The 114,404-nt window shown below is 68.2% G+C and carries 107 protein-coding genes and 1 pseudogene (2 of these 108 cut by a window edge); 47 read left to right on the top strand and 61 right to left on the bottom strand.

All coding sequences use genetic code 11. From position 1 onward, the window contains the following. Positions 1-365 carry the beginning of a pyrroline-5-carboxylate reductase gene (gene proC / locus EV646_RS10475; RefSeq protein ID WP_132146791.1) on the bottom strand. It extends 439 nt beyond the left edge of the window, so only the first 365 of its 804 coding nucleotides appear in the window; its start codon is at positions 363-365; its stop codon lies beyond the left edge, outside the window. 9 nt (positions 366-374) lie between these two features. Continuing rightward, positions 375-1,304 carry a proline dehydrogenase family protein gene (locus EV646_RS10470; RefSeq protein WP_132146788.1) on the bottom strand — a complete coding sequence of 310 codons (930 nt, stop codon included), beginning with the start codon at positions 1,302-1,304 and terminating at the stop codon, positions 375-377. A 157-nt stretch (positions 1,305-1,461) separates the two neighbouring features. On the opposite strand from EV646_RS10470, the gene EV646_RS10465 reads away from it, so the two are divergent. After that, complete coding sequence (locus EV646_RS10465; protein ID WP_132146785.1) at positions 1,462-2,496, top strand: DUF695 domain-containing protein; 1,035 nt, start codon at positions 1,462-1,464, stop codon at positions 2,494-2,496. Here the strand turns inward: EV646_RS10465 and EV646_RS10460 are convergent, their stop codons facing one another. The 5 genes from EV646_RS10460 to EV646_RS10440 are packed head-to-tail and all read right to left on the bottom strand — an operon-like array spanning position 2,497 to position 6,392. Continuing rightward, complete coding sequence (locus EV646_RS10460) at positions 2,497-3,234, bottom strand: ABC transporter permease (RefSeq protein ID WP_132146782.1); 738 nt, start codon at positions 3,232-3,234, stop codon at positions 2,497-2,499. Further along, the gene (locus EV646_RS10455) at positions 3,231-3,956 is read right to left on the bottom strand and encodes an ABC transporter ATP-binding protein (protein WP_132146779.1); all 726 of its coding nucleotides are present in this window, start codon (positions 3,954-3,956) and stop codon (positions 3,231-3,233) included. Before EV646_RS10455 ends, EV646_RS10460 begins: the two co-directional genes overlap by 4 nt. A 54-nt stretch (positions 3,957-4,010) precedes the next feature. Then, positions 4,011-4,604 carry a TetR/AcrR family transcriptional regulator gene (locus EV646_RS10450; protein ID WP_132146776.1) on the bottom strand — a complete coding sequence of 198 codons (594 nt, stop codon included), beginning with the start codon at positions 4,602-4,604 and terminating at the stop codon, positions 4,011-4,013. Further along, positions 4,601-5,452: a sugar phosphate isomerase/epimerase family protein gene (locus tag EV646_RS10445; RefSeq protein WP_132146773.1), complete on the bottom strand. Its 852-nt coding sequence runs from the start codon at positions 5,450-5,452 to the stop codon at positions 4,601-4,603. The genes EV646_RS10450 and EV646_RS10445 overlap by 4 nt, the downstream gene beginning before the upstream one ends. A 7-nt stretch (positions 5,453-5,459) precedes the next feature. Beyond that, positions 5,460-6,392 carry a Ppx/GppA family phosphatase gene (locus EV646_RS10440; RefSeq protein WP_132146770.1) on the bottom strand — a complete coding sequence of 311 codons (933 nt, stop codon included), beginning with the start codon at positions 6,390-6,392 and terminating at the stop codon, positions 5,460-5,462. An 87-nt stretch (positions 6,393-6,479) separates the two neighbouring features. On the opposite strand from EV646_RS10440, the gene EV646_RS10435 reads away from it, so the two are divergent. Beyond that, a complete protein-coding gene (locus EV646_RS10435; protein ID WP_132146767.1) occupies positions 6,480-7,217 on the top strand; it encodes a DUF3109 family protein in 738 nt (245 codons plus the stop codon). Here EV646_RS10435 and EV646_RS10430 read toward each other — a convergent pair. Next, entirely contained in the window at positions 7,210-8,163 is a 954-nt protein-coding gene (locus tag EV646_RS10430; protein WP_132146764.1) for an NAD-dependent epimerase/dehydratase family protein, read from the bottom strand. The two genes, EV646_RS10435 and EV646_RS10430, sit on opposite strands and share 8 nt — an antisense overlap. 65 nt (positions 8,164-8,228) lie before the next feature. Here EV646_RS10430 and EV646_RS10425 point away from each other — a divergent pair, with 65 nt between their 5' ends. Beyond that, entirely contained in the window at positions 8,229-8,861 is a 633-nt protein-coding gene (locus tag EV646_RS10425) for a VOC family protein (RefSeq protein WP_132146761.1), read from the top strand. A gap of 449 nt (positions 8,862-9,310) precedes the next feature. On the opposite strand, the gene EV646_RS10420 is transcribed toward EV646_RS10425, so the two are convergent. From EV646_RS10420 to EV646_RS10405, 4 genes are all read right to left on the bottom strand, one after another. Further along, positions 9,311-10,717, bottom strand: a complete 1,407-nt coding sequence (locus EV646_RS10420) for a WS/DGAT/MGAT family O-acyltransferase (protein WP_132146758.1) — start codon at positions 10,715-10,717, stop codon at positions 9,311-9,313. 291 nt (positions 10,718-11,008) lie between these two features. Then, positions 11,009-11,680 carry a hypothetical protein gene (locus tag EV646_RS10415; RefSeq protein ID WP_132146755.1) on the bottom strand — a complete coding sequence of 224 codons (672 nt, stop codon included), beginning with the start codon at positions 11,678-11,680 and terminating at the stop codon, positions 11,009-11,011. 76 nt (positions 11,681-11,756) lie between these two features. Continuing rightward, entirely contained in the window at positions 11,757-12,434 is a 678-nt protein-coding gene (locus tag EV646_RS10410) for a hypothetical protein (RefSeq protein ID WP_132146752.1), read from the bottom strand. 152 nt (positions 12,435-12,586) lie between these two features. Beyond that, on the bottom strand, positions 12,587-14,011 hold the full coding sequence (locus tag EV646_RS10405; RefSeq protein WP_132146749.1) for a beta-N-acetylhexosaminidase: 1,425 nt from the start codon (positions 14,009-14,011) through the stop codon (positions 12,587-12,589). 157 nt (positions 14,012-14,168) lie between these two features. Between EV646_RS10405 and EV646_RS10400 the strand changes: the two genes are divergently transcribed. The 11 genes from EV646_RS10400 to EV646_RS10350 all read left to right on the top strand — a co-directional run bounded on the left by EV646_RS10400 (position 14,169) and on the right by EV646_RS10350 (position 27,085). After that, positions 14,169-15,401 carry an MFS transporter gene (locus EV646_RS10400; protein WP_132146746.1) on the top strand — a complete coding sequence of 411 codons (1,233 nt, stop codon included), beginning with the start codon at positions 14,169-14,171 and terminating at the stop codon, positions 15,399-15,401. A gap of 4 nt (positions 15,402-15,405) precedes the next feature. Next, positions 15,406-16,101 (top strand): class I SAM-dependent methyltransferase, encoded by a 696-nt coding sequence (locus EV646_RS10395; RefSeq protein WP_132146743.1) that lies wholly within the window; start codon positions 15,406-15,408, stop codon positions 16,099-16,101. Positions 16,102-16,198: 97 nt separating this feature from the next. Next, the gene (locus tag EV646_RS10390) at positions 16,199-16,750 is read left to right on the top strand and encodes an ATP-binding cassette domain-containing protein (RefSeq protein WP_132146740.1); all 552 of its coding nucleotides are present in this window, start codon (positions 16,199-16,201) and stop codon (positions 16,748-16,750) included. Positions 16,751-16,844: 94 nt separating this feature from the next. Next, the gene (locus EV646_RS10385; protein ID WP_241995735.1) at positions 16,845-17,990 is read left to right on the top strand and encodes an ABC transporter substrate-binding protein; all 1,146 of its coding nucleotides are present in this window, start codon (positions 16,845-16,847) and stop codon (positions 17,988-17,990) included. Beyond that, positions 17,990-19,762, top strand: a complete 1,773-nt coding sequence (locus EV646_RS10380; RefSeq protein WP_132146734.1) for an ABC transporter permease subunit — start codon at positions 17,990-17,992, stop codon at positions 19,760-19,762. The genes EV646_RS10385 and EV646_RS10380 overlap by 1 nt, the downstream gene beginning before the upstream one ends. Beyond that, positions 19,759-21,078 (top strand): hypothetical protein, encoded by a 1,320-nt coding sequence (locus EV646_RS10375; RefSeq protein WP_132146731.1) that lies wholly within the window; start codon positions 19,759-19,761, stop codon positions 21,076-21,078. The genes EV646_RS10380 and EV646_RS10375 overlap by 4 nt, the downstream gene beginning before the upstream one ends. Before the next feature lie 52 nt (positions 21,079-21,130). Then, entirely contained in the window at positions 21,131-22,531 is a 1,401-nt protein-coding gene (gene radA / locus EV646_RS10370) for a DNA repair protein RadA (protein ID WP_132146728.1), read from the top strand. 165 nt (positions 22,532-22,696) lie between these two features. Further along, a complete protein-coding gene (locus EV646_RS10365) occupies positions 22,697-23,635 on the top strand; it encodes a beta-ketoacyl-ACP synthase III (protein ID WP_132146726.1) in 939 nt (312 codons plus the stop codon). 207 nt (positions 23,636-23,842) lie between these two features. After that, positions 23,843-24,898 carry a DNA integrity scanning diadenylate cyclase DisA gene (disA, locus tag EV646_RS10360; RefSeq protein ID WP_132147785.1) on the top strand — a complete coding sequence of 352 codons (1,056 nt, stop codon included), beginning with the start codon at positions 23,843-23,845 and terminating at the stop codon, positions 24,896-24,898. Positions 24,899-25,019: 121 nt separating this feature from the next. Beyond that, on the top strand, positions 25,020-25,592 hold the full coding sequence (locus EV646_RS10355) for a PadR family transcriptional regulator (protein ID WP_132146723.1): 573 nt from the start codon (positions 25,020-25,022) through the stop codon (positions 25,590-25,592). Further along, a complete protein-coding gene (locus EV646_RS10350) occupies positions 25,571-27,085 on the top strand; it encodes a DHA2 family efflux MFS transporter permease subunit (RefSeq protein WP_132146720.1) in 1,515 nt (504 codons plus the stop codon). Before EV646_RS10355 ends, EV646_RS10350 begins: the two co-directional genes overlap by 22 nt. Here the strand turns inward: EV646_RS10350 and EV646_RS10345 are convergent. After that, complete coding sequence (locus tag EV646_RS10345) at positions 27,056-27,709, bottom strand: hypothetical protein (protein WP_132146717.1); 654 nt, start codon at positions 27,707-27,709, stop codon at positions 27,056-27,058. The two genes, EV646_RS10350 and EV646_RS10345, sit on opposite strands and share 30 nt — an antisense overlap. A gap of 26 nt (positions 27,710-27,735) precedes the next feature. On the opposite strand from EV646_RS10345, the gene EV646_RS10340 reads away from it, so the two are divergent. Further along, the gene (locus tag EV646_RS10340) at positions 27,736-28,629 is read left to right on the top strand and encodes an HhH-GPD family protein (RefSeq protein WP_241995823.1); all 894 of its coding nucleotides are present in this window, start codon (positions 27,736-27,738) and stop codon (positions 28,627-28,629) included. Positions 28,630-28,666: 37 nt separating this feature from the next. On the opposite strand, the gene EV646_RS10335 is transcribed toward EV646_RS10340, so the two are convergent. Both EV646_RS10335 and EV646_RS10330 read right to left on the bottom strand, forming a co-directional pair. Beyond that, positions 28,667-29,617 (bottom strand): DivIVA domain-containing protein, encoded by a 951-nt coding sequence (locus EV646_RS10335; protein WP_132146711.1) that lies wholly within the window; start codon positions 29,615-29,617, stop codon positions 28,667-28,669. Positions 29,618-29,689: 72 nt separating this feature from the next. Then, a complete protein-coding gene (locus EV646_RS10330) occupies positions 29,690-31,672 on the bottom strand; it encodes a kinetoplast-associated-like protein (RefSeq protein WP_132146708.1) in 1,983 nt (660 codons plus the stop codon). Between the two features lie 349 nt (positions 31,673-32,021). On the opposite strand from EV646_RS10330, the gene EV646_RS10325 reads away from it, so the two are divergent. Continuing rightward, on the top strand, positions 32,022-34,598 hold the full coding sequence (locus tag EV646_RS10325; protein WP_132146705.1) for an RHS repeat protein: 2,577 nt from the start codon (positions 32,022-32,024) through the stop codon (positions 34,596-34,598). Next, the gene (locus EV646_RS10320; RefSeq protein ID WP_132146702.1) at positions 34,595-35,113 is read left to right on the top strand and encodes a hypothetical protein; all 519 of its coding nucleotides are present in this window, start codon (positions 34,595-34,597) and stop codon (positions 35,111-35,113) included. Before EV646_RS10325 ends, EV646_RS10320 begins: the two co-directional genes overlap by 4 nt. 168 nt (positions 35,114-35,281) lie before the next feature. On the opposite strand, the gene EV646_RS10315 is transcribed toward EV646_RS10320, so the two are convergent. From EV646_RS10315 to EV646_RS10300, 4 genes are all read right to left on the bottom strand, one after another. After that, positions 35,282-37,822 (bottom strand): ATP-dependent Clp protease ATP-binding subunit, encoded by a 2,541-nt coding sequence (locus tag EV646_RS10315; RefSeq protein ID WP_132146699.1) that lies wholly within the window; start codon positions 37,820-37,822, stop codon positions 35,282-35,284. A gap of 427 nt (positions 37,823-38,249) precedes the next feature. After that, positions 38,250-38,579: a histone-like nucleoid-structuring protein Lsr2 gene (locus EV646_RS10310; protein ID WP_132146696.1), complete on the bottom strand. Its 330-nt coding sequence runs from the start codon at positions 38,577-38,579 to the stop codon at positions 38,250-38,252. Between the two features lie 311 nt (positions 38,580-38,890). After that, positions 38,891-40,411 carry a lysine--tRNA ligase gene (gene lysS, locus EV646_RS10305; protein WP_132146693.1) on the bottom strand — a complete coding sequence of 507 codons (1,521 nt, stop codon included), beginning with the start codon at positions 40,409-40,411 and terminating at the stop codon, positions 38,891-38,893. 9 nt (positions 40,412-40,420) lie between these two features. Continuing rightward, positions 40,421-41,632 (bottom strand): MFS transporter, encoded by a 1,212-nt coding sequence (locus EV646_RS10300; RefSeq protein WP_132146690.1) that lies wholly within the window; start codon positions 41,630-41,632, stop codon positions 40,421-40,423. A 58-nt stretch (positions 41,633-41,690) separates the two neighbouring features. On the opposite strand from EV646_RS10300, the gene EV646_RS10295 reads away from it, so the two are divergent. From EV646_RS10295 to EV646_RS10280, 4 genes are all read left to right on the top strand, one after another. Further along, complete coding sequence (locus EV646_RS10295; RefSeq protein WP_158290939.1) at positions 41,691-42,260, top strand: winged helix-turn-helix domain-containing protein; 570 nt, start codon at positions 41,691-41,693, stop codon at positions 42,258-42,260. Between the two features lie 74 nt (positions 42,261-42,334). Beyond that, positions 42,335-42,781, top strand: coding sequence for an NfeD family protein (locus EV646_RS10290; protein ID WP_132146683.1), 447 nt, complete (start codon positions 42,335-42,337; stop codon positions 42,779-42,781). Further along, positions 42,769-43,668: an SPFH domain-containing protein gene (locus EV646_RS10285; protein ID WP_132146680.1), complete on the top strand. Its 900-nt coding sequence runs from the start codon at positions 42,769-42,771 to the stop codon at positions 43,666-43,668. Before EV646_RS10290 ends, EV646_RS10285 begins: the two co-directional genes overlap by 13 nt. A gap of 46 nt (positions 43,669-43,714) precedes the next feature. Beyond that, positions 43,715-44,356, top strand: a complete 642-nt coding sequence (locus EV646_RS10280; RefSeq protein WP_132146677.1) for a DedA family protein — start codon at positions 43,715-43,717, stop codon at positions 44,354-44,356. Here the strand turns inward: EV646_RS10280 and EV646_RS10275 are convergent. After that, positions 44,342-45,637, bottom strand: a complete 1,296-nt coding sequence (locus EV646_RS10275) for a hypothetical protein (protein ID WP_241995729.1) — start codon at positions 45,635-45,637, stop codon at positions 44,342-44,344. The two genes, EV646_RS10280 and EV646_RS10275, sit on opposite strands and share 15 nt — an antisense overlap. A 129-nt stretch (positions 45,638-45,766) precedes the next feature. On the opposite strand from EV646_RS10275, the gene EV646_RS10270 reads away from it, so the two are divergent. After that, positions 45,767-46,333 carry a carboxymuconolactone decarboxylase family protein gene (locus EV646_RS10270; RefSeq protein ID WP_132146671.1) on the top strand — a complete coding sequence of 189 codons (567 nt, stop codon included), beginning with the start codon at positions 45,767-45,769 and terminating at the stop codon, positions 46,331-46,333. Here EV646_RS10270 and EV646_RS10265 read toward each other — a convergent pair. The 7 genes from EV646_RS10265 to EV646_RS10235 all read right to left on the bottom strand — a co-directional run bounded on the left by EV646_RS10265 (position 46,321) and on the right by EV646_RS10235 (position 53,280). Further along, positions 46,321-47,760 carry a multicopper oxidase family protein gene (locus tag EV646_RS10265; RefSeq protein WP_132146668.1) on the bottom strand — a complete coding sequence of 480 codons (1,440 nt, stop codon included), beginning with the start codon at positions 47,758-47,760 and terminating at the stop codon, positions 46,321-46,323. The genes EV646_RS10270 and EV646_RS10265 overlap by 13 nt on opposite strands. A gap of 35 nt (positions 47,761-47,795) precedes the next feature. Next, entirely contained in the window at positions 47,796-48,245 is a 450-nt protein-coding gene (locus EV646_RS10260) for a hypothetical protein (protein ID WP_132146665.1), read from the bottom strand. 85 nt (positions 48,246-48,330) lie between these two features. Beyond that, a complete protein-coding gene (locus EV646_RS10255) occupies positions 48,331-49,086 on the bottom strand; it encodes a type III pantothenate kinase (RefSeq protein WP_132146662.1) in 756 nt (251 codons plus the stop codon). Continuing rightward, positions 49,086-49,940 (bottom strand): carboxylating nicotinate-nucleotide diphosphorylase, encoded by an 855-nt coding sequence (nadC, locus tag EV646_RS10250; RefSeq protein WP_132146659.1) that lies wholly within the window; start codon positions 49,938-49,940, stop codon positions 49,086-49,088. Before nadC ends, EV646_RS10255 begins: the two co-directional genes overlap by 1 nt. After that, entirely contained in the window at positions 49,933-51,585 is a 1,653-nt protein-coding gene (locus tag EV646_RS10245) for an L-aspartate oxidase (RefSeq protein ID WP_132146656.1), read from the bottom strand. Before EV646_RS10245 ends, nadC begins: the two co-directional genes overlap by 8 nt. 22 nt (positions 51,586-51,607) lie before the next feature. After that, entirely contained in the window at positions 51,608-52,435 is an 828-nt protein-coding gene (panC, locus tag EV646_RS10240) for a pantoate--beta-alanine ligase (protein ID WP_132146653.1), read from the bottom strand. Then, positions 52,432-53,280, bottom strand: coding sequence for a Rossmann-like and DUF2520 domain-containing protein (locus EV646_RS10235; protein WP_422386703.1), 849 nt, complete (start codon positions 53,278-53,280; stop codon positions 52,432-52,434). Before EV646_RS10235 ends, panC begins: the two co-directional genes overlap by 4 nt. Positions 53,281-53,393: 113 nt before the next feature. On the opposite strand from EV646_RS10235, the gene EV646_RS10230 reads away from it, so the two are divergent. After that, positions 53,394-53,948 carry a 2'-5' RNA ligase family protein gene (locus EV646_RS10230; RefSeq protein ID WP_132146647.1) on the top strand — a complete coding sequence of 185 codons (555 nt, stop codon included), beginning with the start codon at positions 53,394-53,396 and terminating at the stop codon, positions 53,946-53,948. Next, a pseudogene (locus EV646_RS40820) lies at positions 53,891-54,580 on the top strand (SAM-dependent methyltransferase); the annotation flags it as partial. The gene EV646_RS10230 and the pseudogene EV646_RS40820, both read left to right, overlap by 58 nt. 107 nt (positions 54,581-54,687) lie before the next feature. On the opposite strand, the gene EV646_RS10220 reads toward EV646_RS40820, so the two are convergent. After that, positions 54,688-56,178 (bottom strand): PH domain-containing protein, encoded by a 1,491-nt coding sequence (locus EV646_RS10220; RefSeq protein WP_132146641.1) that lies wholly within the window; start codon positions 56,176-56,178, stop codon positions 54,688-54,690. Then, positions 56,175-56,663 (bottom strand): PH domain-containing protein, encoded by a 489-nt coding sequence (locus EV646_RS10215; protein ID WP_132146638.1) that lies wholly within the window; start codon positions 56,661-56,663, stop codon positions 56,175-56,177. The genes EV646_RS10220 and EV646_RS10215 overlap by 4 nt, the downstream gene beginning before the upstream one ends. A 191-nt stretch (positions 56,664-56,854) precedes the next feature. Between EV646_RS10215 and EV646_RS10210 the strand changes: the two genes are divergently transcribed. Beyond that, a complete protein-coding gene (locus EV646_RS10210; RefSeq protein ID WP_132146635.1) occupies positions 56,855-58,060 on the top strand; it encodes an NADH-quinone oxidoreductase subunit D in 1,206 nt (401 codons plus the stop codon). 52 nt (positions 58,061-58,112) lie between these two features. On the opposite strand, the gene EV646_RS10205 is transcribed toward EV646_RS10210, so the two are convergent. The 15 genes from EV646_RS10205 to dacB form a co-directional block, all read right to left on the bottom strand. After that, complete coding sequence (locus EV646_RS10205; protein WP_132146632.1) at positions 58,113-58,898, bottom strand: inositol monophosphatase family protein; 786 nt, start codon at positions 58,896-58,898, stop codon at positions 58,113-58,115. 23 nt (positions 58,899-58,921) lie between these two features. Further along, on the bottom strand, positions 58,922-59,320 hold the full coding sequence (locus tag EV646_RS10200; protein WP_132146629.1) for a hypothetical protein: 399 nt from the start codon (positions 59,318-59,320) through the stop codon (positions 58,922-58,924). Between the two features lie 22 nt (positions 59,321-59,342). Then, on the bottom strand, positions 59,343-59,783 hold the full coding sequence (locus EV646_RS10195; protein ID WP_132146626.1) for a hypothetical protein: 441 nt from the start codon (positions 59,781-59,783) through the stop codon (positions 59,343-59,345). Between the two features lie 11 nt (positions 59,784-59,794). Then, positions 59,795-60,307: a DUF3180 domain-containing protein gene (locus tag EV646_RS10190; RefSeq protein WP_241995727.1), complete on the bottom strand. Its 513-nt coding sequence runs from the start codon at positions 60,305-60,307 to the stop codon at positions 59,795-59,797. A gap of 2 nt (positions 60,308-60,309) precedes the next feature. Continuing rightward, entirely contained in the window at positions 60,310-60,867 is a 558-nt protein-coding gene (folK, locus tag EV646_RS10185; RefSeq protein ID WP_132146620.1) for a 2-amino-4-hydroxy-6-hydroxymethyldihydropteridine diphosphokinase, read from the bottom strand. Beyond that, the gene (gene folB, locus EV646_RS10180; RefSeq protein WP_132146617.1) at positions 60,864-61,253 is read right to left on the bottom strand and encodes a dihydroneopterin aldolase; all 390 of its coding nucleotides are present in this window, start codon (positions 61,251-61,253) and stop codon (positions 60,864-60,866) included. Before folB ends, folK begins: the two co-directional genes overlap by 4 nt. Continuing rightward, positions 61,250-61,735, bottom strand: coding sequence for a nuclear transport factor 2 family protein (locus tag EV646_RS10175; RefSeq protein ID WP_199236917.1), 486 nt, complete (start codon positions 61,733-61,735; stop codon positions 61,250-61,252). The genes folB and EV646_RS10175 overlap by 4 nt, the downstream gene beginning before the upstream one ends. Next, positions 61,732-62,529 carry a dihydropteroate synthase gene (gene folP, locus EV646_RS10170; RefSeq protein ID WP_132147781.1) on the bottom strand — a complete coding sequence of 266 codons (798 nt, stop codon included), beginning with the start codon at positions 62,527-62,529 and terminating at the stop codon, positions 61,732-61,734. Before folP ends, EV646_RS10175 begins: the two co-directional genes overlap by 4 nt. 211 nt (positions 62,530-62,740) lie before the next feature. Further along, on the bottom strand, positions 62,741-63,904 hold the full coding sequence (locus EV646_RS10165; protein ID WP_132146614.1) for a S1 family peptidase: 1,164 nt from the start codon (positions 63,902-63,904) through the stop codon (positions 62,741-62,743). 164 nt (positions 63,905-64,068) lie between these two features. Continuing rightward, positions 64,069-64,641, bottom strand: a complete 573-nt coding sequence (folE, locus tag EV646_RS10160) for a GTP cyclohydrolase I FolE (protein WP_132146611.1) — start codon at positions 64,639-64,641, stop codon at positions 64,069-64,071. 94 nt (positions 64,642-64,735) lie between these two features. Further along, complete coding sequence (ftsH, locus tag EV646_RS10155; RefSeq protein WP_132146608.1) at positions 64,736-66,772, bottom strand: ATP-dependent zinc metalloprotease FtsH; 2,037 nt, start codon at positions 66,770-66,772, stop codon at positions 64,736-64,738. Positions 66,773-67,000: 228 nt separating this feature from the next. Beyond that, complete coding sequence (hpt, locus tag EV646_RS10150) at positions 67,001-67,552, bottom strand: hypoxanthine phosphoribosyltransferase (RefSeq protein WP_132146605.1); 552 nt, start codon at positions 67,550-67,552, stop codon at positions 67,001-67,003. 5 nt (positions 67,553-67,557) lie between these two features. Further along, positions 67,558-68,562: a tRNA lysidine(34) synthetase TilS gene (gene tilS, locus EV646_RS10145; protein ID WP_241995725.1), complete on the bottom strand. Its 1,005-nt coding sequence runs from the start codon at positions 68,560-68,562 to the stop codon at positions 67,558-67,560. A 61-nt stretch (positions 68,563-68,623) separates the two neighbouring features. Then, a complete protein-coding gene (locus EV646_RS10140) occupies positions 68,624-69,718 on the bottom strand; it encodes a zinc-dependent metalloprotease (protein WP_132146599.1) in 1,095 nt (364 codons plus the stop codon). Between the two features lie 40 nt (positions 69,719-69,758). After that, positions 69,759-71,111 (bottom strand): D-alanyl-D-alanine carboxypeptidase/D-alanyl-D-alanine endopeptidase, encoded by a 1,353-nt coding sequence (dacB, locus tag EV646_RS10135; RefSeq protein WP_132146596.1) that lies wholly within the window; start codon positions 71,109-71,111, stop codon positions 69,759-69,761. 50 nt (positions 71,112-71,161) lie between these two features. On the opposite strand from dacB, the gene EV646_RS10130 reads away from it, so the two are divergent. Beyond that, entirely contained in the window at positions 71,162-71,656 is a 495-nt protein-coding gene (locus tag EV646_RS10130; protein WP_132146593.1) for an inorganic diphosphatase, read from the top strand. Positions 71,657-71,817: 161 nt separating this feature from the next. On the opposite strand, the gene EV646_RS10125 is transcribed toward EV646_RS10130, so the two are convergent. Next, complete coding sequence (locus EV646_RS10125) at positions 71,818-72,246, bottom strand: MarR family winged helix-turn-helix transcriptional regulator (RefSeq protein ID WP_132146590.1); 429 nt, start codon at positions 72,244-72,246, stop codon at positions 71,818-71,820. Positions 72,247-72,328: 82 nt separating this feature from the next. Here EV646_RS10125 and EV646_RS10120 point away from each other — a divergent pair, with 82 nt between their 5' ends. The 3 genes from EV646_RS10120 to EV646_RS10110 all read left to right on the top strand — a co-directional run bounded on the left by EV646_RS10120 (position 72,329) and on the right by EV646_RS10110 (position 75,279). Further along, positions 72,329-73,291 carry a quinone oxidoreductase family protein gene (locus tag EV646_RS10120; RefSeq protein ID WP_132146587.1) on the top strand — a complete coding sequence of 321 codons (963 nt, stop codon included), beginning with the start codon at positions 72,329-72,331 and terminating at the stop codon, positions 73,289-73,291. Between the two features lie 350 nt (positions 73,292-73,641). Continuing rightward, a complete protein-coding gene (locus EV646_RS10115; RefSeq protein ID WP_199236916.1) occupies positions 73,642-74,532 on the top strand; it encodes a LysR family transcriptional regulator in 891 nt (296 codons plus the stop codon). A 45-nt stretch (positions 74,533-74,577) separates the two neighbouring features. Continuing rightward, entirely contained in the window at positions 74,578-75,279 is a 702-nt protein-coding gene (locus tag EV646_RS10110) for an SDR family oxidoreductase (protein WP_199236915.1), read from the top strand. Positions 75,280-75,288: 9 nt separating this feature from the next. On the opposite strand, the gene EV646_RS10105 is transcribed toward EV646_RS10110, so the two are convergent. From EV646_RS10105 to EV646_RS10090, 4 genes are all read right to left on the bottom strand, one after another. Further along, on the bottom strand, positions 75,289-76,662 hold the full coding sequence (locus EV646_RS10105; RefSeq protein ID WP_132146584.1) for a C40 family peptidase: 1,374 nt from the start codon (positions 76,660-76,662) through the stop codon (positions 75,289-75,291). 257 nt (positions 76,663-76,919) lie between these two features. Further along, positions 76,920-77,732 carry an endonuclease/exonuclease/phosphatase family protein gene (locus EV646_RS10100; protein ID WP_132146581.1) on the bottom strand — a complete coding sequence of 271 codons (813 nt, stop codon included), beginning with the start codon at positions 77,730-77,732 and terminating at the stop codon, positions 76,920-76,922. Positions 77,733-77,796: 64 nt separating this feature from the next. Next, positions 77,797-78,861, bottom strand: coding sequence for a WD40/YVTN/BNR-like repeat-containing protein (locus tag EV646_RS10095; protein ID WP_132146578.1), 1,065 nt, complete (start codon positions 78,859-78,861; stop codon positions 77,797-77,799). A gap of 49 nt (positions 78,862-78,910) precedes the next feature. Continuing rightward, positions 78,911-79,756, bottom strand: coding sequence for a helix-turn-helix transcriptional regulator (locus EV646_RS10090; protein ID WP_132146575.1), 846 nt, complete (start codon positions 79,754-79,756; stop codon positions 78,911-78,913). A 99-nt stretch (positions 79,757-79,855) separates the two neighbouring features. On the opposite strand from EV646_RS10090, the gene EV646_RS10085 reads away from it, so the two are divergent. After that, complete coding sequence (locus tag EV646_RS10085) at positions 79,856-80,593, top strand: SDR family oxidoreductase (RefSeq protein ID WP_132146572.1); 738 nt, start codon at positions 79,856-79,858, stop codon at positions 80,591-80,593. On the opposite strand, the gene EV646_RS10080 is transcribed toward EV646_RS10085, so the two are convergent. The 5 genes from EV646_RS10080 to EV646_RS10060 all read right to left on the bottom strand — a co-directional run bounded on the left by EV646_RS10080 (position 80,590) and on the right by EV646_RS10060 (position 85,172). Beyond that, positions 80,590-80,889, bottom strand: coding sequence for a thiamine-binding protein (locus EV646_RS10080; RefSeq protein WP_132146569.1), 300 nt, complete (start codon positions 80,887-80,889; stop codon positions 80,590-80,592). The genes EV646_RS10085 and EV646_RS10080 overlap by 4 nt on opposite strands. 159 nt (positions 80,890-81,048) lie before the next feature. Next, complete coding sequence (locus tag EV646_RS10075) at positions 81,049-82,677, bottom strand: MDR family MFS transporter (RefSeq protein ID WP_132146566.1); 1,629 nt, start codon at positions 82,675-82,677, stop codon at positions 81,049-81,051. Beyond that, positions 82,674-83,291 (bottom strand): TetR family transcriptional regulator, encoded by a 618-nt coding sequence (locus EV646_RS10070; protein WP_132146563.1) that lies wholly within the window; start codon positions 83,289-83,291, stop codon positions 82,674-82,676. Before EV646_RS10070 ends, EV646_RS10075 begins: the two co-directional genes overlap by 4 nt. A gap of 40 nt (positions 83,292-83,331) precedes the next feature. Then, positions 83,332-84,564: a glycosyltransferase gene (locus EV646_RS10065; protein WP_132146560.1), complete on the bottom strand. Its 1,233-nt coding sequence runs from the start codon at positions 84,562-84,564 to the stop codon at positions 83,332-83,334. Between the two features lie 134 nt (positions 84,565-84,698). Next, complete coding sequence (locus EV646_RS10060; protein WP_132146557.1) at positions 84,699-85,172, bottom strand: methyltransferase family protein; 474 nt, start codon at positions 85,170-85,172, stop codon at positions 84,699-84,701. Positions 85,173-85,455: 283 nt separating this feature from the next. On the opposite strand from EV646_RS10060, the gene EV646_RS10055 reads away from it, so the two are divergent. From EV646_RS10055 to EV646_RS10025, 7 genes are all read left to right on the top strand, one after another. Next, positions 85,456-87,675, top strand: a complete 2,220-nt coding sequence (locus tag EV646_RS10055) for a glycoside hydrolase domain-containing protein (RefSeq protein ID WP_132146554.1) — start codon at positions 85,456-85,458, stop codon at positions 87,673-87,675. Next, positions 87,672-88,982, top strand: a complete 1,311-nt coding sequence (locus EV646_RS10050; RefSeq protein ID WP_132146552.1) for a glycosyltransferase — start codon at positions 87,672-87,674, stop codon at positions 88,980-88,982. Before EV646_RS10055 ends, EV646_RS10050 begins: the two co-directional genes overlap by 4 nt. Positions 88,983-89,061: 79 nt before the next feature. After that, positions 89,062-91,413, top strand: coding sequence for a carboxylesterase family protein (locus tag EV646_RS10045; RefSeq protein ID WP_132146549.1), 2,352 nt, complete (start codon positions 89,062-89,064; stop codon positions 91,411-91,413). A 155-nt stretch (positions 91,414-91,568) separates the two neighbouring features. Next, positions 91,569-92,015, top strand: coding sequence for a MarR family winged helix-turn-helix transcriptional regulator (locus EV646_RS10040; RefSeq protein WP_132146546.1), 447 nt, complete (start codon positions 91,569-91,571; stop codon positions 92,013-92,015). Next, positions 92,012-93,223 (top strand): MFS transporter, encoded by a 1,212-nt coding sequence (locus tag EV646_RS10035; RefSeq protein ID WP_241995716.1) that lies wholly within the window; start codon positions 92,012-92,014, stop codon positions 93,221-93,223. The genes EV646_RS10040 and EV646_RS10035 overlap by 4 nt, the downstream gene beginning before the upstream one ends. Positions 93,224-93,291: 68 nt before the next feature. Continuing rightward, entirely contained in the window at positions 93,292-93,843 is a 552-nt protein-coding gene (locus EV646_RS10030) for a TetR/AcrR family transcriptional regulator (protein WP_132146543.1), read from the top strand. 12 nt (positions 93,844-93,855) lie between these two features. Then, entirely contained in the window at positions 93,856-94,344 is a 489-nt protein-coding gene (locus EV646_RS10025) for a DUF2867 domain-containing protein (protein ID WP_132146540.1), read from the top strand. Here EV646_RS10025 and EV646_RS10020 read toward each other — a convergent pair. After that, on the bottom strand, positions 94,336-96,153 hold the full coding sequence (locus tag EV646_RS10020) for an FtsX-like permease family protein (protein ID WP_241995714.1): 1,818 nt from the start codon (positions 96,151-96,153) through the stop codon (positions 94,336-94,338). The two genes, EV646_RS10025 and EV646_RS10020, sit on opposite strands and share 9 nt — an antisense overlap. Positions 96,154-96,340: 187 nt before the next feature. Then, positions 96,341-96,895, bottom strand: a complete 555-nt coding sequence (locus EV646_RS10015) for a TetR/AcrR family transcriptional regulator (RefSeq protein WP_241995711.1) — start codon at positions 96,893-96,895, stop codon at positions 96,341-96,343. A 91-nt stretch (positions 96,896-96,986) separates the two neighbouring features. Here EV646_RS10015 and EV646_RS10010 point away from each other — a divergent pair, with 91 nt between their 5' ends. Further along, positions 96,987-99,512: a bifunctional FO biosynthesis protein CofGH gene (locus EV646_RS10010; RefSeq protein ID WP_277875098.1), complete on the top strand. Its 2,526-nt coding sequence runs from the start codon at positions 96,987-96,989 to the stop codon at positions 99,510-99,512. Between the two features lie 43 nt (positions 99,513-99,555). Here EV646_RS10010 and EV646_RS10005 read toward each other — a convergent pair whose 3' ends face one another. Beyond that, complete coding sequence (locus tag EV646_RS10005) at positions 99,556-99,870, bottom strand: hypothetical protein (protein WP_132146531.1); 315 nt, start codon at positions 99,868-99,870, stop codon at positions 99,556-99,558. Positions 99,871-100,022: 152 nt separating this feature from the next. Here EV646_RS10005 and EV646_RS10000 point away from each other — a divergent pair, with 152 nt between their 5' ends. Both EV646_RS10000 and EV646_RS09995 read left to right on the top strand, forming a co-directional pair. Next, the gene (locus EV646_RS10000; RefSeq protein WP_132146528.1) at positions 100,023-101,945 is read left to right on the top strand and encodes a sensor histidine kinase; all 1,923 of its coding nucleotides are present in this window, start codon (positions 100,023-100,025) and stop codon (positions 101,943-101,945) included. Further along, the gene (locus tag EV646_RS09995; protein WP_132146525.1) at positions 101,933-102,571 is read left to right on the top strand and encodes a LuxR C-terminal-related transcriptional regulator; all 639 of its coding nucleotides are present in this window, start codon (positions 101,933-101,935) and stop codon (positions 102,569-102,571) included. The genes EV646_RS10000 and EV646_RS09995 overlap by 13 nt, the downstream gene beginning before the upstream one ends. 804 nt (positions 102,572-103,375) lie before the next feature. On the opposite strand, the gene EV646_RS09990 is transcribed toward EV646_RS09995, so the two are convergent. Continuing rightward, a complete protein-coding gene (locus EV646_RS09990) occupies positions 103,376-104,002 on the bottom strand; it encodes a hypothetical protein (protein WP_132146522.1) in 627 nt (208 codons plus the stop codon). Then, on the bottom strand, positions 103,995-105,920 hold the full coding sequence (locus EV646_RS09985; protein ID WP_132146519.1) for an acyl-CoA dehydrogenase family protein: 1,926 nt from the start codon (positions 105,918-105,920) through the stop codon (positions 103,995-103,997). Before EV646_RS09985 ends, EV646_RS09990 begins: the two co-directional genes overlap by 8 nt. Before the next feature lie 100 nt (positions 105,921-106,020). On the opposite strand from EV646_RS09985, the gene EV646_RS09980 reads away from it, so the two are divergent. The 4 genes from EV646_RS09980 to EV646_RS09965 all read left to right on the top strand — a co-directional run bounded on the left by EV646_RS09980 (position 106,021) and on the right by EV646_RS09965 (position 109,077). Next, positions 106,021-106,416 carry a TOBE domain-containing protein gene (locus tag EV646_RS09980; protein WP_132146516.1) on the top strand — a complete coding sequence of 132 codons (396 nt, stop codon included), beginning with the start codon at positions 106,021-106,023 and terminating at the stop codon, positions 106,414-106,416. Continuing rightward, positions 106,416-107,192: a molybdate ABC transporter substrate-binding protein gene (gene modA / locus EV646_RS09975; RefSeq protein ID WP_132146510.1), complete on the top strand. Its 777-nt coding sequence runs from the start codon at positions 106,416-106,418 to the stop codon at positions 107,190-107,192. The genes EV646_RS09980 and modA overlap by 1 nt, the downstream gene beginning before the upstream one ends. Positions 107,193-107,254: 62 nt before the next feature. After that, entirely contained in the window at positions 107,255-108,019 is a 765-nt protein-coding gene (gene modB, locus EV646_RS09970) for a molybdate ABC transporter permease subunit (RefSeq protein WP_199236914.1), read from the top strand. Continuing rightward, positions 108,016-109,077: an ABC transporter ATP-binding protein gene (locus EV646_RS09965; RefSeq protein ID WP_132146500.1), complete on the top strand. Its 1,062-nt coding sequence runs from the start codon at positions 108,016-108,018 to the stop codon at positions 109,075-109,077. Before modB ends, EV646_RS09965 begins: the two co-directional genes overlap by 4 nt. On the opposite strand, the gene EV646_RS09960 is transcribed toward EV646_RS09965, so the two are convergent. Then, positions 109,074-109,745, bottom strand: coding sequence for a Type 1 glutamine amidotransferase-like domain-containing protein (locus tag EV646_RS09960; RefSeq protein ID WP_132146497.1), 672 nt, complete (start codon positions 109,743-109,745; stop codon positions 109,074-109,076). The genes EV646_RS09965 and EV646_RS09960 overlap by 4 nt on opposite strands. A 43-nt stretch (positions 109,746-109,788) precedes the next feature. Further along, positions 109,789-110,859, bottom strand: a complete 1,071-nt coding sequence (locus EV646_RS09955) for a transcriptional regulator (RefSeq protein WP_132146494.1) — start codon at positions 110,857-110,859, stop codon at positions 109,789-109,791. A 262-nt stretch (positions 110,860-111,121) separates the two neighbouring features. Between EV646_RS09955 and lanKC the strand changes: the two genes are divergently transcribed. The 3 genes from lanKC to EV646_RS09940 all read left to right on the top strand — a co-directional run. After that, positions 111,122-113,689, top strand: a complete 2,568-nt coding sequence (gene lanKC, locus EV646_RS09950; protein ID WP_132146491.1) for a class III lanthionine synthetase LanKC — start codon at positions 111,122-111,124, stop codon at positions 113,687-113,689. 3 nt (positions 113,690-113,692) lie between these two features. Beyond that, complete coding sequence (locus EV646_RS09945; protein ID WP_132146488.1) at positions 113,693-113,830, top strand: SapB/AmfS family lanthipeptide; 138 nt, start codon at positions 113,693-113,695, stop codon at positions 113,828-113,830. A 92-nt stretch (positions 113,831-113,922) separates the two neighbouring features. Further along, positions 113,923-114,404: the 5' portion of a prolyl oligopeptidase family serine peptidase gene (locus tag EV646_RS09940; RefSeq protein ID WP_132146485.1), read on the top strand. The gene runs 1,360 nt beyond the window's last position; 482 of the gene's 1,842 nt are visible here — the first part of the coding sequence; the start codon lies at positions 113,923-113,925; its stop codon lies off the right edge, out of view.

The raw sequence follows: 114,404 nt of genomic DNA, 5'->3' as shown, positions 1-114,404 counted from the left end.
GCGGGCGTGTTCGGCATCACTCGGACCACAGCGACGCCCTCAGGCAGCCGGGACTCGATGAAGCCCGTCGTGATGCCGGCGGCCAGCGAGACCACAGTCTGGGCCGGGCGGACCGCAGGAGCGATCTCGGCGAGCAGATCGGGCATGTCCTGCGGCTTCACGACCAGCACGAGGGTGTCCGCCTTTGCCGCCGCGTCCACGTTGGTGACGACGTCAACGCCGTACCGCTCGCGTAGCTCGGTGGCACGCTCCTCCCGGCGCTCGGTGATCAGGAGCTCCTCCGGTCGCCGCCCGGCCCTGATCAGCCCGGACAGCAACGTCTCCCCCATCACACCGGCCCCAAGAATGGCCACCTGGTTAGTCATGCCCACAGGTTACTTCTTGCTGATCAGCGACCTGGCGAAGAACTGGAGGTTGGCTGGGCGTTCGGCCAGGCGGCGGACCAGGTAGCCGTACCAGTCCTCGCCGTACGGGATGTAGACGCGGACGGTGTGGCCGTGCGAGGCCAGGCGGAGCTGCTCCTCGGGGCGGATGCCGAAGAGCATCTGGTACTCGTAGCTGCCCGGGCGGCGGCCGGCGCGGTCGGCCAGCGAGGCGGCGATCGCGATCAGGCGCGGGTCGTGCGACGCGATCATCGGGTAGCCGGCGCCGTTCATCAGGACCTTCATCGCCCGGACGTATGCCTTGTCCACAGCCCGCTTGTCCTGGAACGCGACCGACTCCGGCTCCTTGTACGCGCCCTTGCAGAGGCGGACCCGCGAGCCGGCGTAGGCGAGGTCGACGCAGTCTGACTCGGTACGGCGCAAGTAGGCCTGCAGCACGGCGCCGGTCTCCGGGAAGTCCTGGCGGAGCTCACGCAGGATGCCGAGCGTGGAGTCGGTGGTCGTGTGGTCCTCCATGTCGAGGGTGACCGTCGTACCGGCGTTGCGCGCTGCGAGGCAGATGGTCCGCGCGTGCTCGAGCGCGATCTTCTCGCCGTCGCCGGGCAGCGCCTGGCCGACGGCGGACGGCTTCACCGACACCTCGGCGTTCTTGGTCAGGCCGGCGTCGGACAGCTGCTTGAGCAGCTCCAGGTACGCGTCCGCGGTGGCGGTCGCGGCGGCCAGGTCGGTGACGTCCTCACCGAGGTGGTCGAGGGTGACGTTGAGGCCGTTGCTGACCAGCTTCTCGGTGGCCAGCACGGCCTCCGGCGCGGTCTCGCCGGCCACGAAGCGCGCGACGATGCCACTGGACACCGGCAGCGACGAAACGGCCTTCTTGATCTGGTGGCTGCGGGACATGCCCAGCAGGATTCGCCGAAGCACTACGTGTTCCTCCTCATCAACCCACCATTTGCCAGTGGTGTCAGCAGGTTACGCGCCTGGACCGAAGGCCCATAATCGTGTGGCCAGGACCACACCACCGGACCCACTGGTTCGGTCACGATCCGTGCTCGCACCCATCTCGCGAGAGGATGCGAGTATGCCCATCTTCAAGCGTCGCAAGCGAAGCACGGTGGACGTCGACCCGATCGGCGCGTTCTGGTCCTGGTGGGCCGACGCCGGTGCGGCGCAGGTGGCGGACGCGATCGCTCGCCAGGAGCCGAAGGAGTCGAGCGCCGTCCTGAGCGACTGGATCGGCCGGATCGACGAGGACCTCGAGTGGGAGCTCGGGCCTGGCCTGCACGCTCAGCACGTGCTGATCGTCACCGCGGCCGGCAACCCGAGCCGCCGGGCAGTCGCCCGGCGCTGGCTGCGGGCCGCGCCACCGTCGGACCACCTTTGGGAGTACGCCGATCTGCGCCGGCCGGGCCCGGTGTTCACGATCAAGTTCGAGGGTCTGCCGCCGATCCCGATCGACGACGCGGTGGTGTCGATCGAGCCGGACGCGGCCTCGATCCACGTCGGCGTCCACCACCCGGTGTTCCCGGAGCTGCCGATCGACGTCCAGCGGCGGGTGACGTTCCTGATGCTCGACCTCGTGCTCGGCGAGGAGATGGTGGAGACCTGGGTCGGCGCGATCGACACCCTGACCGATGCTCCGACCGACGCCAAGCCGATCGCGACGCTGCTCCCCGCGGTCGCCGGGTTCGCGGCCGAGCACACGCTGGAGGACGGCAGCCCGGCCTGGAAGATGCTGGAAGGCGTCCGCGACGGGCATCGGCTCATCGCCACCGCCGAATACCCACTGCGCTCGATCCGCCGTCCGCACCTCGACACCCACGTCGGCGTATCGATCGGCTATCCCGTCCACCGTGAGGACGGCCTGCCCGAGTCGGAGATGCTGGACGAGCTCCGCCAGTTCGAGGACCACCTCACCGACCGCCTCGGCGGCTCCGGCAACCTGCTGGCCCACGAGACCTCGGCCGGCATCCGGATCCTGCACTACTACGTCGACGGTACGACGCCCGCCGGCGAGCAGCTGAAAGCCGCCGTGAACGGCTGGCCCCACGGCCGCGTCACCGTCACCATCTCGCCCGACCCCGCCTGGGACAACGTCTCCCACCTCTCCGGCTGATCACGCCGTACGGCGTTTGAGGGTGGCGGCGCCGAGGCCTAGGGCGGCGAGGATGAAGGCGGTGACGACCAAGGCGTCGCTGCCGGCGCCTTCGCCGAAGCCGTTGCCTCGGGCAACACCTGCGACGGCGTCGACGGCGTACGAGAGCGGGAGTACGTCGGACACCGCTTTCAGCACACCGGGCAGCTGGTCGCGCGGGACGAGCAGCCCGCACAGCAGGATCTGCGGGATCATCACGGCCGGCATCATCTGGACCGCCTGGAACTCGGTCGCCGCGAACGCGCTGGCGAACAGTCCGAGCGCCGTACCGAGAACACCGTCGAGTACGGCGACCACGCCGAGCTGCCATGCGGCGCCCTGGATGTCGAGGTCGAGCGCATAGAGCGCGATCGACACGACCACCAACGCCTGTACGACGGCGATCAATGCGAACGCGAGCGCGTAGCCGAGGAGGAAGTCCAGCTTCGCCATCGGCATCGTGAACAGCCGCGACAACGTGCCGGTCGAGCGCTCCCGCAGCGTCGCCACCGAGGTGACGATGAACATGATGATCGACGGGAACACCGCCAGCAGCGGCCCGCCGACTCGGTCGAATGTGGCCGGCGAATCGGTGAACATCCACCACATCAAGCTGACCAGCAGAGCAGGCAACACGATGAGCATCGCGACTGTCCGGTGGTCCCGGCGCAGCTGTCCGAGGACTCGCGCGGCGACAGCAAAGGTGATCCGGGGTGTCATCGCTGAGCACCTGCCTTCCGGTCGATCAGAGTGAGGAACGCCTGCTCGATGTCGACGGTGCCGACCGAGTCGAGCAAGCCTTGCGGGGTGTCGTCGGCGAGCAGGTCGCCGTCGCGCATCAACAGCAGGCGGTCGCAGCGGCTCGCCTCGTCCATCACGTGACTGGAGACAAGCAGCGTCGCACCGTCCGCGGCGAGCCGATGGAAGAGCTCCCACAGGTCGCGCCGGAGCACCGGGTCGAGACCGACGGTGGGCTCGTCTAGCACGAGCAGCTCGGGCGTGCCGAGCAGAGCCGCGGCGAGCGACGCCCTCGACTCCTGACCGCCGGACAACTGCCCAACCTGTACGTCGGCATGCGACCGGAGATCCACGGCGTCGATCACCCGATCGACGTCGCTCGACGGGACCCCGAGGACCGCGGCAAAGAAGCGCAAGTTCTCGGTCACCGTCAGATCCCTGTACACGCTGGGCTCCTGGGTGACATACCCGATCCGGCCGCGCAACTTGGGCGCTCCAGCCGGCAGTCCGAGCACCTCGACGTCGCCCGTCACGCGGGCCTGCAATCCAACGATCGACCGGATCAGCGTCGTCTTTCCACACCCCGACGGCCCGAGCAGCCCGGTCACAGTCCCGGCCGCGAGATCAAACCCAACTCCATGCAGGATTTCCCGCCCACCCCGCACCACCACGACGTCCCGGCACGTCACCGCGTTTTTCATCATGTGATGAATTTAGCGCGCAGAAGCCTCCTTGGCAACAGCTCGTTTTTGCTCAGCTCAGCCGGTGAGGTGGAGTTGGAGGACCGGGGCCAGGCGGTCGATGAGGGTGGGGAGGTCGGCGGAGGCCACGGGTTCGAGTTCGATGATGTAGCGGGCCAGGGCGACGCCGATGAGCTGGGTGGCGACCAGCGAGATGCGGAGCTGGGCGTCGGGGACGTCGAGGGTCTGCGATACCGGCTGGAGGATCATCTGGGTGATGCCCTCGCGCATGATCCGGGCGACCTCGTCGCTGGTGACCACACTGCGGAAGAGCGCCTTCATCCGCGTCTGGCCGTCGGGCGACTCCCAGACGCCGAGGAACACGGTCGCGATCCGTCGGCCGAGCTGCTCCGGTGGGCCGTCGAGGACGCGCGCGGCCACCTGGCGCGGGTCGACCGGGAGCGCCATCGACTCGATGAACAGCTCGTCCTTGCTGTCGAAGTAGTGGTGCACCAAGGCTGCGTCCACGCCGGCTTCACGAGCGACCGCGCGCAGCGACGTCGCGGTGAATCCCTTGTCCGCAAAGGAATCCCGGGCCGCTTTCAGGATCTCGCCGCGGGTGTCCGGTCCGCCGGGTCGCCGGCCAACCCGCCCATTTCGGGAGGTTGTCACGGAGTCAGCTCCGAGATCTCCCCCTCCGGGGTGACGGCGAACGACGTACGGCGAGAGGTCTTGACGAAGTGCTTGCGGGTGAATTCCAGCGACTCGATCAGGTCGACCTCGCGCTCGGAACGGCTGGTCGCGCGGCGGGTGTTGATCTCGATGATGATGTGGCCGCGAAAGTCCGCGTTCGCCAGGTTGACCAGCAGGTCGGCGGCGCGCTGGGTGCCGCGACCGGGGACCAGGTGCTCATCCTTCGCCGACCCCGTCCCGTCGGTCAGGTGGATGTGCGTCAGGCTCTCGCCCATCGTCTCTGCCAGCTCGACACAGTCCTGCTCGGCGGTCGACGAGTGCGACAGGTCGAGCGTGGTGTGCGCGTAGGTCTGCTCGGTCGGGTCCCAGCTCGGCGCGTACGCCTGCAGGCCCTTGCCCGGCGCGCGCCACGGATACATGTTCTCGACCGCGAAGATGATCCCGGTCTCCGCCTCCAGCCGCGCGATCCCCTCGACGAACCCGCGCGCGTAGTCCCGCTGCCAACGGAACGGGGGATGTACGACGACCACGTCGGCGCCGAGGTCCTTCGCGGCCTCCGCGCTCCGTTCGAGCTTGCCCCACGGGTCCGTTCCCCAGACCCGCTGAGTGATCAGCAAGCAGGGCGCGTGGATCGCCAGCACCGGGAGCTGGTGGTAGTCGACCAGCCGCTGGACGGCGTCGATCTGCGTCGACAGCGGGTCGATGCCGACCATCACCTCGACCCCGTCGTACCCGAGCCGCGCGGCCAGCTCGAAGCAGCTCGCGGTCGACTCGGGGTAGACGGACGCGGAGGACAGGCCGATCCGTGCGGTCTTGCTGGTGTTCATCAGGTGCCTATCGGGGTTGCAACTGGTCGAGCCTGGACAGGATGACACCTTCGCGCAGCGCCCACGGACAGACCTCGAGCGACGGCAGGTCGAACAGGTCCATCACCGCGTCCGCGACCATCGCGCCGGCGACCAGCTGCGTGGACCGCCCGACCGACACCCCGGGCAGCTCGGCCCGCTCGGCGGCGGACATCTTGGTCAGCTTGGGCATCCACTCGGCCAGGTCGTCCCGGTTCAGCGACCGCGGAACGTACGGGCCGTCGTCCGACGGCGCGGCACCGCAGATCCGCGCGAGCGACCGGAAGGTCTTGCTGGTCGCGACCGAACGTTGCGGCTTTCCGGCCCGCAGTACGGTGCCTGCCACTGCGGCCATCTCCATCCGGATCCGCTTCCGGAGCGCGCGTACCTCGTCCTTGTCCGGCGGGTCCTGGGTCAGGCCCTCCCGGGTCAGCCGGCCCGCGCCGAGCGGGACCGACACCGCGACCGTGGGCTCCTCGTCCGACCCGGCCGCGATCTCCAGCGACCCACCGCCTATGTCGAACACCGCGAGCCGGCCCGACGACCAGCCGAACCAGCGCCGTACGGCGAGGAACGTCAGCCGGGCCTCGTCGTCGCCGGTCAGCACCTGCAGGTCGATCTCGGTCTCCTTGCGGACCCGTTCCAGCACCTTCTCGCCGTTCGGCGCCTCGCGCAGCGCGGAGGTGGCGAACGCGAGCACCGACTCACAGCCCTTGTCCTCGGCCAGCTCGGCCGCCTGGTTGATGAACGAGACCAGCTCGTCCGCACCGGACTGGGCGATCTTGCCCTCCTTGTCGAGGTGCTCGGCGAGCCGAAGCTCGGTCTTGTACGAGTACGCCGGCAGCGGCGCCGCACCGCGGTGAGCGTCCACCACGAGCAGATGGACAGTGTTGGATCCCACGTCGAGTACGCCGAGCCGCATACCCTCACGCTACTGGACTGCCGGAGTATCAGCGTTCCCGGCAGCAACCATTCACAGTTGTGGGCAATACGCGCGTACGCTTTCCAGGTGCCTGAGGTTTCTCTCGATTTTCCCCGTGCCTGGGTCGAGTTCACCGATCCGGATGACCAGGATCAGGTCTTCCGTTGCGACCTGACCTGGCTGACGTCCAACTGGACCTGCATCTTCGGCGGTGGCTGCCGCGGCATCTACAAGGGCCGGCCGAACGACGGTTGCTGCACCCTCGGGGCGCACTTCTCCGACGCCGACGACGAGAAACGGGTCAAGGGCTATGTGAAGGAGCTGACCAAGGACGACTGGCAGTTCCGCAAGGAGGGCCGGAAGAACGGCTGGGTCGAGACCGACGACGAGGGCGACCGCAAGACCCGCGTCTGGGAAGGCGCCTGCATCTTCCTGAACCGCCCGGACTTCCCCGGTGGCGGCGGCTGCGCGCTGCACGGGCTGGCGCTGAAGCGGGGCGTGCACTTCGTCGAGACGAAGCCGGACGTGTGCTGGCAGTTGCCGATCCGCCGGACGTTCCGCGAGGTCGAGCGACCGGACGGTACGACGTACACCGAGGTCGGCATCGGCGAGTACGACCGGCGCGGCTGGGGCCCCGGCGGTCACGACCTGGACTGGTACTGCACCGGCAACACCGAGGCGCACATCGGTGTCGAGGCGGTCTACGAGTCGAGCAAGGTCGAGCTGCAGACCCTGATGGGCCTCAAGGCGTACGACGTACTCGCGGAGTACTGCAAGCAGCACCTGGAGTCGGGCCGGCTACTGCGGCACCCGGCGTCTAAGTAGCGATCTTGCCGTTCTCGACCAGCCAGCTGACCCCGGCCAGCGCAGCTTCGAGCGCGGAGTAGCGCGGGCGGAAACCGAGCAGCCGCGCGGCCTTCTCCATCGAGCAGTGCGGACTGTGCGTGATGTGATCCCGGGTGATCGCGGAGTCCTGTTTGGACACGGTCTGACCCCACTCGTCCCAGGGCAGGAACGCGAGCTGCGCCTCGTGACCGAACCACGCCGCCACGCCCTCGGCGTACCCGCGTAGTGTCATCGCGCCGTCGGCGACCGCGTGGAAACTCTCACCTACCGCCACCGAGCGGTTCGCCAGCGCGGCGAGGAAGACTCCGGCCACATCGGCGGCGTGCACGTGCTGGACGGTCTCCAGGCCGAGGTTCGGCAGGAGCAGCTCGTGGCCGCGAGCAAGCATCTCGAAGACGCCGACATCGAGATTGCCGGCCGGGTTGACCGGCGTCCAGCCCGGTCCGCTGATGTGCCCGGGATGGATGACGGTGGCCGGCAGCCCGTCGCGGCGGGCGCGGTCGAGCAGGTATTTCTCGATCGCGGCCTTGGCAATGCCGTAGTCGCCGAACGGCCGCCGCGGCGCGTCCTCCCGGGTTGGCACGGTCGCACTCGGGCCGTGCACCCAGATTGTGCCGCAGTGCAGCAGGTGCTGGACCTTGCCGTGCACAGCCTCGGCGAGCTGGCGAGCACTGTCCTCGGTGAAACAGATCAGATCGATCACTACATCTGGCTGGAGGTCGGCGACGCGCTTGCCGAACGTGCCGGCAGCGTCCTCCGCGTCGCGATCCACCTGGACCATCCGCACCTGGTTCCAACCGCCACTCGACTGGTACGGCGTCCGTTCACCGCGGCTGAGGACGACGACCTCGTGACCTCGTTGGACCAGCTCGGGAACAAGGTAGGTGCCGATGTGGCCGGTTCCGCCGATGACGACTGTGCGCATGGCCCTCAGCGTATGCGACACCCCCGGTCCGGCGACTGTCGGTGATGGGGACCACAATGGCTGGCATGCGTCTGGATCATCTGTCGTACGCGTGCGGACCCGATGGGTGCCGCGCGACGGTCGAGCGGTTGTCCGCGCTGCTGGGGGCGGAGTTCGTCGACGGTGGTGTGCATCCGCGGTTCGGCACGATCAACCAGATCCTGCCGTTGGAGAACGACCGCTACATCGAAGTGGTCGACGTGCTCGATCACCCGGCGTCGGACAAGGCGCCGTTCGGTCAGGCGGTCCGGGCCCGCAAGGAGCTCGGCGGCGGCTGGCTCGGCTGGGTGGTCGCGGTCCGTGACATGGAGCGGATGGAGAAGCGGCTCGGCCGCGAGGCGGTCCCGGGCAACCGGCACCGTCCGGACGGCGTGAACCTGACCTGGCGGCAGATCGGCGTGAAGGGCCTGATCGCCGACCCGCAGCTTCCGTTCTTCGTGCACTGGGACGACCTGACTCAGCACCCGTCGGTCGGCGGCAAGGGCATCAAGCTGAGCGCCCTGGAGATCGCCGGCGACCCGGCCCGCGTCAGCGACTGGATCGGCCACCCCGCCGACCACCTCCTCGACGACCTCGACGTCAACTGGATCGGCCCCAACGGCCAGCCCGGCCTGGTAGCCGCCGTCTTCGAAACCCCCAACGGCATCGTCCGTCTGTGACCCAGATCTTTCGCGCGATCGAGCCTCGGCTACTCTGGTCCCCTCGATCCGGGCGGGCCGTCCATTGCCCCGGCGCCCCCACGGATCCAAGCGGACCATTTCATGGGATCTCCCACGCTGTACGTAACCCTGCCCGGCCGTGTGTCGGAAGTCGGTTCTGAGCGAGCGGGGGTGCGGGGAGCGCTGCCTACCTGAATCGACAGGTCGGACTCCCCAGTCGACCCCGCTCCAGGCACGGGAGCAGCACCCACGGCGGGCCGGGTGACTGGATGCGTTCGCAGGGTGCGGTGGATGGTGGAGGGTTTTGCAGTGGACGGTGGAGGTATTTGCTGGGATAGAGCGGAAAACCCTCCCCTGTCGACGGGGGACGGCGAGCGGGCCCGCAGATGTGGCAGAAGAGCCTCCCCGCTCGCCTGGTTCCATGCCGAAAATGGTCCGCTGATCCGGGTTCAGTGAATGTTTTCGAGGTCGGCCAGGGCGGTTTCGAGGTGGAGGAGTAGGCGTTGGAGGTGGGGGACGGTGCGGCGGCAGCCGGTGAGGCCGAAGTGGAGGTGGTGGTCGTAGCTGGTGACGCTGATGTTGAGGGCCTGGCCGTTGAGCACGATGGACGCCGGGTACATGCCGAGCAGGCGCGACCGGTTCCAATACAGCGGGCTCTCGGCTGGTCCCGGGATGTTCGAGATGACCAGGTTGTACGGCGGGGTGCTGTGGCTGGCGACGCCGGGAATGACAGCCGCGGGGCCGGCGACAGCGAAGCCGAGGGCGCCGAGCATCAGGTTCTGCAGCGGGGTGAGCTGGGACAGGACGCCCTTGCCGTAGCTGGTCGACGCCATGATGCGCCGGATCCGCAGCCCGGGGTCGGGCTCGTCGGTGGCGAGGTCGGCGATCATCGTGGCGAGCGAGTTGCCGCCGCCCGGGGCCTCGTCGCGGCTGCGCAACGACACCGGCACCATCGCCGTCAACGCCTTGCCCGGAAGGGCGTTCAGCTCCAGCAGATAGTTGCGCAGGGCACCTGAACACATGGCGAGCATGCCGTCGTTGAGGGTCGCGCCGGTGATCGCGCGGACCTTCTCCAATCGCTCGATCGGCCAGGACTGAGCCGCGAACCGGCGGGACCCGGTGATCGACTGGTTGAACACCGTCCGCGGCGCCTGAAACGCAGCCGCGGAATGTTCGTACTGCAACGTCCGTACGAGCGCTTTGAGCCCGACCGGGGTAAGTCCGGCCAGATCCGCGAGCAGCCGAGCCGTGCCGCCAACTGCCTGGGCGGCGTTGCCGACAAGTCCCCGCGTCGGGGCGCGGCTGCCACCTGCGTCCGGGAGAGCGTAGGTGGCGGGCATATTGGTGCGGGTTGGGTCGGGGGTGAGGGTTTGCTGCATCCAGCGGAGGGCGGTCACGCCGTCGATCATCGAGTGGTGGATTTTGCTGTAGAGGGCGAACCGGCGGCCCTCGACGCCTTCGATCAGGTGCATCTCCCACAGCGGCCGGCGCCGGTCCAGCAAGGTCCCGTGCAACCGGCTGGTGAGCTCGAACAACTCCCGGAACCGCCCCGGCCGCGGCAGCGCCGACAACCGCACGTGGTACTCCAGGTCGACATCGGCGTCCTGCTCCCACGACCAATACCCGAGATCCGCGACCCGGTTCCGCACCCGGCGGCCGAACAGCGGGTTGACCGTCTGCACCTCGACGATGTCGCGGTACAGCCGAGCCACGTAGTCCCGCGACCGCTCCGGAAACACATGATCGCGCCCCGCGCCCTCCGGCAGCTCGAACACCATCAGTCCGCCGACATGCATCGCCTGCTCACGACTCTCGCCCAGCAAGAACATCGCATCCAGCGGCCCCACCCTGGTCATGGGGCCTCCCGGCCTGGACTGAGGAGCGGACGGAGCGAAGCGACCGGAGTGACGAGGGAAGGCCGGGAGTCAAAGCCCCATGACCCGCCGCGCCGGAGGCGTGGCATCAACACGGTCATGGTTCCTCCCGCTCCCGGTCTGGTTCCCGGCCCACTCATCGTCGCCGCCGTACTCCAGGCCGTCTACAGCTCCTCAACACCCTTCACCCAGATTTGGTTACCGCATCAACAAAGACAGCGCCGACCGTGAACCAGAAAGGTTCACAGCCGGCGCTGTTCGAGCAGATAGGGACTACTTCTTGACGATCGGGCTGGTCGACTCCCAGATGGTGCTGACCGCGTAGAGGACGACCCGGTACTCACGCACTGCGGTGGTGTTGTACGTGTAGCTGTAGGTGCCGGTGGAGGTCGAGTAGACGTCCTTCAGGCCCTTCCACGTGGTGGTGCCCGGCGTACGGTACTGGATCTGACCACGAGCGCCGGACCAGCCGATGAACCTGTCACCGCCCGCCCAGTAACGCATAGCGGCGGTCTTGATGTTCACCTTCGACCCGCTCCGCGTGGGGTACACCCGCCCGTACGACGCCAGCCGCACATCGGTGACTGGCGTGTACTGATAGACATCGGTGTAGCTGGCATCCCAGGCGTAGTCGGGGCGCCACGTCCACCGGCCGAGCGGGGCGTCGGAGTAGACATCGATGTAGTCGGTACGCGCACTGTTCTCGAAGTACGCGACGGCTTGCCAGCCCTTCGTCGGGTGAATGGCGGTCCAGGCGGCGTCCGTGACACCCGCCGCCGCACAGTTCGGACCTTGTTTGACCGTGATCTCCTTGTACGGCGTACCGATCGAGATCCGGCTCTGGACGTACAGGCTGCAGGTGCCTGCGGCATCGGCCGCCGGCGCGGAAGCGACCAGACTGCCGGCGAAGACGCCGGCAGCGGCCAGGAACGACAACAAACGCATGAGAATTCCCCCCAAAGGAATATCGCGCCGGCTGTGAATCAGGACGGTTCGCAGCCGGCGCGTTCGAGCTGTGGAACTACTTCTTGACGATCGGGCTGGTCGACTCCCAGATGGTGCTGACCGCGTAGAGGACGACCCGGTACTCGCGGACCGCAGTGGTTGAGTAGGTGTAGCTGTAGGCCCCGGTCGACGTCGAGTAGACGTCCTTCAGGCCCTTCCAGGTGGTGGTGCCGGGCGTACGGTACTGGATCTGACCGCGGGCGCCGGACCAGCCGATGAACTTGCTGCCGCCGGCCCAGTAGCGGTTCGCGGAGGTCTTGATGTTCACCTTCGACCCGGTCCGCGTCGGGTACACCCGGCCGTACGAGGCCAGCCGCACATCGGTGACCGGCGAGTACTGGTACACCGAGGGCGTGGTGTCGGCCGCCTTGTAGGCGCCATCGCCACGCCAGGTCCACTTCCCGAGCGGGAAGAAGTCATAGATGGGGACCGTGGTCGAGCGGGCGTAGTTCTCGAAGTCGGCGCCAACTCCCTCGCCCTGCGTAGGGTGAACAGCGGTCCAGTAGGCGTCCATGACACCAGCAGACGTGCAGTTCGGGCCCTCCTTGACCGTGATGGTCCGGTACGGCGAACCGATCGAGATTTTGCTCTGGACGTACAGGCTGCAGGTGCCCGCAGCCTCGGCCGCCGGAGCGGCGCCGATCACACCGGCAGCGAAAACGCCGGCGGCGGCGAGGAATGACAACACGCGCATGTAGACCCCCAAGGTCAACAGGTACGGCGTCGCTGGGATGGTGCGACGTCGTGGCAGAAGGACAGATCAGTGCGCCTGCCCCCTGGAAAGCGCACGAACGTCACATCGTTGCCGAGGTCCCTGCCGTTACTGATTCCTGGGAGAAATTCACCTCAATCTAACGGGCGGTAGTTCAGACCGAGCCGCTCGATGCGGCCGAGGTGCGGTCGCAGCCGGCCGAGGAACTCGTCGTACGACGTCTTCGGCGAGCCCCAGGCGCGTTCGGCGAAGGCGCTCAGCCGCGGCAGCAGCATGTAGCTGACCTGCTCCGGGCCCTCCATGTACTCGGTCCACACGTTGCACTGGGTGCCGATGATCCGGGCCGCCTCCTCGGCGCTGAGCCCGGACGGGATCACCTCGAAGTCGTAGACCTTCTCGAGCGGGATGAGGCCGCCGATCGCGAGCGGTTCGGTGGCCGGGTCGCCCTGGTAGTAGTCGAAGTACACCGACTCGCATGGCGTCATCACGACCTCGTGGCCCGCCTTCGCGGCGACCTCGCCACGCTCGGCGCTGCGCCAGGCCATGATGACCGCATCCTGCGGGCAGTCGGTCTCGACCATCTCGTCCCAGCCGACCAGCCGGCGGCCCTCCTCGGCGAGCACCGCCGCGACCTGCGCGGTGAACCAGCCCTGCAACTGGCTCGGCTCGGACAGTCCGAGCTCCGCCTGACGCTTCTGCGCTGCCTCCGCCTCACCCCACTGCACCGCCGGGCACTCGTCACCACCGAGGTGAATGTACGGACCGGGGAAGAGCTCCAGCACCTCACGCAGCACGGTCTTCACGAACTCGACCGTCTCGTCGTTGACGTTGAGGACGTCGTCGCTGATGCCCCAGATCTGCCGGACGCCGAGCTGGTTGTCGGGGAAGTTGCCGAGCTCCGGGTACGCCGCGATCGCCGCCTGCATGTGCCCCGGCAGGTCGATCTCCGGGACCACCGTGATCCCCTGCTCGCCGGCGTACGCGACGATCTCGCGCAGGTCATCCTTGGTGTAGAAGCCGCCGTGCCGCGTGCCGTCGTACTCGAAGTCGGTCTGCTCGTGCGTCATCCGGCCGACCATGGTCTCCGTACGCCACGCGCCGACCTCGGTCAACTTCGGGTAGGCGTCGATCTCGACCCGCCAGCCCTGGTCGTCGGTGAGGTGGAAGTGCAGCACGTTCAGCCGGTGCAGCGCGAGTACGTCGATCACCTTGAGCACGAAGTCCTTCGGCATGAAGTGCCGGGCGACGTCGAGCATCACTCCGCGCCAGCCGAACCGCGGCGCGTCGGCGATGTGCACCGCCGGCACCGCGACCTTGCCGTCCTCGGCCGGTACGGCGGCCTCGATCAGCTGCTCGTACGTCGTCTCCGCGTGCCGCAGCGCATCCTCGGAACCGGCCGACAGCCGCGCGCCGTCGGCGGTGATGTCGATGCGGTACTCGGTCTCGCCGAGGTTCTCCACCACCGTCCGGACCGCGTCGGCGATCGGGTCTTCGGTGACCCATTGGTCGCCGGAAACGGTGAGCTCGCGCGGGGCAGGGACGATCGCGATGTCGGACATCCGGACTCCAAGGGGATCGAATTACGTCAAGACGATCCTATAAGCGGAGATCTCCCCCGTCTATGTTCGGAAGTGCGCGCAATCCAGATACTGAGAACGCTGCCGAACACCCAGAATCGGGATGCCTTCCCATTCAGGTAGATGAGATGGTGAGCCGGTGACCGCTGAAGAGCCTCTGCCCCGCCCTGCCGAGCTGCAGCGAACCACTCTGCGCGTGCTGGTGGTCAGCAACGTGCTGGGCGGGGTGGCCGTGGCCAGTGGGTTCGCGGTGGCGGGGTTGCTGGCGGAGAACATCTCCGGGTCGACGTCAATGGCCGGACTGGTTGCCACGTCGACCACGCTGGGCGCGGCGATCCTCGCCGTACCGCTGGCTAGGCTCGCGCGGTCGCGAGGGCGTCGGGTGTCGCTGACAACTGGTTACCTGATCGCCACGGCCGGTGCGGTGCTCAGCATCGTCGCCGCGCAGGTGGATTCGATGGCATTGCTACTGCTAGCTGGATGCCTGTTCGGCAGTGGCTCCGCTTCCAACCTGCAGTCCCGGTACGCCGCCACTGACGCAGCCGACCCGGAACACATCGCCCGATCGCTGTCGCTCGTCGTCTGGGCCACCACGATCGGTGTGGTCATCGGCCCCAACCTCACCGGCGTCGGCGGCTCAGTCGGTACGTCGCTCGGCGTACTGGCTCTGGCTGGTCCGTACATCTTCTCGGTGGTCGCCTTCGGCATCAGCCTGGCGACAGTGTGGTTCGGCCTCCGGCGCCTGCAGCAGGGGACGCCGCGCGTTCGGCTCGAGCGCCAGCCACTCCTCACGACTCTCCGTCGCGTCCTGGCCATCCCCCACGCCCGGCTCGGTCTGCTGGCCATCGGCACGGCGCATGCGGTGATGGTCGGAGTCATGTCGATGACGGCTGTCCATCTACGGCACCACGGTGCTTCGTTGACGATCGTCGGCTTCGTCATCAGCGGTCACGTCGCCGGCATGTACGCCCTCTCGCCCCTGATGGGCTGGCTCGCCGACCGCCTCGGCCGCATCCCCACCATCGGCATCGGCCTCGCAGTGCTGGCTTCAGCCATGACAGTCGCCGGGCTGGCCCCTGACGACGCTCACGGCCTCACCGCGACCGCTCTGTTCCTGCTGGGCGTCGGCTGGTCCGCCTGCCTGGTGTCGGGCTCCACACTGCTCTCCCGCTCGGTCCCCGAAGACATCCGCACCTCCGCCCAAGGCTTGTCCGACCTCACCATGGGAGTCCTTGCCTCCATCTCCGGTACGGCGTCTGGCCCGGTGCTGGCCCACCTCGGCTTCCACTGGCTCGCCGTACTGTGTGGCCTCCTGCTGATCCCGGTCGCCCTGCTCGCCGCCACCACCAAACAGGCAGTGGTTAAGGTCTAGCGGTGTGAGCATCGCGGAAGGTGGGATTCCGAGTCCCAACATCTGGCACCACCCGAAGGTGTACGAGGTCGAGAACGAGGCGGTGGACCCGGACGGCGTGATCGAGCCGGCCATGCGGGCGATCCGGGACTGGGCCGGGGCGACGGTGCTAGACATCGGCTGCGGGAACGGGTTCCACTTGCCGATGTTCGCGGCGACCGCGGCCCGGGTGATCGGGGTGGAGCCGCATGGCGGGCTGGCTCGTGCGGCCAAGCGTCGTACTCGCCAGCTGGCGAACGTCGAGATCAGGCAAGGTACGGCGCAGCGGTTGCCGGTGGCTGATGCCTCGGTCGACGTGATGCACGCACGCTGGGCGTACTTCTTCGGGCCGGGCTGTGAGCCCGGGCTGGCTGAGCTGGACCGGGTGATGCGGCGCGGCGGGACCGCGTTCGTGATCGACAACGACGGCAGCCGGTCGACGTTCGGGCGGTGGTTCAGCGCGGCGTACCCGATGATCAAACCGCCTGTGGTGGAACGATTCTGGGCCGCGCGCGGCTGGCAGCGGACCCAGCTCGACATGGGCTGGCGGTTCGAGCGGCGGGAGGACTTCGAGGCGGTGGTGCGGATCGAGTTCACTCCGGCCGACGCCGAGCGGATCATTGCGTCGCATCCCGGCGTGGAGGTCGACTACGCGGTCAACCTGTGGAGTCGGACCTTCTGAACCCCTTCTGAAACGGCGCGCGGCCCCGGCTGCGAACGGCCCTCTGATCACTCTAGGGTGATGGCACTTAACTTTCTGGGGAGGCGCCAGCCAGCGCATGGACGGACTGCTGCTCGAACGATTACCGGGTCTGCCCGAGCGACTCCGGATCGACATCGGTGAGCAGCGAGCGCTGGTGATGCCCTCTGCCGCCGCAGCCCGGCAACTGGGCGACCTGCTGATCGGTGCGGAGGAGCCGCCCGACGGTGCCGTGGTCAAAACCGCTGGTGCGGTCCGGCTGGTGCCTGCTGAAGGCGGTCTGCTCCCCTACCTCACTGTGCTCGGCAACGTGGTGCACGGGCACACAGTCACTCACCGGATCACCCGTAAGGCTGCTGAAGAGGAGTGCCGGGTGACCGCGGCTCGGTGTGGCCTGGAAGACGTACTGGATCGCTATCCGCACGAGATCACGCCAGGCCGTCGTCGGCTGGCCGGCGTGGCTCGGGCGCTGCGTGCACACCCGGCGGTGATCGTGCTGGAGGACGCAAGCGGCCTGCCAACGTGGGGCTCGTTGCTGCGGCTCGAGAGCAACCCCGAGCTCTGGTCTGCAGCGCTATTGCTCATCACCACCGATTCCGCGCGTACGACGGGCTTCCGCCGTGCCGCATAATCGACGCGCGTTCCTGGGAGCTGCTGCGACATCGCTGCTAGCTGCTGGGTGTTCCAGTGACGTCCTTGGGCTACGTCGCAGTGTGCGGATCGCGGTGAGCTGGAGTGGGCAGGAGCTGCGTGCGTTCCACGCCGTACTCGAAGGGCTCGGCAAGCTGGACTATCCAGTGGAGACCGTACCGCTGGGCGATGACATCTCGACCGCCTTCGGCCCTCGCTCGCCACACCGGCCGGACATCGTGATGCTGCCGCAGCCTGGACTCGTCCCGCGCCAGCTCCGCGACCTGGAACCCATTCCAGACGACGTGGCACAGCTCGGCCGGGCCCGGCTCTGGTCCGAACTCCTGGTGCAAGGCGGAATTACGTACGGCGTCCCATTCAAGACGGCACACAAGTCCGCGGTCTGGTACCGGCCGTCGGTGTTCCGAGAGGTCGGAGTCGAACCGCCGCGGCTGTGGAGCGAGTGGCTGACGCTCAACCGGACGCTGACGCAGGCTGGCATCCGTCCGCTGTCTCTGGCTGCCGGAGATGGCTGGGTGCTCACGGACTTCCTGGAGAACGTGCTGCTCGGTATAGCTCCGTCTGTCTACGCGGCACTCGCGACAGCGACCACTCCACGTCCGTCACGGCAGCCACAGTTCGCGGCTGCCCTGCGTCTGTTGGGCAGCATGTGGTCGGCGCCTGAAACGCTGGCAGGTGGTGTGAAGCGCTCACTGGTACAGCAGTTCCCTGATGCCATCGTCGAGGTGTTCGGCCATCGCAGAGCTGCCATGGTGCTGGCCTCTGACTTCGCAGAGCCTGTAGTGCGGTCCTTCGCCGCGGACCCCAACGACATCGGCCTCTTCACCTTCCCACCGCTCAGCTCTGGTGCAGCAGCTCCAGTAGTGGTGGGCGGTGACGTCATGGTGCTGCCGAAGCCCACCACCGACGACGCCCGAGACCTGGTACGACGTCTCGCCGCTCCAGCGGCAGCGGATCCGTGGATCAAGGAAGGTGGGTTCCTCGCTGATGGACGGGTGACGGGCTACTCCCCCGAGCTCACTCGGCTGGCGGAGCAGTTGGCCACGCCGGGCGGCCTGCTGCAGTTCGACCTCTCAGACCGGCTCGGGCGGCTCGGTGACATTGACAGGCTCTGGCGAGTCCTCACTGACTTCTTGATCCGCATCGGCGACCGCGGCAACGGCGTGGTGGCTGATGCGGTCGACGCGGCGATGACCGAGTTGCGGAAGGTGGAGGGCTGATGGGCCTGCAGAGCAACGGCCTGTCGCTCGAGGTGGTCGGGCGCGAGGTCAGCGGCCGGCCTGTGCCGGGCAAACCCCGCCGACCGGCCGGGCCGTACCTGCTGGGACTGCCCGCGCTGCTGCTGAGCTGTCTGCTGCTGGTGCCGATCGGTGTGACTGTCGTCGCGGCCTTCCGGACACCGGACGGTTTCGGGTTCGGCAACTTCGCGGTGATGGGCGATCCGGGCGCATTACGTGCCGTGGGCAATAGTCTGCTCTGGGTGCTGGTCGCGTTCGGCCTGGTGGTGGTCGGGTTTCTCCTTGCCCTGTTGAGCTATCGACTGCCAGCGGTGACATCGTTCCTGCAACCCGCACTGGTGATCCCGTTCGCCGTGTCGGTATTGGTGTCGGGGGCAACATTCCGGCTGATCTTCGACGCCACGCCGGAACGCGGCACCGTGACGGCGGTCTGGACACAGCTGTTCGGCTCCAGCCCGGTCTGGCTCGGCCCTGGCCTGTTCTGGCTGGTGCTGGTCTCCGCCTTCGGCTGGACCTGGCTGGGGTACGTCGTCTCGTTGTTCCGCGCCGGCCTGGATGCGATACCCGACGACGTGAGCCGCACGCTCGCTGCGGAAGGTGTCAGCGGCTGGCGACGACTGTCCATGCTGGAGATCCCGTTGCTGCGTCCCATCACCGGTGTGGTGACGCTGACCCTCGTCATCGCGGCAGTGCGGGTGTTCGACCTGGTACTGATCGTCGTACCCGGGCCGATGCAGCGGTCTGCGGATGTGCTCGGACTCAACTGGTGGCGTGCGACGACCACTGGTGCCGACCCGGGTCGCACTGCGGCGCTTGGCGTGGTGTTGTTCGCGATCGTCGCTGCCGTCGGAGTGATCGGCGTACGTGGGCTGCGGCGGCGTCGGTGGGCGATGCCGGTGGCTGTGGTACCGCCTGATGCGTCAGTGGGCCGGCCGAAGCCCAGCAAGCGGGTACGGCGGATCGGGTGGATTGTCGGCTTCGCGGTGAGCCTGGTCTGGATCCTGCCGGCCGTGGTGCTGGTCGCTACTGCGTTGCACTCGCCGCGGGAGGCCGGTCTGCGCGGTTGGTGGTCGTTGTCGGGGCTGGGGTTCTCTTCGTTCGCTGCTGCGGCGAATGTCGGGTTGTTCCGGGCGTTGCTGTCGACCGTGCTCATCGCTGGTGCTGCGACGGCTGTGTTGCTGGTGATCGCCGTACCGACGGCCTATCTGGTCGCGTGGGGTGGTCTGCCGCAGTGGTTGGGCCGTGTCGTGACGTCTGTGTTCGTGGTGCTGGCCGTGACGCCGGTGCAGATGTACGCCGCCCCGCTGCGGGATGCGATCGGTGCGGCGGGGTTGGCTGGGTCGCGGCTCGCACTGGCCTTGGTACATGCGGCCGCGGGCCTGCCGTTCGCTGTGCTGCTTCTGCGGTCTGCTTTCGCGTCTGCTCCGCCTGCGTTGGTGTCTGAGGCATTGCAGGGGCCAGCGCGACAGAGCGCCGTACTGGCGACTGTGCAGCGGACGTATCGGCCTGCGCTGGTTGCTGTGGCGGTGCTGGAGTTTGCACTGGTGTGGAACGACTTCATCGTCGGATTCCTGATCAGTGGTCCTGGTACGACGCCCCTGTCGCTGGTGTTGTGGGGTGAGGCTCGGCAGTTCTCCTCGTCCAGTGGAACTGTTGCAGCCGCGGCTGTTGTCGCTTCTGTTGTGCCGGTGGTGCTGATGCTGTCGTTCTGGCAGACGGTCGTGCGTGGCCTGACTGTGGGGAGCAGGCCATGACCGACGCTCCACCTGAGGAAGAACGCCGGCCGGAGGACAGGGATCGGGAGAGCCGCAGAAGGGGTGGCTTTTTCGGCATCGTCGCCATCGCGTCAGCTCTGCTGTCCGGGATCGTGGGCGAGAAGCTTGCGCAAACGCTCGACAGCGGCGGCTGGCTCGAGCTGGCGGGCTACACCATGACCGCCGCGTGCGCGGTGATCTGCGGGATCTACTACATACCTCCGGCCCTGCGGGAGCGCCGGCGTCGGCGCCAGCAGATCACGGCGGTGGCGGAGGCTACGGGCCTGCACCTCGCGGCGGAGGAGGCCGAGCGCTCGATGGTCGCTCTCGGCTCGGGTGCGGGCGGGATGGCTGCGGCGGAGTGGTTCTCGACGAACGAGTCAGGGCTGCGTGAGCTGCTGCAGAACGAGAAACCACGAGTGGACACCGCGGACGACCTCGCACGGATCTGTGACGCCCTGGAGGTCTGGTACCTGCGCAGGTACGACGCTGAAGCGTTGCTGGAGTTGAGTGACTTCCTGACCGCGGTCGCCGACGGATGTGGCCGGCGTGACCTGGCGGAGCTCGCCGCAGCCCGTGCGGCAACGGCGTTCAGGCTCATGGGCGACGTGGAGACGGCCACCACGCGGCTGGGGATCTCGGACAGCGTGGCGACCCACAGCCGTACGGCGGCCGCACTGACGACCCGCCGGCAGGTAGAGCGAGCCCTGCTGCACCTGGCACGCGCAGAGCGGTCGCCGGCGGGCAACGACCGGGAAGAGGCCGTGCTGAATGCCCGCGACCGGTTGGAGGACGCACGGCTGAGCAGACCGGGCCCGGACCTTGCTGCCGAGGTGGCGATCCAGATCAACCTGGCAGTTGTCCACCTGTATCAACAGGACGCCGAAGGCGCTCTCGACCAGCTCCGGCCCGCAGTAGCCCGGGCTACTGCCGCCGGAGACGTCAGCGGCCAGGCACACGCGTCCGAGCTCATGGGCGTGGCCGCGTGGATGCAGGGCAGCCGATACGAGGCCAGACGCTGGTGGCAGCACGCCGAACACCTGTACGCCGAGATCGACGAAATCGAAGGCCTCGCCCGCTGCCTGCAACACCTTGGCTCCGCCGAAGTCGTCGCCGGCAGCCGCGAACGCGGGCGTGAGCTGCTCGAACAGAGCGCAGTGCTCCGAGGTTCCGAAAGCGAGCTGCTGACGCAATATCTCGAAGCCGCCCGCGAGCCCACGCAGCCGCCGGAAGTCACCGAAGAAGCCTCGCATCAGACCGCCGTGAGCTGGATCCGCCGTCTCCTCGCCCGGCTCCGAAACCACTTCCGCCATTGACTTGTGGATGAACTCCGGCGTTCTGTCGGCGGCGTCCTCTAGGTTTGTCGGCATGGCGAAGGCAGCGGGGAACACCAAGGCGAAGCCGGCGTTCGCGTGCTCGGAGTGCGGCTGGACGTCGGCGCGCTGGATCGGCCGGTGTGGCGAGTGCCAGGCGTGGGGCACCGTCGCCGAGGTCGGGGCGCCCAAAGCTGCCCGGATCGCCGCCGGGCCAGTGTCGTCACCGGCCATGCCGATCGCCAAGGTCTCCGCGATCGAAGCCGAGTCCCGCCCGACCGGCATCGCCGAGCTCGACCGAGTCCTGGGCGGCGGCGTCGTACCAGGTGCCGTGATCCTGCTCGCGGGCGAGCCAGGTGTCGGCAAGTCCACCCTGCTGCTGGAGGTCGCGGCCCAATCGGCTCGGCGCGGTCAGCGCACGCTTTACGTCTCCGGCGAGGAGTCCGCCGCCCAGGTCCGACTGAGAGCTGGCCGGACCGACGCGCTGGTCGACGAGCTCTACCTTGCCGCCGAGACCGACCTGTCCGCGGTCGTCGGCCAGGTGGACGCGGTCGAGCCGTCGTTCCTCGTCATCGACTCGGTCCAGACGATGGCGCACCCCGAGGTCGACGGCGCGCCCGGTGGCGTGACCCAGGTCCGCGAGGTGACCGGTGCGTTGGTGCGACTCGCGAAGGAGCGGCACATCGCCGTCGTACTGGTCGGGCATGTCACCAAGGACGGCGCCATCGCGGGTCCTCGCATGCTCGAGCACCTGGTCGACGTCGTACTCGCGTTCGACGGTGACCGGCACTCCGGCTTCCGGATGGTGCGAGCGACGAAGAACCGGTTCGGCCCGTCCGACGAGGTCGGCTGTTTCGACATGGTCGACACCGGCATCGTCGAGGTGTCGGACCCGACCGGCCTGTTCGTCTCCGAGCACGCCGAGCCCGTCGCGGGGACGTGCGTGACCGTGATGATGGAGGGCCGTCGGCCACTGCTGGCTGAGGTACAAGCGTTGGTTGGGCCATCGGCCGCGCCACAACCACGCCGGACCACGTCCGGGGTGGAGTCGTCCCGGGTGTCGATGGTGCTCGCCGTACTGGGGAATCGGGTCGGGCTGAAGCTGACCGACCAGGAGGTGTACGTCGCCACGGTCGGCGGAGTGAAGATCGCCGAGCCGGTGGCGGACCTGGCCGTCGCGATCGCGGTCACGTCGTCGGTGATGGACCGGCCGATCCATCCCGGGCTGATCGCGATCGGCGAGGTCGGGCTGGCCGGTGAGGTACGACGGGTCGGCGGGCTGGAGAAGCGGCTGGCCGAGGCGGCGCGGCTCGGGTTCACCAAGGCGATCGTGCCCGCGGACGTGCCCAACCGCGGCAAGGAACTGAAGGCGATGGACATGCAGTCGAAGTACGGCCTCAGAGTCTTCGCGGCCGCCGACCTCCCCTCCGCCCTGCACGCCGCCGGCCTCACCTGAGCCGTGATCCTGCTGCGCGGTAGCGCCTGTGTTTCCGCGCACATCCGTGAGACGGAGGATCCACGGGGTGGAGCCGGGAACGTACCCTGGGGAGCGCCCCGCCGGGTTCAGTGCCGAGCCCGGGCCCCCGCCGGCCTGGCCGGATGACCGCAGGAGCACCCCAAGATGACCGGATCCAGAGTTGTCGCGCTCGGCCACTACCAGCCGGAGCGGGTGCTCACCAACGACGAGCTGGCCACCATCGTGGAGACCAGCGACGAGTGGATCCAGAGCCGGGTCGGCATCCGCGAGCGCCGGATCGCGGCACCCGACGAGCAGGTCGACGAGATGGCCTGGCTCGCCGCCGAGAAGGCGATCGCGAACGCCGGCATCGACAAGGCCGAGATCGACCTGGTCGTCGTCGCCACCTGTACGGCGATCGACCGGTCACCGAACATCGCCGCCCGGGTCGCCACCCGCCTCGGCCTCGGCAACCCGGCCGCCCTCGACGTGAACACCGCCTGCTCCGGCTTCAGCCACGCGATGGCGACCACCGATCACGCCATCCGGGCCGGCGCAGCGTCGAAGGCTCTCGTCATCGGGGTGGAGAAGCTCAGCGACTTCACCGACTGGACCGACCGGACCACCTGCGTGCTGATCGGCGACGGCGCGGGCGCGGCGGTCGTGGTCGCCAGCGACGAGCCCGAGATCAGCCCGGTCGTCTGGGGTTCGGTGCCGGAGATGTCGGACGCGGTCCGGATCGAGGGCCCGAACGCCAAGTTCGCCCAGGAAGGCCAGGCCGTCTTCCGCTGGACCACGACCCAGCTCCCGGTGATCGCCAAGCAGGTGTGCGAGAAGGCCGGCATCACTCCCGAGGAGCTCGGCGGCGTCGTCCTGCACCAGGCCAACCTGCGCATCATCGAGCCGCTGGCCAAGCGGCTCGGCGCGGTCAACGCGGTGGTCGCCAAGGACGTCGTCGAGTCCGGCAACACCTCGGCCGCGAGCATCCCGATCGCATTGTCGAAGCTGATCGAGAAGCGCGAAATCCCGTCCGGCGCGCCGGTACTGCTGTTCGGTTTCGGCGGCGGTCTCTCGTACGCCGGCCAGGTCATCCGCTGCCCGTAGCACTACCACCGCCGCACCCAACCCGGCGGATTCACGCGGGGAAGACCCCCTGCACGGAACGGGTGCACGGGCGGATGCACGCGCACTTGCAGGGGCAATGCGGCGACTGGCCGGTCGGTGCGGACATCGGCCGCACGGCCCGCTGCCAACCGCATAGACTCAGTGATCGTGGCCCCCAATTCCGACAAGAACAGCACCGGCGCCCGGATGCGCGCGACCCTCGCGGCGGTGGCACCCGGTACCGAACTGCGCGAAGGCCTGGAACGGATCCTGCGCGGGCGTACCGGCGCCCTGCTCGTCCTGGGTCACGACAAGACGGTCGATTCGATCTCGACCGGCGGCTTCGAGATCGACGTCGATTTCTCCGCGACCGGGCTGCGCGAGCTGAGCAAGATGGACGGCGCGATCATCCTGGACCGCGACGCCACCAAGCTGATCCGGGCCGCCGTGCACCTGATGCCGGACCCGTCGATCCACACCGACGAGACCGGCACCCGGCACCGCACCGCCGACCGGGTCGCCCGGCAGACCGGGTTCCCGGTGATCTCGGTGTCGCAGTCGATGCACATCATCGCGCTGTACGTCGACGACCAGCGGTACGTGCTGGAGGACTCCGGCGCGATCCTGTCGCGCGCCAACCAGGCGCTCGCCACCCTCGAGCGGTACAAGCTCCGCCTCGACGAAGTGTCCGGGACGCTGTCCGCGCTCGAGATCGAGGACCTCGTCACCGTCCGCGACGTGGCCGCGGTGGCCCAGCGGCTGGAGATGGTACGGCGGATCGCGACCGAGATCGACGGTTACGTCGTCGAGCTGGGGACCGACGGGCGGTTGCTCACCCTGCAGCTGAACGAGCTGGTCGCCGGTGTCGCCGGTGAGCGCGAGCTCGTCGTACGGGATTATCTGCCGCCGGCCACCGGTCGCAGGCCGAAGACGGCGGACGACGTGCTGCTCGAGCTCGATGCGGTCAGCCCGACGGATCTGCTCGACATCGGGCAGGTGGCGCGAGCGTTGCAGCTCGGTGGGGCCGAGCAGCTGGATGCCGCCGTGACGCCGCGCGGGTATCGCCTGCTGGCCAAGGTGCCGCGACTGCCGGGCGCCGTGATCGACCGGCTGATCGACCACTTCGGCCACCTACAGAAGTTGCTCGCGGCAAGCATCGACGACCTGCAGACGGTCGAAGGCGTCGGCGAGAACCGCGCCCGCACGGTCCGCGAAGGCCTCTCCCGCCTAGCCGAATCCAGCATCCTCGAACGCTACGTCTGATCCCTGACACCTCCCCACCCCCGGTTCGCATCGACGAACCGGGGGTGGGTTGCGTTCGGAGCCGGTCGAGAGTAATACTCCATGTGGAACATTTCGTGCGGAACAATCCGGGTGGAGGATTATGGCGGCCGAACTCACTCCGTTGGCGATCTCGGTGCTGGCGTTGCTGAAGGAGGAGCCGATGCACGCCTACGAGATGTACCAACTGCTGGTCAGGCGGCACTCGCACTGGCTCGTCAAGGTCCGGCCGGGCTCGCTGTACCACACGGTCGAGCGGATGGCCCAGCAGAACTACGTCCGCGCCATCGGCACCGAACGAGCCGGCAACCGCCCGGAACGGACGACGTACGAGATCACTCCGGAGGGCAGCGACGCCCTGACCCGGCGAGTAGAGGCGGGAATCGAGGAGTACGTCCACGAATATCCGCTCTTCCCCGTCGTGCTGAGCGAAGCGCACAACCTCGACGCGGACGACGCCGTACTCCGGTTCCGCCGCCGGATCGTGCACCTGGATCGCTGGCTGGCCGACATCGACGAAGCGCTGGCCGGCGCCCAGGCACGGCAGGTGCCGGAGGCGTACTGGATGGGCGGCGACTACCTCCGGACCCAATTGGCCGGCGAGCGCGACTGGCTCGCGACCACCATCGAACGGATCGAGAGCAAGGACTTGCCATGGCAACCCCGCAACAAGTGAGGCCGGAGGTGCGCGCGTGGCCGGCGCTCTGGGCGCTGGTGATCGGTTTCTTCATGATCTTGGTCGACTCGACCATCGTGTCGGTCGCGACCCCGGCGATCATGAACGACCTGAAGACCGACGTCGGCAACGTGATCTGGGTGACCAGCGCGTATCTGCTGGCGTACGCCGTACCGCTGCTGGTGACCGGCCGGCTCGGCGACAAGATCGGCCCGAAGAAGGTCTATCTGACCGGTCTGACGTTGTTCACCCTCGCGTCGGTCTGGTGCGGCCTCACCACGTCGGTCGAACTGCTCATCGTGGCCCGGGTCTTCCAGGGTCTGGGCGCCTCGATGATGACGCCGCAGACGATGGCTGTCATCACCCGGATCTTCCCGCCGGACCAGCGCGGCCGGGCGATGAGCCTGTGGGGCGCGACCGCCGGCGTGGCGACGCTGGTCGGCCCGATCCTCGGCGGGGTGCTGGTCGACGGACTCGGCTGGCAGTGGATCTTCTTCCTCAACGCCCCGATCGGCGTGATCGCGTTCGTACTGGCGATGCGGCTGGTGCCGGACCTGCCGACGCACGAGCACAAGTTCGACCTGGTCGGGGTGGCGCTGAGCTCGATCGGCCTGTTCTGCCTGGTGTTCGGCATCCAGGAGGGGCAGAAGTACGACTGGGGCACGATCAGCGGGCCGATCTCGGTGTGGTCGCTGATCATCACCGGTCTCGTCATCCTCGCGGCCTTCGTGTTCTGGCAGTCCCGCAACACCGGCGAGCCGCTGCTGCCCCTGCGACTGTTCCAGGACCGGAACTTCTCGCTGGCGAACACCGCGATCACCTCGGTCGGTTTCGCGATCACCGCGATGACCTTCCCGCTGATGCTCTACGCACAGTCGGTCCGCGGTCTGTCTCCGACGAAGTCCGCGTTGCTGCTGGTCCCGATGGCCGTCATCACCGGCGCGCTGTCGCCGTTCGTCGGCAAGCTCACCGACCGGGCGCACCCGCGCTACCTGGCCGGCTTCGGTCTGGCCTGCTGCTCGATCGCGCTCTTCTGGCTCAGCCAGGTGATCGAGCCCGACGTCGCGATCTGGAAGCTGCTGCTGCCGATCGCACTGCTCGGCGTGGCCAACGGCTTCATGTGGGCTCCGATCGGCAGTACGGCGACCAGGAACCTCCCGCTCCATCAGGCCGGAGCCGGTGCCGGCGTCTACAACACGACCCGGCAGGTCGGCGCCGTCCTCGGCAGCGCGGGCATCGCCGTACTGATGGAGTCGCGGCTGGCGCACAACCTGCCTGAGATGTCCGGCGGCTCAGAGGCCGGCGCGACCGGTGGGACCTTGCCGGCGGCGCTGCATCAGGGCTTCAGCGACTCGATGGCGCAGTCGCTGATCCTCCCGGCCCTCGTACTGCTGGTCGGCCTGGTGGCCGCTCTGCTGTTCGCGAAGCCGTTGCACATGCAGCAGCCGGCCGCCGTACCAGGATCAGACGATCTGGAAGGCCTGCGAGGATGACTCGCGGCCGTCGAAGACGGCCTTGACGACATAGGTTCCGGGCTTGGCGACCGGCTGGCCGGGGAGGCAGCCAGGCCCGGACCGATGGCCGTTCCAGGCCACCGTGCTGGTCGCTTGTTTGCCCTTGGCAACGACCAGGGTGGCGCGTGGAATCGCTTGTCCACAATGGGTTGTGGTCCAGATCAGGTCGTTGCCGGAGGTAACCGTCACGGTCAGCCGGCTCGCGTCGACGGTGGCTTTGCACTCGTCCGAGACCGCGTCGAAGCTGACCACGAAGTTCAGTGCCGAGCCCGAGGCGATCCTCCGGTTGGCCGGCAGCAACTCGACTTGGACGTCTGCCCCCGCGCACGTCGTGTCCCGCGGCGTCGTCGAGGTCTTGACCGGTGTCTCAGAGGTCTTCGCGGTGGCTCTCGCGGTCGGCGTGATGGTGGGCGTCACGACCGGTGCTGTGGTCGGGTCCTGCTGCGGGCCGGTCGCGGCCGTGTTCTGCGGGTCGTCCCCGCCGCCGGAGAAGAGCCGGGTGATCAGAAAGAGCAGCAGCACCAGTACGGCGAGTACCAGTCCCCGGCGGAACCAATACACGCTGGCGGGCAGATGCCCGACCGGACGGAGCAGGCTGCTCATGGGGGCACCCTAATATCGGCTTTGTGCTGGACCAGTCAGGCTCGCCGACAGCTGAGGCGCTGCACGCGCCGGTGCTGCGCTGGTACGACGCCAACGCCCGAGTACTGCCATGGCGCGAACCAGACGCCGGAGCGTGGGCGGTGATGGTGAGTGAGTTCATGCTGCAGCAGACACCGGTCAGCCGGGTGCTGCCGGCGTACGAGGCCTGGCTGGAGCGGTGGCCGAAGCCGGTGGACCTGGCTGTAGAGCCGCCAGGTGAGGCTGTGCGGGCCTGGGACCGGCTCGGGTACCCCAGACGTGCACTCCGGCTCCACGCGGCGGCTCAGGCGATCGTGGAGCGTCACGGTGGCGACGTACCGGACGACCACGCCGCACTGCTCGCTCTACCCGGTGTGGGGACGTACACAGCCGCTGCTATCGCATCGTTTGCCTTCGGGCAGCGGCACGCGGTGGTGGACACCAACGTGCGCCGGGTGCTGGCGCGTGCCCTGACTGGCGTCGCACAGCCGACCATCTCCCCCACTGCAGCTGACCAGCGCCTTGCGGTGTCTGCACTGCCCGCTGACGAGCCGACAGCAGCACGCTGGGCTGTTGCGTCGATGGAGCTCGGCGCACTGGTCTGCACCGCGCGTACGCCGCGCTGTGGCGACTGCCCGATTCGCAGCCGCTGCGCGTGGGTCCTCGCCGGCAGTCCGCCGTACGACGGTCCGCCGCGCAGAGGGCAGACCTATGAGGGCACCGATCGCCAGGCCCGTGGCCGGCTGCTGGCCGTGCTGCGTGCCGCGTCAGGCGCCGTACCGAAGAAGACCTTGGACGCGTCCTGGCCGGACGCGACGCAGCGAGACCGCGCCCTGGACGGGCTGGTCGCAGACGGCTTGGTCGAACCACTCGGCAGGAACCGCTACCGCCTACCAAGCTGAGAGGCCGGCCCGGCATCCCGGACCGGCCTCAGAGCCTTCAGTTCTTCTTGCTGCCGGTGGTGGCTTGTTCGTCGTCGTCGGCCAGCAGGTCGAGCGGCATCGCCGGGCTGCCGGACAGCGTCGCCAGCATCTGGCGGACGTTGGTCAGCTGCGCGTTGATGCTGTCGCGACGCTGGGTCGCGGCGGCGAGCTCGCGCTCGGACTCGGCCCGGATCCGCTCCGCCTTGTCCTTCGCGGCGGCGACGATCTCCTGAGCCTGCCGGTTCGCGTCGGCCAGCTGCTGCTGCGCCAGCCGCTCCGCCTCGGAGCGGGAGCGGTCGGCTTCGCGCTGCACCTGGGCGGCGCGGTCGGTGACCGCGGCCAGCTGCTGCTCGGCCAGGGCGGTCCGGGCGGCGAACTCCTGCTCGACCTTGCCCCGGCGCTCGGCCAGGGTGGTCTCGAAGGCGGCCGCGGCCTGGGCGGACTTGGCCCGCTCCTGCTCGTACAGCGCCTGGGCCTCGCTGCGCCGCGCGGTCGCGTCGCGCTCGGCCTCGTCGCGCATGTCGTCGGCCTGGGTGCGCGCCTCCTCCAGGATGCGGGCAGCCTCGGCGTCGACCTCGCTCTTCCAGTCCAGGGAGTACTGCTCGGCCTCCTTGCGGACCTTCTTCGCGTGCGCCTCGGCGTCGGCGACGATCGCCTCGGCGTCGGTGCGGGCCCGGGTGACCAGGTCGCGGGCCTCGTCGTCGGCCAGCGAGAGGATCTTGGCGACCCGCTCACCGAACTCGGTGAAGGTCGGGGTGCGGTCCTTGTTCTCCTCCTGTGCGGAGATGACCGCCGACTCGGCGGCGTCCGTCCGGGTCTGCAGCTCCTGGACGTGCCGCTGCAGCTGCTCGGACTGCTGCTGCAGCGCGGTCAGCGAGGTGGTCAGCTCACGGATGTGCTGGTCCACCTGGGCAGGCTCGTAGCCACGCAGTACGGTGCGGAACGGAGTTGGGCTTTCACTGCTCATGTCTTCTGATGCTCACTTCGGTGGGTGGGTGGATCACACATTGTCACTGACAAGGATCTGACTGTCACGTCCTCATCCTGATTCCCCCGTGGAACCCTCGCCGTGGGACATTCCACCACCTGGGCGGATGCCTGGTACAGCGAGTGCCTCGATCACACCCGAAAGCTGGGTGAGCTCCTTGGTGATCTCATCACGGCGCTGGTTCAAAGCCGCGACCCTCGCCTCGGCGTCGGCGAGAAGTTTTCGGGCCTGGGCACGCAGCTCGTCGGCGTGCTCGCGGGCCTGCGCCTCGATCTGCTGGGCCTCGGCGCGGGACTTGCGGATCAGTTCGTGCGACTGCCGCTGCGCGTCGGCCAGGTCGTTGGCGGCGCGTTCGCGCAGGACCTGGGTGCTGGCCTCGGCCTCGGCTTCGCGGCGGTTCGCCCGTGCGACGATCTCGCGGGCGTCGTTCGCGGCGGAGGTCTTCAGCCGGTCCGCCCGCGTCTGCGCCTGAGCGGTGACCTTCTCCGCCTCCTGCTTGGCGGCGGCCAGGGTCGCCTCGGCCTGCTGGGTGGCGGTCGACAGAGTGGTCTCGGCGAGCGCGGTCAGCTCGGCGTTCTCGCGGGCGATCGCGTCCTTGGTCTGCTTCAGCCGGCTCGTCGTACGTCCGACCACGCGGCGCAGGTGGGCCCGCTTCTGCCGCAGGTACTGACCCGCTTCGGCCTCGGCCTTCTCCATGATCGACATGGCTTCGTTCTCGGCCGTGGCGATCAGGTCGTCGACCGTCTTCTTGCTCCAGATGGTCTGCTTCTCGGCTTCGGCGAGCGCCGCCTCGGCCGCCCTGTTCGCATCTTCGACGATGCGCTGCGCTTCGAGGGTCGCCGTACGGCGGTCTGCCTCGATGCTGTCCACGACGAGCTTGGCCTGCGCCCGGGCGTCCGCCATCAGCCGCTCGTTGCCGGCCTCGGTCTCGGCCTTGCGCTCGGCGATCTCGGCGACCGCCTCGGCCCGGAGCCTGTCGATCTCGAGCGAGATCGCGGCCAGCTTGGCCCGCTCGGTCTCCTCCAGCTCCGCGGTCCGGCGCTCGAGCTCGGCCCGGTTCTCGCCGCGGAGCCGCTCGATCTCGGCGTGCGCCTCGGCGATCTCGGCCCGCGACTTCTCCCGGGCCGCCTCGACCTCGCGCTCGACGGCGGCGCGCAGCTGGCTCGCCTCGGTCTCGGCCCGGGCGATCAGCTCGGACTCGTTGCGGACCGCCGCCTGCGACACCAGCCTGGCCTGCTCGCCGGCGTCCTTGACCAGCTGCTGCGCCTCACGGCCGGCTCGCTCGACGGTCTGCTGCGCCGCCTCACGGGCGAGCTGAGCTTCCTCGAGCAGCTCCTCGGACTCTTCCTTCAACCGCGCCGCTTCGGCCTCGGCCGCGGCGATCCGCCGGTCGGCCGCCGCCTGGGACTCGGCCCGCAGCCGGTCCGCGGTCGCCTGGCTCTCCGACCGCAGCTGCTCGGCCGCGGCCTCTACCTCGGTACGGCGCTTGGCCACTTCCTCGGCCACGGTCGCCCTGAGCTGCTCGGCGGCGGATTCCGATTCGGACTTCAGCCGCTCGGCCAGGGCGGTCGCCTCGGCCCGGACTCGCTCGGCCTCCGCGGTCGACTCCATCGTGAGCTTCTCGGCTGCGGCCGCGGCTTCCCGTCGTACTCGCGCAGCTTCGGCGGTCGACTCCGACTTCAGCCGCTCGGCCTCTGCCTCGGCTTCGGAGCGGACTCGCTCGGCCTCGGCCTCGGACTCGTTCCGCAGCCGCTCGGCGGCTCGCTCGGCATCGCCGAGCAGTCGTTGCGCGGCCGCCGACGCCTCGGCGCGCATCTGCCGCGCGGCAGCCTCTGCCTCGGCCTTCAGTTGCTCGTTCTCGGCCCGGACCCGGTCGGCTTCTTCGCGGGCGAGATCGTTCTCGTACTCCGCCTGCTCCCGCAGGGTGTCGGCGATCCGCTGCGCCCGCTCGAGCACTCCGCCCGCCTGCCGCACGCCAAAGGAACCGGTGTCGACGACCGGTTCCTGGGTCAGTGGCAGACGCGGCGCGTCCATGCGACGAGATGATTCCATCCCCGGCCCCCTTTCCGACAGTCCGGGTCCCATTAGTGTGGTCATGGAGTTACAACGCGACACCTAGGCCGCGGGTAACTTCTTTTTCATGCCGCTGCGCGATCTTCCCACCGAATCGAAGGCTGCGGCGGCTCTGCTCCGTACTGAAGAGATCACGCACCGCAGGACCATACGACGAACGGGGTCGCATGGTGTAGCGATTGCGTGTCTTTGTGTTGGTACGGCGTTCTCGACCCTGCTACCGGGTTCGGCGAGCACAGGCTGTTACCTCTGGCGAGCGACCACTCAACCGGTCAACGGTCGCGGCGCGGCCCTCGCACTGCCGGTCGCAATGATCCTGCTGGTACTCGCGGATCGCTTGTCTGCGGACAGATTCCCACTCCACCGGTACGTCCGCAGCATCGGCGCAACGGTGATCGGAGTGGTCACCGGGATGGTCTGGATCGGCTTGGTCACCCAGGGTCGGGCAGGCTGTTCGACTTCACCGGCTGTGATCGGGACCATCGCGTCCGGCGTCCTCGCGACCGCTGTCGCGACGCATTGGGCGACCCGGTCATCGCCGCCGTGGACGGTGGCCGCCGAGAACTCCGGCGACGCGTCCGCTGAGCCGCTCAACCAGTCCGAATTGCGGTCAGTTTTTGTCCGACTGGTGGCGCAGGTCGACTCCTGGACGCCGATCCGCTTCCGGATTCTGCCGTTCGCCACCGGCACGCTCGCCGTACTGCTGGTGCTCTCGACCGTCCTGCCGTGGCGCGAGCTGCTCGATCCGGTCGCGCTCGGGCCGACCGCGAGCGAAGCCGGCCTGGCCCGGTCTCAGCTGTGGGAGATCCCGTCGGCCAGGAACTGGGCCGTGCTGCTCTGTGCCCTGGCTCTGGCGACACTGGTCTGCGCGGGCCTGCTGCGACGAGCAGCTGCGGTCGCCGCGGGGTCTGTGGTTGTGGCCGGTCTGGCGTCGCACCTGCTGTGGCTGCCGGACCGGTTGGCGAGCGGCGTCGGCTACCGGCCTGGTGTAGGCGCGTGGGTGGCTCTCGGGCTGGCCGTGTTGCTGGTGGTGGCGGGAGTTGTTGGCCGGCGTGGAGTTCCGGTGGTCGCGGGTGCTGCGGTCGTGGGCGTGGTGGCTGGCCTGCTGCTGCCGTCGGCGACCGGATCGCCGTACGAGCCGACTGTGGTTGCAGGGGTGCCGCACCGGCTGCTGGATCTGCAGGGTGGACAACTGGTGGACCGCCTCGGTATGCGCGTCTCCATTGGTACGTCGGACCCGCTCGACTCCCTGGCCGGGACACTCGACGGATCACCCGGCCAGTGGCTGCTGGGCCGGACTGGTTCCGAGAGCTCGACAGTCTTCGCGTACGACGATGGTGTCGCCCTCCCGCAGGTCACGCTCAACCACGGCGCGACCCCACCGGCACTCTGGGGTGTCAGCGACAACCGCATGATCCTGCTGGCCGGTGGGGAGCTCGGGCGACCATGGGCGATCCTGTCCGTGCCACTCGACCTCGTGAGCGCCGACATCAGTCTGAGCCACAAGAACCCGAACGGGAAGTACTACGTGACGCCGGGCGTCGACGTACTGGCAACAGGCGTCGGACCGGCGCTCAGCCATCGCAACGCGGACCGGTCGATCGTGATCTGGGGAGCCACGACCACCTGGCAGATCCCGGCCAACCAACTGCGAGTCGGGATGTCTCTTCGGGACTTCGTGATCAACCCAGGGCACGGTGCACCGGGCAACGCGGTCTCCACCGGCCCGGACGGTACGACGGCCTGGCGGACCAGCGAGACGGGGTTGGCGATCGTACGGCGGGGCGGCGTACCGCAGCAGCTCACCGGAGTGGCTCCGGCTGGTTGTGCGCTGAGCAGTGATGCGGCCAGCTCGTCGCTGACGGTCGATGCCTTCGCTGTGGACGTGCGGGGCAACCTCTGGCTGGGCGGTGGCGCTCCGACGTCGGTGATCACGCCGGACGGCGTATTGCGGAAGCTGCCGGGTGGAGCCGAGGGTGTGGAGAGCATCGAGGCCAGACCTGATGGCTCGGTGCTGCTTGGGACTTCGCCGGGTGGTGGTGATCAGATCCTGGAGATCCCGGATGCGGCCCAGGCTGCGACGTCGTACCCGGCCGAACCTTCGCCGGAGCCGCGGTGCGATCGCCGTCGAGCTGTGGATGGAGCAACGACGTACACGACCACTGTGGTGTCGCCTGTGCCGATGGTGGGCGCTACCGGCGGTGTCAGCACTCAGCTGGGGCTGGACGCCGCTGGGCGGCTGGTGCGGGTGCGTGTGCCGTTGGCGGCGCGGGCGTGGGCGCCTGATGGGCAGGGCGGCGTGTGGTGGACCGTGGTCGGCCGGGGGTCGGCGGAGACCGCCGTACATCTGGTGCGTGGGCGTACGTCGGAGGTGCGCGATCCGCGGCCTGTGTCGGCTGATCAGAAGGATGCGTCGGCAGCGGCTGCCGGGGATCGGCTCGTGACAGCTGTCGGTGGGGGCATCTACAACCTCTACTCGCCTGGCGGGCGGGTGACTCGCGTGAAGGCTCCCGGCGAGCTGCGTGAGCTGGTGCAACTGCCATCTGGTCAGGTGTGCATGGTGCTGGGCGAGCGGCTCGTGCTGGTATCTCCGAGCGGCCAGTCGTCGCTTCTGCTCGGCGGAGCGGCCTCCGGCTGGCCGATCTCAACACCCGGCATACAGGCATCACAGCTGACCACCGACGGCATCTGGTTCGCCGGCCCCGACGGCAAACCCTGGGTGTACGACGGAAGCCACCTCGTGCGGGTGGACGCGCCAGGCCGGGTCACCGTCATCGCCGGGCCCAACCAGGGCGTCCCCCAAGCTGCTGACGACGTCACTGTCATTGGCCGATCCCTGTACTTCCAACTCGGCAACGACGTACTCCGGCTGGAGGCAACGAGATGAGCGACTTCCCCGACGAGGAACTCCCGAAGCGCCTCGACGCGGCAGAGGCGGAGCTGACCACAGCCGAGCACCGCTGGTACGCACGCGCCACTCTGCTCGCCGCACTGGCGACCGGGGTCACCCTGCTACTCCCGTGGACCTTCAGCAGACGCCTGGGGCTCTCGGTCTGGCAACTCGGCATCGAGACCCAGCCATCCCTCGCCCTCACCTGGCTCGCCGGTCTCGTCACCTCGGCCATCCCGCCGATCCTCAAGCCCAGCTACAAGACCCAAGCAGCGGCCGCCGTCACGGCAGTCATCGCCGTCGTCTACCTCGCCGCCGCCTGGCAGGCGACCACCCTCGAATCCCAGTCCGACACCTGGCCCGGCCCTGGCCCCGCCTTCGCCACCATCACGGCCCTTATCTGGCTCCTCACCACAGCCGCCCAACTACTTGCCCACCACGACCATCCCCCAGCCGCCCCCACTCCCACCGCCCTCACCCAAACCATCACCCACCTCCGCACCACCCGCTGACCACGGCGCTCGCATGGTCGCCCGATAGCGGGCTATGTGACCGCTAGCCCTTTGCAGTGCGCCATCGGTGAAACAACCCGCCATCGGGCCGGGCCATCAGCCGCCCCAGGCTGCCAAACGCCAGAAGGCCCCGCGCCGGAGAGCGCGGGGCCTTCTGAGCGGTGATTCTTACGTGTCCTGCAGGCCTGAGCTGCCGCCGGCGGTGAGGTCGGTGAGCTCGAGGTCCGGAGTGGTGGACTTCGGGGTGCCGGTGAAGGTGAAGTACTCCGCCAGGCCGTCGTCGTTCACGGTGCCTTCCGGAGCGACGTCGACCACCACGATCTGGCCGGGGCGCAGTTCCCCGAACAGGATCTTCTCGGCCAGCACGTCCTCCACGTCGCGCTGCAGCGCGCGGCGCAGCGGGCGAGCGCCCAGGACCGGGTCGAAGCCACGCTCGGCGACCAGTGCCTTCGCCGCCGGCGTGAGCTCGATGCCCATGTCCTTGTCCTTCAGCCGCTCCTCCACCTGCTGGACCATCAGGTCGACGATCTTGACGATCTGTTCCTTGCCGTGCTGGTGGAACACCACGATCTCGTCGACGCGGTTCAGGAACTCCGGCCGGAAGTGCTGCTTGAGCTCCTCCGTCACCTTCGCCTTCATCTTCTCGTACGAACCCGACACGTCGTTCGCCTGGCTGAAGCCGAGCGACACCGCCTTGGCGATGTCCCGGGTGCCGAGGTTCGTGGTCATGATGATGACGGTGTTCTTGAAGTCGACCACGCGGCCCTGGGCGTCGGTCAGGCGACCTTCGTCCAGGATCTGCAGCAGCGAGTTGAAGATGTCCGGGTGGGCCTTCTCCACCTCGTCGAACAGCACCACGCTGAACGGCTTGCGACGCACCTTCTCGGTCAGCTGGCCACCCTCTTCGTAGCCGACGTAACCGGGCGGCGAACCGAACAGCCGGGAGGCGGTGTGCTTCTCGGAGTACTCCGACATGTCGAGGCTGATCAGCGCGTTCTCGTCGCCGAACAGGAACTCGGTCAGCGCCTTGGACAGCTCGGTCTTACCGACACCGGACGGGCCGGCGAAGATGAACGAGCCGCTCGGGCGGCGCGGGTCCTTCAGGCCGGCGCGGGTACGCCGGATCGAGCGGGACAGCGCCTTGACCGCGTCCTCCTGGCCGATGTACCGCTTGGCCAGTTCCTTCTCCATGTCGAGCAGCCGGGACGACTCCTCCTCGGTCAGCTTGAAGACGGGGATGCCGGTCGCGGTGCTGAGCACCTCGGCGATCAACTCCTCGTCCACCTCGGCGACGACGTCCATGTCGCCGGCCTTCCACTGCTTCTCCCGCTCGCCCTTGGCGTTGATCAGCTTCTTCTCGTCGTCGCGAAGGCTCGCGGCGCGCTCGAAGTCCTGCGCGTCGATCGCCGACTCCTTCTCCCGGCGCACGTTCGCGATCTTCTCGTCGAACTCACGCAGGTCCGGCGGAGCCGTCATCCGGCGGATCCGCAACCGGGCGCCGGCCTCGTCGATCAGGTCGATCGCCTTGTCCGGCAGGAACCGGTCGGAGATGTACCGGTCGGCGAGCTGAGCGGCCGAGACCAGGGCCGGGTCGGTGATGGTCACCCGGTGGTGTGCCTCGTACCGGTCGCGCAGGCCCTTGAGGATCTCGATCGTGTGCGCGATCGAGGGCTCGGCCACCTGGATCGGCTGGAACCGGCGCTCCAGCGCGGCGTCCTTCTCGACGTACTTGCGGTACTCGTCGAGGGTGGTGGCACCGATGGTCTGCAGCTCGCCACGGGCCAGCATCGGCTTCAGGATGCTCGCCGCGTCGATCGCGCCCTCGGCGGCGCCGGCCCCGACGAGGGTGTGGATCTCGTCGATGAACAGCACGATGTCGCCGCGGGTGCGGATTTCCTTGAGCACCTTCTTCAGGCGTTCCTCGAAGTCACCGCGGTAGCGCGAACCCGCCACCAGGGCACCCAGGTCGAGTGAGTAGATCTGCTTGTCCTTCAGCGTCTCCGGGACGTCACCGCGGACGATCTGCTGGGCCAGACCTTCCACGATCGCGGTCTTGCCGACACCCGGCTCGCCGATCAGGACAGGGTTGTTCTTGGTCCGCCGGGACAGCACCTGCATGACCCGCTCGATCTCGGTCTCGCGCCCGATCACCGGGTCGAGCTTCGATTCGCGGGCGGACTGGGTGTAGTTCCGGCCGAACTGGTCGAGCACCAGAGAGCTGCTGGGAGCACCTTCGGTGGCCCCGGCTCCGGCCGACGCCGTCTCCTTGCCCTGGTATCCGCTCAGCAGCTGGATGACCTGCTGCCGGACCTTGTTCAGGTCCGCGCCGAGCTTGACCAGGACCTGCGCGGCGACACCCTCACCCTCGCGGATGAGGCCGAGCAGGATGTGCTCGGTGCCGATGTAGTTGTGGCCCAGTTGCAGGGCCTCGCGCAGGGAGAGCTCCAGCACCTTCTTGGCGCGTGGGGTGAACGGGATGTGCCCGCTCGGTGCCTGCTGCCCCTGGCCGATGATCTCCTCGACCTGGGAGCGGACGGCCTCGAGCGAGATACCCAGGCTCTCGAGAGCCTTGGCGGCGACACCCTCACCCTCGTGGATCAGGCCGAGCAGGATGTGCTCGGTCCCGATGTAGTTGTGGCTGAGCATCCTGGCCTCTTCCTGAGCCAGGACGACTACCCGACGGGCGCGGTCCGTAAATCGTTCAAACATCGCCAAAGCGCTCCTTGCCTCAGAGGAGTCGGACGTGCCGTGTAGGCCGACCCCCGTACATGCATGCTAGTCCCCGGCACCGACAGGCTCGCTCTCGGCGAACAAACCACGTCGGGTCACCTCGTTGTGCGGACGTGCATCACAAGGGAACAACCCCGCGGATCTCCAGGGTGTTCCCACTCGGCCACGATCCGACAGCATGTTCGCCACCAGCGAATTTGCCGATTTGCCTGCCGGGTCAGTCACCCGGCCCGGCGCATCCGCCGCGAAGGCGTCCACACTGTGAAACAACCGGAATGCGGACGGTCCGCGGAGCGAAGCGACCCATGACACACCGAAGGCGAGGTGGTCCGCGCTTTCTGCGGACGCACCCCGCCTGTCGCGTCCGGCGCCGAGTGGCGCCGGGACCGAGAGTCCGGTGGGGAAATTACTTGGCTTCGTTGTACGCCGCGCGCACCTCGGCGGAGATCCGGCCCCGCTCGCTGACCTCGTAGCCGTTCTCCTTGGCCCAGGCCCGGATGTCGGCGGAGTCCGACGCCGACCGGCCGCGGCCCCGCGCCCGGCCCGCGGCACCGCGCCGCCCGGACACCCGGCGCGCCGAACCGACGTAACCGGAGAGCGCGTCGCGCAGTTTGGCGGCGTTCTTCTTGGACAGATCGATTTCGTACGTCGTGCCGTCCAGACCGAAGATCACGGTCTCGTCGGCCTTACCGCCGTCGAGATCGTCCTCGAGAACCACCTGCACCCTTTGCGCCATCGATGACAACCTTTCCGCGCCCGCCATCGGGCACAATCCCCCCGGCCGAATTGTTTGCACCTGATTTGTACCGCACAAACCGGGTTCGTGTCATTCACCTCACGGAATGAGCCGGAAAGATGTGACTAAACCCATCGGTTCGCGGGTGCGCCGATCGACGCTGTGCATCCACGGTGACCTTGAGTATTCACCGTGGATGCACCGCACCCGTTCTCGGCTGGACCAGTTTGAAATGGACCCCGGAAATTGCGGGATGCATCGGTTGTGCTATGCAACGACCTGGCAACGGGCTGTCGGCAAGCGACGGAGTTTCACTCCGGCCGGAGCAAGGGGAACAGAATCGTCTCCCGGATACCGGCACCGGTGAACAGCATCACCAGCCGGTCCAGGCCCATCCCCATCCCACCGGCCGGCGGCATCCCGAACTCCATCGCGCGCAGGAAGTCCTCGTCCAGCTCCATCGCCTCCGGGTCCCCGGCCGCGGCCAGCAACGACTGTGCCACCAGGCGTTCCCGCTGGATCACCGGGTCGTTCAGCTCCGAGTAGGCGACGCCGAGCTCGACCCCGTTGATGATCAGATCCCATGCCTCGACCAGCCCTGGACTTTCCCGGTGCGGCTTCGCCAGCGGCCGCGCCGACTCCGGATAGTCACGCACAAAGGTGGGCTGGATCAGCGTGTGCTCGACCAGCTTCTCGAACAACTCAACGGCGATCTCGCCCGCATTCCAGCCGGGCTGCAACTCGACCTCGTGCTGCTCGGCGAGCTTGATCAACGCGGCCGCATCGGTGTCCACATCGACGGTCTGACCGACCGCTTCGGAGACGAGTTCGAAAAGCGTCGCGTGCCGGAACGGCTGGTCCAGATCGATGGTCGAACCGTCGCGCGCGGTGACCACGGTGCGACCGACCGCGCGGGCCGCGTTCCGGATCAGCTCCGCGATCAGTTCGGCCATCGTGTCGTAATCGCCGTACGCCTGATAGGCCTCGATCATCGAGAATTCCGCCGCGTGGGTCGAGTCCAGTCCCTCGTTGCGGAAGGTGCGGCCGATCTCGAAGACCCGGTCGACGCCGCCGATCATGGCCCGCTTCAGATCGAGTTCGAGCGCGATCCGCAGCTTCATCTCCTGGTCGAACGCATTCAGGTGCGTCGAGAACGGCCGGGCCGCCGCACCGCCGTTGGTCAGCTGCAGGACCGGCGTCTCCACCTCGATGAAGTCGTGCGCGTCGTACGTCGCCCGCAACGACTTGAGTACGGCGGCCTTGGTCCGGACCATCTCACGGGCCTCGGGCCGGACGATCAGGTCGACGTACCGGAGCCGGACCCGGGCCTCCTCGTTCAGCGGCTTGTGCTCGTTCGGGAGCGGGCGCAGCGTCTTGGCCGCCATCTGCCAGCCGGTCGCCTGCACGGACAGCTCACCGCGGCGGCTGGTCACCACCTCGCCCTGGACGGACAGCAGGTCGCCTATGTCCACCAGCTGCTTGAACCGGGCCAGCTCCTCCTCGCCGAGGTCGGCCAGCGACAGCATCACCTGCAGCTCGGTCCCGTCGCCCTCACGCAGCCGGACGAAGCACAGCTTGCCGGTGTTGCGCAGGAAGATCACCCGGCCGGTCACCGATACCTGCTCGCCGGTCCGGGTGTCCGGCTCCAGCTCCTGCCCGTCGTACGTCGCCCGCAGGTCCTTCAGCAGGTGCGTCCGCGGCACCGAGATCGGGTACGGCGGCACTCCCTCCGCCAGCAGGCGGTCACGCTTCTCCCGGCGGACCCGCATCTGCTCGGGCAGGTCGTCCTGCCCGCTGTCGGGGTTCACCGGGTTCACGTGTGCGTCAGTCATACCCAAAGGCTAGTGACTGACCACCTCCACCTCCGAATCCTTAATCCGCACCATCAGCGCTCCGGCCAGCACCGCAGCCGCCGCACAGGCCACCCCGCAGACGATGAAGGTGCCCCTCGGACCGAGCAGAGCACCGGCCAGGCCGCCCAGCATCAGGGCCAGGATGGTGAACGAGCGAGCGGTGCCATTCAGAGCGGCGATGACCCGGCCGCGGAGGTGCTCGGCGGTCCGGGTCACGATCAGTGAGCTGGTCGCCGCGTTCAGCAGTCCACTGCCGATGCCGATCGCAAACCCGCCGAGCGCGAGCGTCAGGAAGTTGCCGGCGCAGCCCATCAGCACGCACGCGCCGCCGATCGCCGCCATCCCGGCGATGACAGCGCCGGAACGACCTCGGTCACCCCGGAGCCGACCGCTGTACCAGGCTCCGGCGATCCCTCCTGCTCCGGTGACCGCCCCGATCGCGCCGTAGCCGCTGGGGCCCAGTCCGACCTCCTCGGTCACCAGGAAGACCTCGACGACGTTGACGGCCTCGCCGACGATCACGAAGAGCCAGAGCGCCGGCACCAGGATCCGCAGCAACCGATCCCCGAACATGCTCCGCAGACCCACCATCACACCTCCGCTAGGCCGGTCGGACCCCGGCTGGGGCCGCCGCCGCGTCTGGACCAACTGGGCGACGACTGCGAGACCGAGAAAGGTGACAGCGTCGACCAGGAGGGCACCGCTGTGCCCAGACCAGCTCACGAGTACGCCGCCCGCGGCAGACCCGGCGAGAGTCGCCACACCGATCAGCGCCTGGCTCACACCGGTCGTACGCCCAACCAGCTCCTCACCGACGATGCGCGGGATCAACGCACCCCACGCCGGACCGGCTACGGCCTGACCGAGCTGCAACATACAGACCAGAGCCACCGTGGCAACCAGGCCGTGACACAGGGCCAGCCCGACTCCAGCCAACGCCTGTAGCAGTGACGAGCACACCAGGACGGTGCGGGAGTCGTAGCCGTCCACGATGCGGCCGGCGAACGGGATCATCACCACGATCGGTACGGCGAACGCCAGCAACAGCACCGTCATCGCGGCCGGTCCACCGTCGCCGGAGACTCGCAGCATCAAAGCGATCAGGGCGATCGAGTCACCGGCGTACGACAGCGCACGGGCCGGCAGCACCAGGCGGAGGTCACGGAAGGACCAGGGCGAGATCTGAAGTGTTTGCTTCATAACTATGAAGTTAATGCTTCATATTCGGCCGCGTCAAGGGATTCGCTACGCTGACCTCGTGGCCGCGAAGAAGAAGCGCGTGGTGATCTCCGACCCGCGGGCGATCCGGGCCCTGGCCCACCCCGCCCGGCAGCGGGTGATGGACGAGCTCTTCAACGGCCGCGTGCTGACCGCGACCGAGTGCGCGGAGCTGGTCGGGCTGACGCCGTCCGCGATGAGCTACCACCTGCGGGCGCTCGAGCGCTGGGGCATCATCGAACGCGCCGCCGAGTCGGGTGACGGCCGGGAGCGGCCCTGGCGGGCGGTGGCCGGCAGCCTGGTGGTCGAGTCGCAGTCGAACCAGGCCGGCCGGCTGGCGAGCCAGGCGATCATCCGGACCTCGGTGGACCGGATCCTCGAGCAATTCGCGGAGATGGCCGACGACGACCCGTGGGACGACACCAGCTCGCTGGTCCGGTCCCGGCTGTGGCTGACGCACGAGGAGGCCAAGCAGTTCGGCAAGGAGCTGAGCGACCTGCTCGACCGCTACAAGAAGGGCCGGACGCAGACCAGCCACCCCGCCGGGGCCCGGCAGATCAGCACGCTGACGGCCGTCGTACCGACCGGGAAGCCGCCAGAAGAAAGCTGAACCGTTAGCTACACAACCACGTATCCAGAGGTACCTTCGAAGGAGAGGTACTTTTCTGCCACCGGGTGGTAGTTATGCAGTCCTGGACACTGTGGTTGATCATCGCCGCCGTCCTCGGCGCCGCCGAGTTGACGATAGGCACCTTCGACCTGCTCCTGCTCGCCGTCGGCGGCCTGGCCGCAGCCGGCGCCGCCGGACTGGGGCTCGGTATCGGGTTGCAGCTGCTCGCGTTCGCCGTCACCGCCGGCGCGATGATCACCCTGGTTCGGCCGGTCGCGCGCCGGCACCTGACGGCGCATCCGCAACTGCGGACCGGAGTGGCAGCGTTGATCGGTCGCGAGGCTGTCGTGCTGAGCACGGTCGGCCGTGAGCCCGGCCGGGTCAAGATCGGCGGCGAGGAGTGGAGCGCCCGCTCGTACGACCCGGATCTGCTCATCCCCGCCGGCACCACCGTCGACGTCTTCGCCATCGAGGGCGCGACAGCCCTCGTCCATCCCCGGGAGGATCCATGGCCGAACTGATCATCGGGCTGGTCGTCGCACTGCTGGCCGTCGTACTGGTACTCCGGACGGTCCGGATCGTGCCGCAGGCACGGGCCAGCAACGTAGAGCGGCTGGGGCGGTACCTGCGCACCCTCGAGCCCGGGCTGAACATCATCATCCCGTTCATCGACCGGCCCCGGCAGCTGATCGACCTGCGCGAGCAGGTGGTCTCGTTCGAGCCGAACTCGGTCATCACCGAGGACAACCTGGTCGTCCACATCGACACGGTGCTGTACTTCCAGGTCACCGATCCGCGGGCGGCGGCGTACGAGATCTTCAACTACATCCAGGCGATCGAGCAGCTGACCGTCACGACGCTGCGGAACGTCATCGGCGCGCTGGACCTGGAGAAGACGCTGACCTCGCGCGAGCACATCAACTCGATCCTGCGTGGCGTCCTCGACGAGGCCTCCGGCAAGTGGGGTATCCGGGTGAACCGGGTCGAGCTCAAGGCGATCGAGCCGCCGCCGTCGATCAAGGAGTCGATGGAGAAGCAGATGCGGGCCGAGCGGGAGAAGCGGGCCGCGATCCTCAATGCCGAGGGCGCCCGGCAGTCCCGGATCCTGACCGCGGAGGGCGACCGGCAGGCCGCGATCCTGCGGGCCGAGGGCCAGGCGAAGGCGATCGACACTGTGTTCGAAGCGATCCACCGCAACGACCCGGACCCGAAGCTGCTCGCCTACCAGTACCTGCAGATGCTGCCCGAGCTGGCCAAGGGCCCAGGCAACACGTTCTGGGTGATCCCGTCCGAGGTCACCGCCGCGCTGCAGAACGTCACCAAGGCGTTCAACGGTTACATCCCCGAGGTCCCGAACGGCCGCAACGAGGTCCCGAACGGCCGCACCCCTGAAATTCCCCCGGAGTAGTCGTCCCGTCAAGTAATCGGTTGTCCGGGGGTGTCAAGATAGTGGCGTGGGGGAACCGTGGCACGCACTGGCGATCGTCATTCCGACCGGAGGAGTGGCGATCGTCGCTTATCTGGTCGTCGGTCTGGTCATCGGCGTCGAGAGCATGGGGGTGCCGTTACCCGGTGAGACCACGCTGATCGCGGCGGCGCTGCTGGCTTCGCAGGGTGACCTCAAGCTGGAGTTCGTGATCGGCGCGGCGGCCGCCGGGGCGATCATCGGCGACTCGGTCGGCTATTACATCGGCCGCAAGGCAGGCCGCGGCCTGTTCGAGCGCCTCGGCCGGCGCTTCCACCACTTCTCCGAGGAGCGCATCGTCCGGGCCGAGAAGTACTTCCATCGGTACGGCGTCTGGACGGTCTTCTTCGGCCGCTTCGTCGCCCTGCTCCGCATCTTCGCCGGCCCGATGGCGGGCATGCTCCGGATGCCGTATCCGCAGTTCCTGGCCGCGAACGCGACCGGCGGCATCGCCTGGGCGACCACGATCGGGCTGGTCGCCTTCCACATCGGCGACAACGCCGACAAGCTGTTCGGCCAGCTGTCCGTGTGGGCGCTCGTCGTACTGGCGCTGGCGGGCGTCGCGGCGTACTCGTTCTACAAGATCAAGCGGCGGAACCCCGCCAAGGAGCCCGAGTCAGCGGACGTATAGCGGGATGTGCCCGGTCACGGTCCCGGCCAGCTGGCGGCCGGCCATCACGGAGTTCGGGATCAGGTACCGGTACACGTAGGCGCCCGGCTTCTTCAGCGGGAAGGTGAACTGCGTCTTGCCCGCGCGCATCGGGGTGACCCGGACGAACACCCAGCGGTGCAGCTTCTGGTTCCACATCTGCAGCACAACGTTCGAGTTCATCGTCGCCGGGAGCACCCAGGTGTAGATCGTCGCAGCGCTGCCGACCTTCTTGTTCTGCCCGCCGGCGATCCCGGCCAGCGCGACCCGGACCACACTGCGGGTCAACGACGCTTTGCTGCTCGACGTGTCGGTGATGGAGCCCACTCTGCTGCTGACCGGGACGATGACCTTGTACGGCCGGGTCGGGCCGGTCACCACGCTGATCTCGTAGTGACCGCCGGCTGTCGTCTTACCGCGCCCCGCCGGAGTCCAGCGCGCCCCCGGCGTCGGCTGCGTCAGCAGCACCACCGGGACACCGGCGGGGGTGGCTCGTTGCTGAGTGCAAGCACTCTCCGGTGGGCAGACCACCTGTTGGACGACGACCCGGCCGCGGATCTTCGCCCGCAGGCTGAACCGCGCCTTGGACGGAATGGCCGCCGTGACCGAGGTGGTCAGGCCGAGTACCTGACCGCCGGCCCGCGCGCCCCACTCGTTCTGCACCCGGAGCTGGAACACGTACGGCGGCCTGAGGCTCTTGATCAGCTGCTGCGTCGACGTCGTACCGGCGCCGATCACCTCCAGCCGCTGCCCCGGCTTGGCCAGCACCGGGACATACCGCTGGGTCCGGTCCTTCACGTCGAGCGGGTCGTTCGGGGTGAAGTCCTGCGGCGCCGGCGGCACCGACCAGGTCATGAGCACGCCGTTCCCTCGCGGCGATGCGGCCGCGTTGATCGGCCGGACCGGGCCGTCGGTGTCGAAGACGTCCGAGCGGGCGAGCTTGCTGGTCACCCCGCCCTGCGACGTACCGATGGCGACCGCCACCTTGTAGTTGCCGTCCGCCGGAAAGGCCGAGGTCGGAATGGCCCAGCTGTTCGGCTCGCCCGCACTGAGATACTTCACGTACGACGGACTGGTGCTGAGCACACCCTCGATGGTGATCCGGTTCGGCGCGTTGTCGTCCTTCCAGGTGACCTCGACCGCCGTACGGCCGTCACCCGACCAGCCGACCGTGACATCGGTGGGGGTCGGATCCGACGCGCAAGCGGTCAGCGTGGCCGCGCCGACCACCATCGCCAGCGCCGCGGCAAGCACTCGCCGCACCCCGACCACCTCGTCTCAGCTGCCCCACAACCGACCGGGTGAACCTTACCCAGTATCAGGTACCCACCTCGGCTGCCCGTGACCACATCGTTGCCTCGGCGGCGTACCGTGCAAGCGAAGGGGGTCGACATGTCATACATCAGTACGGCGAAGGCAGACGACAGCTTCTACGACGCCAACCGGGACCCGGCCGGCTACATCCCGAACTTCGTGCAGCTCTTCTCGGGCCGGCCCGAGATCTACGCGGCCTGGCGGCAGCTGAATGGCGCGATCAGGTCCTCGATGGATCTGCGCCGCTACGAGCTGGCCACGCTGGGCGCGGCGACGGCGCTGAAATCCAGCTACTGCTGCCTCGCCCACGGCAAGGTCCTGGCCGACAAGTTCTACACCTCCGAGGAGGTGGTGGCGCTCGCGCAAGAACCGGCCAACGACCCGGTCGACCGGGCGATCATCGAGTTCGCCCGCAAGGTGGCGCTGTCCGCCGACAGCATCAGCCAGTCGGACGTGGACGAACTGAAGGCCGTCGGCCTCAGCGACGACGACGTGTTCGGCGTCGTCCTGGCCGCCGCAGCCCGCTGCTTCTTCTCGAAGACCCTCGACTCCACCGGCACGCCGCCCGACAGCGCGTACAACTCACTCCCCGAGAACCTCCGGGTCGCGTTGACGGTCGGCCGCCCGATCGATCACTCCGGCTGATTGCTCGGCTTGCCACCCAGGTGGAAGTTGGTGCTCACGCCGCTGTACATCAGGTGAGTAACCAGGCCCTGCGCTGCATGCGGCAGGTTGTGGCAGTGGTCCATCCAGATCCCCGGGTTGTCGGCGACGAAGGCTACCTCGTAGGTCTCGTTGTCCTCGACGTTGAGCGAGTCGGTCCACCAAGGGCTGCCGGTGGCGGCAACCCCGTCGCGGCTCAGTACGACGACGTGGTGGCCATGCAGATGCATCGGGTGGACCTGCCCGGACGTGTTCTTGATCGTCATCCGTACGACGTCGCCCTCGGTCACCATGAACATCGGAACGTCCGGGAACTGGTGGCCGTTGATCGTCCACCACAGGCCGGGCTTGCCGTCGAAGAAGCCGGGGCTGCGGCCGATGTTGTAGTTGAAGTTCCGGGTTGCCTTCGCCGGATCGAAACCGAGGTCTGCGGGTTTGCCGTAGGACAGCAGGTCGACCGGGTCGCTCGGCTGAGCTCCCGTCGGTGCGTTGCCGTCGCCGATCACCAGCGTCGTCGGCCCGCCGCCGAGACCGATCCGAACCGCTGATCCCTGCGGCATGGTCACCTGCAGGTCGATCCGCCCACCCGCGGTGACGACCACGGACTTGCCGCTCACCTCACTCGGTTCGTTGACGTCGGTCCCGTCCACCGCCATCACGCGGTACGGCGCTCCGTCGACCCAGGCGATCATCGGTCCGTTGTCGGTGTTGATCAGCCGGACGCGGACCGTCGATCCAGGCGCAGCCACCCGGCGTTCGCCGTACCCGCCGTTGACGGTCCGGACCTTGTCATAGGTGTGCACCGCGGCGACGACGTCTGTGGCCGTTGGCTGGACGACGAGTACGCCGTACAGGCCCTTCTTGACCTGCTCGTGTGAGACCTGGTGGGAGTGGTACCAGTAGGTGCCGGCGTCCTTGGCGACGAAGCGGTAGACGAAGCTTTGCCCGGGGCCGATGGCGTCTTGGGTGACTCCGGCGACGCCGTCCTCGGCGTTCGGTACGTCGACGCCGTGCCAATGCAGGGTGATGCCTTCGGGGACGGACTCGTTGTGCAGGGTCACCTGGATCAGATCGCCTTGTTTCGCGACGATCTGCGGCCCGGGCGAGGTGTGGTTCAAGGTGTAGCCGCTCATCGGGCCGCGGCCGGGGACGTCGAAGCGCTCCTTGCGCGCGACGAGATCCACCGTGACGTCGGCCGGCCCGGATGGTCCTTTGAGCGTGCTGACGTCCTGCCCGTGGTGGGTGTGCGTCGCCGGCCCGCCGCCGTAGTCGGCGTACCCCATTGCCATCGGCGACAGGTCACCGGGCACCAGGCTGCGCTGCCAGAACCACGCGATCGGCGCCAGTACGACGAGCGTCGCCACCAGCGCGATCACCGTACGGCGACCGGGCCGCTTCGCCATCATCATGCCGAAGCGGACTGGCCGTCAGTTGCCAAAGGCATCTATGCGGTCGCCTCGGTGCTGGTCTCGGCCGATGCCGCCGTGGTCACGGTCGATGAAGCGGCCGCCTTTCTGGCCGCGATGCCGGCGACCGCGAGCAGTGCGAACGCGTTCGCTCCGTGCAGTGCGCCGACCACAGGTGCACCGAAGGAGGCGGCGGCCAGCCCGAACTGCAACGCGACCAGGCCGAACACGTACAGCGCCCACCTGACGCCACCCTCGACCTTCGCGAAGAACGAGATGATCAGCAGCAGGATCGCGAGCAGCGGGATGACCATGCTCCCGACGATGCTGTGGATAAGGTGGCCGACGTTGGGGTCCGAGTTCTTGTCGAACACCAGGCCGTCGTCGGTGTCCTTGAGGACGGTGAACCACGCGAGTGCGATCGCCATCGCCTGGATCACCACACAGATCGAGATCAGGCCGGCCAACGCACGGTATACAGACTTCATAATTCTCCCCAACCCCCGGAAATCCGTTACCTCATGGTGAGCCAGGTCACCCCAACGCACAAGAGGGTTATGCCCAAAAGGGCAGTTAGTTGTTCCGGGCAAACGCTCGATACAGATCGTGCAGGGTCAGTAACGGTTCGTTGCGGACCGGTGTTGTCAGCTGCTCGGCGACCAGTGGCGCGAGCGCTCCAGTCAGGACCACCGGAGGATCCAGGGCCTGCTCGGCGCAGATGCGGCTGACGAGACCGTCGATCATCGCCGCGAAACCGTGGACGGCGCCGGACTGGAGGGCCTCGACGGTGTTCTTGGCCACCACCGAGCGGGGCCGGACCAGTTCGACCCGGCGGAGCTGGGCCGCCGCGTTGCCGAGGGCATCGGTCGCGGTTTCGATGCCGGGGGCAATCACCCCGCCGATGAAGGCGCCGGCGGGGTTGACGACGTCGATGGTGATCGCCGTACCCACATCGACGACGACACACGGAGCGCCGTACAGGTTGACCGCGGCGAGCGCGTTGGCGATCCGGTCGGTGCCGACCTCGCGCGGGTTGTCCACCAGCACCGGCAGTCCGGTCTTCACGCCCGGCTCGACCACGACACCCGGCACGTCGTGGTAGTACCGCGCGACCACTTCCCGCAGCTCGTGCAGCACATGCGGTACGGCGGAACACACCGCGATCCCGCTCACCGGCGACTCCCCGCTGAGCAGGCCCTGGAGCAGCACCGCCCACTCATCCGCCGTACGACGGGGATCCGTGCCGACCCACCAATGCCGTTTGACCGTGCCCTCGAAGACCAGGCCGACCAGCGTCCTGGTGTTCTCGACCGCGACGGCTAGCAGCATCAGGCTTCCCGGAGATCCAAGGCGATGTCCAGTACGGGCGCTGAGTGGGTCAACGCTCCGACCGCGAGAAAGTCGACACCGGTCTCCGCGACCGCGCGGGCCTGGTCCAGCGTCAATCCTCCGGACGCTTCGAGCCGCGCCCGGCCCGCCACCTTCGAGACCGCGTCAACCAGCTGCGGCACGTCCATGTTGTCCAGCAGGATCAGCTCGGCACCGGACTCGACCGCGATCAGCGCGTCCTCGACCGAGTCCACCTCGACCTCGATCGCGATGTCCGGATAGGCCTTGCGGACCAGGCGAAACGCCTCGGCGACCCCACCGGCGGCGATCACGTGGTTGTCCTTGATCAGCGCCGCATCGGACAAGCCCATCCGGTGATTCTTGCCGCCGCCGCAGCGAACGGCGTACTTCTCCAGGATCCGCAGCAGGGGCATGGTCTTGCGGGTGTCGCGGATGACCGCGCCGGTCCCCTCGACCGCGTCCACCCAGCGGCGCGTCAGTGTGGCGACGCCGGAGAGGTGGCAGAGCAGGTTGAGGGCGGTGCGCTCGGCGGTGAGCAGCTGCCGCGTCTTGCCGCGAATCGTCATCAGTACGTCGCCCTCGTGCACGGAGGCGCCGTCGGTCACGCCGTGCTCGATCTCGACGTCGTCCGGCGCGGCGACCTGCCGCATCACCAGCTCGGCGATCTCCAGACCCGCGACGACGCCGTCGGCCCGGGCGACCAGCTCCGCGATCGACAGCTGATCGGGATCGACGGTGGACGTGGTGGTGACGTCGACGCCGCCGGCCAGGTCCTCCTCGATGGTGGCCCGGACGAGGTCGACGACCCGTTCCCTGTCGACGGTCTCATCCATGCTGGTGATTCTCCTCGGTCTTGTGCGGCACAAACGTCGTACGTGGGCCCTCGGCGGGAAGGGTGATGTCCAGATTGCCCGACCAGTTCAGGTCGTCGCGATCCGGGTGGTCCTCACGCCAGTGCGAGCCGCGGCTTTCCTCGCGCGCGGTGGCGGCGGCGATCAGCGCGGACGCGACCGTGACCAGGTTCGTCGCCTCCCAGCCCGGCGTACCAGGCTCACCGGCCGGCTGCTCGATCAGCTTGCCGAGCGTCGCCCCTGCCTCGGACAACCCGGTCGCGCTCCGGATCACTCCGGCTCCAACTGTCATCACCCGCTCCAGCTCAGGTACGACGTCCGCGTCGACCAGCCCGGGCACTCGGGTGTCGGCCGCTGGCTCGCGCAGCTCGGGCAACTCGTTGGCCAGCTGTGCGGCGATGCGACGAGCGAAGACGAGGCCTTCGAGCAGGGAGTTCGAGGCGAGGCGGTTGGCGCCATGAACTCCCGTACACGCAACCTCACCGCAGGCGTAGAGCCCGGGCACGGACGTCTGCCCGTGCAGGTCGGTCCAGACACCACCGGACGAGTAGTGGCACGCCGGCGCGACCGGGATCAGCTCGCGCACCGGGTCGATACCGTGCGACCGGCAGGACGCCAGGATGGTGGGGAAGCGGACCCGCCACTTCTCGTCGCCGAAGTGCCGGGCGTCGAGATAGACGTGATCCTTGCCGGTGGCAAGCATCTGCCGCATGATCGCCTTCGCCACGATGTCCCGCGGCGCCAGGTCGGCCAGCTCGTGCTGACCTTGCATGAACCGATTGCCCTCGTGATCCACCAGGAAGGCGCCCTCACCCCGGACGGCCTCGGACACCAACGGCTGCTGGCCTTTCGCGCTCTTGCCCAGCCACAGCACGGTCGGGTGGAACTGCACGAACTCCAGGTCACGCACCTTCGCCCCGGCCCGCAGCGCGAGTGCCATGCCGTCACCAGTCGACACGCTCGGGTTCGTCGTCGCGGCGTACAACTGGCCGATGCCGCCCGATGCGAGGATCACCGCGCGACTCCGGATCGCGCCGACACCGTCGAGTTGGCCCTCACCCATCACGTGCAACGTGACCCCAGCGACGGCGCCATCCGACGCGGTTAGCAAGTCGATGACCAGCGCGTGCTCGATCAACCGGATGTCTTTGGCCCGCTTCACCGCCGCGACCAGCGCTCGCTCGATCTCCGCTCCGGTCGCGTCACCACCGGCGTGGGCGATGCGGTTGCGGTGATGCCCACCTTCCCGCGTGAGCGACAGATCCCCGTCGATGGTGTCGAACCGCGCGCCCAGGTCGATCAGGTCGCGCACCGCGTCCGGTCCCTCGGTCACCAGCGCCCGTACGGCGTCCTCGTCGCAGAGCCCGGCGCCGGCGACCAGGGTGTCGTGCAGGTGGTCCTCGGGCGAGTCCTCCGGGTCGAGGGCCGCGGCGATACCGCCCTGGGCCCACTGGGTCGAGCCGGAGGCGACGACGTCCTTCGTCACCACCAGCACAGAGCCGAGTTCACGAGCCTTGAGCGCGGCGGTCAGTCCGGCGATCCCGGAACCGATCACCACCACGTCGACGGTGTCGGTCCAGCCGGGTTTGGGCGCGGCCAGCCGTTGGGGCACAGCGGGAGCGGTCATTTGGTGACCGTATCAACCGATTTCATCGGAGCGTGATGGAAATGTTGTCAATGAGACGAGTCGTACCTACCCGGGCGGCGATCAGCATGCGGGCTTCACCGGGGCCGATGACCGGGCCGAGGTCGGGCGCGCGCAGGGCCAGATAGTCGATCTTCACCGATGGCACGGCCTCGAGTTCGGCGTGGGCGGCGGCCATCACGGCGTCCGGACCGTTCATCCCGGCCTTTGCGCCGGCGGTGAGGGCCCGGTAGAGAACCAGCGCCTCGTCACGCTCGGTCTCATCCAGGTACCGATTGCGTGAGGACAAGGCGAGGCCGTCGGCCTCCCGCACGGTCGGCACCGGCACGATGTCGACGTCCCAGTCCAGGTCGCAGACCATCTCGCGGATCAGCGTGAGCTGCTGATAGTCCTTCTCACCGAACAGGGCCAGGTCGGGCGCCGTCAGGTGCAGCATCTTGGCGACAACCGTGAGTACGCCGGCGAAGTGCCCCGGCCGGACCATTCCCTCCAGCTCGTCCGCGAGCGGGCCCGGATGCACGGTGATGGACGGCTCGTTCGGGTAGAGCTCGTCGCGGGACGGGTTGAAGACCAGGTCGACGCCTTCGTTCTTGGCGATCGCCAGGTCGCTGGCCAGCGTCCGCGGATACCGGTCGAAGTCCTCGGAGGGCCCGAACTGCAACGGGTTCACGAAGATGGTCAGCACCACGCTGCCGTCCGGCCCGACCCGCTCGCGGGCTTCCGCCAGCAAGGCCGCATGGCCGTCGTGCAAGGCGCCCATCGTCATCACGACCGCGCGTGGGCGGATCGCCGCGGCCGCTCGCAACTCGGCCTTCGTCTGGGTCAGTCTCATCGCGGTGCCTCCCCTGTTCGATACCGATCCAGCACCTCTGTGAAACGGGCTGCCGTCTCGCCGTCCAGCCGTCCGTTCGCTGTCGCCAACTCCATCGTCGCGCGGGCCAGTTCGGCGTACGTGCTCGCTGGCGGGTCCCGCAGTACCGCAAGATGTGCTGCCACCGTGTCGACATCGCCCCGGGCAATCGGCCCGGTGAGCGCATCATGACCGGACCGCAGCGTGTTGTCGAGGGTTGCTGTCAGGAGCGGCCGGAGTGTCGCAGCCGGATCCTCGATCCCCGCTTCACGCAGTACGGCGAACGCCTGGGCCAGCAGGGTCGTCAGGTGGTTCGCACCGTGTACGACGCCCGCGTGGTAGAGCGCGCGATGCTCTTCGGCCACCCACTGCACCTGCGCCCCGAGCGCCTTCACCAGCCGCTCGACCATCGCCCTGGCCTCGGTCGGCGCGGTCGCCGTGAACACGACGTCGTCTAGCTTCACGGAGTCGCCAGTGAAGGTCATCGGCGGGTGCAGAGCCACTGGAGTCGCCCTGAGCCCTTGCAGCGGCTTGAGACCATGCGCCCCGGACAGGTGTACGACGTACTGATCGCTGGTGAGAGGTAGTTGGGCCGCCACCTCGTGGATGGCGTCGTCCGGTACGGCGACCAGGACGACGTCGGACCGGATGGTGACGTCGAAGGTGGTCAGTACCGGTACATGCGGAAGAAGCCGCGCGGCGCGTTCCTGTGACGCGCGCGAGCGGGCGGTGACCCCGACCACCGGGTGTCCGGCGGACGCCAAGGCTGCTCCCAAGGCGCTACCGGCCCGGCCGGAGCCGACAATGCCGATGCGTTCCATGCTCACTCTCTTCGTTCCAGTCCCGGCAGGGCGGGTACCAGACGACGTGCTCTCAAGGGTAGTGCTGACAAGCGTGGACAGTCGCCGAGTCGTGAGTCACAGATGGGAGGATCTTCTGCGTGAGCGACAAGTGGGCGGAGCGGACCGGGCTGACTGCGGTGCTGATCACAGTGCCTTCGCTGGCGGACTACACCGACAGGTGGCGATCGGTGTCCAGGTCGACCGCGCGGCCGCAGGTTCCGTTGACCGAGCTGATCCCACCGCACGTCACCGTGCTGGTGCCCTGGGTCGTCGAGCCGACGTCTGACGACGTACGGCGGCTGGCTGAGGCTGTGGAGTCGTTCGAGCCCTTCGAGCTGAGCTTCCCGACGGCTGGGCAGTTCCCGAACGGCACGGTGTGGCTGCGGCCTGAGCCATTCGCGCAGGTCGTCTCGCTGCTGTACTCAGTGTTCCAGGCCTTCCCGGAGTGTCCGCCGTACGGCGGTGAGTTCCCGGACCCGCATCCGCACCTGACCATCTCGTCGGCTTCGCAGGGCGGTCCTGCCGTCCTTGCTGAGGCTCAGGCGGCTCTGGCCGCTGCACCTGCGCCCAGCGTTCTGCTCTCCGAGTTGGGCTTGTGGCGGGAGGACGAGCAGGGTGTGTGGCGGCAGTTCGACGCAGTACCGCTGAGTTGACGACCTTTCGAGAGGCGTGGGACGCGGCGCTCTACGGACCTGACGGGTTCTATCGCCGGGAGCGACCGGCTGCGCACTTCCGGACATCGGTGCACGCGTCGGAGCTGTTCGGCCAGGCCGTGGCCCGGCTGGCACGTGCGGTGGGCGCTAGCGAGGTCGTGGACGTCGGGGCCGGCTCCGGCGAGCTGGGCCGCGTACTGCGTTCTGAAGGCCTCGAGGTGGTCGAGGTCGAGCTGGACGACTCGCTGCCCTCTACCGCCGGCCTGGTCATCGCAAATGAGTGGCTGGACAACGTCCCGTGCGAGGTAGCCGAGCTCGACGAGGACGGCGTACCGCGCTATCTGCTCGCGGACTGGTCCCTCGGCGATGTTGTCGAGGGCAACGACCTGGCGTGGCTCGAGACCTGGTGGCCGTTGGCCGAGCCGGGTGACCGGGCCGAGATCGGGTTGACGCGCGATCAGGCCTGGGCTGACGTCGTCGGGCGACTCGCTCCCGGCGGCGTCGCCGTGGCGATCGATTACGGCCATGTGCGTGCGGGCCGACCGCCGTACGGGACCGTGACCGGCTTCCGCGCCGGCCGAGAATGCGACCCCGTGCTGGACGGCTCGTGCGATGTGACAGCCCACGTGGCCCTGGACTCGCTCGGCGGCTCCCTTGTTATGCAGAGGGATGCGCTGCAGGCCCTTGGCGTTAGTGCGGCCCGTCCGAGCCTCGAGCTCGCTCAGACGGACCCACTGCGTTACATCGCCGAGCTGTCGTCGGCTGGTGAAGCTGCGGAACTGCTGGACCCGTCTGGGCTCGGTGGGTTCGGCTGGGTGTGGACAGCCGCCGACGAGGCCGCCGTACGACGCGCTTCCCGGGCTCTGTCGGCCTGAGCCGTCACCAGCGCTGCCGCCACGTTCACGTCCTGGTGGAGGGCGACGGCGTTGGTTGGGCCTAGCGGGGTGTGTATGGCGACGTTCGCGAGGCGGAAGCGGCGCTGAATGGGTCCTTGGCTCAAGGCAACCGACTGGGTCTTGTGGTGCAGCACGACAGACGTCTGGCGGCTCACCCAGCCGCGGACTGTGACGAGGACCTGGTCGTCGGCGCCGTACGCGAGATAGCGCCAGCCAATCGGGCGTAACCACTTCACTCGCTCTGGCGCCTGGTGCATCTCGATGCGGGACAGGTCGAGACCGGGCAGCACGCGGGCTAGTACGCCGGCGACCTCTGCGCGGTCACCCACTGGCAGGAGTTGAGCGCCTTCTCGGGCGTCGTCGCCGTCGGCCGGGTTGCCTACAAGACCGGCGATGTCCAGCTCTACCCGGGACCAGCCGATCAGACGCCAGATGAGCGGCTCAGTGATCAGCAGGCCTTGCACGCGCCCAGGCGGCACAGTCTGCCGCTGCACGTCGAACAGGCCGCGCTTGGTCCGCAGGCCGTCGTGGGTCTCAGACAGCGTGAAGCCATGATTGCCGACGACCTGCTTCCAGATCGGCTGCACCACACCGAGCAGCAGCGGCAGACCAGCGAACAGACCGATGTGGAAGTCCAGCACCGTGGTGGCCACGATCAGCCAGACCAGACCGCCGACGCTGGCAACCACTGTGGACGACAGCAGCGTCGCACCGAGCAGACGGCTCGTCGGTACGACGAGAAGCGGCTCCGGCTCGGGCTGCTGAGGATCGTGCTCTACGGCGTGCTGTCCCTTGGCCCGGAGTAGAAGGAGCGACCGGAGCTTGCCGGCTTCGTCGTACGTGAAGTAGCTCAGCTTGCCGTCGCTCTTGCCGCCGCCGGCGACGTCCATCCGCAGCTCGGCCATCCCGAACAGGCGGGCGACGAACGGCTGCGCGACGTCGATCGCCTGGATCCGGTCGAACCGGATGATCCGGGTCCGCCGGAACAGGAAGCCGCTGTCGACCCGGATCGCCTCGTCGGTCAGCTGCCACTTGGTGAACCACCAGGACAGCGCGCCGAGCAGGATCCCGCCGACCAGGACCGCCAGCAGACCGATCCCGGCGAGCTCGAGATTGGTGCGCAGGCTCTCGTTGTTCACCATCGCGACCGCGGCGACGACGAAGTACCCCCAGCCCTTGACGAACGGCGTCAGCGGGTGGAGACGCGCACCGGTCTTCTCGCCGGCCGGCGGCGGGGCAGTCTGCGGCTCGGCGGTCGGGCTGGGCGTCGAGCTGGGCGTCGGCTCGGTCACAGGCCCCGCGGGCCCGGTCGGCCCGGGTGTCGGCTCGGTCACAGGCCCCACGCCTGCGCCTGGCCGAGGGCGGAGAGGCGGTCACGCAGCCGGCTCGCCTCGTCCGGATGCAGCCCAGGGATCTTCGCGTCGGTCGCCGGCGTGGCCGTGTGCAGCTCCACCGTCGCGATCCCGAACGCCCGCTCCAGCGGCCCGGCCGCGACGTCGACGAACTGCATCCGCCCGTACGGGACGACGACCAGCTGCCGGAACATGATGCCGTGGCTGACCAGCAGTTCGTCCTCGCGTTCGGCGTACTTCCAGGACCGCTGGTTCCGCCCGATCAACACCCACGCCCAGGCGAAGCCGCCCGCGACCACGAGCAGCCCGAGTACGCCGTACGTCCAGCCCAGGGACATCCCGAGTGCGATCAGCGCCACGATCGCGAGGACGCCGAAGATGATCGCAGCGTTCACCCGCCGAACCGCGGCCAGCTTCGGCGACACCGGCGTCCAGCTGACATCCGAAGGTGCGAAGAGGTCGTCCACACCCTAAGCCTGTCACGAATGTGTGCCGTGGACGGTGCAGGTTGAGTGATGCTGGCGTCCAGGTGCGTGCATCGCAAGGCGGAGGAGCGTCCTCGATGCGGGTTTCATCGTGGACGCTCCTCCAACGCAGCGAGGTGCGTGCCTGGGCGTCAGCAGCGCCAACCTGCACCGTCCACGGCACACTATGGGTTATGAGTACCGAAAGAGTGGTGGGAGTCGGCGCGGGAGCCGCTGGGTTCGACCCCGCGTACGAGCGGGGTGGGACCGGGAGCGGCTCGGAGCTGGCGACCACCGACATGGTGCTCAACATCGGCCCGCAGCACCCGGCGACGCACGGCGTGCTCCGGCTGCGGCTGACCCTGGACGGCGAGCGGATCGTCGGTTGCGAGCCGATCGTCGGTTACATGCACCGCGGCGCCGAGAAGCTGTTCGAGGTCCGTGACTACCGGCAGATCATTGTGCTGGCCAACCGGCACGACTGGCTGTCCGCCTTCGCCAACGAGCTCGGCGTCGTACTCGCGGTCGAGCGGATGATGGGCCTGGAGGTTCCAGTACGCGCGATCTGGCTGCGCACCCTGCTGGCCGAACTGAACCGGGTGCTGAACCACCTGATGTTCCTCGGCTCCTACCCGCTCGAGCTCGGCGCGATCACGCCGGTCTTCTACGCCTTCCGCGAGCGCGAGACCCTCCAGGCGGTGATGGAGGAGTTGTCCGGCGGCCGGATGCACTACATGTTCAACCGGGTCGGCGGCCTCAAGGAGGACCTGCCGTATGGCTGGCTCGGCCGCGCCTCCGCCGCCTCGGCCGCGGTTCGCAAGCGACTGCCCGACATCGAGGACCTCATCCTCGGCAACGAAATCTTCCGCGCCCGTACGGTCGGTGTCGGCAAGCTCTCCCCCGAACTCATCGCCCAGTACGGCGTCTCCGGCCCGATCGCCCGCGCCTCCGGCGTCGACGCCGACCTCCGCCGCGACGAGCCCTATCTCGCGTACGACGAGTTGCTCCGCGACGGCGTACTGCGGGTGGTCACCCGGCCCGACGGCGACTGCTTCGCCCGCTTCTGGGTGCTGCTCGAACAGGTCAAGGTCTCACTCGACCTGGTCGACGCCTGCCTCGACAAGCTGTCGTCGATGCCGGCCGGGCCGGTCAACGTGCGGCTGCCCAAGATCCTCAAGGTCCCGGAGGGCCAGACCTACGCCTGGACCGAGAACCCACTCGGCATCAACGGCTACTACCTCGTCTCCCGCGGCGACAAGACCCCCTGGCGACTCAAGCTCCGCTCGGCCAGCTTCAACAACATCTCCGCGTTGCCGGCCCTGCTCCCGGGCACGGTCATCCCCGACATGATCGCCATCCTCGGCAGCATGTTCTTCGTCGTCGGCGACATCGACAAGTAGCGAGGTTTCCGGAACATAGTTTGCGCTGGGTGGCAGTGATCTTCCGGAAAGGTCAGCCGCCGGTCGCCTCGCGGACCAGTTCGAGGAAGGGGTCGGCGATTCCGGCCGCCACCGCGACCGTGCCGCGCGACTCCGGGGTGTGCTCTGAGCCGTCGACGTCGAGCACCCGGACGCCGGCCTCGCGGGCGATGGCGACGCCGGCCATTGTGTCCCAGGGCTTGTTGGAGAACATCACCATCGCGTCGAAGTGGCCGGCCGCGACCCAGGTCAGCGCGGTCGCCGCAGTGCCGATCTGGCGGATCCGCTGCACCCGCGGGATCAGCAGCCGAACGACCTCCAGGCGCTCCACGTTCAACGCGTCGGCGTCCGGCCCGACCGTATAGTCGCCCGCGGCAACCAATGCGTCGATCAGGTCGGTGCAGTCGCTGCCGCGAATCGCCGTACCGTTGCAGGTCGCGCCCTGTCCTTCGGCGGCGGCATACCTCGTCCCGAGCGCCGGCTGGTCGATCACTCCCGCCACCGCACGGCCCTCGGCGATCAACCCTAGCGAGATCCCCCACAACGGCGCCCCGTGGACGAAGTTGACCGTCCCATCAATGGGATCGAGCACCCACCGAACCCCATCGGTGGCACCGCCCTCTTCCTCACCGAGTACGCCGATCTCCGGCGTCTCGCGCTCCAGGAACGCCCGTACCTCTCGCTCGACCGCGAAGTCCACCTCGGACGCCATATCCCGGTCGCCCTTGAAGGTCAGCGCCCCCGGCCGCCGCGAGTCCGTCACCACCCGCGCTCGATCGACCGCAGCCTCGGCAACCTTCAGCAGTCCGGCGATATCCACAGCCCCGAACCTACGCGACCGCCTCAAGCCGTGCCGGGGCTGTCCGATCTACGGCGCCAGGACCGGATCGCCGTGATGGCACCAGCGGCGAGGACACCCGCGGCGGCGGCTTGGCCGGCCTTGCGGCGGCAGCCGAGGTTCTTGCAGGACGGGATCGGGTACGGCTGGCCGGGATTCAGCTCGTGCGTCTCGTCGGCCGAGACATAGGCGGACGTGGCCGGCGCATCCCAGCCGTCCGGGTTGAGCAAGCGGTACCAGTCCCGGTCCTCCCAGGCGGTACGGCGGCAGGTCACGTTGACGGACGGCGACTCGAACGGCGTCGGGCCAAGCCGGCCGATCGGGACATGATCCTGGTTGTAGACCGTGACATGCCCGTTCGGGTCGTTCATCGTCACGGCCGGGTAGTTCGCGTCCAGCCCCATACACTGCAGTATGAGGTGCGGCTCAGGAGGCGGCCAGGCCTCGCAGCTTGAGGTCGACGACGGTGGGGGCGTCGGCCTGGGAGTGCTTGTCGCCGGCCGCGACGACCGTGGCGACCTCCTGGTCGATCTTGTCCAGCCGCTCGTCGATCTTGTCCAGCCGGCGTTGCATCAGGTCGACGAACTCCGCGTTCTCGACCACCCGGGCGCTGGTGATCCGCGAGTACTCCTGAGCCACCTGGGCCCGTTCGTCGGCATGGGCGAGGCGTTCGACCAGGAGCTGGTGACGGACCAGCAGGGAGGCGCCGATGGCGACCAGGGCAGCGACGACCGCGGCGGCGCGCAGGATCCACTGATTCTGCGAGAAGAGGGCGATGGACACGCCCGCGCAGACGATGACCAGCAGCGAGTTGGCGACGGTGAGAACTGTGGCCTTGGTTCGACGGCGGCTACCCCTTGACCCCATGGACCGACATGTTAGGGGGTTTCGTCGGGGTCCTCGGGAATGCGACACGCACGTTCGAGCAACAATCCGGCCGTGACGACCAGCACAGAGACCACCGCCGCGGCACCGGCCATGATCACACGGTTGCGGGGCCCGGAAGAGCTCACCGCTTCCAGGAAGGATAACGCGAACCCTGTGTAAACACCGGTGCACAACGCGCCGACGAACGCACTCGCCTTACCGATCAGCAGCAGGAACACCGCGCGGGACGGTTCGACCCGTTCGCGCCGTACCTGGATCCGCTGGTGGGTGTTGCGGGCCGCCGCGAACAGCAGCGCGGCCAGGAACGCCCAGGCGATCAGGGTCAGCCAGGACACCGCCGGAGCCACCCCGCCACCGGACTCGATCGCCTTGACCATGGTCAGGCCGACCGCCGCCCCGAGGACGGCTATCGCGATCAGCAGCCGGCGCGAGGTCGGCCGGACCGAGCCCGGGCGCGGCGGCTCCTTGCCAGGGGCCCGGCCGGGCTCGGTACCGCCGGACACCACTACTGCAGCTCGAGGTCGAGCTTGGTCACGCCCTCGGTGCCGACCTTGGCGAGCAGCTCCGCCACCGGCCCGTGCCCGGGCAGCACCGCGTCCCGCTCGATGTCGAGCCAGGGCGCGAGGACGAACGCACGCTCGTGCGCCCGCGGATGCGGCACGGTCAGCTCCTCGGACTCGATCGTCTTCTGGCCGTACGTGATCAGGTCGACGTCCAGCGTCCGCGGCGCGCCCGGCACGCTGCGCTCCCGGCCGAACGCCTGCTCGATCGCGTGCGCGCGGTCAAGCAGCGTGTCGACCGACAGCGTGGTGTCGGCGAGCAGTACGACGTTCAGGTACGGCCCGGACTCCTCCGGGCCGCCCACCGGCTGGGTCTCGTAGACGGGCGAGACCTCGACCACCACGACGTCCGGGGTGTCCCGCAGCGCGTCGACCGCGCCCTGCAGGTTCGCCTCACGGTCGCCGAGATTGCTGCCGAGCGACAGGATCACCTGGCGGATCGGCTTGAGGCCACCGCTCAGGGTGTCCGCGTCGATGACGTGGGGACTAGGGGTCTCAGTCACGAGGATTCTCCGGCTCTGCGCTGCACGGTCAGGACAACGTCGTCGAACGGCACCGTGATCGGCGCCGAGGGTTTGTGGATGGTCACCGCGGTCGCTGTCACCCGCCGGTCGGCGAGGCACAGGTCGGCGATGCGCTGGGCGAGGGTCTCGATCAGGTCCACCGGATCGCTTTCGATCGCTTTGTGCACCTGTTCGGCCACCACCCCGTAGTTCACGGTGTCGGCCAGGTCGTCGGAGGCCGCCGCGGGCCGGGTGTCCAGCTCCAGCCGGACGTCCACGACGAACTCCTGCCCGTCGGCCCGCTCGTGCTCGAACACTCCGTGGCGGCCGAAGCCCCGAATCCCACGGATCTCGATCACGTCAGAGGGGAGCACGGGCCCACTCATTCCGCCTCCTCCGTTTGGCCCCCAGACGACAGTACCGGGGAGGCATGGTGGATCCACAACCGCCAGCCGGAGGAAGTTCTGCGGAAGACGTTGGTGGCCAGCGCCTTACCTCCGGCGAATCCCTCCTCGGGCGCACCCTCGCCCGACGACAGGACATTTTCCGTACACGTGACGTATGCCACGTCTTCATCCACCCGTACCTGCACGTCGGTCAGGAAGAACTGGATGTACGGCGTGTTGGCGAAGATCATCGCCCAGGCCCTCATCATCTCCGAGTACCCGTAGATCGCCGCGTTACCGGGGTGGATGCAGACCGGATCCGGCTCCGGCAGCCAGACCGCCGCCATCAGGTCCAGGTCACCGGCCTCGAACGCGTTGTAGAACGCGGTGTTGGCGTTCAGTACGACGTCCTCCACCGTGGCACCGCGCGCAGCACCCTCACCGTTGGTGCCGTGTCGCGGACCGCCGGGTCCGTCCGTCATGCCGTTCCCCATCTCTTCGCCACCCGGACCGCGTCCGCGCTGGGCGCCACCGCGTGGGCCCGGACACACCAGGCTCCCGCGGCGGCGGCCAGGGCGGATACAGCCGCGCTCGCATCGTCTCGTCGTACGGCCGGTCTGGGTTCACCGGTCTGCTCGTCGGCGAGCAGCCTACCGAGGAACGCCTTCCGGGACGCACCGATCAGCAACGGTCTACCCAGTACGGCGAATTCCCGCAGCCGGCGCAGAATCTCCCAGTTGTGGTCCGCGTTCTTGGCGAAACCTAGGCCGGGGTCGAGCGCGACCCGGTTCAGGTCGACGCCGGCATGGCGCATCGCCTCGAGGCGTTCGCCCAGTTCGGCGATCACCTCGGCGACGACGTCGTCGTACTCGGCCTTGTTCTGCATGTCGATCGAGTGTCCCCGCCAGTGCATGCAGACAAACGGCGTACGGCGATCTGCCACCAGCGGGAGCATGTCCGGGTCGGCCTGGCCGCCGGAGACGTCGTTGATCATCACCGCGCCGGCGTCGAGTGCGAGCGCCGCGACGTTCGCGCGCATGGTGTCGACCGAGATCAGCGCGCCCTCGGCCGCGAGGGTCTCGATCACGGGCAGGACCCGGCGGATCTCCTCCTCCGGCGCCGGGCGCTCAGCCCCGGGGCGGGTCGACTCGCCGCCGATGTCGAGCAGGTCCGCGCCCTCCGCGAGCAGCTCCCGCCCGTGCTTGATCGCCGCTCCAGGCTCGAACCACTCGCCGCCGTCGGAGAACGAATCCGGCGTCACGTTGACAACACCCATCACGAGACACCGGTCCAGCACCGGCAGCCCGTCAACATGTCCCGCCAACCCATTACCCACCCGACCACCGTAGTGGCCCCCACCCCCAACCCCAGACCCGAGGCCCGGAGCGGCTCAGTTCACGCCGAGCCGGGAGTTGTGGCCCGGGTATCCACCCCGCTCAGTTCACGACGAGCCGGGAGTTGATGACCTCGAGGGCCTCGGCACCCGCTCAGTTCATGACGAGTTGGGAATTCGTGGCTTCCAGAGCCTCGGCGATGGGCTGGGCATAGGACTCGTTGGTGCGGCCGGTCTTCTCCAGGCACTGGCCGTCGATGAGGGCGGCGCCGCTGGTGATGCCCTGGGCGTAGTTGCCGGTCATGTTCGCGCCGCCGGAGTCACCGGCCTCGACGCAGGCCGTGTGCTGGAACAGGCCGCGCACGATCCGGTTGTTGCCGTAGTTCACCGTGACGTTGCGGGCGACGATCTTCCCGCAGGTCCAGCCGGTGCTCTTCCCCGACTTGCACAGCGTGGAGCCGACCGTCTGGTTCGCGATCCCCTTGACCGCGATGTTCCCGGCACCCCAGCCCTCGACGTACCCCTGCTGGTCCCAGCCCTGGATCACGTCGACCGTGCCGTAGTCGTTGCCGGGGAAGCTCGACGACTGGGTGTTGCCCAGCACGTATCCGTTCCGCGAGAACGACGGCTTGCCCGCCGTACAGTGCCCGGCGGTGAGGAAGATCCGGGTGCCCTTCGAGGTCCGCGCGTTGAAGCCGAGCGAGCACACGTAGCCGGTGTTCTTGTCCACCTGGACCCCGCCGCGCAGGCTGAAGTCGTCGGCGGTGGTCGTCACCTGGCCGGCCGCGGTCCGGATCGTGACCTGGTCGCCGTTCTCCTTCGCCCGGCGGAGGAACCGCTCGGTGAACATGTCGTGCGCGCCGTTCGGCACCGTGACGACAACGGTCCCGGAGACGGGGTCGACGTACCAGGACCTGACCTTGCCGGCGCTCGAGCCGGTGGCGAGGCGGTTCAGCTCGCCCAGTACGGCGTTCAGCTGGCCGGCGGTGTAGCGGACCAGCTTCGGGATCGCACCGGCCTGGCGGACCAGCTCGGCGGTGGCCAGATCCGACACCGCGACGACCAGCGCGCCGGCGTCGTCGTAGTAGCTGCCCACCACGCCCGAATCCGACCCGAGCTGCGTCTCGAGCGCCTCCGCGACCAGCGGCGACTGCTCCGTCACCCGCCCGACGGCTCCCTGCTGACCCGGCTGGCCTGCCTTCTGCCCGGTCTGCTTGGTCCGCGTCTCAGCGGTGGCCCAGTTCGCCGCGACCAGCCCGGCAGCCGTCAGTACGACGACCCCAGCTAGTGCGGCGCCGACCCGGAAACGCCCCGACATCCTGTCCTCCCTCACGCCGGCACCCGATCCCCGTCGACCGAATGCCACTACGGAAAGTAAACGCTCGGAGACAGAATGTCCACAGGTTCCAGCTTTCAAACCACAACGACAGAGAGGCCGGGAAAGCTACGGCCGCCCTGGCAGGAGGGTGGGCAGGCGATGGGTCAGCTGACGATCAGGCTCATGGCTTCGGCTCGGGTGACCGGGTTGCGGAGCTGGCCGCGGACGGCGGAGGTGATGGTCTTGGCGCCGGGTTTGCGGACGCCGCGCATGGTCATGCAGAGGTGTTCGCACTCGATCACGACAATCACCCCACGCGCCTCGAGCAGCTCGACCAGGGAGTCGGCGACCTGGGTGGTGAGCCGCTCCTGCACCTGCGGGCGTTTGGCGTACACGTCCACCAGCCGCGCCAGCTTGGACAGCCCGGTGATCCGCCCGTCGCGGTTCGGGACGTACCCGATGTGCGCCACCCCGGTGAACGGCACCAGGTGATGCTCACACAGGCTCCACACCTCGATGTCCTTGACCAGGACCATCTCGTCGTGGCCGATGTCGAACGTTGTGGTGAGCACGTCCTCAGCCCGCTGCCCCAGTCCGCCGGTCATCTCGGCGTACGCGCGGGCCACCCGGGCCGGGGTCTCATGGAGCCCTTCGCGGTCGGGATCCTCGCCGATCGCGATGAGGAGCTCCCGGACCGCCCGTTCCGCCCGCGCATGATCGAACTTCGGCGACGTCATCGGGCCACTCCTCCACGACTCACTGGGACTCGCACGTTACCCGCTCGGTTAACCAGAACGCCGCCACCCGGAGCGGGTGGCGGCGTTCAGGAGCTCAGTCCTTCGGCGAGGGCGGCGTCGGGCCGCTGCCGTAACTCGGCGGCTTGACGGCCTCGTCCGGGCCGACCGCACCGCCCGGCAGTACGTCGGACAGCGAGCCGTTCTGCTCGCCGCGGGTCGGCACCGGCATCACCGGCGGCTGATCCGACGGCACCCGGGTGGACGAGCCGGTCCAGGCCGGCCGCCGCTCGCGCTTGATCACCGGGCTGAACACCCGGGCGATCTCGTGCTTGTCCAGGGTCTCCTTCTCCAGCAGCTCCTCGACCAGGTGGTCCAGCACCGCGCGGTTCTCGACCAGGATGTCGAAGGCCTCCTGGTGCGCGTTCAGGATCAGCTTGCCGACCTCTTCGTCGACCGCCGCGGCGATCTCCTCGGAGTAGTTGCGCTGGCTGCCCAGGTCGCGGCCCAGGAACGGCTCGCTGCTGTCCTGGCCGAACTTGATCGCACCCAGCCGCTCGGTCATGCCGTACTGCGTGACCATCGCCCGGGCGAGTGCGGTCGCCTTCTCGATGTCGTTGCTGGCGCCGGTGGTCGGGTCGTGGAAGACCATCTCCTCGGCCGCACGACCGCCGAGCATGTAGGCGAGCTTGTCCAGCATCTCGGACCGGGTGGTCGAGTACTTGTCCTCGTCCGGCATCACCATCGTGTAGCCGAGCGCCCGGCCACGCGGCAGGATCGTCACCTTCTGCACCGGGTCGGAGTGCGGCAGGGCCGCGGCAACGAGAGCGTGCCCGCCCTCGTGGTACGCGGTGAGCACCTTCTCCTTGTCCGACATCAGCCGGGTCCGGCGCTGCGGGCCGGCGATGACGCGGTCGATCGCCTCGTCCAGCGCCCGGTTGTCGATCACCTGCATGTTGCCGCGCGCGGTGAGCAGGGCGGCCTCGTTCAGCACGTTGGCCAGGTCCGCACCGGTGAATCCCGGCGTACGACGGGCAACGGCGGTCAGGTCCACGTCCTGTGCCATCGGCTTGCCGCGGGCGTGCACCTTCAGGATCTGCTCGCGGCCGGGCAGGTCCGGCGCGTCGACGGCGATCTGCCGGTCGAAGCGGCCGGGCCGCAGCAGCGCCGGGTCGAGGACGTCGGGCCGGTTGGTGGCCGCGATCAGGATCACACCGCCGCGGACGTCGAAGCCGTCCATCTCGACCAGCAGCTGGTTCAGCGTCTGCTCGCGCTCGTCGTGACCGCCGCCGAGGCCCGCGCCACGGTGCCGGCCGACGGCGTCGATCTCGTCGATGAACACGATCGCCGGGGCGTTCGTCTTGGCCTGCTCGAACAGGTCGCGGACCCGGGAGGCACCGACACCGACGAACATCTCGACGAAGTCCGAACCGGAGATCGAGTAGAACGGCACGCCGGCCTCACCGGCGACCGCACGGGCCAGCAGCGTCTTACCGGTACCGGGCTGGCCGTACAGCAGCACGCCCTTCGGGATCTTCGCGCCGACCGCCTGGAACTTGCCCGGTTCCTGCAGGAACTCCTTGATCTCGCCGAGTTCCTCGATCGCCTCGTCACAGCCGGCCACGTCCGCGAAGGTGGTCTTCGGGGTGTCCTTGGTGATCAGTTTCGCCTTGGACTTGGCGAAGCTCATCACCCGCGATCCGCCGCCCTGCATCGAGTTCATCAAGAAGATGAAGACGACCGCGATCAGCAGGAACGGGATCAGCGTGGAGAACACCTGGCCGATGAAGCTCGGCTTCGGGTTCTCGACGTCGTACCGCTCGATCTTGCCGTCGGAGAACAGGGTCTGCAGGTCGGCGCCGAGGGTGTTGCCCTGGCCGTCGACCCAGTGCGCCCGCACCTTGGTGCCGTCGGTCTTCTCGACCCTGATCTCCTGGTCCGGGTCGATCAGCGTCACCGACTTGATCGTTTTGTCGCTCGACGACTTGGCCTGCTGGATCAGCTGGACGACCTGGCCGGTCGGCTCGGTCTTGTACCCGGTCGAGCCGGTCAGGAGCTGTCCGATCACCAGTACGCCCAGGAAGGCGACGACGATCCAGAACAGGGGTCCGCGGAAGATGCGCTTCACGTCCATGATCGAGGCCTACGCCCCGTCCCTCCTAGCTCGGCAGGCCCGGGTTTGCGGGCTTGAGACGGTAACACCAGTCCAAGTGTCTCGTGCCGGGCAAGCCTGCCGACCACGAGGGTCACCGAACGACGGTACGAGCCAGTTGTACAGGCCGTCACCAAGTCTGCCCCGGTATCGCGGGCACAGGCACCCCTCCGGGCGCATTTCTGCCCAGATCCGGGCAACCCGCCTGAGTCAGGAGTAGACGTGCGGCGCGAGCGTCGCGACGCAGCGCAGGTTGCGGTACTTCTCCGCGTAGTCGAGCCCGTACCCGACGACGAACTCGTCCGGCAGCTCGAGCCCGACGTACTTGACCGGGACCGCCATCTTGGCCGCGTCCGGCTTCACGAACGCGGTGCAGAGCTCCAGCGAGGCCGGCTTGCGCGACTCCAGGTTGCTGACCAGCCAGCTCAGCGTCAGGCCGGTGTCGATGATGTCCTCGACGATCAGCACGTGCCGGTTGGTGATGTCGGTGTCCAGGTCCTTCTGGATCCGGACCACCCCGGACGACTTGGTGCCCGACCCGTACGACGAGATGGCCATCCAGTCCATCTCGATGTGCCGGCTGAACGACCGGGCCAGATCGGCCATCACCATCACCGCGCCGCGCAGGACGCCGACGATGAGGAGGTCCTTGCCCTCGTAATCCTGCTCGATCCGGCCGGCCAGTTCCCGCAGCTTCGCCAGGATCTGATCCTCGGTGTAATGGATCTTGCTCAGGTCCTTCTCGATGTCCGCCGCATCCACGTGGCTCAGCCTGTCACATCGATCCCGAGGACGATGAATCCGCCCCGTCGGACCGCGCGAACCCCCTGCGGCAGGTCGATCCATCGCTGTCCCCGCCAGCCGGTCACCAGCGCGTCAACAGCCGCGATGTGCCCGGCAGTGAGGTCAGTCGCCCTGCAGCCAGCCTCCAGCGCAGCCTGCCGGAGCACCCGAGTCCGTATGGCGTCAGGCGCCGTCTCGAGCACACCGACGTCGCAGTGCACCTCATCATCAGTACGACGTACTGCGCTCTCCGCGAGCTCAGCCGCGAGCATGTCGAGCGCATCCGCATCGGCCCGGAGCAGTCCCGCCGTACGGGCCAGAGCTTCGAGCACTCCAGGGCCGAGTGCCTCCTCCAGGATCGGGAGCACCTCGTGCCGGACTCGGACCCGGGTGTACTGCGGGTCGTCGTTGTGCGGGTCGTGCCAAGGGCGGAGCCCGGACGCCACGCATGCTGCTGCCGTAGTAGCGCGTGGCAGCTCCAGGAACGGTCTCCTGAGCAGTCCGGCAACCGCAGCCATCCCTGCCAGCGAGCGAGCACCAGAGCCCCTCGCCAGCCCCAACAAAACAGTCTCGGCTTGGTCATCGCGAGTGTGAGCCAGCAGTACGACGTCCGCCGCGGACTCGTCGGCCGCGTCGCGTAGAGCGTCGTACCGGGCTGTCCTGGCGGCTCCCTCGGGACCGCCCTCAGCACCGACCTCTACGGCCTTCACGTGGACCGGGTCGAGTCCGAGCGTGCGGCACTGTTCCGCGGCTGTCTCTGCGATCTGGGCAGAGTCGGACTGGAGGCCGTGGTCGACGATGACAGCACCCGCCTGCAGCCCCAGCTTGGGCGCTTCGAAGGCGGTCGCGGCGGCCAGCGCCAGGGAGTCGGTGCCGCCGGAGCAGGCGACCAGGACCGTGGTGTCTCGCGGCAGGTCGGCCAGCATGGCCCGGACCGCCTCCCGGGTCCGGGCGACGGCTGGGTGCAACCGACCGCGCCGGCTCTCCACGAGCTCCTCCGCTGCGTCGTGGTGCCTGCCCGGATGAGCGCCGCCGTCAGCGCTCCCGGCGTCAGCCGTGGAGTCGGGTGACCCAGGCATCGGGGTTCGCAATCTCGGTCTTGGTGGGCAGGGTGTTCGGGCCGGTCCAGACCCGGTTGAAGCCTTCCATCCCGACCTGGTCGACCACCCGGCGGACGAATGCGGCTCCGTCCTTGTATTGCCGCAGCTTGGCATCCAGGCCGAGCAGCCGCTTCAGCAGCTGGTCCACCGGGTTGCCGCTCTGCCGGCGCGAGGTGAACTTGGCCCTGATCGTGTCGACAGTCGGGATCACCGAGGGACCGACCCCGTCCATGACGAAGTCGGCGTGGCCCTCCAGCAACGACATGACCGCGGTCAGGCGGTCCAGCACCGCCCGCTGCTCAGGCGACTGCATCAGGTCCACCAGGCTCAGCTCGGCCTCGCCCCGTACCGACCGTGCCAGCCGCTGCACGGCCTCCCGGAACATCGCCGCGTACGCCGACGGGTCCAGCTCGGCCTGGTCGAGGAACAGCGCGATCTCTGCCCGCAGGTGGTCCCGCAACCACGGCACCGCCGTGAACTGCACCCGGTGCGTCTCCTCGTGCAGACACACCCACAACCTGAAGTCCCGCGGTACGACGCCCAGCTCGGACTCCACGTGCATGACATTGGGTGCGACCAGCAGGAGCCGGCCGGTGAGACCAGGCCGGTCCGGATCCGGCTCGGACGGGTAGAACGGGTCGAACTGGCCCAGCACCCGGGAAGAGAGGAAGGCGAGCAGCGCACCGGCTTCGATCCCCGTCACCCGCGAGCCGACCGCGGACGACAGCCCGCCGGAACGCTCGGCCTTCTCGCGCAGCTTCTCCGCCAGCGGCTTCAGCACGGTCCGGAAGCCGTCCGCGTTCGCCTGCACCCAGCCGGGCCGGTCCACGATCACCACCGGCGCGGTGGCCGAGGTCGCGTGCAGCCCGGTGAACTCCCGCACGTGGTGCTCGGAGTCGGCCGCGAACTGGCGCAGCTCGGCGACCACCTGATCCGCCTCGGCCCGACTGACCGCCGGCCCGGGCCGGAGCAGCTTGCGCGCCACTCCCGTCGCCAGCTGCCAGTCGACCATCTCGGCCGTGGTCCCGCCTTCCGCCGTACTCATGTTCCGACCCTAGTCGGTATGTCCCAACAAGCGCCTGTTCTCAGGAGGCGCAGCCGCAATTGGCGAGCGCTGCGGCGGCTCGGTCGAGGGCTGCGCGTGCGGCCAGAGTCTTCGGGACCGCAACGCTGTCAGACGCGACTGCGAAGACCAAAAGCGTGCCAGTGCGGTCGCGGGCGTAGCCGGCCAGGCTGTGGACGCCGGTGAGCGTGCCGGTCTTCGCATGGACCAGTCCGGTTCCGGCGCTGGCGCCAGGCCCGGCGAAGCGGTCCTCGAGACTGCCGCTGAACCCTGCAACCGGCAGCCCGGTCAGCAGGTGCCGCAGCTCCGGGTGCTGGCTCGACGCCGCAACCCGGACCACGCCGGCCAGCAACTCCAGCGGGACGTGGTTGATCCGGGTCAGGCCGCTTCCGTCGTAGATCTTCGCCCTGCTGACGTCCAGACCGAGCTGGGTGAGGGTCGCGCGTACCCCTTTGATCCCACCGGCGTACGACCCGCCGTTCTTGGTGGCCAGCCCCACCTGCCGCAGCAGAACCTCGGCGCCGTCGTTGTCGCTGTGCAGGTTCACGTACTCGACGATTTGCCCGACGGTCGGCGACAACACCTGTGCGACTGCCTGGGCGGAGGCCGGCGCGTCCGTGGGCCTGGGCGGGTTGGCCACCGTGATGCCAAGGGCCTTCAATTGAGCGGAGAAGACACTGGCCGCCGCTTGCGACGGAGAGTCGGCCCGCTTCGCCTTGCCCGAGGTCAGGCGCCCCTCGTTCACCCAGAGCGCGGAGGTGCGCGCCGCGATGCCTTCGGTGATGTAGTTCGGCTCCCAGTTCGCGTTGGCGGCCGGTCCGGTGAACAGCGAGGCGTCGTACCCCAGGGTGATGCTCCGGACGCCCTGAGCCTTCAGCGCCTTCGCCGTACTCGCGGCGAGGTCCTGCAACGTCGCGGGAGTGGGGTAGGCGCTGGAGTCGCTCGGGCGCTTGGAAGCGAGCAGCGGGTCGCCGCCACCGACCAGGACGATCGAGCCCTTGGCGACGCTGACGACCTTCGAGGTGAACCTGTGGTCCACTCCCAGCGTCTCCAGCGCCGACACCGTGGTCAGCAGCTTCAGCGTGGAGGCCGGGGTGTACGTCGTCGCCGTACCAGCGGAGAACACCGGCTTGCCGCGGGAGGCGTCGTACACGTAGATCCCGCGGTGCGTGCCGAGCGCGGGGTCGGCGAGGATCGGCGCCAGCACCTTCCGCACCCCGGCAGCCGTCGGCGCGACGCCTTCGGTTGTCGCAGGGCTCAGCACTGCGGGCGCGGTCCGCTCCTGCGAGGCTCCTGCGCTCGCGCCGCTGGCCGGGCTCAAACATAGAGCCGTGGCCAGCAGCGTGACGAACACCGCACGGGGAGGACGGACCACCGGGCTGCTCCTGTCAATCGGTCGGTCGGAACCGTGACAGTATCTGCCGTATGGAGTTCGACGTCTTCATCGAGATCCCCAAGGGCACCCGCAACAAGTACGAGCTGGACCACAAGACGAACCGTCTTCGGCTGGACCGGACCCTGTTCACGGCCACCCAGTATCCGTCCGACTACGGGTTCATCGAGGACACCCTCGGTCAGGACGGCGACCCGCTGGACGCACTGGTGCTGCTGACGGAGCCGACGTTCCCCGGCTGCCTGATCCGGGCGCGGGCGATCGGGATGTTCCGGATGACCGACGAGAAGGGCCCGGACGACAAGGTCCTCTGCGTGCCGGCCGGTGACCCCCGCCAGGAGCACCTGCGCGACATCCACCACGTGCCCGAGTTCGACCGGCTGGAGATCCAGCACTTCTTCGAGGTCTACAAGGACCTGGAGCCGGGCAAGTCCGTCGAGGGCGCCACCTGGGTCGGCCGCGCCGACGCCGAGGCCGAGATCAAGGCCTCCTTCGACCGCCTGAAGACCCAGGCCCACTGGGACTAGGCCGTGTCTCTCGATCCCCTGCCGTCGCGAGCAGGTGCTCGGCGGAGTGCCTCGGTGCGCTGGAGTGAAGGGCTCGATGCGGATCCATCATGCCCTTCACTCCAGTGCAGCGAGGTGCCCGCCGAGTGCCGCGCAGTAGGCAGGGGATCGGGAGACACGGCCTAATCCCCGGTCAGCCGGTCCAGTAGCTGCAGCAGGGTTTTGCGCTCTGTTGCGGTCAGGGGCTCCAGGAGCTCCGACTCCGCCGCGAAGATCAGCTGGTCCATCGCGACCAGCTGTTTCTCCCCGGCCTCGGTGATCGCGACGATCTTCCGTCGCCGGTCCCCCGGATCAGTCCGCCGTACGACGTACTCCAGCTCCTCCAGCTCGTCGAGCAGCGTGACCAGGTCGCTCCGGTCGAACCCGATCCGGTCGGCCAGCGTCGCCTGTGCCGCCTCGCCGTCGTCGGCCAGACTCGCCAGCACGTGATAGTGCTGGCTCCGCACGTCCGCCGCGGCCATGTGCTGCCGGACCAGCCGCTGTGACTGCTGGCTGGCCCGCCCCAGCGCCCACAGCACCCGATCGGCCAGCCGGTGCTTCGACGACTTCATCCCGCCACTCTAGGGGTTGACCTGGCCGGCACTATCGTGGGAATCTCCCATTATTTACACCTCCCACGATATGGAGATTCTGATGCGCGCAGTGCGCTACCACGAGTACGGCGGCCCGGAGGTCCTGCGACTGGAGGACGTCGCCGTACCGGAACCCGGCAGCGGCCAGGTCCTGATCGAGGTCGAGGCGATCGGCGCCAACGCGATCGACGCGGCCCTCCGGTCCGGCAACACCCCGTGGGACAGACCGTTGCCTGCCGCTCTGACCGGCGACGTCGTCGGCCGGATCAGCAAGCTCGGCCCCGACGCACCTCCTGGAGTCGCCGTAGGCCAGCGGGTCGCCGCGCTCGCCGAGGACGCCTTCGCCGAGTACGCCGTCAGCGACTTCGTGGTCCCGATCCCCGACGACGCCGACGCGGGCGAGGCATCGATGATGTCGATGACCGCGCCACTCGCCCTCCGGCTGCTCGAAGCCGGCCGGATCCCCGCAGGCGGCACGATCCTGATCCACTCCGCGGCCGGCACGATCGGCCACCTGGCCGTCCAGCTGGCCCGCTTCTTCGACCCGAAGACGATCATCGGTACGGCGTCCTCCGCCGCGCGACTCGACTTCATCCGCTCGATCGGCGCCGACGCCGCGGTCAACCTGACCGACGAGAACTGGCCGGACCAGGTCCGCGCGGTCGCACCCGATGGTGTCGACACCATCCTCGACGCCGTCGGCGGCAAGGTCTTCGACCAAGGCATGGAACTCCTCAACCCGCTCGGCACGATGGTCACGTACGGCGCGATCAGCGGCGAACTTCCAACCGTCCCCGCAAGCTCCCTGTTCGGGTTGAAGTCGGTCACCGGCGTCGGCATCGTCGGCTGGCGCACGATCCGCCCCGCCGAGGCCCGCGCAGACGTCGCCGAGGTCGTCCGCCGCTGGCAGGCCGGAGACCTACGGCCGGTCGTCGACACCACCTATCCGCTGGCCGAGGTCGCCCGCCTCCACGAAACCCTCGACGCACGCAAGAACCTCGGTCGCCTGATCGCGATCCCCTGAACCTCACCACCCCAGCCGACCAAGCACATCCACCCCCTCCCTAAACCGGTTTGGGGAGCAACACCCACCCGAAACGACCAGCCGCACTCCCCAAACCCGCTCGAGAGGTGAGGCAAGCTCGGCCCCACCCGGTCCGGCGCGCCGCCGGCTCGCCCCGTCTGGCGCGCCGCCGGCTCGGCGCCGTCCGGGCTCGGCCGGGTCACCCGACTGGGGCCGGCTTGGGTCGTTTGGGGAGCGGCGCCTGTCGAATTGAGTGTGCGCCGCTCCCCGAAGCGGTTTAGTGGTGGGCGGCAGCTGTCCCCGAAGCGGTTTGGGGCGTGAGGGCGGTGGTGTCGGCTTAAAATCTGCGGGTGGAGCTTCGGCAGATGCGGTATTTCGTGGGGGTGGCCGAGGAGCTGCATTTCGGGCGGGCGGCCGAGCGGTTGTACATCTCGACGCCGACGCTGAGCCAGCAGATCAAGCAGCTCGAGCGCGAGGTCGGCACCACCCTGCTGATCCGGCACAGCCGCGGCGTCGAACTGACTCCGGCCGGACAAGTGTTCCTCGCTCGCGCCCGCGAGACGATCCAGGCGGCCGGCCTGGCGCTGAAGGACACGCGGCGGGCGGCCGGCCTGGACGAGCCGGTGCTCCGCCTCGGACTGCTCAACGGCGTACCGGGATGGTTGCCCGCGGCCCTCGAACAGCTCGCCACCGAACGCCTCCCGGACAGCACCGTCACCCTCTCGGCCGGCACCACCACCGAGCAACTCCGGATGCTGACCGCGGGTGAAATCGATCTGGCTCTTGTCCGTACGCCGATCACGTTGCCGCCAGCAACTATGTCGGAAGACCTGGCCGAGGAAGAGCTCGGCGTGTTGCTGACAGCAACACATCCGCTGGCCGCGAGTACGGAGATCACCTTCGACGATCTCACCGGTCTGGAGCTGATCTGGATCCCGCGGGCCGCGGCACCCGAGTTCTACGACGACGCGATCGCCCGGCTCCGCAGCCGGGTCCGGATCAGCGACATCAGTATGAGCCAAGCCCAGCTGCGTTCGGCGCTGCTGGTCCGGCGGGAGGCGATCAGCCTCGCATCACGCCGCGCCGCGACCCCCGACGTCGTCTGGCGACCGCTGAAAGGCCGCCCGCTGATCGCGCAGTACGCCGCCGTCTGGCGCACTGACTCACGCAACCCGGTGCTGCAGGCAATGACCGTTAGCCCCGGCCTAACGGTGGTTAGACAACAAGTCGTGGATGACTGAGGCCTTGGGTGGTTGGCTCGAATCAACCATCCAAGGAGGTTTGAGGTGCATGTAGTCATCGTCGGCGGCAGCTCCGGTATGGGCCGCGCGCTGGCCGCTGAACTGGTTGCCCAGGGCAGCGAAGTCACCGTGGCCGGTCGTTCACTCGACAAGCTGCAGGCGGTACACAAGGAACTCGGCGTCCGGACCGTTGCCATGGACCTCGGTGTCGAAGCCGACATCGAGAGACTGTTCGAGACCACCGGCAAAGTCAGCCACATCGTCACCACCGCGGCCGACGTCGGCGGCGCCTACCAGCCGATCAGCGAGTACGACGTCGAGGCCGCCCGCTCGGCGGTCGACTCCAAGCTGCTCGGCCCGCTCCTGCTGGCCAAGCATGGTGCGCCACTACTCGAACCGGGCGGCTCGATCGTGTTCACATCGGGAATCGCGGCATACCGTCCGGGGCCGAGAGCATCGTTGCTCGCGGCACTCAACGGCGCGCTGGCATCGCTCGCATCCGCGCTGGCTGTCGAACTCGCGCCCGTACGGGTCAACGTCGTATCGCCCGGCTGGGTGGACACGCCGATCTGGCAACACGTCGCCGGCGACGCCACAGCGGCGACGCTGGCCGCGATGGCCGAACGCCTGCCGGTCGGGCGGATCGGCCGCACCCAGGACATCGCGGACGCGATCATCGCCCTGCTGCGCAATGGATTCATCACTGGCACCGTCCTGCACGCCGACGGCGGTCACCGGCTGGTCTAGTAGGAAGCACTACGGTCGGCCGAAGAAGTCGGGCGGCTCCCAGTAGTACACGCTGTCGATCTGCACCGGCTTGCCGGTCCGCGGCGCGTGGATCATCTCACCGTCGCCGAGATACATCGCCACGTGGTGGATCGTGCCCGGGTCGTCCGGGTTGATCGCCCAGAAGATCAGGTCGCCGGGCCGCAGCTCGTCCTCGTCGATGTGCTGGATCTGCTCGTACTGCGCGACGCTGTAGTGCGGCAGCTGCACCCCCGCCCGCTCCCAGGCGCCCTGGGTCAGGCCCGAGCAGTCCCACCGCGACGGCCCGGTGCCGCCCCACAGGTACATGTCACCGAGCTGGGCGAGCGCGAAGTTGATCGCAGCCCGAGCGCCCTTCCGCGAACCATGACCCGGGTTGGGCCGATCAGGCATCGGCTTGTCGTGGTGCTTCTTCTGCTCGCGCTTTTCCCGCGCCTTCTCGGCCGCATCCCGGGCCCGCTCGGCGGCTTCCCGCGCCCGCTCGGCGGCTTCCCGGGCTGCGATCCGGCGGCGCAGCTCGGCGGCCTTCTTCGCAGCGAGCGCGGCGGCTCGTTGTCGCGCAAGCTCCTCGAGCCCCCGTTGCCGCTGCGCGGCCACCTGGATCGACGTGTTCTGCAGTACGGCGAGCTGAGCGATCGCCTGCTTGCGCTGGACCCCCATCGCCGTCACCGCCGACGCCTGCGCGGCCTCCGCCGCCTCGGCCGCCTGCTTCGCCTTCGCGGCGGCGTCGGTCGCCGCCTTCACCTTGGTGACGGCCTGGTCGGCCTGCACCTTGAACAGGTTCGTCACCACCTGCGTTGCGGTGAATCGCAAGTACGAACCCTGCATCGCGGCCGACACCGAGTGCGCCGCGCCGGCGGAGTCGAGCAGTTGCTGCGGGCCCTCCGCGGAGAACAGCGGCGCGAGCTTCGCCACATCGCCACCACCTTGGTACGACGCCGCGGCGAACCGGCCGATCTGCTGTCGCTGGGTCGCCAGCGTCTTCTCCGCCTGAGCCGCGCGGGCGGCGGCGGCCGCAGCGTCCGCCTTCGCCAGCTGCAATTTGTAGACCGCGCCGTTGTAGGCCTCGTCCGCGATGCCGGACTGGACGCCGAGCTGCTCGAGCCGGGCGTTCGCCGCGGCCAGCTGCTGCTCGATCGCCTTGACCTGAGCGGCCTTCGCGGCGGCGGCCTGCTTGGCCCGCTCGACCGCGGCCTTGGACGGAATCACCGGCGGCTTGGGTTTGGGGTCGGCCTGCGCCGAGACCGGGATCAGTGCCATCGAGCCGGCCAGGCAGATCGCCAGCACCCCGGAGAGCAGTGCCCTGCCGGTCTTCCCAGTGCCCGCGACCCGCCCGCCGGACGTGGCCCGCGAGGGCGTCCGCATCGGGAGGTTCCTTCCGCCGGTCACGAGCCCCTTCCCCAGGGTTCGTGAACTTTTGGTCCTCTTGGACCTCATAGGCGACACTAGTTGCCTTCAGCCCCATTGGGAACACTTTTCACACAAGTAACTTTGTTGCACCTGCGTGTCGACTTGACAAACTACAAGCTTGTAATTCCACACCGCCCGTGACCAAGCAGGTGCCGAGGGCAGAAAAACGGCGCCCGCCCGGCAAAGCCGGAGGGCGCCGTCAAACGTTTGGTTCAGCGGAGGTTGTACGAGGCAACCACCGGTAGATGGTCCGAGGCGAGGCTCAGCGGCACCGACGCGGCCGTCGGCTCCAGCTGTGAACTATGCAGCAAATAGTCGATGCGGGCGGTCGGATTGTCAGCCTCGATCGTGTAGCCGGGACCGACGCCGACCTCGGGCCAGGTGTCGTTGAGCAGCGCGGTCAGCGTCTTGATCTCCGGAGCGTCCGGACGCGCGTTCAGGTCACCGACCAGCAGCGTCGGCGTCGTCGACGTCCCCAGCAGCGAGACCACCTTCTGCGCCTGTTCGAGTCGCTCGGAATTGTTGTTGCTGGTCAGATGCGTGTTCGCGAATCGCAGGTCCGCCCCGCGCACCTTGATCGACGCAACAGCCAGACCGCGCTGCTCCCCGGTCGGGTAGAGCGGCAGCAGGGTGTTGCTGAAGTCCTGGATCGGGTACCGCGAAAGGATCGCCGTACCGTATTGCCGCCGCGGCTCGCCTGGATTCAACGGCGGCAGATCCAGGTTGGCGGCGTACGCGTAGTGCATCTTCAGGCGCTGCGCGAACCACGCCGGCTGGTCGACCCAGTTGCTGCGCGCACTCCAGTGCCGGTCGACCTCCTGCAGCCCGACCACATCCGCACCGGACTTCTCGATCAGTACGGCGATCCGCTCCAGATCGAGGGCACCGTCGATACCGGCGCCGTGGTGGATGTTGTACGTCATCACCGTCAAGGGACGGGCGGGCCGGCCGGTGGATTCGGCGGCGGCCGCGGTAGGCAAGAGCATCAGCAATCCCGCGATCGTGACCAGCAGAAGTCTGCGCATGCTCTCAATCCTGTCGGGAAAGCGGCGACACCCGCGGGAAATCCGGGTGTCGCCGCCCGGAACATCAGTGCGCCAGCCGCGCGACCGCGCCCTTGGCACCGGAGGCCCAGCAACCGGCCTGGAGTCCGTGACCCGCGCACTCCACGCTGTCGAAGCTGCCGTCGTAGAACTGCTTCCAGCTGCGTCCGCCGTCGTAGCTGACATCGCTCCCCGACGGTCCCACCGCGACCACGGTTGACGCGGCCCACGGCACGAACGCCGACCCACTCCGGTACCCCTTCGGCGCCTTGTCCGCCGGGACCAGCTTCCAGGTGCGGCCTCCGTCGGACGTGACGGAAGCGGCCTTCACGGCCTCGGTCGGCTTGAGGAAGTCGCCGCCGACCGCGACCCCGAACAGCGGACCGCGGAACGCCAGGCTGAAGATTCCCGCCGCATCGCCGCTCGCCATCGGCGAATCCGCCACCGTCCAGCGCTTCCCACCGTCGACCGTCCGGAACACCCGAGGCCGATCCCCGCCGCCGGTCGCGAACCACGCCGTACGTCCAGGTCCGGCCACCAGGCAGGTCCCGCTCGCCGCGAACGCGAACTCGCCCGGCAGCGCGTCCGGCATCCCGGCCGTCGGCTGCACCTGCCACGACTTGCCGCCGTCAGACGTCGCCGCGATCCGGAACTTCCCGTCCACGGGGTCGCTCAACGCCAGGCCATGCTTGTTGCTATTGAAGGCGAGGCAGTCGTAGAACGCATTCGGGTCGGTGTTCCGGAACGTCTCGGTCCACGACTTGCCGCCGTCCGCGGTCCGGTAGATCCGCGAGTCTTCGCCGGTCCCGATCGACAGGATCACCGCCCGCTGAGCGTCGAACGCCTCCACATCCCGGAACTGCAACGCCGACGCCCCGGCCGGACTCACGTTCTGCCAGCTCTTCCCGCCATCAACAGTCCGCAGTACCGTCCCGCCGGTCCCGCCCACCCACGCGACGTCCTTACTGACCGCCGACAGCCCCCGGAACTGCGCCGTACTCCCGGTCGGAGTCAGCTCCCACTGGTACGACGGACTCGCCTGGGCGGGGACGAGCTGAGACATCAACAGCAGACCTCCTGCCGCAATCGCGGCCACACGCAGGATTCTCATCCGCGCAACCTAACCCACTCCGGCGCCCGTCCCGAAGACCTTCAGCGGTTCAACGCACCGGATCGAGTGTCTGACTTCCGAGCACTGCCAGCAGTTGCAGCTTCTCCGCGCTCTCGCTGCCGGGGGTCGCGGTGAAGACCAGGAGGGTCTGCTGCCGGTCCCGGTTGTCGATCAGCTCGCAGTACAACTCGAGCTCGCCGACGACGGGGTGGTTGAACCGCTTGGTCCGGCTGTGTGCGATGCCGATCTCGTGCGCGTCCCAGATCTCCGCGAACTCCGGACTCAGCTTCTGCAGTGCGTGAACGATCGAGGCGGCGTACGACTTCGGGCCGTCGGCCGTGACAACCGATCGCAGCGACGAGACGAGGACCCGGCTGTGCGTCGAGACCTCGGGTTCGCGATACATCGCCCGCGACGACGGATCGGCGAACCAGCGATAGACCTCGCTGCGTGCCATCCCGGTGTAGTTGGTCTGCTCACCGGCGAAGGCAATGTGGGCCGGTGTCTGCGCGAGTGTCTCGCCGCACCGATTGATCAGCATCGCGGGCGTGTCTTGCAGCCGGTCGAGGATCCGCAGCATCCCCGGGTCGACGTGGCAGTCGCGCGTCGGCCGCGGCGGCGTACCGTGCCCCGCGAGTACGAACAAGTGGTCGCGCTCCTCCATCGTCAGCCGCAGTGCGCGAGCGATCGAGCCCAGCATCTCCACCGACGGCTGCGGACCCCGGCCGCCTTCCAGTCGGCTGTAGTAGTCCGTCGACATCGAGGCCAGTGCCGCGACCTCCTCGCGCCGAAGTCCAGGCGTACGACGGCGCCGGCCACGCGGCATCCCGACGTCCTCGGGCTGCAGGGCCTCGCGGCGTTTGCGCAGGAAATCGGCCAGGTCGCTGTACTCCATGCATCCAGTGTCCCGAACCGTCGGCCGTTATCCACTGCTTGCCAAGCAGTGGCTGAACCGAGCCTGGTTCGGTCCGCGAGACGGCCACAGCCTGGAGCCATGAAAACGACTGGCAACACGATCTTCATGACCGGCGGTACGTCGGGTATCGGCCTCGGACTGGCCCGGAAGTTTCGCGACCTGGGCAACACAGTGATCATCAGCGGTCGGCGCAAGGACCTGCTGGATCAGATCGCCGCCGAGGACGGCATCGAGGGCATCACCCTCGACGTAGCCGACCCGGACTCGATCACCGCCGCCTTCGAGACCGTCACCACGCAGTACCCCGACCTCAACGTCGTGGTCACGATGGCGGGCATCATGCAGATCGAGGACCTGCACGACCCGGCCCACCTGGCCACGGCCGAGCAGATCATCGACATCAACCTGCTCGGGACGATCCGCACCATCACCGCGTTCACGCCGTACCTGCTGAAGCAGCCGGACCCGGCGATCCTCACCGTCACGTCCGGGCTGGCGTTCGTGCCGCTGGTGATCACCCCGACGTACAGCGCCACAAAGGCAGCGATCCACAGCTACACGCAAAGCCTGCGGAAGCAGCTCGCGGACACCCCGCTTCAGGTGATCGAGGTGGCCCCGCCGGCGGTCCGGACGGCTCTGCTCAACCAGGAGAACGACGAGCGCGCGATGCCGCTCGACGAATACCTGACCGAGACCGTCGAGCTCCTCCAGCAGCACCCCGGCGCCGACGAGATCCTGGTCAACCGCGTCCGCTTCCTCCGCGACGCCGAACGCGAGAGCCGGTACGACGCAACGTTCACAGCGCTCAACGGCTAGTCAGACAGGGCTTCTTCGATGCGTTCGACCTTGGCGGTGAGCTGACCGGTGTAGCCGGGACGGATGTCGGCCTTCAAGACCAAGCTGACCCGCGGCGAGACGGCCGCGACCACGTCGACAGCCTGCTTGACCACCGCCATCACCTCGTCCCACTCACCTTCGATATTGGTGAACATCGCGTTCGTCTCGTTCGGCAGGCCGGAGGCGCGGACCACGCGAATGGCTTCCGCCACCGCCTGGCTCACGCCTCCGGTCTCGTCACCCGCGGACGGGCTGATGCTGAATGCAACGATCATGCATCTAGTGTCCCGTTCACGGCCTTGTTTGCACGATGGCGGTGTCCAGGTGCGTGCATCGCAAGGCGGAGAAGCGTCCTCGATGCGGGTTTCATCGTGGACGCTTCTCCAACGCAGCGAGGTGCGTGCCTGGGCGCCGCCAGCGTGTGAAGAAGGCCGTTAACGGGGCACTGGTTTGTCAGCACCCTCCTCGGCCGCACGGCGCTCGGCCGCGGTCGTCGTCAGCAGCGACTTCTCCTTGATGAACAAGATGGCGACCAGCGCCAGTACGGCGATCGGCACCGAGATCACGAACAAGTCCGCGGTCGCGTTCCCGTACGCCTCCTGGACGGCGACCTTGACCTCCGGCGACAAGGTCTTGAGGTCCGGCACGGCACCGCCACCGCCCGAGGACCCGTCCATCCCGAGCGACGTGGCGACCCTGTTCGCGAGTACGGCGCCCAGCGCGCTGACGCCGATCGTCCCGCCCATGCTCCGGAAGAAGCTGACCACCGACGTCGCCGCTCCGAGCTCTCGCGCCGGTACGTCGTTCTGCGCCGCGAGTACGAGGTTCTGCATGACCAGACCCACGCCGACACCGAGGACCGCCATGAACAGCGAGATCCGGACGGTACCGGTGTGCGCGTCGATCGTGCCGAGCAGGCCGAGCCCGACCGGCAGCAGCACACCACCGGCGACCAGGTAGATCTTCCACTTGCCGTACTTCGTGATCAGCCCACCGGCGATCGTCGAGGACACCAGCATTCCGAAGATCATCGGCAAGCTCATCAGACCCGCCTTGGTCGGCGAGTGCCCCTGAGCGATCTGGAAGTACTGCGACAGGAACACCGAACCGCCGAACATGGCCAGGCCGACCAGCATGCTGGCGACCACGGACAGGGTGAGGGTCCGGTTGCGGAACAGGTCGAGCGGGATGATCGGCTCCGGGTGCCGCGCCTCGACCACCACCGCGATCGCGAGCGCGACCAGCGCTACGGCGACCAGGGCCAGGCTCCAGCCGGACACCCAGTCGAACTTGTTGCCGGCGAATGTCGACCAGACCAGGATCACGCTCACACCGGTGGTGATGAGCAGCGCGCCCCACCAGTCGATCTTCACGTCCCGGCGGATCGTCGGCAGCTTCAACGTCCGGTGCAGCAGGATGATCGCGGCCAGGCAGAACGGCACACCGATCAGGAAGCAGGCCCGCCAGCCGAGCGGCGAGTCGACCAGGAAGCCGCCCAGCAGCGGGCCGCCGACGGTCGCCGAGGCGAAGATCGCGCCGAAGATGCCGGAGTACCGGCCGAGTTCACGCGGCGGGATGATCGCCGCCATCACGATCTGCACCAGCGCGGTCAGGCCGCCGGCACTGATGCCCTGGACGACGCGGCTGGCGAGGAACAGCTCGACGTTCGGAGTGAAGCCGGCCACCAGCGAACCGACCACGAAGAACGCGAGCGACAGCTGGACCAGCAGCTTGTTGTTGTAGAGGTCCGCCAGCTTGCCCCACAACGGCACAGTCGCCGTCATCGCGAGCAGTTCGACGGTGACCACCCAGGTGTAGACGGACTGGCTGGCCTCGAGCTCGGAGATGATCCGCGGCAGTGCGGTCGACACGACCGTGCCGGCGAGGACAGCGACGAGCATGCCCATCATCAACCCTGAGATCGCCTGCACGGTCTGTCGCGGTGCGAGCGCGGCTTCGGTTGGTTCGGTGATGGTCTCCGCTGTCAAAGTTCCCCCAGTTGTGGTGATGTCGTTGTCGCTGACCTCGCCGGAGACATCCTCCGGCGACGAGGTCGTGGTCATCTGTGCCCCTTCTGTGAAACGGTCTTTCCGAAGGCCGGATCGATGCCTTCGGCAAGTAGTTGGAAACCCTCGTCGACCAGCTCGCGGATCGGCCGGTCCGGGACGTGTTTGTGCAGTTCCATCGCCACCCGGCAAGCGGCTCCGGCCGCGCTGACGACGAGCGCCGGCCGGACCGATGAGGCCGGCTCCCCCATCCGCTCGGCCAATGCCGCGGTCAACTGCCTCTCGTCGTCGAAGCTGGACAACATGAGCTGGTAGAGCAGAGCGGGCGACCGCATGATCAGTTCGCCGCGCTCCGACATCGAGCCTTCGCCCTCCAGATCACGCAGTATGTCGTGAACGATGAACCACATCGTGGTCAGCGGCGACTCCTCGGCCGGTGCCTCGCGCATCCGGATCAGCGCCAACTCGAGGTGCTCGGGATTGCGCCCGAGGATCGCGTACTCCTTGTGCGGGAAGTAGTTGAAGAAGGTGCGGACCGATACGTCCGCCGCCTCGGCGATCTCGTCGACCGTGACGTTGTCCGGCCCCTTCTCCACCGCCAGCCGCAACGCCGCCGCGGCCAGCGCCGCCCGGGTTTCCCGCTTCTTCCGCTCCCGCAGCCCTTGACTCACCGACCAAGCGTAGGAACAAACTTGCAGTCACTGCAAACTATTAATCCTGCAAGTTTGCAGCGTTGTAGACCGGCCTTGTCTGCGCCGCTTCGAGGAGGAGCTTGGCCGCCACCATCGCCCCATCAGTGCGGATCGTTCCGGCCACCGCGTTCGCTCGTACGCGCGTCTCCGGGGTCAAGGCCACCGCGAGCGCGGCCGACAGGGACTCGGCCGTCGGAGTCGGGCCGTCGTGCGCCGCGCCGATGCCGAGCGCGGCCACCCGACCGGCGAAGTAGGGCTGGTCTCCAATCTGGCCTACCACCACTTGAGGCACTCCGGCTCGGGTTGCCGTGTTCGTCGTACCAGCGCCGCCGTGGTGCACGACGGCGGCCACCCGAGTGAATAGTTCCTGCTGATTGACCTCGCCGACGACGAAGCAGTCGTCCCGATCGTCGATCGGAGCCAGGCCCGCCCAACCCGCGCCGAGGAGTACGCGACGGTCCTGAGCACGGATCGCCTCGATCGCGACCCGGGCGATGTCCTTCGGGGCGAACATGCTGCCGAAGCTCACGTACACCGGCGGTTCGCCGGCCGCCAGAAACGCTTCCAGGTCGGCCGGGAGCGGGCGTTCGTCCGGCAGGAACCAAGCGCCGGTCTGTACGACGTCGAGGTCGGCCGGCTGCAGCCAGGGAGCCAAGATCGGGTCGGCCGCCAGCCACGGCTGGTTGCCGATGGTGTGGTCGCGGACGTTGTCCACCGGCGGCAGTCCGGCCGCCGCACGGTGGGCGTTGAGCATCTCGCCGAGGTATGCGTTGTTGTTCCGGATGTCCAGCTCGTTCAGACCCTCCGGGTCGGTCACCTCTGGCGGCACCGGCTGGCCCGGCAGCGGTTGCGGCCGGTAGTGCGGCGACGGCAGGAAGATCGGGCAGTAGCTCACGTAGACGGAATGAATACCCAGCTTCTCGGCCACCGATCGCGCGGCGGCCGCGGCCGGCCTCAAGCCGGTCGCCACCAGCGCATCAGCTCCCTCGGCCGCCGCCGCGAGCTGGTCGAACTGCGTGGCGATCAAATCGGCCGCGATCTGATGCACGTCCGGCTTTGCCGAACCATGCACCAGCTCGCGCACGGGCGGGCCGATCGGCACCAACGGCACACCGACCTCGGCCAGTCGGTCCGCGCAGTCCGGCGGCGCGCACACCTGCACCTCCGCCCCGAGTTCCCCCAACCGCACCGCGAGTGCCACCAGCGGTTCGACGCCTCCGCGCGAGTCGTACGTCGACAACACAACACGCATGTGAGCGACCCCCATTTCCCTCGAGTTTTGGCTACGGCCGGTAATTCTGCGGCACAAACCGGGCCTTGCGGCAAGTCCCCCCATGCGCTATAAGTTAGGAGAGGCAAGGGAGAGGATTTCTCCGTTGCCCTTTTTTATTGCCCGCCGCGGCCGGAAAACCTCGGCACCCAAGCAGGCACCCGCCGGCAGTAGTTCGCGTACTGCTCGCCGTACCGCTCAAGCAGCACGGGCTCCTCGTACCCCCGGACGAACGCCGCCATCACGGCCCACGCGAGTACGCCGTACCCGAGGACCCAAAGGTCGAGAAACGCCAGCGCCTGGCCGAAAATCACCGCCACCACGCCGACGTACATGGGATTGCGGACGAAGCGGTAGTCGCCACCGATCACCAGTTCCTCGGTCGGCGCGACCGGCGCCGGCGTCCCCCGCCCCTCGCGCACAAACCGAACAAATGCCCGCAGTACGACGAACGCCCCGGCCGCGACAATCACGAACCCAGGCCAAAACCGCGGCGCCGCCCATCCGCTGATCCACCACGGCACCACCCCGCCCACCACACACGGTGCCGCAAAGAAGAACACGGTGCTTCCGAGCACAGCCTTGACCATCGATGGACCACCCTGACTGATATAATGAATGTGCAGCCTCCGGAGCGGATTCCCCCGTTCGGAGGCTTTTCTCATACCCACACTTCACTACCAAGCCGCCATCCGCGACCTCCGCCGCAAGAACATCCTCCCGCTCAACCTGCTCCGCTCGGCGGTCACCGCGACATCTCTCGAATGACCAGGGTTCGCCCGGTCGTAACGTGCGCGTCTCTTTCGGTCACGCGGCTGAAACCTGCGCTTCTTACGTTGAGAGTCCACGTCAGCCGGGCGAGGCGGTGAGCCGATGTACGAGTACGTCGACCCGTTCATCGGGACCGGCGCCACTGACCTGCCCACGCCCCAGGGCCTGGCCGCGACCTGGTGGTGGCCCAAGCCGCAGGTCGGCAACACCCACCCGGGCGCCATGCACCCCTTCGGGATGGTGTCGGCCTGCCCGTACTCCGGGGCCTACCCGACCGGATACGGGCTGTACGACTTCAACACCGAGGGCGTTCCCGACCTGTTGTACGAGCGCCCGGTCGCCTCCGGCTTCACCCACTTCCAGCAGTCCGGCACCGGCGCGATCCGCAAGTACTACAACTACTTCCGGGTCACGCCGATGCTCGGCCCGCTCGATGACCTGGGCACCACCTGGGACCTGCTGGACGAAGTGGCCGAGCCCGGCTACTACGCGGCGACGCTGAGCTCGGGGGTGCGCTGCGAGCTGACGGTCGGCCCCAAGTCGGCCGTCCACCGGTACACCTTCCCGGCGCATGACGCCGCCCGGATCGTCATCGACGCCTCGACCGGCGGCCTAGCCATCCCGCACAGTCGGACTGTGCCGCTGAAGGCGCACCTGGCGATGCTGGAGCCCGGGGTGGCTCAAGGGGAGATCCACGTCGAGGGAGTGCCGCTGGCGGTGCACGTGGAGGTCGACGCGCCCGGCTGGCGGCAGCTGCTCTGGTACGACCGGCGCCTGATGCCTGGCGGCACCCGTCTCGACTTCGACTACATCCGGCCGACCACCCTGCGACCGTTCGGGCTGATGTTCATGGGCCCCTCGCGTGCCGAGCAGACCGTCGAGGTGCGGCTGGGGTTCTCCCTGCGCGGGTGTGAGAAGGCCCGCGACAACCTGCACACGGACGTCGGCCGCACCCAGGTCACCTTCGCCGGGCGGCGCGACCACACGGCAGCCACTTGGCGCGACCACCTCGGCAAGGTTGCGATCAAGGCGGAGTCCGACGACCAGGCAACGGTTTTCGGCACCGCGCTCTACCACTCGCTGGTCAAGCCGTGCTTCGCCCCGGACGAGAGCCCGTCCTGGACGACCGAAGGCCCCTACGCGTTCGACATCTGCACCATGTGGGACATCTACCGCACCCAGCTGCCACTGATGACCACCTTGTTCCCGGAACGTTCGGTCGCGCTGGCCGGCGCGATGCTGTCGATAGCCGAGCAGGAGGGCAACCTCCCGATCGGCTATCGGATGGCCAAGGGCGCCGACCGGTTCTCCCGGCAGGGCAGCGCGCTCGCGCACACCTTCCTGGCCGACCTGTGCCAGCTGGATCTGCCTGGCATCGACTGGGACTGGGCCATGGTGCACCTCGAGATGGACCTGCGCCGGACGTACGGCGAGGACTACCTAGTGCACGGTGTGGCGCACCCGATCAGCCACACCCTCGACCTGGCGTACGCCTACCACTGCACCGCGGCGATCGCCCACAAGGTGCGCGACCGGCCGTTGGCCCAGCAAATGCGCGACCTCGCCCGAGGCTGGCAGGCAGCGTACGACCCGGACACCGGCCTGCTGCGCGACTCGACGTTCTACGAGGGCGGCCGGTGGAACTACTCCTTCCGGCTGCTGCACGACATGCGCGCCCGCATCGCGCTCGCCGGCGGCGATGAGGCGTTCGTGGGGCTGCTCGACCGGTTCTTCGGGTACGACGCGGCACCGGTCACCCAGCCGGGAGTGGCGCCGAGCGTGGCCGAGATGAACGCCGGATACGGCCTGTGCCGGTTCGAGGGCTTGAACAACGAACCGGACTACGAGGCGCCGTGGTCCTACCACTACGCCGGACGGCCGGACCGAACCGCCGAGGTGGTGCATGCCGCGGTCGCCAACCAGTTCGGCACCGGCCGGGGCGGGCTGCCAGGTAACGACGACTCCGGCGGGCTGTCCGCGTGGTACGTGTGGGCGACGCTCGGGCTGTTCCCGGTGGCTGGGCAGAACCTGTTCCTGGTGAGCGCGCCGGCGGTGGCGGAGTCCACGATCCGGCTGCCGCAGGGCGAGCTGTCCATCACCACAACGGGATTCGAGCCGGTCGAGGCAGGCGGACCGGTCTCTTACGTCCAATCCATCGCGGTGGACGGCAAGACCCTCGACCGTCCCTGGATCTCCGGCCGGGAACTACGGCGCATCAGCAGCCTGCACATCGAGCTCGGCCCCCGGCCCTCCGGCTGGGGGACCCAGATCAGGCCACCATCCACATCCGGCCCACTGCATGCCACTGGAGGTGAGGCATGAACATCGCCGACGACACGCTCGTCCCGTCCGCACCCACCCGCCGCCTGGTCATCGTCGTCCGCGCCGATCCGGTGATCTGCGGGCACTCCGGTGAGGCACGGTGTCTCGCGGAGGTGGCGCTCACCCGCGGGTTCGACGACGTGCGGATCGTGACCTGGCCGCTGGACGCGCTGGAGGCGGCCGGGCTGCCGTTGAAACCGCTCGATCGCGTGCTGCCGTACAGCCCTGGCATCACCGTGGAGCGGCCCGATCCCGTTGGCGACTACCGGGTTCCGGACGGGCGCTACCTGTCCGGGCTCATCGGGCGGCTGGTCGAACTGTTCAGCGACGGGGTGCCGACGGTGGCGATGTCGCTGTACCTCAGCCCGCACGCGATCGCCGTACAGGAGGCCGTCGAGGTGGCGCGCCGGATCGGGCCCGCTCGGGTCATCACGGTGGCTGAGGCGGTGGGCTCGGACATCACCAACGTGGTGCGCGAGTGCGTGGCCACCGGCCGGTTCGGGGCGGCCGCGCACATCCTGTCGGTCTACCTGGCGGCCGACCACTGCGTGGCGGTGTCGGAGTACACCAGGGACCTGATCGTGGCCTCGGCGGCGACGCTCGACGGCATGCACGGTACGACGTTCGCGCAGCGGTGCCGGGACCGGATCGCCATCTCCTACCCGGCGGTCGACTCCTGGTCCTACCTGTCGCTCACCGATGACAGGATCGCCGAAACTCTTGCCCGGCGCGGCCTTTCGCGGGACGGGTACGTGCTGTTCCTGTCACGGATCGCCTCGGCGAAGGGGGTCGATGACCTGATCGACGCCTACGCCGGGTCGCGGTCAGCCGAGCGGGTGCAGCTGGTCCTGGCCGGGCGCGGGCCGCAGGAAGATGAGGTGGTGGCGCGGGTGGCGGCAGCGGGCCTGGGCGAGCGAGTGCAGGTGCTGACCGACGTGGACGACGCGGAGAAGCCGGCGCTGATGGCCGGGAGCGCGGCGTTCGTACTGCCGACCCGCGAGCAGCCGGAGTTCGTGGAGACGTTCGGGATCGCGCTGGTCGAGAAGGCTCTCGCCGGCGGTGGGCCGATCATCACCTGCGCGACCGGCGGCGTACCCGAGGCGGTCGGTGATACGGCCCTGCTGGTGCCGCAGCGCGACCCGGCCACCCTGCGGACCGTGCTCGACGAGGTCGTGTGCGACTGGACCCGCGAGCAGCGGGCGGCGGCCGAGCAGCGCGCGCGGGCGTACGCGTTGCAGTTCGACCGGGTTGCGGTGTTCGACCGCCTCTTCGCACTCGCCGAGCCGCCGGCCGTCCCCGTCGCCTGAGGGAGAGGCGAGTGGCGGCGCTCGCTGACTGCGACTGGAAGTTGACTGTAGGGGGCCGATCACGGCTACCGTCTGGGCTGTGCATGGGAAGCCGGAGGGCGCGGGGTGGCTCGCCGCGTTGATCGTCCCCGGCTCCCGCGCTGCGCCCGGTCACGGCCGGCGCACACCGCGCGACTGGATTGTGGACGTCGTCTGCGTGCTGCTTGGTTTCGGTTCGGGGCTGATCGGGCTTGGTGAAGGCGCTGCGTCGGCCAGGTTCGGCGAGCCACGGTCCTGGTTGTTGCTTTCGTGCTGTGCCGCGGGAGCGCTTGCTTTGCTGCTGCGGCGCCGGTGGCCGGCTGGACTGACCGCCACGTTGATCGTGGCGTCGACTGCGATACCGACCGTCGGCGGCGCTGCCGGGTTGGCGCTGTTCAGTGTCGCGGTGCATCGGCGGCCCGCGGTCAGTGTTGCCCTCGGCGCCGTCGCGATGCTCTCGTGCGTGGTTCAGTTCTGGCTCTACCCGGTGGGGTCGGGAGCCTACGGCTACCTGCTCGCGGTTGCGCTCACTGCCCTGGCCTGTGCCGCCCTTGTGGGGTGGGGCGTCGTCGTGCGAACCCGGCGGCAGTTGATGATTTCCTTGACCGAGCGCGCCGTCCGGGCTGAGCAGGAGCAGGCCTTGCGGGTGGAACAGGGTCAGCGGCAGGAGCGGGAGCGGATCGCGCGGGAGATGCACGACGCGCTCGGTCATCGGTTGTCGCTGCTCAGCGTCCACGCCGGTGCGTTGGAATTCCGTCCGGATATGCCGGCTGGTGAGCTGTCCCGTGCTGCAGGCGTGATTCGTTCGGTGGCCCGCGACTGTGTCGACGACCTCCGTGAGATTGTCGGCGTACTGCGCTCCCAGCACACCATCGACGGCCCACGGCGCGGTGTCGCGGAACTGGACAAGTTGCAGCCGCCGACTGGTGAGCTGCGCTGGCGGGATCCTCGACCGGCCCACGCGTGGACGGGAATCCGAGAGGCCACGAAGCCGGGACCTGCGTGTGCCCAGACCGATGCCGTTGGTGGTTACTTGGCGGGCTCGTCCGAGGACTGTCTCTATCTCGACGTGACGACACCGGCCGCGAACGGGCGGCAGCGACCGGTCATGGTGTGGCTGCACGGCGGGGCGTGGGCCTCCGGGACCGGCAGCGATTACGACGGGCGGTGGCTCGCGGGGACCGGCGATGCTGTGGTTGTCACAGTCAACTACCGGCTGGGGGTCTTCGGGTTCCTCGGCCACCCTGGGCTTCCTGGTTCAGGAACGTATGCGCTGGCCGACCAGCAGGCAGCTCTGAGATGGGTACGATCCAACGCGCGAGTGTTCGGAGGCGATCCGGGCAACGTCACCTTGATAGGCCAATCGGCCGGTGGTGCCTCGGTGTGTGCGCACCTGTCGTCTCCGACCGCGGCCGGACTGTTTCACCGGGCAGTCATCCACAGCGGTTCCTGTCTGCGGAACTGGCCTCGTGACACGATAGTTCCCGGAACGGACGAGATCGGCTACTGGGCCTCTCGTGAGGACCTCCAAACGCGTGGCCGGGCCGCTGCGAAGGCGGTCGGCTGTGAGACCGGCGATCAGTTGCGCTGCCTCCGCGCGGCTCCGGCCGACAAGCTCCTGGAGCTCAACGGCCGATTCGGTCGAGCCGCGTACCACACCCGTTTGCTGCCGGTGGATCCCAGGAAAGCGCTGACGCTGGGCATCTACCACCGGATCCCGGTGCTGCAAGGCAACACCCGTGACGAGCACCGGTACTTCGGGCCGCTGTTCGAGCTGGACGGTGAAATGGACGCTGCCGGCTATCGATCCAGATTGCAACGCTCCTTCGGTGCCGAGACGGCCGCGCGGATCGAGGCCGTCTACCCGGCCGGCCGGTACGCCTCGGTTCTCGAAGCCTGGACCCAGAACGGCGAGGTCGCGGTCCCGAGCCCCGCCGGTGACTTCACTGTCCACCTCACCCCGACGAGCGCGGAACACTTGCGGCGATGGGTGTCCTCGTTGGGCGCACTGGTCTGTGGTCGGACGCTGTTCGATGTGGCCGAGGGCTGGCAGGGCAGGCACACACTGAACGTCCCTGTCGTCGTCGTGACGCACCGTGTGCCCACAGACTGGGTCGACGCGCGCCCGGACGCGCCGTTCTCGTTCGTAACCGACGGGATCGAGGCCGCGATCGCGCGGGCGCAGGAGCTTGCCGGTGATCGGGTCGTCGCCGTGGCCGGCGGCACCGTCGCCCGGCAGTGCTTGGAGCTGGGATTGCTCGATGAGGTGGCCGTCGACTTGGTGCCGGTGGTGATGGGCGAGGGGAACCGGCCCTTCTTCGGCGAACTCTCCTCAGAGGTCCTGCTGGGGAACCCGACGGTCTGTGTCCAGGGCGACCAGGTCACCCACCTGGTGTTCCCGGTTCCACGGTGACCCGACGGAGGGCATCAGGGTGCCGCATCACAGAACGAGCGCATCTCAGATAGAGCACTCAACATCTGAGATCTAGCGATTCTCGACAGCAGTGGCCTGATTCACGCAGCCCCATGGCTGGAGATGCATAGGTTTCCTATGTATTGTTGTTCTACGTGATCAACACGGATCTGACCCAGCTTGGGGTCGAGGTGGTTGTCGCTTCGGCGCGGCTGACGCGGATGGCGAGCCGGGACGTGAGCGCGTTGCCGCATGCGGCGATGCGGTTGCTCGGCCGGCTCGACGAGCTCGGGCCGACCCGGATCAGCGAGCTCGCCAAAGCGGACCGCTGCTCCCAGCCGACCATGTCCACACTCGTGCAGCGCCAGGAAGAACAGGGGTGGGTACGACGTGAGCCCGACCCGGCCGACTCCCGCGCCAGCCTGATCAGCCTCACCGACTCCGGCTACGACGAGCTCCAGCGCGCCCGCCAGGAAGCCGGGGCCGCCGTCGCCGCCAGGCTTCGTCAGCTCCCCGCGACCGACCTCACCACCCTCGAGGCCGCGGTCGCCGTCATGCACCAGATCCTCACCCTCGATCCGTTGGAGGACAGCCCCCGGTGAGCAACTCGTTCCTGAAACAACCCAAGTCCGTCTGGGCGGTCACGTTCGCCTGCGTGATCGCGTTCATGGGCATCGGCCTGGTCGACCCGATCCTGAAACCGATCGCCGAGCAGCTGAACGCCAGCCCGTCGCAGGTGTCGCTGCTTTTCACCAGCTACATGGCCGTGATCGGCGTCGCGATGCTGATCACCGGCGCGGTCTCCAGCCGGATCGGCGCCAAGCGCACGCTGCTCATCGGCCTCGCGATCATCGTCGTCTTCAGTGCCCTCGCCGGGCTGTCCAACTCCATCGGCGCGATCGTCGCGTTCCGGGCCGGCTGGGGTCTCGGCAACGCCCTCTTCATCGCGACCGCGCTCGCCACCATCGTCAACTCCGCCAGCGGCTCCGTCGCCGAAGCGATCATCCTGTACGAAGCCGCGCTCGGCGTCGGCATCGCCGCAGGCCCATTGGTCGGCGGTGAGCTCGGCTCGATTTCGTGGCGCGGCCCGTTCTTCGGCGTCGCCGTACTGATGACGATCGCGCTGGCGGCGACCGCGTTCCTGCTTCCGGCCTCGCCTCCCGCGGGACGTCGTACGTCGATCATCGAACCTCTGAAGGCGTTGCGGCACCGGTCGCTGGCGACCGTGGCGGTCACGGCACTGCTGTACAACTTCGGGTTCTTCACGTTGCTCGCGTTCACGCCGTTCCCGTTGGCGATGTCGGCTCGGCAGATCGGGCTGATCTTCTTCGGCTGGGGTATCGGGCTGGCGATCACGTCGGTGTTCGTCGCGCCGCGGTTGCAGCGCTGGTTCGGCACGCTGCCGGTGGTGATGACGTCGCTGCTGCTCTTCGGCGCGGACCTTGCCGTGATGGGCCTTTACGCACACCACAAGTCGGTACTCGCGGTTGGCGTGGTCGTGGCCGGGCTCTTCCTCGGCATCAACAACACGCTGATCACCGAAGCCGTGATGGCAGCCGCTCCGGTGGAACGCGGTACGGCGTCCGCCGCCTACAGCTTCGTCCGCTTCTCCGGAGGTGCGATCGCACCCTGGCTGGCCGGGAAGCTCGGCGAGGAAGTCAACATCCAGCTCCCGTTCTACGTCGGCGCCTTCGCCGTCGTACTCGCGGTCGCCACCCTCGCCACCGGCTGGAAGCCCCTCTCCCACCTCCGCGCCCCAGCCGCCCACTCCAAGGTAGAAGCCGAAGCCCTCACCGCCGCCGACGCCTGACGTTCTGCGTCTCGGGCCTCCTCCTCGGCGGCCTTGACGTTCCCATACCATACGGTATGGTACGGAGCATGGTGACGCGGACGGAATGGCTGGAGGCGGGGCTCGAGCTAATGGCGGACGAGGGTGCGCCGGCGGTGACGATCGATCGGCTGACGACCAAGCTGGGTGTCACCAAGGGCTCGTACTACCACCACTTCAAGGGCACCGGCGGTTTCCGTACGGCGCTCTTGGAGTACTTCGAGGCGCGGTTCACCACCCGGCTGATCGACGCCGTCGAACGCGAGCCGGACGCCGAGCCCGCGGCCAAGTTGCAGCACCTGCTCCGGTTGGTGCTCGGCCAGCCGGACAACGCTCAGCTCGAGATCGCCGTACGCGCGTGGGCCTTGCAGGACGCCGAAGTACGGGCTGCCCAGGAGCGAGTGGATCGGGCGCGGACGTCGTACCTCAGGGAGCTCTGTCGCGGTCTGAAGGCGGAGGTCGATCCGGACCGGCTGGCGCAGTTGCTCTACCTGATCCTCATCGGCGCCGAGCAGGTACTGCCGCCTGTCTCCAAGGCCGACCTGCGCGAGATCTACGCGATGACCCTGCGGCTCGCGACCGACGAGACGCTGATCGACTAGAGGGGACCTGCCATGCCGACGACTACCGACCTGCCCGAGATCGAAGATCTGCTGCCGACCGTCGACGTGGTCGATGTGAAGACCGCTCACGGCACTGTGTCATTGCGCGAGTTCACCGCGGGCGCACTCGGCCACGGACCAGCGTGGATCAAGGCACTTTTCGCTGTCCGGTGGATCGTTGCACAGGTGTTTCGGCTGGACACCACCAGCATCCCGGACGCCCGCCGGCTGCGCCCGGAGACGGTCAGCTTCACACCCGGCGATCCGGTGTCGTTCTTCACCGTCGTCCGCGGCGAGGAGGACCACTACCTGCTGCTGAAGGTCTCGGACAACCACCTGGTCGCATGGCTTGCGATCATCCGGCGCCCGGACAACGACTTCAAGGTCGTCACCCTCGTGCAGTATCTGCGACCGGTCGGCCGCTTCTACTACAACCTGATCCGCCCGTTCCATCACCTCGTCCTGCTCAGCATGTGCCGCGCCGGCGTGAGCTCACGCTAACAACGAGATCGGCCGCGCCCTGGTCGCTCGACGTGCCGTCAGTACGGCGGCCGCGCCGACCACGACCAGCGACGCAGCGAAGATGGCTCCGAGCAAGCGCCACGGAATCGCCAACGCTGCAAGGCCATATGGCCCCGCTCCGATCCCGGCCAGGGCTGCACCGGCGACGAGCGACCCCAGGAGTACGCCGACGATGACGACGGCCCCGGACTCGATCAACGCGACCGCAACGACCTGACCGCGAGTCAGCCCCGCCATCCGAGCCAGTGCGAACTCGCGCCGCCGGTCCGCCGTCGACATCACCACAGCGTTGACCACGGCAACGGCTGTATAGATGCCAGCCAAACCCATCAGCGCAGCAAAGAGCCCCGAGTTGCTGCGCTGCTGGGCCTCTCCTCGAGCGTGCGCCCACTCCTTGACAGTCTGGGCATTGTTCAGCACAACCTGGTTGCCTGGCGCAACTTTGACCAATGTCTCGGTTCGCCCGCCGACGGGCAGCAAAGCCCTTGGTATGAAGAAGTTCTCACTCACGTCGAGCGTCTCCGGCATGATCGCGACGACTTTCACCGGCACCTTCCGGTTGCCCAGCACAACGGTCAACGTCGAGCCTAGTTTGTAGCCCTCGGCAGCCATTCCCGGGCCGATGGCAATCGTCCGGCCGGACAGCCTGTCCAGCGATCCCTTCCGCGGCCGCAGCTCGTGCGTCTGCTGATAGGCCACCGGATCGATCCCGATCGCCTCGGAGTACACGGTCTTCGTCCCCCGGATCACAGCGACAGGTACGGCGGTCTGCGGCGACGCGACCGCGATCCCCGGACCAGTCGGGATCTCGGCGCTCACCACCAGATCGGCGGTGACCAGCCTCTCCTGCTCCACGCCGATCGCCTTGGCCAACGACCCGAAGATTCCCCACAACCCGACCACCAGTCCGACCAGCACGATCAACGGCGCGGCCGTCGCCGCACTTCGTCGTACGGCGTGAAGAACGCCGGCGCGGGCGACGTCGGCGATCAGGTTGCCGCGGAGGAGTACGGCGGGCAGTCGACCGGCCACGGGTACGACGATCGGGCTGAGCTGGCTGAGGGCGACCGAACCGCTGATCAGCACCATCAGGCCGATCAGGAGACCGGCGACGAGATCACGCGCAGCCTGCGCCACGATCACCATGACCACCGTGCAGAACGCGGCCGAAAGTCCCCAGAACCAACGCCAGGCGGTCATCACCCGGCGAGCCGCCGGCGAATCGGCGAGCGCCTCGAGCGCGCTGACCCTGGACGCACGCCAAGCCGCGGCCAGCACACCGACCAACGCCGTTGTGACGCCGACGATCATCGCGGCCCACACCGCGCCTTGATCCCAGGGCGCGTCGAACCACGACGGCAACATGCCGAGCTCGATCAGCAACGCCGACTGCGCCCAGGTGCCGAGAAGGCCTGCTGGTACGCCGATCGCCGTACCGAGCAAGCCGAGGACGCCGGCTTCGCAGAGCAGCATGAGACAGACATATCCGCGTTGCGCGCCGACGAGCCGCAGCAGTCCGAGCTCGCGTCGACGCTGCACCACAGTGAAGCCGAACGTCGTACTGACGATGAACACGGTCAGGAACACCGCGAGCATCACCGACATCCCCATCAACGTCGAGGCGCCGACGTATCCCTCCCGGATCCGCGCACGCTCGTACCCGGACAAGCCCGCCGGCAACGCGGGCCGATCCGTCGCCGCCAGCACCTGTAAACCGGACTGCACCAACCCGACGCCCAGGGCAACCGCCACCACCGCCCCGGCGAACAAGTGCCATCGGGAACGCACAGCTCCAACCGACAACCTCAACATGCCCCAACCCAACCGCGCCGACCACCAAGTCACCCTGGCCCACAAACCCCACCCGAGGTATCGCCCGCGCTACCTCCCCCCATCCCAGCGCCACCTTGTGCACGGCTCGACCATTTCGAGGCCGCTTTCGTGGTCGACCCGTGCCCAAGGTCGCCGGGGGGCGCTACCGCAGGACCTCGAGGAGGGCGGCGAAGTCGGCTCGGTCGACCTCACGCGCCCCGATCAGCGCCTGCATCAGGAGGCCGTCGAGGGCTGCGACCAGGAGGCCCGCCTTCTCGGGATCCGCGGTGAATGCCCGAGCGATGTCGGTGAGTGGCTCGAGCCAGGCTCCGGCGACTGCGCGGAGCTCTGCCCGGCGAGCGGCGTACAGATAGAGCTCGTACAGGGCGAGTGTCCGGCCCCGCCGCCGGACCAGGCTGTGCTCGATCAGCCGCGCCAGCTCATCCGCCGGCCGCGCACCCAGTTCGCTCCCCCACCCGTGCAACTCGGCCGCGAAGTCCTCCGCGGCCGAGGTCAGCGCGGCGATGAGGAGGTCGTCCAGCGTCGGGAAGTGGTAGGTGATCGAGGCGACCGACACATCGGCCTGCGCGGCCACCGCGCGATGGCTCACACCTGCGACTCCGTCGCGCTCGACGACCACCAGGGTTGCCCGCAGCAACTCGTTCCGTCGCTGCTCACCGCGCATCCGGCGACCGTCGGCAACCCGTCTGACCTGCACGAACAGCAAACTATCAGGACGTTTGTACGGATTGTTTTTGGTCCCTCGAATCGCCTGAACCACGGGTTTCGGCGACCTAGGCTCGGATTCCGTGACCACCATCAGTACGGCGATGCGCCGGGCACTCAAGCGTGCCGACGACGGCAAGACACTCGACCCGGCGGAAGCGGAAATCCTCCTCAGCGCCTCTGGTGACGCGCTGGCCGCGTTGATGGCGACGGCGGCGCGCGTCCGCGACCAGGGGCTGGCGGATGCGGGCCGGCCCGGCATCGTCACGTACTCGAAGAAGGTGTTCATCCCGCTGACCCGGTTGTGCCGGGACCGGTGTCATTACTGCACTTTCGCGACTACGCCGGGCCGCGTGCATTCGCCGTACCTCTCGCCGGATGAAGTGCTGGAGATCGCGCGGCAGGGTGCGGCGCTCGGCTGCAAGGAGGCGCTGTTCACCCTCGGCGACGCGCCTGAGGACCGGTGGGACGCCGCTCGCAAGTGGCTCGAAGAGGCCGGCTACGACAGCACGCTCGACTACGTACGGGCGATGGCGATCCGGGTGCTAGAGGAGACCGGGCTGCTGCCGCACCTGAACCCGGGCGTGATGTCCTGGCAGGACATCCAGCGACTCAAGCCGGTCGCGCCGAGCATGGGCACGATGCTCGAGACCACCTCGCGCCGCTTGTTCGAGGAGAAGGGCCAGCCGCACTACGGCTCCCCCGACAAGGATCCGGCGATCCGGCTGCGGGTGCTGGAGGACGCCGGTCGCTCGAACGTCCCGTTCACCACCGGTCTGCTGATCGGCATCGGCGAGACGCTCGAGGAGCGGGCCGACTCGATCTTCGCGCTGCGCCGGATCGCCCGGCAGTACAACGGGATCCAGGAAGTCATCATCCAGGGGTTCCGGGTGAAGCCCGACACCGCGATGCGCAACGACGACGACGTACCGCTGGACGAATGGCTGGCCGCGATTGCGGTGAGCCGGATCGTGCTCGGGCCGCGGATGCGGGTGCAGGCCCCGCCGAATCTGGTCGACCTGGCCGAGTGCCGGGCGCTGCTGGACGCGGGGGTGGACGACTTCGGCGGAGTGTCGCCGCTGACCCCGGACCACGTGAACCCGGAGCGGCCGTGGCCGCAGATCGACGACCTCGCCAAGGTGACCGCGGATGCCGGATTCACCTTGCGGGAAAGGCTGACCGCGCACCCGGAGTACCTGCGCGAGCCGTGGCTCGACCCGCGGCTGATCTCGCACGTGGAAGCGTTGGTCGATCCCGCGACCGGACTGGCTAATGAGGACGCCCTTCCGGTGGGCTTGCCGTGGCAGGAACCCGATGGCGGATGGGACAGCGTCGGCCGTACCGACCTGCACACGGCGATCGACACGGAGGGCAGACGTACCGAGACCCGCTCGGACTTCGATGCCGCCTACGGCGACTGGGACGTCGTCCGCGAAGACGTGGCCGCCCGCCGCGCGGCCGAGGCGCTCGCCGGCGCCCCCGAGCGGATCGACGCCGACGTGAAGGCCGCTCTCGCCGCCGCCGAGCGCGATCCCGCCGGCCTGTCGGACGCCCAGGCCTTGACCCTGATGACCGCCACCGGGCCGGCGCTGGACCAGCTCGCTCGGATCGCCGATGAGTTGCGCAAGGCAACAGTGGGCGACGACGTGACTTATGTTGTCAACCGCAACATCAACTTCACCAACGTCTGCTACACCGGCTGCCGGTTCTGCGCGTTCGCCCAGCGGCGCACCGACGCGGACGCGTACTCCCTGTCGATGGACGAGGTCGGTCAGCGCGCCGAGGAAGCCTGGGTGATCGGCGCGACCGAGGTCTGCATGCAGGGCGGCATCCACCCCGACCTGCCCGGTACGGCGTACGCCGACCTCGTCCGGGCCGTGAAGGAGCGGGTGCCGGACATGCATGTGCACGCGTACTCGCCGATGGAGATCGTCAACGGTTCGGTCCGGACCGGGCTGTCGATCGAGGAGTTCCTGATCTCGGTGAAGGAGGCGGGCCTGGACAGCATCCCCGGCACCGCCGCGGAGATCCTCGACGACGACGTCCGCTGGATCCTCACCAAGGGGAAGTTGCCGACGGCAACCTGGATCGAGGTCATCAGCACCGCGCACAAGGTCGGGCTCCCGTCCAGCTCGACGATGATGTACGGGCACGTGGACTCGCCGTATCACTGGGTCCAGCACCTGCGTACGATCGCCGCCGTACAGGACCAGACGGGTGGCTTCACCGAGTTCGTGCTGCTGCCGTTCATCCACCAGAACTCGCCGATCTACCTGGCCGGCGTCGCCCGACCGGGCCCGACGTACGACGAGAACCGGGCCGTGCACGCGATGGCGCGGATCATGCTGCACGGCCGGATCGACAACATCCAGTGCTCCTGGGTCAAGCTCGGGGTCGACGGCTGCGTCGCCGTACTGAACGGCGGCGTCAACGACATCGGCGGCACCCTGATGGAGGAGACCATCAGCCGGATGGCCGGCTCCAAGCACGGCTCCCGCAAGTCCATCGCCGAGCTCACCGCCATGGCCACTGCCGCTGGCAGGCCGGCCCGCCAGCGCACCACCACCTACGGCCACGTCCCGGACCGTCCCGCACTCGAGCTGGCGTGAGCGACTCTGGCGCTCCACCCCTCCGTGGAGCGCCAGGGCGAGCTCAGTTGGTGGCGGCGTCGAGGTCTACGGCTTGGGTGCGGTTGCGGCGCTTCGAGCCGAGGCGGTGGCCGAGGGTGACGAGGAGGAAGCCGACGACGTAGATCGCACCGGTGACAGCGAGGTAGTCGAGCGGGAGCTTGTCGGGATCAGGGCTGAAAGCGCTGTGGTTGTTGCCGACCCAGGCGCGGAGCAGATATAGCGTCTGGAAGGTGAACGAGTAGCCGAAGATCGCGATGTACGCGACGTACGCCGAGATGCGATTCCGCAGGAAGAAGCCGAGCGGGAAAGCGAAGAGAACGGTGACGATGGCAATCATTTGGGAATCCCCTCCTGGTGTGTTTCCGACCCGCTCACCATCCCGCTGCGGCACTGCTGATCGCATCGGTGCTGTCGCCGGACTTCACTCGTCGCTGACCGCTACGTGCTGGCACTGGTGCCAAACCGGCCACGCGCCGTCATCATGAGGTTGTGTTCGGGGCTCGAAGGCTGGTCGCCGCCGCGACGGTGGTGTTCGTCGCGGCCAGTGCGGTGCGGGCGGTGCTCGCCTACGGCCCGCCATCGATCGACGACCCGGCGGCGTGGCCGCTGACGACTGGCCTGCTGCTGCCGTGCCTCTTGCTCGGCTGGCTGGTCGCCGTACGAGCGCCGGCCAGTCCGATCGGGCCAGCACTCGGACTGACCGCCACCATGCCTGCCGTCGTCTTCACCGTCGAAGAGTGGGGAGCGACGTACACGACCGGCAGCCCCTGGCCCGGTTCCCGAGTCATGGCGGTGATCGGTGCCGGCGTCTGGCCGTGGCTCTTCCTGGGGTTCGTGACGCTGGTCCTCTTCTTTCCGGACGGTCTCCTCCCAGGCCGGCGGTGGCGGGTTGTGTGGGCCGCGTTCCCAGTCGCTGCGGCGCTGGTGAACTTCACCGTGTCCATGCCCGGCACCGTGGCCGAGCCCGGCGCGGCGCCATTGGTGCTGCCGTTCGCTCTCCGCGTCGTACTGGTCGTCGTCGCGTTCCTGAGCTTCCTCGGGACGCTCCTCGCCGCAGCCTCGAGCCTCGTCGTACGGTATCGGCGCGGCGACCAACTGACCCGGCATCGCTTGCGGTGGCTGATGTTCGCGGCGCTCAGCGTGCCAATCCTGCTGGCGGCGAGCTGGCTGGCGACCGCCCTCGGTGCACCGGGAGAGATCGCGTACCTCGGGTTCCTGATCGCGATGCTGTTCCTGGTGCCCGGTGCCATCGCCGTGGCGATCCTGCGGCACGACCTCTTCGACATCGACCGGCTGCTCGGCGCGACGCTCAGCTGGGTGGTCACCACACTGATCTCGGCGGCAGTGTTCGCCGCCGTGGTTCTTGCCGTCGGCAACTTCTTCCCCGACCGCGTCGGCATCACCACCGCCGCCTTCGTCACAGCGCTCGTCCTGCTCCCACTGCAGCACTGGATCCATCGCACCGTCGGCCGGTTCGTCGACCCCGACCGGACCGTCGCGCTGGCCCGAATCCGCGACTTCGTACGCCGGGTCCGCGACGGTGTCGCCGAGCCAGAGCAGGTCGAGGCCGTACTGCGTGACACCCTCGACGACCCGGCGCTCCGCGTGCTGCTCCGCCGGCCCGGAGAACAGTTCGAGATGCCCGAGGGCGCAATCCCTTTGCAGACAGGCGATTCCGTGGTCGGAGCACTCGTCCTCGGTACGACGTCCGCTCGCCGGATCCGGCGAGCACGGGAAGCCGCCGTCGAGGCGCGCCTGCCGATCGAGGTGAGCCGGCTGCGGCTGGAACTCCGCGAGGCGCTGGCAGAGGTACGAGCGAGCCGGTCGCGACTGATGGACGAAGTCGCCTTGGAGCGTCAGCGGCTCGAGCGGGATCTCCACGACGGAGCTCAGCAGCAACTGGTCGCTATGGGCATGCGGCTGCGGTCGCTGCAGTATCAGCTCGAGCCCGGCAGTCCGGCGTACCGGGAGATCGACGAGGTGGTGGAGACGGTGGAGGGAACCGTGGCGGAGCTCCGGCGGATCGCCCACGGTGTGCGGCCGAGCCGCCTCGATGACGGTCTGGCGGTCGCTCTTCGCCGCTTGGTGGCGGACAGCTCGGTTCCGGTCGACCTCGTCGTACCCGATCTGGAAGTCGGTGAGGGCGTCGCGACCGCCGTCTACTTCACCGTCGGCGAGGCGATCGCCAACGCTCTGAAGCATGCCCGTGCGACCCGCATCTCGATCGAGGTGGAGATCGTGGAGCAGCGGCTGCGGGTGCTCGTGCGGGACGATGGTGTGGGTGGAGCGAAGGAGGGGTTCGGGTTGACGTCGTTGCGGGATCGGGTGGCGTCCGTGGGCGGGGAGTTCACCCTGGACAGCCCGCCGGGTGCGGGGACTTCGATCCGGGCGGAGATCCCATGCGCATCGTGATCGGTGAGGATTCCGCCTTGTTTCGCGAGGGTTTGAGCCGGCTGCTGACCGAGAACGGTCACACCATCGCCGGTACGGCGTCCGACGCAGACGAGCTGGTCAGCGTGGTCCGGGCGGTGGACCCGGAGCTGACGATCATCGACGTACGAATGCCGCCGACGATGACGGACGACGGGGCGCGGGCGGCCGCGGTCCTGCGGAACGAGGTGCCGGAGCGTCCGATCCTGATGCTTTCGCAGCACGTCGAGACGCGGCACGTGGTGGACCTGGTCGGGACCGGTGCGTTCGGCTATCTGCTGAAGGATCGCGTCCTGCGGGTGGCCGACTTCCTCGACGCGATGCGGCGGGTCGCGGACGGCGGCTCCGCCCTCGACCCGGCAATCGTCGCCGCCCTCGTGACGCCAACACGGGCGAACGATCCGCTCGCGGCACTATCGGCGCGCGAACGAGAGGTACTGGCGCTGGTCGCCGAAGGCCGCTCGAACAGCGCCATCGCGGCCCAGCTGGTCCTGGCCGAACGCACTGTCGAAACCCACATGCGCAGCATCTTCCAGAAGCTCCGCATCACCGACACCCCCGACACTCACCGCCGGGTCCTCGCCGTACTGACGCACCTCACAGGCTGACGCTGCGGTCTAGACCGTCGCCAACGTCCCGCAGGCCGCTCAGGGCGGTCCCGTGAGATTGCCCGGGGTGGTGTCTGGTCCCCAGTTGCACCAGACACCTGCCCGGCAAAGGGAAACGCCGGTCGTGCCTGGTGTCGGTCGCCACCTCACTGGCGACCGGCACCGGAACCGGCACGACCGGCGTCCTGCTGTTGCCCCGAGAGGGCAGTCGGCCCGAAGGAGGGCGGGCCCGGTGCCTCATTCCGTGACCGGCAGGGGAGGTACAGTCCGGTCGCGGACGGGAGTACTTCCGGGTTCCACCTGGAGCCTGCGTCAGCGACCCGTCCGTCGCCGACAGCAGAACGTTGTCATGCGGGCACAGCGCCGGACCATCCCCCGGATCAAACATTTGCATTGCCTTTGAACAAAACAACGCTGTGTAAACAAACTCTCACTTTCCGTACAAATGTTGCCTGCCGCAACAACAGAACCACCACAAAACCAGGCACTTCCACCCCACCCCCAGCACCCCCGCCCAACCGTCACCCCAGATGTAACCCCGAGTTGCAATCAACCCGCAACATTCCCCACCCGGCCGCCTCCAGAACCCCGGCACGCCCAGCCGGCCTCGCGGCGCCCAGGCGCGACGCCGACCGCACCGACAAAGCTCCCCCACGTCCGGGCGGCACCTCTCACCCGCCGCCACCAGAACCCCGGCACGACCAGAGCCGTCGGCACGCGGAGGTGAACTCGCGGGGGCCTCGGCTACCGAGTACTCCCGGTGGGCGCTGGTCGCGCGAGGCTCGACGCCGCAGCCCGAGGTGGTTAGTACGGGTAGGTGTCGTCGCGGCGGGTGGGGTCTAGGTCCCAGAGGGAGAATTCGACGATCTTGTGGGCTTCCTCGCCGCCGGCCGGGGTGAGGCCGGCTGTGTCGTAGTCCTTGGAGCCGAGGCCGTCGAGGTAGCAGAGCAGCTCGAACGCCGACTGCACGTCCTCGATGTCGTCGATCACCTCGTCGTTCTGCGCCTCGTCCGCCCGGCTCCGGACGTACTGCACGAACGCCTCCGGATCCGTCACCACGAAGTCGTACCGAGCCTGGTAGCTCAGCCGTACGCCGTCCTCCGGCAGCAGCGGCTCCTCCAGGTCGTCGAGGTCGCCCAGGCTGTCGCCCTCGACGATCTCTCGGTAGTCCTCCGGGTCGTCGAAGTCGTCCGGCCCCAGCGGCAGGTCGTCCAGCTCGTCGGGGTCGTAGGAGTCGATCCCGAGGAAGATGTCACCCCAGCCCCGTTCGTGTACGGCGTCCGCGAGCGCCCGGGCCTGGACCCGGACGTTCTCGATCGCGCCGGTGGCCCGCAGATCGTGCAGGTCCAGAGCGTCGGCCTGCTCCAGCAGCACCCGGGCGAGTTCACGGGCGGCCTCGGCGGCCGACGCGGGTTCGATCGGCTCACTCATGCTGCGACGGTACAACCATCGGCACCTCCACCGCCGAGCCCGGTATGCCGAACGCGTCGACCAGCTCCACCGCGGCCGGCCGGACGACGGCGCACAGCTCGTTCACGAGCGCCGTGATGGCCTTCGATCGGCCCGGCGACAACCGCCCGTGCTCGAGGTACCACGCCCGCTCCGCCTCGATCGTCGCCAGCGCGTGGAGATCGCAGACGTCCTTCAAGAGCTGGCGAATCTCCTCCGGCGCGTCCGCCACCGCAGCCTGGAACGCCTCGAGCACGACTCGGTCGACATGTGCTCGCCCGGCCGCGATGACATGGTCCTGGCACCGGTTGAACACCTCGAACGGCTCGTCACCCGCGTCGATGCCCGCCTTCAGCCGCCGAGCGACCCCGGCCAGCATGTGCTCCTCCCGGAACCGCAGCATCCCCGAGTGATACCCGTCGTCCCGCAGCCCGGCATCCGGATCAGCCGAGTCACCGCTCCGATTCGGTACGACGTCCCGCAGCCGCTCGACCAGTGGTCGCAGCGCAGCCTTCTCGACCGCGATCTCCACCGCCTGCGCCGCGATGAACCGGGCAGTGCCGAGTGGATCCAGCTTCCCGAACGACTCCCGGTAGTCGGTCAGCAACCCCTTCGCGACCAGCTGCAGCAGGACGGTGTTGTCCCCTTCGAAGGTCGTAAATACATCGGTGTCCGCCTTGAGGGTTGCCAGCCGGTTCTCCGCCAGGTACCCCGCGCCGCCGCACGCCTCGCGGCACGTCTGGATCGTCTCGGTCGCATGCCACGTCCCGAGCGCCTTCGTCCCGGCCGCCTGGGCCTCCAACGCGCGCCGGTCGTGCTCGCTGCTGCCGTCGCCGAAGATCCGGACAAACTCGTCGACCAACTCGGCCTGCGCGAAATGCAGGGCGTAGGTCCGGGCGAGCAGTGGCAGCAGCCGGCGCTGGTGCATCCGGTAGTCGAGCAGCAGCGCCTCCTCGGCACTCCCGGGGGCGCCGAACTGCCGACGCTGATCGCCGTACCGGATCGCGATCGCGAGCGCCACCTTGCTCGCGTTGATCGCGGCGCCGCCGACCGAGACGCGCCCCTGCACGAGGGTGCCGAGCATGGTGAAGAACCGCCGGTCCGGGTTCTCGATCTCGCTCTTGTAGTTGCCTTCGGCATCGATCTGGGCATAGCGGTCCAGCAGTGCCTCCCGTGGCACCCGCACCTGGTCGAACACGATCCGCCCGTTGTCGACCCCGTTCAGCCCGAGCTTCGGTCCGCAATCGGTCAGCGTGACGCCTGGCATCGCCGTACCGTCGTCAGCTCTGATCGGCACCAGCAGGCAGTGCACGCCGTGCGTCTCGCCGCCCACGACGAGCTGAGCGAACACCGCCGCCATCCGGCCGTGCCGGGCCGCGTTGCCGATGTAGTCCTTCCGCGCCGACGGGGTTGGCGTGTGTACGACGAACTCCCCCGTCGAGGCGTCGTACGTCGCCGTCGTGCCGAGCGCCTGGACGTTGGAGCCGTGCCCGGTCTCGGTCATCGCGAAGCACCCGAGCAGCCGGCCGCTGACCGCGTCGGCGAGGTAGCGCTCGTGGTGCCGCTCGGTGCCCAGGTGCAGGATGGCGCCGGCGAACAGACCGAACTGCACGCCCGCCTTCACCATCAGCGAGAGGTCCCCGAAGGCGAGCGTCTCGAACCCGGCGATGAACCCGCCGAGGTCGCCCTCACCGCCGTACTCCTTCGGGAAGCCGCGCGCTGGATGCCCCTCCGCGGTGATCTGCTGCAGCAACTCGAGCACCTTGTCCCGGTACTCGTCCGTGGGCAGCGTGACCGCGAAGTCCAGCAGCTCCGGGTTGGCCTCCAGCCCGGCGCGCACGACGTCGCGGGCCGCCTTGTACGGCCCGTCCAGATACTCCCGCAACCCCGATGTCTCCATGCCCATAACTTATGCGGATCGGCGGACACTTTCCGTGACGACTTGACGACTGTGGAAAACATGGCCAGGAGACCGCATCTGCGGCACTAGAATGCTGTTTATGCCGAATTTGCGGATCAGTGAGGCGGCCGCGTTGCTCGGTGTCAGTGACGACACCGTACGGCGCTGGGTCGAGCAGGGCCGGCTGCCGTCGGTCCAGGACGGTGGCCGGATGGCGATCGAGGGTCGCGAGCTCGCGACGTTCGCCCAGGAACTGGCTGAGTCACCCGAGCCGGGCGCCACCGCCGCGGCCTCGGCGCGGAACCGCATGCGCGGCATCGTCACCCGCGTCGTCAAGGACGTCGTGATGGCACAGGTCGAGCTGCAGGCCGGACCGTTCCGCGTGGTCTCGCTGATGAGCCGCGAGGCTGCCGACGAGCTCGGTCTCGAGCCGGGCGTGGTCGCCGTCGCCTCGATCAAGTCCACCCATGTCGTCGTCGAAATCCCGGAGGCCTGATGTTCCGCCGTACTGCGCTCGCCGCCCTCGCCGCCGCTGCCGCGCTCACCCTGGCCGGCTGCGGCAACGACAGCCCGGCCGCATCGTCGAGCGGTTCCAGTACGACGGCTCTGTCGGGGACCGTCAACGTCTTCGCGGCGGCGTCGCTGACCGGCTCGTTCACCCAGCTGGGCAAGGACTTCGAGAAGGCGCACCCGGGTGTGAAGGTGAACTTCAACTTCGCCGGGAGTTCGGCGCTGGCGCAGCAGATCAACCAAGGCGCACCGGCGGACGTGTTCGCGTCGGCTGCACCGAAGAACATGGACCAGGTGGCCGACAAGAACACTCCGACGACGTTCGTGAAGAACACGCTGGAGATCGCCGTACCGACCGGCAACCCGGGCAAGATCACCGGGCTGAAGGACTTCGCGGACAAGAACAAGAAGATCGCACTGTGCGCCGTGCAGGTGCCGTGTGGCGCCGCGGCGGACAAGGTGTTCAAAGCGGTCGGGATCACCCCGCAGCCGGACAGCCTGGAGCAGGACGTCAAGGCCGCGCTGACGAAGGTCAGCCTCGGTGAGGTCGATGCCGCGCTCGTCTACAAGACGGACGTACTGTCGGCGAAGGGCAAGGTCGAGGGCATCGAGTTCCCCGAAGCGAGCACGGCTGTGAACGAGTACCCGATCGCCACGCTGACCAAGGCCCCGAACGCTGACGGCGCCAAGGCCTTCGTCGACTATGTCCTGTCCGACCAGGGCAAGGCAGTACTGACCGCGTCAGGCTTCGACTCGCCGTGAGCCTCAGGCAGGACACCCGCACCGGTAGTGTCAGGCGGCGGACTGGCGGCCAGCTTCCACTTGTGCTCCTCCTGCCTGCGCTGGTCGGCCTGGCGTTCCTGCTGGTCCCCCTGATCGGTCTGCTGATCAAGGCGCCTTGGTCGACCCTGCCGAGCCGTCTGTTCAGTGCCGACATCTGGCAGGCGCTGCGGCTGTCTCTACTGTGCGCAACTCTTGCCACCACCGTCTGCCTGCTCCTAGGCATCCCACTGGCATGGCTGCTCGCCAGAGCGTCGCTGCCGGGCCGCGGCCTCATCCGGGCGCTCGTGACAGTCCCTCTGGTGCTGCCGCCAGTTGTCGGCGGTGTTGCGTTGCTTCTGGTCCTCGGACGACGCGGACTGATCGGTGAACGCCTCGACCTCTGGTTCGGCTTCTCCTTGCCCTTCACCACAGCCGGAGTGGTCGTCGCGGAAGCGTTCGTAGCCATGCCGTTCCTGGTGATCTCGGTAGAGGGCGCACTGCGTGCTGCCGACCCCCGCTACGAGGAGGCCGCCGCCACACTCGGTGCGGGCCGTTGGCTGACGTTCCGCCGGGTCACGCTCCCGTCGATCGCGCCTGGCGTCGTGGCGGGCGCCGTACTGTGCTGGGCTCGTGCACTGGGCGAGTTCGGGGCGACCATTACCTTTGCCGGCAACCTGCCCGGCCGTACGACGACTATGCCGCTGGCTGTGTATCTGGCGTTGGAGACTGACCCCGACGTGGCCGTCGTACTGAGTCTGGTGCTCCTGCTCGTGTCCGTCGTCGTACTGGCGTCTCTCCGCGAGCGCTGGATAAGTGGGCTGCGATGACCCTGTACGCCGACGTGCGGGTGAGCCGTGGAGCGTTTGACCTCTCGCTGGACCTCACTGTCGAGCCCGGAGAGGTAGTCGCGTTGCTGGGGCCTAATGGCGCTGGCAAGACGACTGCGTTGCGAGCGATCGCAGGTCTGCTTCCTGTCGGCGCAGGCCGCGTCGCATTGGACGACGAGGTCTGGGACGAGCCGCCGCGCGTCTTCCGTACGCCGGACCGTCGGCCGATCGGAGTGGTGTTCCAGGACTATCTGCTCTTCGACCACCTCAGCGCACTGGAGAACGTCGCCTTCGGCCTCCGCGCCCGCGGCGTCGAGAAGCATGCGGCGCGTGCAGAGGCACTGCGGTGGCTGGGGGCCGTCGGACTGGCGTCGTACGCACGCTCTCGGCCCCGAGCCCTATCCGGCGGCCAGGCCCAGCGGGTCGCGCTAGTACGCGCGCTGGCAACGAGCCCATCCGTGCTGCTGCTTGATGAGCCATTGGCTGCGCTGGACGCGAGTACGACGCTCCACGTGCGTGCCGAGCTCGGTCAACACCTGAACCGCTACGAAGGCCGCACTCTCCTGGTCACGCACGACCCGCTGGACGCGATGGTGCTCGCAGACCGCCTCGTCATCGTCGAGAACGGCCGCATCGTCCAGCAAGGCCGCCCGACCGACATAGCCCGCCGTCCCCGCACCGACTACGTAGCCCAACTAGTAGGCCTCAACCTCTACCGAGGCACCGCCACCAACACCACAGTCGCGCTGACCGACGGCGGCACCATCACCCTCGCCGAACCCGCCTCCGGCCCAGTCCACGTAGCCTTCCCACCCACCGCCGTCAGCCTCTACCCAGAACCCCCAACCGGCAGCCCTCGCAACACCTGGCCCGCCGTAGTCACTGGCATAGAACAACACGCCCACACAGTCCGAGTCCGCCTCGACGCCACCCCCACCGGCCCCACCACCCTCCTGGCCGACATAACCCCCGCCGCCGTAGCCGACCTTCACCTAACCCCCGGCCAACACCTCCACGCCACCCTCAAGGCAACCGAAATCCACACCTACCCGAGTTAGGGCTGGAAGAGTTTCCAGTGGCCTTCGGTGGTGACGTCGATGGTGCCGTTGGTGACCTTGATTGCGGAGTTGTCGTCCAGGGCGTAGGTGGGGACTGGGACTTTGGTGGCCCAGGTGGCGATGTTGGCTTCTTGGGTGTCTTCCATGGCGGGGTGGTTCAGGTGGGGGTAGATCGCGATGTCGATCAGGCCTAGGGGAGTCTCGGTGCCGGTAGTGGGGACTGGGCGGTCGTTGTAGTTTTCGCCGAAGCTTGCGGTGACTGCCATGCTGCCGGCGCTCACTCCGACGTACACCGTCTCGCTGCGCAGTGAGGGCAGCAGGTCGGCGAAGCCGGACTCGCGCATCCAGTGGCACAGGTACATGGGGTCGCCGCCGCCGACCAGCAGCACGTCCGTTTCCTTGACCAGCGGGATCCAGTTCTCCTCGGCCACGCTCGGCAAAGCGGTGAGCTCGAGGACTCCCACCGACTTCCAGCCCAGATCGACCAGCCGGCCTTGTGACGTGCCGCTGATCAGGCGGTAGGCGATGGCCGGGCCCTCGGGGAAGTAATACGCGGCGGTGGGAATGCAGAGGGCAGTGCACTCCGAGATCGGTTTGTCGAGCAGGTCGGCCAGCGCGCTGTGGATGCTCGGGTTTCTGACGCCCGAAGAGGTGAGAAGAAACTTCACGGCAGTCCTCCCAAGATCGTTGTGGGCAACGCTAACCGGAGAACTAGCCCAGCTGGTGATTCGACGCGAGTTGGAGCAGCGCCGCGCCCGCGGCTTGCATCGGCTTCCGGTTGACGAACTCGTCGATTGCTTCGGCGGTGAAAGGCTGCGGCGCGAGTACCTGTCCCTCGTCGTTGTCAGCGTTGACCTGACCGAAGAGCTCGTCGAAGAGATCGGCGGAGATCGAGAGGACGGTCAGCAGGTCGGTTGCGAAGGTCAACGGATCGACCCCGAGTCCGACGCAGTACGCGCGTACGGAACCGTCTTCGAGGCCGGTCGACAGGCGCGCGGCGAAGGGCCAGTCGTGATAGTCGATCGGTGCGGCGCCGCTGCCGTGGTCCTCGGATGCACCCAGCAGTTCCTCGGCCAGTTCGCGTACGACGTTGTGCCACAAGGAGAAGTCATGCGCTTCATTCCATGGCGCGTCGGCACTGGGCTGGAAGATGCCGGAGGGGACGACCTGGTAGAGCCCGCCCGCATGCCCGACCTTGGCCGGATCGCGCCAATGCAGGAAGAAGGTCGACGTCGAGTCCCGGCGGATGGTCAGCGTGCTGATCGCGAGATTGATCGGCCGTCGCGTCGCGTCCCACGGATCGCCGATCGCCGCCCGGAGACCTCCCGGCGCATCAGGCGACAGCTGTCGCGCCGCATACTCGTGCGCGGCCGCCTCGCCCGTGTTGATGCTGTCGAAGTACGTACCGCGCCCCAGGCGAAGCACGGGCGTCGCGCCCGCCAGATCCGCATCAAGCAGACGGTATGTCGGCCTGTTCTCGAAGACAGCCGGCGGAGCTAGCTCGGCGATCGCCTCGGCATAAGACCCGTACGGCAGGGCCGCACGAGCGCCCGTCACGCCGGAGAATTCAGCGTCGGGCTCGAACTGCAGCTCCACCGACGCCAGCGGGATAGGCGTCGATGGAATCCACGAGGCCGGCGCCAGCAACGGCGTCCCAGCCACGCGGCGATCCACAGCGAACTCATCGGCCGCTTCGACGCCGAGGCGATACCGGTTGTCCACCAGATACCGCCGTACGTCGAGCCAGGTACGACGACTGTCGTCGACGTCCGGCCCGGTCACATCCCGACCCTATCCCAAACGGTCTGCACCGGTACGAGCGAGAGCGGGAGAAGTTACGGGGTGTGACGGGGTTGGGACGGGTTGACATCTTGTTACGGAGGTTTTGACGCTCAGGCTTGAGGGTTGTGTAACGAAGAGTGTCTACTTACTCACCCGTAGTGTGTGGGTTCTTCACAGAAGAGTGATGACATCGTGCACTACGCCGGCCCTGGCGGTGGCGCCCAAGATGGCGGGGCACCACGAGAAGGGGGGTCGGACGAGCATGCACGAGACAGCTCAGGAGAGTTACGAGTTCTACTGCCTTGCGGATCGGCGGTTCTACGAGACACCCGCCAATCGCGGTGCCGAGCATCCGGATTTCGCGTTGTGCAGCCGCCCGGTTCCGGACGGCTGGCGGCATGTGCCCGGCGAGACCTGGATGCACTACGCGCCGGCGGAGCTGCGACTTCCCCAGCAGGGTTGGAAGATCCACGTCTCGGCCCGGCTCGCCGATGTGGAGCGCACGCTCGAGGCAGTGTGGGAGTACTGCGTCCCCCGCGGCATCGCGTTCAAGTTCCTCCGCAACGAACCCGTGCTGGTAATGGTCAACTCGAAGGCCGCCCCGCGCGGTTCGAGCGGCAAGCTGGTGACGATCTACCCGGCCGACGAGGCCCAGCTCGAGCTGATCCTCAAAGAGCTCGACGGCATCCTGCACGGCGTCGAAGGCCCGTACATTCTGAGCGACCTCCGCTACGCCGAGGGTCCGCTGTTCGTCCGGTACGGCGCTTTCGTCAGCAGGTACTGCCTTTCACCCACCGGCGAACGGGTCCTGGCGCTCGAGGACGACAACGGCACGCTGGTCCCGGATCATCGCGGCCCGACGTTCTCGACGCCGCCGTGGGTGACGCTGCCGGCCTTCCTCGAGCCGCATCTCGAAGCCCGCAACGCGGTCACCACCAACGACCTCGCGTACACGATCGACGGCGTCATCCAGTTCTCCAACGGCGGCGGTGTCTACCTCGGGCGCCACAACGAGACCGGCGACCGTGTCGTCCTCAAGGAAGGACGCCCGTACGCCGGACTCGACATGTCCGGCCGGGACGCGGTCGCCCGGATCAGCCACGAGCGCGACATCCTCGAGCAGCTCGACGGACTGAGCGTCGTACCGAAGGTCCATGACTATCTCCAGCTCGGTGAGCACCACTTCTTGGTGCAGGAGCACATCGACTCGGTGTCGCTGCAACGAGAGCTCGTACGGCGGTATCCGCTGACTCACCCGGATGCGTCCGAAGCCGACAAGGCGGAGTACGCCGAATGGGCCACGCGGATCGTCGAGCAACTCGCGCAGGCGGTCGGGCAGTTGCACGAGCGCGGCGTCGTGTTCTGCGACCTGCACCCGGACAACGTCCTGCTCGATGCCGACGGCAACCTCACGCTCATCGACTTCGAGGTGGCGACCCGCGCCGAGGACAGAGCGAGATCAACACTGGCCCATCCCGGCTACGCGGCGCCCCCAGACCGGCAAGGCGTCGAGGTGGACCGCTACGCGCTGGCCTGTATCGCGCTCGGCGTTTTCGCGCCGCAGACAACGATCCTGCTCAATCTCCATCCCGGCAAGGCATTCCACCTCGCCGAGATGATCACCGAGACCTTTCCGGTGCCTAGAGCAACGATCGACCAAGCCGTCAGCATCATCACCGACGCCGGCAATGAGCTGGCCGATCTAGCCCTGCCGGGCAAGGCTGGGTGGACCGAGGTCCGGGATGCGCTGACCCGTTCGATCGTCGCCAGCGCCACGCCCGAGCGCGCCGACAGGCTGTTCCCCGGCGACATCGCGCAGTTCCGCCCCGGCGCCGGCATCGACATCGCAACCGGCGCCGCCGGTGTCCTCTACGCACTCAAGCGGACCGGCGCCGAGCGATTCCCGCAGTACGACGACTGGCTGCGCAAGCGCGCGCTGGACACGGAGACCGGTCCCGGCCTGTACGACGGCCTGCACGGTGTGGCGCACGTCCTCGACGAGCTCGGATACCGCCAGGACGCGCTGGATCTGGTCGACCGCACACTCGTCGACGACTGGACCTCCCGCGAACTAGGACTGCACTCCGGCCTGGCCGGCATCGGGTTGAACCTGCTGCACTTCGACACCGAGCCGACGCTGCGTGCGAAGGCGGTCCGGGTGCTCGACCTGGTCGCGGACCGGCTCGGCGACGTGACCGACGTACCGGAGATCAGTGGCGGTCAGCATGCGCGGGCCGGGTTGATGTACGGGTCGTCCGGGCCCGCGCTGTTGTTCCTCAACGCGTTCGAGCAGCTCGGGGACACCGGCCTGCTCGACCTGGCCGAGATCGCGATCAGGCAAGACCTTCGACGGACGCTGATCACGCCGGACGGAACGCGGCAAATCAACCAAGGCTGGCGGACGCTGCCCTATCTCGAAGAAGGTTCGGCCGGCATCGCGCTCGTCGTCGAGCGGTACTTGCGCCACCGTCCATCGGACGAGCTCGCAGGCTCGCTGGAGGAGCTGACCAAGGTCACGCACTGCGACTTCTACGTTCAGCCCGGCCTGTTCATGGGCCGCGCCGGTCTCCTGCTGACAGCCTCGGCGCTTGGTGAACAGGTCGACGACCTGGTCTACGGGCTCGGCTGGCATGCGCTGCCGTTCGCCGGCGGCCTCGCGTACCCCGGCAACCAGCTGCTCCGTCTCTCGATGGACCTGGCAACCGGATCGGCCGGCGTCCTGCTGGCCCTGGGAACCGCGCTGCACGAGGCGCCGGTGTCCCTCCCGTTCCTCGGACCTCCCCAGTGGTCCGAGTCCTCATCCCGACAACCTGCACTCAAGGAGGTGTAAAACATGGCACTTCTCGACCTTCAGGGTCTCGAGACCCCGGGTTACGGCGGTGGCCACCACCACCCCGGTGGTTCCACGCTGACCGTTCTGGGCTGCGCTTCGCAGACCCCGAGCAACCTGAGCCTTCTGCTCTGCCACTGATCGGCCCCTGGGCAACCAGGTTCTGACAAGGCCCTGGGTGGGCGGCATACCCACCCAGGGCCGGGCCACCGCAGCCAGGAAGGAGCGACAACGTGCAGGCTCATCGGCTGCCGCTCGTAGAAAAGGTGCACGGCCACCTCGTTGCCGATCCGTACCGCTGGCTGGAGGACTCCGCCTCCCCTGAGACGCAGCGCTGGCAAGCGATCCAGGACGACCTCTGGCTCAACCACGCCACCACTCTCACTACCCGCTATCACTTCCGCGCGCATGTCAAAGCCCTCTCCAACGTCGGCACCGTGTCCGCCCCCATCTGGCGAGGCGACCGATGCTTCACACTCCGCCGCGACCCCGGCCAGCAACACCCGGTCCTGTACGTCGGCCCGAAGTCACTCATCGACCCGATGCAGCTCGACCCGACCGGCCTCACCACGCTGGACAGCTGGCAGCCCTCCCCGGACGGCAGTCTGGTCGCCTACCAGATCTCCCGCGGCGGCACCGAGCAATCCGTCCTCTACGTCCTGGACGTCACCACGGGACAAGTAACAGACGGCCCGATCGACGGCTGTCGCTACTC

This window comes from Kribbella antiqua (assembly GCF_004345665.1).
Lineage (GTDB): Bacteria > Actinomycetota > Actinomycetes > Propionibacteriales > Kribbellaceae > Kribbella > Kribbella antiqua.
This window is presented reverse-complemented; position numbering and strand designations above follow the sequence as displayed.

Excerpts from the sequence above, each read along its gene's own strand:
- EV646_RS10465 (WP_132146785.1), top strand. The coding sequence starts at position 1,462 with ATGCCCATCTTCAAGCGTCGCAAGCGAAGCACGGTGGACGTCGACCCG.
- EV646_RS10460 (WP_132146782.1), bottom strand. The coding sequence starts at position 3,234 with ATGACACCCCGGATCACCTTTGCTGTCGCCGCGCGAGTCCTCGGACAG.
- EV646_RS10455 (WP_132146779.1), bottom strand. The coding sequence starts at position 3,956 with ATGATGAAAAACGCGGTGACGTGCCGGGACGTCGTGGTGGTGCGGGGT.
- EV646_RS10445 (WP_132146773.1), bottom strand. The coding sequence starts at position 5,452 with ATGAACACCAGCAAGACCGCACGGATCGGCCTGTCCTCCGCGTCCGTC.
- EV646_RS10440 (WP_132146770.1), bottom strand. The coding sequence starts at position 6,392 with ATGCGGCTCGGCGTACTCGACGTGGGATCCAACACTGTCCATCTGCTC.
- EV646_RS10430 (WP_132146764.1), bottom strand. The coding sequence starts at position 8,163 with ATGCGCACAGTCGTCATCGGCGGAACCGGCCACATCGGCACCTACCTT.
- EV646_RS10425 (WP_132146761.1), top strand. The coding sequence starts at position 8,229 with ATGCGTCTGGATCATCTGTCGTACGCGTGCGGACCCGATGGGTGCCGC.
- EV646_RS10420 (WP_132146758.1), bottom strand. The coding sequence starts at position 10,717 with ATGACCAGGGTGGGGCCGCTGGATGCGATGTTCTTGCTGGGCGAGAGT.
- EV646_RS10415 (WP_132146755.1), bottom strand. The coding sequence starts at position 11,680 with ATGCGTTTGTTGTCGTTCCTGGCCGCTGCCGGCGTCTTCGCCGGCAGT.
- EV646_RS10410 (WP_132146752.1), bottom strand. The coding sequence starts at position 12,434 with ATGCGCGTGTTGTCATTCCTCGCCGCCGCCGGCGTTTTCGCTGCCGGT.
- EV646_RS10405 (WP_132146749.1), bottom strand. The coding sequence starts at position 14,011 with ATGTCCGACATCGCGATCGTCCCTGCCCCGCGCGAGCTCACCGTTTCC.
- EV646_RS10390 (WP_132146740.1), top strand. The coding sequence starts at position 16,199 with ATGGACGGACTGCTGCTCGAACGATTACCGGGTCTGCCCGAGCGACTC.
- EV646_RS10380 (WP_132146734.1), top strand. The coding sequence starts at position 17,990 with ATGGGCCTGCAGAGCAACGGCCTGTCGCTCGAGGTGGTCGGGCGCGAG.
- EV646_RS10375 (WP_132146731.1), top strand. The coding sequence starts at position 19,759 with ATGACCGACGCTCCACCTGAGGAAGAACGCCGGCCGGAGGACAGGGAT.
- radA (WP_132146728.1), top strand. The coding sequence starts at position 21,131 with ATGGCGAAGGCAGCGGGGAACACCAAGGCGAAGCCGGCGTTCGCGTGC.
- EV646_RS10365 (WP_132146726.1), top strand. The coding sequence starts at position 22,697 with ATGACCGGATCCAGAGTTGTCGCGCTCGGCCACTACCAGCCGGAGCGG.
- disA (WP_132147785.1), top strand. The coding sequence starts at position 23,843 with ATGCGCGCGACCCTCGCGGCGGTGGCACCCGGTACCGAACTGCGCGAA.
- EV646_RS10355 (WP_132146723.1), top strand. The coding sequence starts at position 25,020 with ATGGCGGCCGAACTCACTCCGTTGGCGATCTCGGTGCTGGCGTTGCTG.
- EV646_RS10350 (WP_132146720.1), top strand. The coding sequence starts at position 25,571 with ATGGCAACCCCGCAACAAGTGAGGCCGGAGGTGCGCGCGTGGCCGGCG.
- EV646_RS10345 (WP_132146717.1), bottom strand. The coding sequence starts at position 27,709 with ATGAGCAGCCTGCTCCGTCCGGTCGGGCATCTGCCCGCCAGCGTGTAT.
- EV646_RS10335 (WP_132146711.1), bottom strand. The coding sequence starts at position 29,617 with ATGAGCAGTGAAAGCCCAACTCCGTTCCGCACCGTACTGCGTGGCTAC.
- EV646_RS10330 (WP_132146708.1), bottom strand. The coding sequence starts at position 31,672 with ATGGACGCGCCGCGTCTGCCACTGACCCAGGAACCGGTCGTCGACACC.
- EV646_RS10325 (WP_132146705.1), top strand. The coding sequence starts at position 32,022 with ATGATCCTGCTGGTACTCGCGGATCGCTTGTCTGCGGACAGATTCCCA.
- EV646_RS10320 (WP_132146702.1), top strand. The coding sequence starts at position 34,595 with ATGAGCGACTTCCCCGACGAGGAACTCCCGAAGCGCCTCGACGCGGCA.
- EV646_RS10315 (WP_132146699.1), bottom strand. The coding sequence starts at position 37,822 with ATGTTTGAACGATTTACGGACCGCGCCCGTCGGGTAGTCGTCCTGGCT.
- EV646_RS10310 (WP_132146696.1), bottom strand. The coding sequence starts at position 38,579 with ATGGCGCAAAGGGTGCAGGTGGTTCTCGAGGACGATCTCGACGGCGGT.
- lysS (WP_132146693.1), bottom strand. The coding sequence starts at position 40,411 with ATGACTGACGCACACGTGAACCCGGTGAACCCCGACAGCGGGCAGGAC.
- EV646_RS10300 (WP_132146690.1), bottom strand. The coding sequence starts at position 41,632 with ATGAAGCAAACACTTCAGATCTCGCCCTGGTCCTTCCGTGACCTCCGC.
- EV646_RS10290 (WP_132146683.1), top strand. The coding sequence starts at position 42,335 with ATGCAGTCCTGGACACTGTGGTTGATCATCGCCGCCGTCCTCGGCGCC.
- EV646_RS10285 (WP_132146680.1), top strand. The coding sequence starts at position 42,769 with ATGGCCGAACTGATCATCGGGCTGGTCGTCGCACTGCTGGCCGTCGTA.
- EV646_RS10270 (WP_132146671.1), top strand. The coding sequence starts at position 45,767 with ATGTCATACATCAGTACGGCGAAGGCAGACGACAGCTTCTACGACGCC.
- EV646_RS10265 (WP_132146668.1), bottom strand. The coding sequence starts at position 47,760 with ATGATGATGGCGAAGCGGCCCGGTCGCCGTACGGTGATCGCGCTGGTG.
- EV646_RS10260 (WP_132146665.1), bottom strand. The coding sequence starts at position 48,245 with ATGAAGTCTGTATACCGTGCGTTGGCCGGCCTGATCTCGATCTGTGTG.
- EV646_RS10255 (WP_132146662.1), bottom strand. The coding sequence starts at position 49,086 with ATGCTGCTAGCCGTCGCGGTCGAGAACACCAGGACGCTGGTCGGCCTG.
- nadC (WP_132146659.1), bottom strand. The coding sequence starts at position 49,940 with ATGGATGAGACCGTCGACAGGGAACGGGTCGTCGACCTCGTCCGGGCC.
- EV646_RS10245 (WP_132146656.1), bottom strand. The coding sequence starts at position 51,585 with ATGACCGCTCCCGCTGTGCCCCAACGGCTGGCCGCGCCCAAACCCGGC.
- panC (WP_132146653.1), bottom strand. The coding sequence starts at position 52,435 with ATGAGACTGACCCAGACGAAGGCCGAGTTGCGAGCGGCCGCGGCGATC.
- EV646_RS10210 (WP_132146635.1), top strand. The coding sequence starts at position 56,855 with ATGAGTACCGAAAGAGTGGTGGGAGTCGGCGCGGGAGCCGCTGGGTTC.
- EV646_RS10200 (WP_132146629.1), bottom strand. The coding sequence starts at position 59,320 with ATGGGGCTGGACGCGAACTACCCGGCCGTGACGATGAACGACCCGAAC.
- EV646_RS10195 (WP_132146626.1), bottom strand. The coding sequence starts at position 59,783 with ATGGGGTCAAGGGGTAGCCGCCGTCGAACCAAGGCCACAGTTCTCACC.
- folB (WP_132146617.1), bottom strand. The coding sequence starts at position 61,253 with ATGAGTGGGCCCGTGCTCCCCTCTGACGTGATCGAGATCCGTGGGATT.
- EV646_RS10175 (WP_199236917.1), bottom strand. The coding sequence starts at position 61,735 with ATGACGGACGGACCCGGCGGTCCGCGACACGGCACCAACGGTGAGGGT.
- folP (WP_132147781.1), bottom strand. The coding sequence starts at position 62,529 with ATGGGTGTTGTCAACGTGACGCCGGATTCGTTCTCCGACGGCGGCGAG.
- EV646_RS10165 (WP_132146614.1), bottom strand. The coding sequence starts at position 63,904 with ATGTCGGGGCGTTTCCGGGTCGGCGCCGCACTAGCTGGGGTCGTCGTA.
- folE (WP_132146611.1), bottom strand. The coding sequence starts at position 64,641 with ATGACGTCGCCGAAGTTCGATCATGCGCGGGCGGAACGGGCGGTCCGG.
- ftsH (WP_132146608.1), bottom strand. The coding sequence starts at position 66,772 with ATGGACGTGAAGCGCATCTTCCGCGGACCCCTGTTCTGGATCGTCGTC.
- EV646_RS10140 (WP_132146599.1), bottom strand. The coding sequence starts at position 69,718 with ATGAGTACGGCGGAAGGCGGGACCACGGCCGAGATGGTCGACTGGCAG.
- EV646_RS10130 (WP_132146593.1), top strand. The coding sequence starts at position 71,162 with ATGGAGTTCGACGTCTTCATCGAGATCCCCAAGGGCACCCGCAACAAG.
- EV646_RS10125 (WP_132146590.1), bottom strand. The coding sequence starts at position 72,246 with ATGAAGTCGTCGAAGCACCGGCTGGCCGATCGGGTGCTGTGGGCGCTG.
- EV646_RS10120 (WP_132146587.1), top strand. The coding sequence starts at position 72,329 with ATGCGCGCAGTGCGCTACCACGAGTACGGCGGCCCGGAGGTCCTGCGA.
- EV646_RS10105 (WP_132146584.1), bottom strand. The coding sequence starts at position 76,662 with ATGCGGACGCCCTCGCGGGCCACGTCCGGCGGGCGGGTCGCGGGCACT.
- EV646_RS10100 (WP_132146581.1), bottom strand. The coding sequence starts at position 77,732 with ATGCGCAGACTTCTGCTGGTCACGATCGCGGGATTGCTGATGCTCTTG.
- EV646_RS10095 (WP_132146578.1), bottom strand. The coding sequence starts at position 78,861 with ATGAGAATCCTGCGTGTGGCCGCGATTGCGGCAGGAGGTCTGCTGTTG.
- EV646_RS10090 (WP_132146575.1), bottom strand. The coding sequence starts at position 79,756 with ATGGAGTACAGCGACCTGGCCGATTTCCTGCGCAAACGCCGCGAGGCC.
- EV646_RS10085 (WP_132146572.1), top strand. The coding sequence starts at position 79,856 with ATGAAAACGACTGGCAACACGATCTTCATGACCGGCGGTACGTCGGGT.
- EV646_RS10080 (WP_132146569.1), bottom strand. The coding sequence starts at position 80,889 with ATGATCGTTGCATTCAGCATCAGCCCGTCCGCGGGTGACGAGACCGGA.
- EV646_RS10075 (WP_132146566.1), bottom strand. The coding sequence starts at position 82,677 with ATGACCACGACCTCGTCGCCGGAGGATGTCTCCGGCGAGGTCAGCGAC.
- EV646_RS10065 (WP_132146560.1), bottom strand. The coding sequence starts at position 84,564 with ATGCGTGTTGTGTTGTCGACGTACGACTCGCGCGGAGGCGTCGAACCG.
- EV646_RS10060 (WP_132146557.1), bottom strand. The coding sequence starts at position 85,172 with ATGGTCAAGGCTGTGCTCGGAAGCACCGTGTTCTTCTTTGCGGCACCG.
- EV646_RS10055 (WP_132146554.1), top strand. The coding sequence starts at position 85,456 with ATGTACGAGTACGTCGACCCGTTCATCGGGACCGGCGCCACTGACCTG.
- EV646_RS10050 (WP_132146552.1), top strand. The coding sequence starts at position 87,672 with ATGAACATCGCCGACGACACGCTCGTCCCGTCCGCACCCACCCGCCGC.
- EV646_RS10030 (WP_132146543.1), top strand. The coding sequence starts at position 93,292 with ATGGTGACGCGGACGGAATGGCTGGAGGCGGGGCTCGAGCTAATGGCG.
- EV646_RS10025 (WP_132146540.1), top strand. The coding sequence starts at position 93,856 with ATGCCGACGACTACCGACCTGCCCGAGATCGAAGATCTGCTGCCGACC.
- EV646_RS10005 (WP_132146531.1), bottom strand. The coding sequence starts at position 99,870 with ATGATTGCCATCGTCACCGTTCTCTTCGCTTTCCCGCTCGGCTTCTTC.
- EV646_RS09995 (WP_132146525.1), top strand. The coding sequence starts at position 101,933 with ATGCGCATCGTGATCGGTGAGGATTCCGCCTTGTTTCGCGAGGGTTTG.
- EV646_RS09990 (WP_132146522.1), bottom strand. The coding sequence starts at position 104,002 with ATGAGTGAGCCGATCGAACCCGCGTCGGCCGCCGAGGCCGCCCGTGAA.
- EV646_RS09985 (WP_132146519.1), bottom strand. The coding sequence starts at position 105,920 with ATGGAGACATCGGGGTTGCGGGAGTATCTGGACGGGCCGTACAAGGCG.
- EV646_RS09980 (WP_132146516.1), top strand. The coding sequence starts at position 106,021 with ATGCCGAATTTGCGGATCAGTGAGGCGGCCGCGTTGCTCGGTGTCAGT.
- modA (WP_132146510.1), top strand. The coding sequence starts at position 106,416 with ATGTTCCGCCGTACTGCGCTCGCCGCCCTCGCCGCCGCTGCCGCGCTC.
- EV646_RS09965 (WP_132146500.1), top strand. The coding sequence starts at position 108,016 with ATGACCCTGTACGCCGACGTGCGGGTGAGCCGTGGAGCGTTTGACCTC.
- lanKC (WP_132146491.1), top strand. The coding sequence starts at position 111,122 with ATGCACGAGACAGCTCAGGAGAGTTACGAGTTCTACTGCCTTGCGGAT.
- EV646_RS09945 (WP_132146488.1), top strand. The coding sequence starts at position 113,693 with ATGGCACTTCTCGACCTTCAGGGTCTCGAGACCCCGGGTTACGGCGGT.